This is a genomic window from Maribacter sp. 6B07 (assembly GCF_002700155.1).
Taxonomy (GTDB): domain Bacteria; phylum Bacteroidota; class Bacteroidia; order Flavobacteriales; family Flavobacteriaceae; genus Maribacter; species Maribacter dokdonensis.
The window spans coordinates 519045-634387 of the sequence record NZ_PDUT01000004.1 but is presented as its reverse complement, the minus strand read 5'-3'; the positions used below and the strand labels follow the sequence as shown (position 1 = coordinate 634387).

At 36.6% G+C, this 115343-nt stretch carries 102 protein-coding genes (2 of these 102 cut by a window edge); 46 read left to right on the top strand and 56 right to left on the bottom strand.

What is annotated here, in order from left to right; translation table 11 throughout:
* The 4 genes from CSC80_RS19730 to CSC80_RS17025 all read right to left on the bottom strand — a co-directional run.
* A protein-coding gene (locus CSC80_RS19730) for an ATP-binding protein (protein ID WP_236973426.1) crosses the window boundary here: on the bottom strand, positions 1 to 1106 show its 5' portion. 1054 nt of this gene lie to the left of the window's left edge; only the first 1106 of its 2160 coding nucleotides appear in the window; its start codon is at positions 1104 to 1106; its stop codon lies beyond the left edge, outside the window.
* Positions 1107 to 1112: 6 nt separating this feature from the next.
* On the bottom strand, positions 1113 to 3260 hold the full coding sequence (locus CSC80_RS19725; RefSeq protein ID WP_236973425.1) for an ATP-binding protein: 2148 nt from the start codon (positions 3258 to 3260) through the stop codon (positions 1113 to 1115).
* Positions 3261 to 3754: 494 nt separating this feature from the next.
* Complete coding sequence (locus CSC80_RS17030) at positions 3755 to 4447, bottom strand: peptidase E (protein WP_099193172.1); 693 nt, start codon at positions 4445 to 4447, stop codon at positions 3755 to 3757.
* Between the two features lie 50 nt (positions 4448 to 4497).
* A complete protein-coding gene (locus CSC80_RS17025) occupies positions 4498 to 5805 on the bottom strand; it encodes a DEAD/DEAH box helicase (protein ID WP_099193171.1) in 1308 nt (435 codons plus the stop codon).
* Positions 5806 to 6315: 510 nt separating this feature from the next.
* Here CSC80_RS17025 and CSC80_RS17020 point away from each other — a divergent pair.
* Positions 6316 to 6552: a hypothetical protein gene (locus CSC80_RS17020; RefSeq protein ID WP_074674299.1), complete on the top strand. Its 237-nt coding sequence runs from the start codon at positions 6316 to 6318 to the stop codon at positions 6550 to 6552.
* A gap of 177 nt (positions 6553 to 6729) precedes the next feature.
* Here CSC80_RS17020 and CSC80_RS17015 read toward each other — a convergent pair whose 3' ends face one another.
* The 5 genes from CSC80_RS17015 to CSC80_RS16995 form a co-directional block, all read right to left on the bottom strand.
* Positions 6730 to 8280: an FAD-dependent oxidoreductase gene (locus CSC80_RS17015; RefSeq protein WP_099193170.1), complete on the bottom strand. Its 1551-nt coding sequence runs from the start codon at positions 8278 to 8280 to the stop codon at positions 6730 to 6732.
* A 74-nt stretch (positions 8281 to 8354) separates the two neighbouring features.
* Complete coding sequence (locus CSC80_RS17010) at positions 8355 to 8966, bottom strand: alpha-ketoglutarate-dependent dioxygenase AlkB (protein WP_099193169.1); 612 nt, start codon at positions 8964 to 8966, stop codon at positions 8355 to 8357.
* A 132-nt stretch (positions 8967 to 9098) separates the two neighbouring features.
* Positions 9099 to 9578: a hypothetical protein gene (locus CSC80_RS17005; protein ID WP_099193168.1), complete on the bottom strand. Its 480-nt coding sequence runs from the start codon at positions 9576 to 9578 to the stop codon at positions 9099 to 9101.
* Positions 9579 to 9682: 104 nt separating this feature from the next.
* The gene (locus CSC80_RS17000) at positions 9683 to 10057 is read right to left on the bottom strand and encodes a hypothetical protein (RefSeq protein WP_099193167.1); all 375 of its coding nucleotides are present in this window, start codon (positions 10055 to 10057) and stop codon (positions 9683 to 9685) included.
* A 1-nt stretch (position 10058) separates the two neighbouring features.
* Positions 10059 to 11531 carry a potassium/proton antiporter gene (locus CSC80_RS16995; RefSeq protein WP_099193166.1) on the bottom strand — a complete coding sequence of 491 codons (1473 nt, stop codon included), beginning with the start codon at positions 11529 to 11531 and terminating at the stop codon, positions 10059 to 10061.
* 655 nt (positions 11532 to 12186) lie between these two features.
* Between CSC80_RS16995 and CSC80_RS16990 the strand changes: the two genes are divergently transcribed.
* Together CSC80_RS16990 and CSC80_RS16985 are read left to right on the top strand one after the other, a co-directional pair.
* On the top strand, positions 12187 to 12456 hold the full coding sequence (locus tag CSC80_RS16990; protein WP_058105637.1) for a metalloregulator ArsR/SmtB family transcription factor: 270 nt from the start codon (positions 12187 to 12189) through the stop codon (positions 12454 to 12456).
* A gap of 53 nt (positions 12457 to 12509) precedes the next feature.
* Positions 12510 to 13520 carry an LLM class flavin-dependent oxidoreductase gene (locus CSC80_RS16985; RefSeq protein WP_099193165.1) on the top strand — a complete coding sequence of 337 codons (1011 nt, stop codon included), beginning with the start codon at positions 12510 to 12512 and terminating at the stop codon, positions 13518 to 13520.
* A 12-nt stretch (positions 13521 to 13532) separates the two neighbouring features.
* Here CSC80_RS16985 and CSC80_RS16980 read toward each other — a convergent pair whose 3' ends face one another.
* The 3 genes from CSC80_RS16980 to CSC80_RS16970 all read right to left on the bottom strand — a co-directional run bounded on the left by CSC80_RS16980 (position 13533) and on the right by CSC80_RS16970 (position 16326).
* A complete protein-coding gene (locus tag CSC80_RS16980; protein ID WP_099193395.1) occupies positions 13533 to 14459 on the bottom strand; it encodes a carbon-nitrogen hydrolase family protein in 927 nt (308 codons plus the stop codon).
* 69 nt (positions 14460 to 14528) lie between these two features.
* Positions 14529 to 15179: a peroxiredoxin-like family protein gene (locus tag CSC80_RS16975; protein WP_099193164.1), complete on the bottom strand. Its 651-nt coding sequence runs from the start codon at positions 15177 to 15179 to the stop codon at positions 14529 to 14531.
* A gap of 277 nt (positions 15180 to 15456) precedes the next feature.
* Positions 15457 to 16326 carry an AraC family transcriptional regulator gene (locus tag CSC80_RS16970; RefSeq protein WP_099193163.1) on the bottom strand — a complete coding sequence of 290 codons (870 nt, stop codon included), beginning with the start codon at positions 16324 to 16326 and terminating at the stop codon, positions 15457 to 15459.
* Positions 16327 to 16496: 170 nt separating this feature from the next.
* On the opposite strand from CSC80_RS16970, the gene CSC80_RS16965 reads away from it, so the two are divergent.
* From CSC80_RS16965 to CSC80_RS16955, 3 genes are read left to right on the top strand one after another with little or no spacing between them, the layout of a single operon-like run.
* Complete coding sequence (locus tag CSC80_RS16965) at positions 16497 to 19988, top strand: PVC-type heme-binding CxxCH protein (protein WP_099193162.1); 3492 nt, start codon at positions 16497 to 16499, stop codon at positions 19986 to 19988.
* Positions 19989 to 20861 (top strand): sugar phosphate isomerase/epimerase, encoded by an 873-nt coding sequence (locus CSC80_RS16960; RefSeq protein WP_099193161.1) that lies wholly within the window; start codon positions 19989 to 19991, stop codon positions 20859 to 20861.
* A 3-nt stretch (positions 20862 to 20864) separates the two neighbouring features.
* Positions 20865 to 22001, top strand: a complete 1137-nt coding sequence (locus tag CSC80_RS16955; protein WP_099193160.1) for a Gfo/Idh/MocA family oxidoreductase — start codon at positions 20865 to 20867, stop codon at positions 21999 to 22001.
* 128 nt (positions 22002 to 22129) lie between these two features.
* On the opposite strand, the gene CSC80_RS16950 is transcribed toward CSC80_RS16955, so the two are convergent.
* The 6 genes from CSC80_RS16950 to CSC80_RS16925 form a co-directional block, all read right to left on the bottom strand.
* Positions 22130 to 23008 (bottom strand): PhzF family phenazine biosynthesis protein, encoded by an 879-nt coding sequence (locus CSC80_RS16950; RefSeq protein WP_099193159.1) that lies wholly within the window; start codon positions 23006 to 23008, stop codon positions 22130 to 22132.
* 62 nt (positions 23009 to 23070) lie between these two features.
* Positions 23071 to 23601, bottom strand: coding sequence for a sigma-70 family RNA polymerase sigma factor (locus CSC80_RS16945; RefSeq protein ID WP_099193158.1), 531 nt, complete (start codon positions 23599 to 23601; stop codon positions 23071 to 23073).
* A gap of 47 nt (positions 23602 to 23648) precedes the next feature.
* Positions 23649 to 24137 (bottom strand): GNAT family N-acetyltransferase, encoded by a 489-nt coding sequence (locus CSC80_RS16940; protein ID WP_099193157.1) that lies wholly within the window; start codon positions 24135 to 24137, stop codon positions 23649 to 23651.
* Between the two features lie 156 nt (positions 24138 to 24293).
* A complete protein-coding gene (locus CSC80_RS16935; protein ID WP_074674284.1) occupies positions 24294 to 24761 on the bottom strand; it encodes a type II secretion system protein GspG in 468 nt (155 codons plus the stop codon).
* A 227-nt stretch (positions 24762 to 24988) separates the two neighbouring features.
* Positions 24989 to 25789, bottom strand: coding sequence for a DUF1444 family protein (locus CSC80_RS16930; protein WP_074674283.1), 801 nt, complete (start codon positions 25787 to 25789; stop codon positions 24989 to 24991).
* Between the two features lie 251 nt (positions 25790 to 26040).
* On the bottom strand, positions 26041 to 27234 hold the full coding sequence (locus tag CSC80_RS16925) for a hypothetical protein (protein ID WP_074674281.1): 1194 nt from the start codon (positions 27232 to 27234) through the stop codon (positions 26041 to 26043).
* A gap of 336 nt (positions 27235 to 27570) precedes the next feature.
* On the opposite strand from CSC80_RS16925, the gene CSC80_RS16920 reads away from it, so the two are divergent.
* The 7 genes from CSC80_RS16920 to CSC80_RS16890 all read left to right on the top strand — a co-directional run bounded on the left by CSC80_RS16920 (position 27571) and on the right by CSC80_RS16890 (position 31622).
* Positions 27571 to 28893, top strand: a complete 1323-nt coding sequence (locus CSC80_RS16920) for a 2TM domain-containing protein (RefSeq protein ID WP_099193156.1) — start codon at positions 27571 to 27573, stop codon at positions 28891 to 28893.
* A 21-nt stretch (positions 28894 to 28914) separates the two neighbouring features.
* The gene (locus CSC80_RS16915) at positions 28915 to 29367 is read left to right on the top strand and encodes a pyridoxamine 5'-phosphate oxidase family protein (protein ID WP_099193155.1); all 453 of its coding nucleotides are present in this window, start codon (positions 28915 to 28917) and stop codon (positions 29365 to 29367) included.
* A gap of 143 nt (positions 29368 to 29510) precedes the next feature.
* Positions 29511 to 29795, top strand: coding sequence for a 2TM domain-containing protein (locus tag CSC80_RS16910; protein WP_058103126.1), 285 nt, complete (start codon positions 29511 to 29513; stop codon positions 29793 to 29795).
* Positions 29796 to 29813: 18 nt separating this feature from the next.
* Positions 29814 to 30104, top strand: a complete 291-nt coding sequence (locus tag CSC80_RS16905) for a 2TM domain-containing protein (protein ID WP_099193154.1) — start codon at positions 29814 to 29816, stop codon at positions 30102 to 30104.
* Complete coding sequence (locus tag CSC80_RS16900) at positions 30104 to 30442, top strand: 2TM domain-containing protein (RefSeq protein WP_071342444.1); 339 nt, start codon at positions 30104 to 30106, stop codon at positions 30440 to 30442. Before CSC80_RS16905 ends, CSC80_RS16900 begins: the two co-directional genes overlap by 1 nt.
* Before the next feature lies 1 nt (position 30443).
* Positions 30444 to 30803: a 2TM domain-containing protein gene (locus CSC80_RS16895; RefSeq protein ID WP_099193153.1), complete on the top strand. Its 360-nt coding sequence runs from the start codon at positions 30444 to 30446 to the stop codon at positions 30801 to 30803.
* A gap of 54 nt (positions 30804 to 30857) precedes the next feature.
* The gene (locus CSC80_RS16890; protein ID WP_058103123.1) at positions 30858 to 31622 is read left to right on the top strand and encodes a LytTR family DNA-binding domain-containing protein; all 765 of its coding nucleotides are present in this window, start codon (positions 30858 to 30860) and stop codon (positions 31620 to 31622) included.
* Positions 31623 to 31646: 24 nt separating this feature from the next.
* On the opposite strand, the gene CSC80_RS16885 is transcribed toward CSC80_RS16890, so the two are convergent.
* Positions 31647 to 32852 (bottom strand): LETM1-related biofilm-associated protein, encoded by a 1206-nt coding sequence (locus tag CSC80_RS16885; protein ID WP_058103122.1) that lies wholly within the window; start codon positions 32850 to 32852, stop codon positions 31647 to 31649.
* A gap of 203 nt (positions 32853 to 33055) precedes the next feature.
* Here CSC80_RS16885 and CSC80_RS16880 point away from each other — a divergent pair, with 203 nt between their 5' ends.
* The 3 genes from CSC80_RS16880 to CSC80_RS16870 all read left to right on the top strand — a co-directional run bounded on the left by CSC80_RS16880 (position 33056) and on the right by CSC80_RS16870 (position 35969).
* Positions 33056 to 33766: a DUF4331 family protein gene (locus CSC80_RS16880; RefSeq protein WP_099193152.1), complete on the top strand. Its 711-nt coding sequence runs from the start codon at positions 33056 to 33058 to the stop codon at positions 33764 to 33766.
* Positions 33767 to 33788: 22 nt separating this feature from the next.
* Positions 33789 to 34559 (top strand): DUF4331 family protein, encoded by a 771-nt coding sequence (locus tag CSC80_RS16875; RefSeq protein ID WP_091603346.1) that lies wholly within the window; start codon positions 33789 to 33791, stop codon positions 34557 to 34559.
* 132 nt (positions 34560 to 34691) lie between these two features.
* Positions 34692 to 35969, top strand: a complete 1278-nt coding sequence (locus tag CSC80_RS16870; RefSeq protein WP_071339669.1) for a CDC27 family protein — start codon at positions 34692 to 34694, stop codon at positions 35967 to 35969.
* A 345-nt stretch (positions 35970 to 36314) separates the two neighbouring features.
* On the opposite strand, the gene CSC80_RS16865 is transcribed toward CSC80_RS16870, so the two are convergent.
* Both CSC80_RS16865 and CSC80_RS16860 read right to left on the bottom strand, forming a co-directional pair.
* Complete coding sequence (locus CSC80_RS16865; RefSeq protein ID WP_099193151.1) at positions 36315 to 38558, bottom strand: MMPL family transporter; 2244 nt, start codon at positions 38556 to 38558, stop codon at positions 36315 to 36317.
* 130 nt (positions 38559 to 38688) lie between these two features.
* Entirely contained in the window at positions 38689 to 39480 is a 792-nt protein-coding gene (locus CSC80_RS16860; RefSeq protein WP_099193150.1) for a DUF547 domain-containing protein, read from the bottom strand.
* 209 nt (positions 39481 to 39689) lie between these two features.
* On the opposite strand from CSC80_RS16860, the gene CSC80_RS16855 reads away from it, so the two are divergent.
* Together CSC80_RS16855 and CSC80_RS16850 are read left to right on the top strand one after the other, a co-directional pair.
* Positions 39690 to 40394 (top strand): glycosyltransferase, encoded by a 705-nt coding sequence (locus CSC80_RS16855; RefSeq protein WP_099193149.1) that lies wholly within the window; start codon positions 39690 to 39692, stop codon positions 40392 to 40394.
* A complete protein-coding gene (locus tag CSC80_RS16850) occupies positions 40387 to 41430 on the top strand; it encodes a VOC family protein (RefSeq protein ID WP_099193148.1) in 1044 nt (347 codons plus the stop codon). The genes CSC80_RS16855 and CSC80_RS16850 overlap by 8 nt, the downstream gene beginning before the upstream one ends.
* A gap of 9 nt (positions 41431 to 41439) precedes the next feature.
* Here the strand turns inward: CSC80_RS16850 and CSC80_RS16845 are convergent, their stop codons facing one another.
* The 9 genes from CSC80_RS16845 to CSC80_RS16805 form a co-directional block, all read right to left on the bottom strand.
* A complete protein-coding gene (locus CSC80_RS16845; protein WP_058103114.1) occupies positions 41440 to 41622 on the bottom strand; it encodes a hypothetical protein in 183 nt (60 codons plus the stop codon).
* Between the two features lie 164 nt (positions 41623 to 41786).
* The gene (locus tag CSC80_RS16840) at positions 41787 to 42581 is read right to left on the bottom strand and encodes an anti-sigma factor (RefSeq protein WP_099193147.1); all 795 of its coding nucleotides are present in this window, start codon (positions 42579 to 42581) and stop codon (positions 41787 to 41789) included.
* 1 nt (position 42582) lies between these two features.
* Positions 42583 to 43119, bottom strand: a complete 537-nt coding sequence (locus tag CSC80_RS16835) for a sigma-70 family RNA polymerase sigma factor (protein WP_099193146.1) — start codon at positions 43117 to 43119, stop codon at positions 42583 to 42585.
* Positions 43120 to 43193: 74 nt separating this feature from the next.
* Positions 43194 to 43787, bottom strand: a complete 594-nt coding sequence (locus CSC80_RS16830; protein ID WP_074674267.1) for a superoxide dismutase family protein — start codon at positions 43785 to 43787, stop codon at positions 43194 to 43196.
* Positions 43788 to 43935: 148 nt separating this feature from the next.
* Positions 43936 to 44574 (bottom strand): YceI family protein, encoded by a 639-nt coding sequence (locus CSC80_RS16825; RefSeq protein ID WP_099193145.1) that lies wholly within the window; start codon positions 44572 to 44574, stop codon positions 43936 to 43938.
* A gap of 28 nt (positions 44575 to 44602) precedes the next feature.
* The gene (locus CSC80_RS16820) at positions 44603 to 45328 is read right to left on the bottom strand and encodes a DUF2490 domain-containing protein (RefSeq protein WP_099193144.1); all 726 of its coding nucleotides are present in this window, start codon (positions 45326 to 45328) and stop codon (positions 44603 to 44605) included.
* Positions 45329 to 45362: 34 nt separating this feature from the next.
* Positions 45363 to 47282 (bottom strand): S9 family peptidase, encoded by a 1920-nt coding sequence (locus tag CSC80_RS16815; RefSeq protein WP_099193143.1) that lies wholly within the window; start codon positions 47280 to 47282, stop codon positions 45363 to 45365.
* Between the two features lie 34 nt (positions 47283 to 47316).
* Positions 47317 to 50553 carry a hypothetical protein gene (locus CSC80_RS16810; RefSeq protein WP_236973424.1) on the bottom strand — a complete coding sequence of 1079 codons (3237 nt, stop codon included), beginning with the start codon at positions 50551 to 50553 and terminating at the stop codon, positions 47317 to 47319.
* Positions 50554 to 50933: 380 nt separating this feature from the next.
* Positions 50934 to 51527 (bottom strand): methyltransferase domain-containing protein, encoded by a 594-nt coding sequence (locus tag CSC80_RS16805; RefSeq protein WP_343224357.1) that lies wholly within the window; start codon positions 51525 to 51527, stop codon positions 50934 to 50936.
* Positions 51528 to 51681: 154 nt separating this feature from the next.
* Here CSC80_RS16805 and CSC80_RS16800 point away from each other — a divergent pair, with 154 nt between their 5' ends.
* The 19 genes from CSC80_RS16800 to CSC80_RS16715 all read left to right on the top strand — a co-directional run bounded on the left by CSC80_RS16800 (position 51682) and on the right by CSC80_RS16715 (position 66104).
* Positions 51682 to 54909, top strand: coding sequence for a S41 family peptidase (locus tag CSC80_RS16800; RefSeq protein ID WP_099193141.1), 3228 nt, complete (start codon positions 51682 to 51684; stop codon positions 54907 to 54909).
* A 105-nt stretch (positions 54910 to 55014) separates the two neighbouring features.
* Positions 55015 to 55305, top strand: a complete 291-nt coding sequence (locus tag CSC80_RS16795) for a hypothetical protein (protein WP_099193140.1) — start codon at positions 55015 to 55017, stop codon at positions 55303 to 55305.
* A 10-nt stretch (positions 55306 to 55315) separates the two neighbouring features.
* Entirely contained in the window at positions 55316 to 55624 is a 309-nt protein-coding gene (locus CSC80_RS16790; protein ID WP_099193139.1) for a hypothetical protein, read from the top strand.
* A gap of 137 nt (positions 55625 to 55761) precedes the next feature.
* Complete coding sequence (locus tag CSC80_RS16785; RefSeq protein WP_099193138.1) at positions 55762 to 56316, top strand: hypothetical protein; 555 nt, start codon at positions 55762 to 55764, stop codon at positions 56314 to 56316.
* Between the two features lie 249 nt (positions 56317 to 56565).
* On the top strand, positions 56566 to 57120 hold the full coding sequence (locus CSC80_RS16780) for a GNAT family N-acetyltransferase (RefSeq protein WP_091603397.1): 555 nt from the start codon (positions 56566 to 56568) through the stop codon (positions 57118 to 57120).
* Between the two features lie 290 nt (positions 57121 to 57410).
* On the top strand, positions 57411 to 57605 hold the full coding sequence (locus tag CSC80_RS16775) for a hypothetical protein (protein ID WP_099193137.1): 195 nt from the start codon (positions 57411 to 57413) through the stop codon (positions 57603 to 57605).
* Between the two features lie 369 nt (positions 57606 to 57974).
* The gene (locus CSC80_RS16770) at positions 57975 to 58493 is read left to right on the top strand and encodes a RidA family protein (protein ID WP_236973423.1); all 519 of its coding nucleotides are present in this window, start codon (positions 57975 to 57977) and stop codon (positions 58491 to 58493) included.
* 198 nt (positions 58494 to 58691) lie between these two features.
* On the top strand, positions 58692 to 59174 hold the full coding sequence (locus CSC80_RS16765; RefSeq protein WP_099193135.1) for an alpha/beta hydrolase: 483 nt from the start codon (positions 58692 to 58694) through the stop codon (positions 59172 to 59174).
* A 21-nt stretch (positions 59175 to 59195) separates the two neighbouring features.
* Positions 59196 to 59801: an alpha/beta hydrolase gene (locus CSC80_RS16760; RefSeq protein ID WP_099193134.1), complete on the top strand. Its 606-nt coding sequence runs from the start codon at positions 59196 to 59198 to the stop codon at positions 59799 to 59801.
* 84 nt (positions 59802 to 59885) lie between these two features.
* Positions 59886 to 60407, top strand: coding sequence for a hypothetical protein (locus CSC80_RS16755; protein ID WP_099193133.1), 522 nt, complete (start codon positions 59886 to 59888; stop codon positions 60405 to 60407).
* Positions 60408 to 60498: 91 nt separating this feature from the next.
* Positions 60499 to 60930, top strand: a complete 432-nt coding sequence (locus CSC80_RS16750) for a hypothetical protein (RefSeq protein WP_099193132.1) — start codon at positions 60499 to 60501, stop codon at positions 60928 to 60930.
* Positions 60931 to 61013: 83 nt separating this feature from the next.
* Entirely contained in the window at positions 61014 to 61502 is a 489-nt protein-coding gene (locus tag CSC80_RS16745; RefSeq protein ID WP_071339652.1) for a GNAT family N-acetyltransferase, read from the top strand.
* A gap of 102 nt (positions 61503 to 61604) precedes the next feature.
* A complete protein-coding gene (locus CSC80_RS19530; RefSeq protein ID WP_157490837.1) occupies positions 61605 to 61772 on the top strand; it encodes a hypothetical protein in 168 nt (55 codons plus the stop codon).
* 113 nt (positions 61773 to 61885) lie between these two features.
* Entirely contained in the window at positions 61886 to 63298 is a 1413-nt protein-coding gene (locus CSC80_RS16740; protein WP_099193131.1) for a carbon starvation CstA family protein, read from the top strand.
* Between the two features lie 73 nt (positions 63299 to 63371).
* Complete coding sequence (locus tag CSC80_RS16735; RefSeq protein WP_099193130.1) at positions 63372 to 63860, top strand: phosphoribosylaminoimidazolesuccinocarboxamide synthase; 489 nt, start codon at positions 63372 to 63374, stop codon at positions 63858 to 63860.
* Between the two features lie 184 nt (positions 63861 to 64044).
* Positions 64045 to 64356, top strand: coding sequence for a hypothetical protein (locus tag CSC80_RS16730; protein ID WP_180268633.1), 312 nt, complete (start codon positions 64045 to 64047; stop codon positions 64354 to 64356).
* A gap of 126 nt (positions 64357 to 64482) precedes the next feature.
* Positions 64483 to 65028 (top strand): pyridoxamine 5'-phosphate oxidase family protein, encoded by a 546-nt coding sequence (locus tag CSC80_RS16725; protein ID WP_099193128.1) that lies wholly within the window; start codon positions 64483 to 64485, stop codon positions 65026 to 65028.
* A 20-nt stretch (positions 65029 to 65048) separates the two neighbouring features.
* Positions 65049 to 65441, top strand: a complete 393-nt coding sequence (locus CSC80_RS16720; RefSeq protein WP_099193127.1) for a VOC family protein — start codon at positions 65049 to 65051, stop codon at positions 65439 to 65441.
* 51 nt (positions 65442 to 65492) lie between these two features.
* Complete coding sequence (locus CSC80_RS16715; protein ID WP_099193126.1) at positions 65493 to 66104, top strand: hypothetical protein; 612 nt, start codon at positions 65493 to 65495, stop codon at positions 66102 to 66104.
* A gap of 89 nt (positions 66105 to 66193) precedes the next feature.
* Here CSC80_RS16715 and CSC80_RS16710 read toward each other — a convergent pair whose 3' ends face one another.
* Positions 66194 to 66670, bottom strand: coding sequence for a DNA starvation/stationary phase protection protein (locus CSC80_RS16710; RefSeq protein ID WP_071339646.1), 477 nt, complete (start codon positions 66668 to 66670; stop codon positions 66194 to 66196).
* Positions 66671 to 66866: 196 nt separating this feature from the next.
* Between CSC80_RS16710 and CSC80_RS16705 the strand changes: the two genes are divergently transcribed.
* Together CSC80_RS16705 and CSC80_RS16700 are read left to right on the top strand one after the other, a co-directional pair.
* Entirely contained in the window at positions 66867 to 67766 is a 900-nt protein-coding gene (locus CSC80_RS16705) for a sterol desaturase family protein (protein WP_099193125.1), read from the top strand.
* 61 nt (positions 67767 to 67827) lie between these two features.
* On the top strand, positions 67828 to 68454 hold the full coding sequence (locus CSC80_RS16700) for a DUF998 domain-containing protein (RefSeq protein WP_099193124.1): 627 nt from the start codon (positions 67828 to 67830) through the stop codon (positions 68452 to 68454).
* A 155-nt stretch (positions 68455 to 68609) separates the two neighbouring features.
* On the opposite strand, the gene CSC80_RS16695 is transcribed toward CSC80_RS16700, so the two are convergent.
* The 3 genes from CSC80_RS16695 to CSC80_RS16685 form a co-directional block, all read right to left on the bottom strand.
* On the bottom strand, positions 68610 to 69854 hold the full coding sequence (locus CSC80_RS16695; RefSeq protein ID WP_099193123.1) for an amidohydrolase family protein: 1245 nt from the start codon (positions 69852 to 69854) through the stop codon (positions 68610 to 68612).
* 13 nt (positions 69855 to 69867) lie between these two features.
* Positions 69868 to 71295, bottom strand: coding sequence for an amidohydrolase family protein (locus CSC80_RS16690; protein WP_236973422.1), 1428 nt, complete (start codon positions 71293 to 71295; stop codon positions 69868 to 69870).
* Between the two features lie 138 nt (positions 71296 to 71433).
* Positions 71434 to 72030 carry a YdeI/OmpD-associated family protein gene (locus CSC80_RS16685; RefSeq protein WP_099193122.1) on the bottom strand — a complete coding sequence of 199 codons (597 nt, stop codon included), beginning with the start codon at positions 72028 to 72030 and terminating at the stop codon, positions 71434 to 71436.
* A gap of 126 nt (positions 72031 to 72156) precedes the next feature.
* On the opposite strand from CSC80_RS16685, the gene CSC80_RS16680 reads away from it, so the two are divergent.
* Positions 72157 to 75552, top strand: a complete 3396-nt coding sequence (locus CSC80_RS16680; protein ID WP_099193121.1) for a ThuA domain-containing protein — start codon at positions 72157 to 72159, stop codon at positions 75550 to 75552.
* A 73-nt stretch (positions 75553 to 75625) separates the two neighbouring features.
* Here CSC80_RS16680 and CSC80_RS16675 read toward each other — a convergent pair whose 3' ends face one another.
* From CSC80_RS16675 to CSC80_RS16640, 8 genes are all read right to left on the bottom strand, one after another.
* Entirely contained in the window at positions 75626 to 76093 is a 468-nt protein-coding gene (locus tag CSC80_RS16675) for a GAF domain-containing protein (protein WP_099193120.1), read from the bottom strand.
* A 94-nt stretch (positions 76094 to 76187) separates the two neighbouring features.
* On the bottom strand, positions 76188 to 76793 hold the full coding sequence (locus CSC80_RS16670) for a YkgJ family cysteine cluster protein (RefSeq protein WP_071339639.1): 606 nt from the start codon (positions 76791 to 76793) through the stop codon (positions 76188 to 76190).
* 112 nt (positions 76794 to 76905) lie between these two features.
* Positions 76906 to 78021, bottom strand: coding sequence for a DUF2914 domain-containing protein (locus tag CSC80_RS16665; RefSeq protein WP_099193119.1), 1116 nt, complete (start codon positions 78019 to 78021; stop codon positions 76906 to 76908).
* 103 nt (positions 78022 to 78124) lie between these two features.
* Entirely contained in the window at positions 78125 to 79732 is a 1608-nt protein-coding gene (locus CSC80_RS16660; protein ID WP_099193118.1) for a M1 family metallopeptidase, read from the bottom strand.
* Between the two features lie 18 nt (positions 79733 to 79750).
* Positions 79751 to 81082, bottom strand: coding sequence for a M28 family metallopeptidase (locus tag CSC80_RS16655; RefSeq protein WP_099193117.1), 1332 nt, complete (start codon positions 81080 to 81082; stop codon positions 79751 to 79753).
* 144 nt (positions 81083 to 81226) lie between these two features.
* On the bottom strand, positions 81227 to 82393 hold the full coding sequence (locus CSC80_RS16650) for an MFS transporter (protein ID WP_099193116.1): 1167 nt from the start codon (positions 82391 to 82393) through the stop codon (positions 81227 to 81229).
* A gap of 4 nt (positions 82394 to 82397) precedes the next feature.
* Positions 82398 to 83927, bottom strand: coding sequence for a nuclear transport factor 2 family protein (locus tag CSC80_RS16645; protein ID WP_099193115.1), 1530 nt, complete (start codon positions 83925 to 83927; stop codon positions 82398 to 82400).
* Between the two features lie 15 nt (positions 83928 to 83942).
* Complete coding sequence (locus CSC80_RS16640) at positions 83943 to 86156, bottom strand: bifunctional alpha,alpha-trehalose-phosphate synthase (UDP-forming)/trehalose-phosphatase (protein WP_099193114.1); 2214 nt, start codon at positions 86154 to 86156, stop codon at positions 83943 to 83945.
* 103 nt (positions 86157 to 86259) lie between these two features.
* Here CSC80_RS16640 and CSC80_RS16635 point away from each other — a divergent pair, with 103 nt between their 5' ends.
* Positions 86260 to 88062 (top strand): glycoside hydrolase family 15 protein, encoded by a 1803-nt coding sequence (locus CSC80_RS16635; RefSeq protein WP_099193113.1) that lies wholly within the window; start codon positions 86260 to 86262, stop codon positions 88060 to 88062.
* Here the strand turns inward: CSC80_RS16635 and CSC80_RS16630 are convergent, their stop codons facing one another.
* From CSC80_RS16630 to CSC80_RS16600, 7 genes are all read right to left on the bottom strand, one after another.
* The gene (locus CSC80_RS16630; RefSeq protein WP_099193112.1) at positions 88063 to 89487 is read right to left on the bottom strand and encodes an aminotransferase class I/II-fold pyridoxal phosphate-dependent enzyme; all 1425 of its coding nucleotides are present in this window, start codon (positions 89485 to 89487) and stop codon (positions 88063 to 88065) included.
* 101 nt (positions 89488 to 89588) lie between these two features.
* Entirely contained in the window at positions 89589 to 91400 is a 1812-nt protein-coding gene (locus CSC80_RS16625; protein WP_071339632.1) for an acyl-CoA dehydrogenase family protein, read from the bottom strand.
* Positions 91401 to 91448: 48 nt separating this feature from the next.
* Positions 91449 to 91805: a four helix bundle protein gene (locus CSC80_RS16620; protein ID WP_091603488.1), complete on the bottom strand. Its 357-nt coding sequence runs from the start codon at positions 91803 to 91805 to the stop codon at positions 91449 to 91451.
* 46 nt (positions 91806 to 91851) lie between these two features.
* Positions 91852 to 93042, bottom strand: a complete 1191-nt coding sequence (locus CSC80_RS16615) for an acetyl-CoA C-acyltransferase (RefSeq protein WP_058103074.1) — start codon at positions 93040 to 93042, stop codon at positions 91852 to 91854.
* Positions 93043 to 93144: 102 nt separating this feature from the next.
* The gene (locus CSC80_RS16610) at positions 93145 to 95550 is read right to left on the bottom strand and encodes a 3-hydroxyacyl-CoA dehydrogenase/enoyl-CoA hydratase family protein (protein WP_099193111.1); all 2406 of its coding nucleotides are present in this window, start codon (positions 95548 to 95550) and stop codon (positions 93145 to 93147) included.
* Between the two features lie 32 nt (positions 95551 to 95582).
* The gene (locus CSC80_RS16605; protein ID WP_058103072.1) at positions 95583 to 96014 is read right to left on the bottom strand and encodes a MarR family transcriptional regulator; all 432 of its coding nucleotides are present in this window, start codon (positions 96012 to 96014) and stop codon (positions 95583 to 95585) included.
* Between the two features lie 255 nt (positions 96015 to 96269).
* Positions 96270 to 98042: an AMP-dependent synthetase/ligase gene (locus CSC80_RS16600; RefSeq protein WP_099193110.1), complete on the bottom strand. Its 1773-nt coding sequence runs from the start codon at positions 98040 to 98042 to the stop codon at positions 96270 to 96272.
* A gap of 254 nt (positions 98043 to 98296) precedes the next feature.
* On the opposite strand from CSC80_RS16600, the gene CSC80_RS16595 reads away from it, so the two are divergent.
* Positions 98297 to 100891 (top strand): T9SS type A sorting domain-containing protein, encoded by a 2595-nt coding sequence (locus CSC80_RS16595; RefSeq protein ID WP_099193109.1) that lies wholly within the window; start codon positions 98297 to 98299, stop codon positions 100889 to 100891.
* Between the two features lie 78 nt (positions 100892 to 100969).
* Here CSC80_RS16595 and purL read toward each other — a convergent pair whose 3' ends face one another.
* Positions 100970 to 104692: a phosphoribosylformylglycinamidine synthase gene (purL, locus tag CSC80_RS16590; protein ID WP_099193108.1), complete on the bottom strand. Its 3723-nt coding sequence runs from the start codon at positions 104690 to 104692 to the stop codon at positions 100970 to 100972.
* Between the two features lie 273 nt (positions 104693 to 104965).
* On the opposite strand from purL, the gene CSC80_RS16585 reads away from it, so the two are divergent.
* Positions 104966 to 105331, top strand: coding sequence for a helix-turn-helix domain-containing protein (locus tag CSC80_RS16585; RefSeq protein WP_074674233.1), 366 nt, complete (start codon positions 104966 to 104968; stop codon positions 105329 to 105331).
* 158 nt (positions 105332 to 105489) lie between these two features.
* A complete protein-coding gene (locus CSC80_RS16580; RefSeq protein WP_099193107.1) occupies positions 105490 to 107082 on the top strand; it encodes an amidohydrolase in 1593 nt (530 codons plus the stop codon).
* Between the two features lie 67 nt (positions 107083 to 107149).
* Here the strand turns inward: CSC80_RS16580 and CSC80_RS16575 are convergent, their stop codons facing one another.
* On the bottom strand, positions 107150 to 108364 hold the full coding sequence (locus CSC80_RS16575) for a methyltransferase domain-containing protein (protein ID WP_099193106.1): 1215 nt from the start codon (positions 108362 to 108364) through the stop codon (positions 107150 to 107152).
* Between the two features lie 154 nt (positions 108365 to 108518).
* Between CSC80_RS16575 and CSC80_RS16570 the strand changes: the two genes are divergently transcribed.
* Positions 108519 to 109541: an oxidoreductase gene (locus CSC80_RS16570; protein ID WP_099193105.1), complete on the top strand. Its 1023-nt coding sequence runs from the start codon at positions 108519 to 108521 to the stop codon at positions 109539 to 109541.
* Here CSC80_RS16570 and CSC80_RS16565 read toward each other — a convergent pair whose 3' ends face one another.
* The 3 genes from CSC80_RS16565 to CSC80_RS16555 are packed head-to-tail and all read right to left on the bottom strand — an operon-like array spanning position 109542 to position 111054.
* On the bottom strand, positions 109542 to 109979 hold the full coding sequence (locus CSC80_RS16565; RefSeq protein WP_099193104.1) for a hypothetical protein: 438 nt from the start codon (positions 109977 to 109979) through the stop codon (positions 109542 to 109544).
* Positions 109972 to 110478, bottom strand: a complete 507-nt coding sequence (locus tag CSC80_RS16560) for a hypothetical protein (RefSeq protein WP_099193103.1) — start codon at positions 110476 to 110478, stop codon at positions 109972 to 109974. The genes CSC80_RS16565 and CSC80_RS16560 overlap by 8 nt, the downstream gene beginning before the upstream one ends.
* 33 nt (positions 110479 to 110511) lie before the next feature.
* On the bottom strand, positions 110512 to 111054 hold the full coding sequence (locus tag CSC80_RS16555) for an RNA polymerase sigma factor (protein WP_074674228.1): 543 nt from the start codon (positions 111052 to 111054) through the stop codon (positions 110512 to 110514).
* Positions 111055 to 111193: 139 nt separating this feature from the next.
* On the opposite strand from CSC80_RS16555, the gene CSC80_RS16550 reads away from it, so the two are divergent.
* The gene (locus CSC80_RS16550) at positions 111194 to 111892 is read left to right on the top strand and encodes a hypothetical protein (protein WP_099193102.1); all 699 of its coding nucleotides are present in this window, start codon (positions 111194 to 111196) and stop codon (positions 111890 to 111892) included.
* Positions 111893 to 111964: 72 nt separating this feature from the next.
* Here the strand turns inward: CSC80_RS16550 and CSC80_RS16545 are convergent, their stop codons facing one another.
* Both CSC80_RS16545 and CSC80_RS16540 read right to left on the bottom strand, forming a co-directional pair.
* Positions 111965 to 113791, bottom strand: a complete 1827-nt coding sequence (locus CSC80_RS16545; protein ID WP_099193101.1) for an ABC transporter ATP-binding protein — start codon at positions 113789 to 113791, stop codon at positions 111965 to 111967.
* Positions 113791 to 115343, bottom strand: partial view of a phospho-sugar mutase gene (locus CSC80_RS16540; protein ID WP_099193100.1) — the 3' portion only. The gene runs 157 nt beyond the window's last position; 1553 of the gene's 1710 nt are visible here — the last part of the coding sequence; its start codon lies off the right edge, out of view; its stop codon occupies positions 113791 to 113793. Before CSC80_RS16540 ends, CSC80_RS16545 begins: the two co-directional genes overlap by 1 nt.

Here is a 115343-nt window from a genome sequence, read left to right as displayed (position 1 = left end):
ATATAGCCTAGGATATTTAATGTATATATAACCCAAAATATTAAATTAAGGACACCCGTTAAAAGAAAAATTAGAGCTCCGATTTTATCAGATTTAAATGAAAGACTACTAACTCGTAGAAATTCAAAAAGTATGATAACTCCAAAAATAGATCCGGTATATACTGAAGAGACAAGAAACCCTGAAAGGATGGATAGGATACCTATTACTGCAATACCCCAATAAAAATACCCAATACGTTTATTGAAAATTTTGTAAATGCAATAGAGAACAGCTAAGGGGTAGAGGACATTAAGAATACTAATAATAAAATCATATTTAAACTCATAAACGTTAGTTTTATATTCCAACAAAACGGTACCCAGAAAACAGGAGTATAATAGACTTGTTAATGCAAAATAGCCATTGATTTTTTCGCGTTTAAAAAATATATACAAACAAAGAAAAAGTACAAACATAAATAATACGATACCCAAGACTATATATAAATTGTTGTAATAATTTCTTACCTCTTTACGTGGAGTAACAAGTCTAGGATCGGTGGTTAATATATTATGTAATGAGGTAGCTTGTATGTTAATAAGACCCTCGTTCATATAATATTTAGGATATTCATGCTGAGAATTTACAAACCTAATAGCCAATAGATGTTCTTTATTTTTTTCTAAAGGCAAGTGAAATACAATTTTCCAGGAAATGATCGTTTCAATTTCTTCAGGATTGGAACTCACTTTACCAAGGGTACGTACAAGTTTACCATCAAGATAAATTTCAGAAGCACCAACTTGAGAAACATTTAACACAATAGGATTATTGAACGTGCTGTCTGTTTTAATAAGCTTGCGAAACCATACAATTTCATTGTCGCCACCAATAATTTTATTATTTGGTTTGTTTAAATTTTTACTTGAGATTGTTGTCCAAGATGAATCATCAAATTTAGGGTCAGACCAATTAATATCATCACCCTTTTTATAACTCCAATTAGATTCAAGATATGCCCATCTATTTACTAAGGTGGTATCTGAAATTGTTAACACTTTGTTTTCTTGACTAAAAACTGTCAACGGTAGTAGAAAACCAATAATGTATAATATATGTTTCATTATCATTTAAATTAAAGGAAAAATGATTTTAAATGTAGTTCCTTCACCTTGTTGTGTTGTTACCAGCAATTCACCACTATGCCCCTTAGTAATAATATCGTAACTCATACTTAAACCCAAGCCGGTACCCTGCCCGGTAGGTTTGGTGGTGAAAAAGGGTTGGAATATTTTCTCTTTTACTTTATCAGGAATACCATTACCGTTGTCAGAAACACTAATGGTGATATGTTCATCAGACTTTTTGCTACTGACAGTAACTATCGGCTTAAAACTAACATCCCTTTGTTTTTTCTCGTTTACCGCATAAAAAGCATTGGTGATCAAATTAAGAATTACCCGCCCCATGTCTTGTGGTACAATATTTACTTTTCCAATGCTCTCGTCAAAATTTGTAATGAGTTCTGCATTAAATGATTTATCCTTTGCCCGTAGACCATGATAGGCCAAGCGCAAATACTCATCTGCAAGGGCATTAATATCAGTTGGTTCTTTTGTGCCGCTATTGCTTCTAGAATGTTGTAACATACCTTTTACAATATTGTCCGCACGTTTGCCGTGATGGTTTATTTTTTCAAGGTTTTGTTTGATATCCAACGAAATAGCTTTCACCTCTTCAAGATCTCCTTTATCCAATTCCTCGTTCATTTCATCAATAAGTTCATTGCTTACTTCAGAGAAATTATTGACGAAGTTTAAGGGGTTTTGAATTTCATGGGCAATGCCGGCTGTGAGTTCTCCGAGACTCGCCATTTTTTCGGATTGGATGAGTTGGGATTGGGTGGTTTTTAATTCATCTAAAGATTGATTTAATTCTGATGTTCTTTCTTTTACTTTTAATTCTAACTTTTCATTTTGAGAAGCAATAAGCGTACTCTTTTCAGCTTCGACCTTTACAAGTTCCATTGCATTTTTACGCATATCCTCATTTTTCTCTCTCATGCGATAAGCGACAAATGCCAACATTCCAAAATAAAAAATTCCCTTACCGATTAAGTCACTATTTACAGAAACTAATCTTAAACTAAGATGATCACCAGAAGCGAGCCATCTATATATAAGTCCTAGATAGGAAGTAGTAAATGATAAAAATAAACTAAACATGACTACCCTGACAGATATTACTTTTTTTCTGGATTTTAATGCGAAAATGAGTAAAAATATGGCAATACCTATTACCGTAATTAGGTAGGAATAAGAACTGAAATACATTGCTAAAGATGCTATTATACAGAATAGAATCAACCATTTTTTAAGGTTTCCATATAACATCCTATAGCCCAATAAAAGACATAATATAGGGAAGAAGAAAAATAAAATATTACTTACATAATCTAATGTAATCATGATGTTAGAAGGTAGGGTGAAAAATAAACTATCTCCACCAAAGAATGCCGATGCAATGGTTTCTAGTAACATTACAGTGCAAAAAAGAGCTATAATTAATAACTCCTTTTCATCTCTAATTAGAATATAGAGAAGCCAGAAAAGAATTGAGAATATAAAAGAGCTGATCAAGTCAAATAAAGCTTTAAAACTCAATAAACTCATATAGTCAAAATACGCGTTGGATACAATTCTGGTTGAACCCACTAGAGCTTTGGTTATGTTTCCATAAGTGCTATAGTCAACATAATGTATCGTTAATGTATGTACTGTATCAGGTTCTAAAAATATTGGGGTTCTTATTTCAAAATCTTGAATGTGTTCTTTAAATGAGGCTCTATCGTTCCCTTTTTCGCCAAATTGGCGGAACAACTTTCCATTTAAATAAATATCCTCTGCAGCATGATCTTCTTTATCTAAGTAGAGAGGAAGCTTTGCTATAGCACTGTCAATAGTAAACTGCAATCTGAACCATCCTTCAAATTTTCCAGAACTATCTACCATATCATTAGTTATCTCAGAAGGACTTAATCGTTCCCAGCCAGCTAAATCAATCTCTACAGGAGATAAATCTTTTTCATTGCCCGATTTAAAAATCCAACCTTCTCTATTTTTAAACGTTAAACCAAATAGTGGATCTACATCTGCTTTCGTAAAATGTATAATGGTATCTAGTGCCAATCCATTTTTATCTACCGGGTTTTCTTGCCCACTTGCCGTAATTAGCATAGAGAAAAATAGCGTGATGAATAGGAGGGATTGTTTAATCATTAATTTTTAAGTTATTAGTTGAACCTAGTTCAAAAATGGTTCTAAAGAAATTGGAGGTTGAAGAGATAATTAAAGATAACTTATTGACGGAAGTACCATTAAAACAAGTGTCATCATTGAAAATGTAAGTATGGGTTGTTAGGTAGACATTTATGTAACCAAGTAGCCATTTGGTATAGATTTCAAGGACTTGATTTTCCCTTTTTACAGCTAATTTCATGCACAAATTGGTGGTTGGTTTAAAAAAAATAGCACTGATTACAACTTCATCCTCGTATTTAATTTTTTGAATTAAACACAAGACAAATAAGGCTACACATCAGGGGGGTGATGAGCAACATATTATGAATCAGAAAAATAAAGGGGAATTTTACACCCTTAAAGTACGTAATAACTTTTACTTTAAGAGTGTTTTATTAAGAATTTAGATGCAAGAGATGAACTAGAATCCTTAATAAGGATATTAGTACGTAAAATATAGTTATAGATTGAAGTTATGAAATAACAGTACTCGGTATCAGTTCTTCCACAATTTCACCATCATTTAAATAGACGTAGTACGAATGGTTTTCATTGTTCAATGAGACTGAAGTATGAACTTCACCATCAATAAAATGTATAGCGGAACGGTCGTCACAGGCATAACCATCGGATAGTTTTCCGGTCTTTATGTTTTCAAAGTATAAAGGTCTTCGTGAAGTTTCAGAATTGTAATGCGGGCAGTGGCTCTTGTCTATAAATGACATGCCGCCAACAATACTTAATTCTTTTGGTCTAGAATCTGTAGTACCGCCATTAAACCAGCATAAAGAACCAGCGCTGCCACCACCCATAACTACGCCGTTGTCATAAGCTTTTTTAAGGGCAACATCAATGCCTTGCGCTTTCCAAATGGCGAGCATGTTCAACGTATTTCCACCACCAACGATTATGGCATCCATCCGAGAGATAATCTCTTCGAACGATTCTTTTTGGTCGTAAGAATTAATCCAAACCGAAAGTACATGTGGGGTAACATCTATCTGTGAGCACACCTCATAGAAAGAAGCAATATACTGAGCGTCTTCACCACTAGCTGTAGGAATAAAACACATATTCGGTTTTTCCTTGCCGGTAGCTTTGGCAATGTAGTTTAAGAAAGGTACGGTATGGCGTCCACTGCCGTAAATTACCATTTGCTTTTTCATAAAGACGATAAAATGTTTATGCTAAAGATAAAATGAATTTCTAACAGAAGCTATTCGCTTCTGCTAGAATCTGTTCGTTTTTTAGGTCTGCTCGAATTCCTATTGTTCTTACCTCTAAAGTTGTTACCACCAGGCCTGTTTCTGTTTTTGTTTTTATTACGGGAGTTGCCTTGTTTTCTTTGTTGTTGTGCCGGTTGACTGCCCGTATCTTGCGGAGTATCTTCATCTACAAATTGATGCTCTGGCATGCGAGGTACAGATTGTTTAATCAATTTCTCGATATCACGTAAGTAGGGTCTTTCTTCTTTGTCACAAAAAGAAAGTGCCGTACCACTTGCATTTGCCCTACCTGTTCTGCCTATACGGTGAACATACGTTTCGGATACGTTTGGTAAATCATAATTAACGACCAATGAAAGGTCTTCTACATCAATACCCCTTGCGGCAATATCAGTTGCAACCAAAACCTTAAGATCTCCTTCTTTAAAAGCACTTAGTGCCTTTTGTCTTGCAGTTTGCGATTTATTACCGTGTATGGCTGCAGAACGTATACCTGCTTGGTCTAATTTCTTGACAATTTTATTGGCACCATGCTTAGTTCTGGAGAAAACAATAAGCGTACTCTCAGGGTTCTCTTTAATAATATGGATAAGCAGTTTTGGTTTGTTAGGCTTGCTAATAAAATATACCCCTTGTTCAACTTTCTCTGCTGTAGCTTGTTCTGGTTTAATGGTAACGCGTTCAAAATCGCCCAACATTTTTCTAGAAAGCTCAACAATGTCTTTTGGCATAGTTGCCGAAAAGAATAATGACTGTCGTTTAGGAGGCAATTTTGCGATGATTTTCTTGATATCATGAATAAAGCCCATGTCCAGCATTTGGTCAGCTTCATCAAGTACTACGTGCTCTAAATCTCTGAAAGAAATAAAACCTTGGTTCATTAGGTCTAATAAGCGACCGGGAGTAGCAATTAATATATCAACGCCTCCTCTAAGGGCGTTTACTTGCTTACCCTGTTTTACTCCGCCAAAAATAACGGTATTACGTAGGCCTGTGTATTTTCCGTACGCCGTAAAACTTTCGGCTATTTGAATGGCAAGTTCCCGGGTAGGTGTTACTATCAGCGCCTTAATTTTTCTTTTATTCTGGCTAAGACTTATACCTTCATATAATTGATGTAGGATAGGAATACCAAATGCGGCCGTTTTACCGGTTCCCGTTTGTGCAACGCCCAATAAATCTTTGCCTTTCAGTAATATGGGTATGGATTGTTCTTGAATTGGAGTAGGGTGAGTATATCCTTCAGCCTCTAATGCCTTAAGGATAGGTTCGGCTAAGCCGAGTTCTTTAAATGTCATAAAATTTTAATAAGCTGCAAAGGTACGCTTTAATGTGGAAGGAATTGTAATGTGGGGTTAAAGTGCAAAGTGTTGAGTACAAAGTAAGAAGTATTAAGTATTAAGTAAGAAGTATAAAATATAATGTATAAAGTAGTTGGAAGTACGAAAATAGAATAAAGAGAATAGACTTTTTTTTGATTAGTTTCTAATCAATTGTATTTAACAAAGCTAAATTTTATAGTTTCTAACAACTAACAACTAACAACTAACAACTAACAACCAACAACCAACAACCAACAACTAATCCTGAACTTGATTTTTGAGATTGCGCTTGTATTTAAAACATCGATTGTCGATTAAAGACACTAAAAATCGGTAAGGTGAAAATAGGGGCAATGTCGTTAATCGACGAGATTTTACACTTAATCCGAATCTTTGTCAAGTAACGAGAATACGGTGTTTTTCAGCGATTCATCACCTAGTAAAACAAGGTCTACAGCGTTTTATAATTGTAACAAAACGCAAGTCATGAAAACATTAGCAACTATCATCTTCATCATCTTTTTAAGCTTTACTGCTCAAGCTCAAAACACAACTTCAGAGGTTAAAGTTGAAACTATTGAAATGAGCATTGTTACGGAAACTACAAATGAAGTTAAAGCGGAATCTACTACTGAGGTTGCTCGTTTATACAAATTCAAAAATTCAAGAATTAAAAGAGATTTGAATTTTATTACTAAGGCTAACAAGCCTAAAATGGCGTAATTACAGTAGTTGGTATTAAGTATTAAGTACAAAGTATTAAGAAGTTAGAAAATAGAATATAGAGAATAGACTTTTTTTGATTAGTTCCTGACCAATCGTATTTAGTAAAGCTAAATTTTATAGTTTTTAACAACTAACAACTAACAACTAACAACTAACAACCAAGTTGCACTTAAATTACAACCCTGCCATAGCAGCTTCCGCACATCTTTCGCCATCCATTGCTGCAGAAACAATTCCACCGGCATAGCCACCACCTTCACCACATGGGAAAAGTCCTTTAATCACTGGGTGTTCCAGTTTTTCGTTTCTAGGGATGCTCACAGGTGATGAGGTTCTGGATTCCACGCCCACAATATTTGCTTCGGCTGTGTAATAACCATGCATTTTATCACCAAAAGCTTTAAAGCCTTGTCGCAATCTACTACCAATAAGTTTAGGTAACAGGGAGTGTAGGGGAGCGGAGTTTAATCCGGGTTGGTACGAGGTAGGATTAAGGTCTACGGATAAGTTTCCTTCTACAAAATCGGTTAATCGCTGAGCTGGGGCAGTTTGCGTTCTTCCGCCAGAAGTGAATGCCAGTCGCTCTAAATTCTTTTGATATTCCAATCCTTTCAAAGCCCCGAATTTCTCATATTTAGGGATATCCTTATCCACATTAATTTCCACCACGATACCCGAGTTTGCATACAGGTTATTTCGTTTTGATGGAGACATCCCGTTTACAACCACCTCGCCAGGGGAAGTGGCAGCAGGCACTATGAATCCGCCAGGGCACATACAGAACGAATATACGCCACGTTCCTTCACTTGTTCCACTAAACTATAAGAAGCTGCAGGTAACAATTCGCTTCGGTCACCAGAGCAGTGGTATTGAATACTGTCTATGATATGTTGCGGATGCTCTACACGCACGCCCATGGCAAATGATTTTGCTTGTAGCGCAATATCTTTTTTATGTAATAAGTCAAAAATGTCACGAGCGGAATGTCCCGTAGCCAAAATTACGCGATCCACGGCCATTTCATTATTGTCGTTTAAAACAATGGCTTTTAACGTATTGTCCTTGATAACAAAATCGGTCACCTTGGTATTAAAATGAACTTCACCACCGTGCTGCTGTATAACTTCACGAATATTCTGTACAATTTTAGGGAGCTTATTGGTCCCTATATGTGGATGTGCATCTACTAATATTTGGTCTGTTGCACCATGAAATACCAAACTTTCGAATATGCGACGTACATCTCCACGTTTAAGACTACGGGTGTATAGTTTTCCATCAGAATACGTACCTGCGCCACCTTCACCAAAACAGTAATTACTCTCAGGGTTTACCTGATGGTCTTGGTTAATGGCCTTCAAATCTCGCCTGCGTTCTTTTACATTGTTACCACGTTCCAAAACAATAGGTTTGTAACCCATTTCTAAACAACGTAGCGCAGCCCACATACCTGCAGGTCCAAATCCTACAATATGTATGGGTTTGGCTTTTGATACATCTTTATATTCAAAATGAAGGGCGTCGTTAGGTGCGGGCTCGTTAATATATACCGCCAATTTGTAATTGAAAACAATTTTAGGTTTACGTGCATCAATAGATTTACGTAAGACTTTAAGGGTAAAAGACCCTTCTTCGAGTCCAAGATATTGCGCTGTACGAATTTGTAATCCGTGTGGGGTTGCTTCTTCCTTTAAAGTTAACCTTAGCTGTACATTTCTAACCATGGGGCAAAATTAAAGTAAAAAGATGATGTAAAGCTGTAGCGGCTTAAAAATGCATAAGGTCTGTTACTGTAAAATTATTTTTCAACGATGGTTCTAAATGTCAGGTTTACTCTTGGTGTTTTACTTTTTGTAGTGGGTGGCAATCTATGTAACCAGTGGGTCTGTGTTGCATCTTTCATAATTAAAAGGCTACCGTGCTCTAAAACGAGTTCAACCTTTTCTTTCGTTTCTTTGTGTTTAAATGCAAATTTTCGCTCCGATCCAAAACTGACTGAAGCTATTGCGCCATTTTTTTTCAGGTCTTTTTCTCCATCACTATGCCACGCCATGCCCTCGCTGCCATCATGATATAGGTTTAATAGACAAGAGTTAAAGGTTTCTCCGCTTTCTTGCTCTACTTTAGATTTTAATTGAAGCAACTCTGCAGTCCACGGTAGGGCTAGTTTAGTAGTTTTAGAGTAGGTATATTGAAAAGGTTTTTTGCCATACCACGCTACTTTTCGTTTGGTTATGATCTTTTTGCCAAAGATGATGGCTTCATCATTCTTCCATTTTATTTTGTTCAATAAGACATTTAGGTAGTGTATAGCGTCTTCCTCATTTAATATTTTACCAAAATAATGTACCGTTCCGTCACGTGGAAGTAGGTTTTTCTTATGGTCAACCTCAATATCAAATAATTTCATAATGCTTGCTTTCTAACAATTCAGAGCACTAAAGTACTTGGTAATCATCTTAAAAGCAAAAGCGAATAGTTAACCTTTTTTATAAGATTTTCTATTCGCTTTTATAATTAAAAAGAACTTTGATGATATATACTAATTGCTTTTGAGCAAGTTTTTAATCGCCTTGTTCCATTTTTCTATGGACTGAAATTCTCCACTTAGTTGATAGTTGACTTCAACATCATAAAATTCAAAAACTACATCTGGTACATTGGTGTTTTTTGGGAAAAGTTGCAGCAGCAATCGCTCTGTAATTTTCTCTTTTCTTGCAAAGGATTTACCTATGTTCGCAATTTCAGTAGTTTTAATGGTGGCTAAATCGGCATACTGTTGATGTAGTTCTTCGCCATTTTTTGAGATAAAGAATACAAATTTCTTTTCAGTGTCCATACCTATGGCATAGTGACCAAAAATCTCATATTCCGTTAGTTTACAATGATGTGTAGTTGCGATGTCGTTTAAAGATGACATCATTTTTTTTTCTTTTATTTTTCTGTTTCTGTTCGTTAAAACAAAAGGCATTGCACATAGTGCAACAGATGCTAAACCAATAGCAGTTACTCCAAATTCCATGTTGTAAATTTTAATTTTTTAATACTGATTATTGTATGATGTAAAGTGATACATCATAAGACCTAGTTATTTAGCTATCAAAGTGATAGCCTGTTTAAAAGGGTCTACCAGAAATTATGGAAAGGAAAAATAAGATCAGTTTTTCTAAACTTGATCAATAACGTTTTGGCATAAAGAATATATTGCCTGTATCTAGAAATAGAGGCAAAATCAATACTGCTAAGGCTAGCGGTAAAGCCAGTAAACGGAAGCTTGTAATTAGGCGAAACAACTTCGGCAACATCTGAAACCGAAACTTCAGTTTGCTGGGCATGTGGAGATAAAAGTTTGGTGGACGCTGAAAAATAGCTTTTTTGCTCGCTATTTTCGATTAATGGTGTTTGGTTAAAGTTGGTTAAGGCATCTGCAGAATTAACTAGCCCGAAACAATAAATTGTAACGAGGAGTAGAACTTTTACTATGTTGTTAAAACTTTGCATTTTACGCTATAACTACTTGGTCCAGTATTTCATTAACTTCTTTTAAGCTTTCTTCATTATCTAGAAGTAAAACCAAAATATCATTTGCTTCAATCACCGTAGCACCGCCCGGACGTACAAATTTACCATTTCTCTTTATCATGACAATAAAAGCCGACCTGGGAAAATGTAAATCTATAATTCGTTTTTCTACAGCAAAACTGTTGGGAGCAACCGTAACTTCTTCCATAGCAGATTTGGGTAGATTAAGTATATACCTATCGTTTTCGGCAATTGGTTTTACCTCTTCCGGTAAAGCAACATTAAGCCATTTGGCAAAAATAGATAGGGTAGTACCTTGGATTAAAACCGATGAAACCGATATAAAGAATACGATACTAAATATAATATTGGCCTTATCAATGCCTGCCAATAGGGGATAAGTTGCAAATACGATAGGCACTGCACCACGTAAGCCCACCCATGAGATATAGAAACGTCTCCCTAGTTTCATTTTAAAGAACATAAGGCTTAATAAAACACTTACAGGTCTTGCCACAAGAATTAAGAATACCGATATAAGCAGACCAATACCTAAATAAGGTAAAATCTGAGAAGGGAAAACGAGTAGACCTAAGGTCAAGAACAATACGATCTGCATTAGCCAAGCCATACCATCGAACATTTTTAAAATGGTAGACTTATGTATTAAATCTTGATTGCCTAAATACACGGCACAAATGTAAATAGCCAAGAAGCCATTACCGCCAACAGCGTCTGTAGCGGAAAAGGTTATGAACATTAAGGCAATGACCAGCACAGGGTACAAACCTTCAAAGCCTAATTTAATTTTGTTTATGATAATTTCACTGAGCTTTCCAAATACAAAACCACCAATGCCGCCCAATATCATTTGTTGTAAAAACAAGGGAATGATAGAGAGAACGCTCAGGTCTTGGTTAATGACCAAGGTCAAAAAAGCAAGAGTAAGCACATAAGCCATGGGGTCGTTACTACCACTTTCAAGCTCTAACGTGGGTCTTAGATTACTTTTTAAAGCTAAATTTTTAGAACGTAAAATGGAGAAAACCGCTGCGGCATCTGTAGAAGATACAATAGAGCCCAACAACATGCTTTCGTATATGGTAAAATCGGTAATATAATAGACGAAAGTTCCAAGGGTGATCGCTGTGAGCAAAACCCCTAGGGTAGATAGCACAAGTCCCTCTTTTAAAATAGGTTTTACAGCGTTCCAATTGGTATCTAAACCACCAGAAAACAATATAAAGTTAAGAGAGACAATACCAATGAATTGGGCAAGCTTAGGATCATCAAACTGAATACCGCCAATACCATCAGATCCGGCAAGCATACCTATGGCTAAGAAAAGAATCAATGTAGGTACCCCGAATTTGTAAGAGGTCTTACCGACTATAATACTGATAAACAGTAATATAGAGCCTACAAGAAGTATGTTTTCTATGGTAAGGTTCATTGGTGGTCAGTTGCCTTAATTTTAAGGCAACAAAGTTAGATCATTTATCAAAAAACCAATACAAATGTTAAGGTTTGGCACAATGTTAACATGTTGTATTATAACCCTGATTTATTAAAAAACTAATTAATTTTTCTAATGAAGGCAGTTATAATATTTATGAGGTATAGTAATTGTACACAGACTGCCGCAAGTGTAGATAAAGTCACAGTTAAATTAGAACCAAAATCTTTATTTGAATCTGATAAGAAAAATGGGATGAATAAAATTAAGCAGAAACCAATAACGGTAATGATTAAATGAATCACGGTCAGCCAATTTACTAACCTTCTGTTCAGTTTAATTACGACCCAGTATCCAAAACCTATAATTGCAAATATAATAGAGATTAGTACCGCTAAATTGATTAACCCCAGTACATAATAGGTGTCATGAATATTAAAGTAGAATGTTTTATCAGGTTTTAGAAATCCTGTGAGTAGTATTATGGGAATCAGAATCCAGAAAACAATATGGGGTGTTTTGGTAATTTTAGTCATCTGTTGGTTGTAGTATTATTCCTAAAGTCAAGTTAATCATTATTAAGAGAATCACAATAAAAGTTTAGTGTCAATATTTATCTATATATTTACATGTATCTATATAATATATCATCATGGAGCTAAAACAAGTGGAGAAAATATCTAAAGCATTAAGTGATGTAAATCGTTTAAAAATACTGCAGTATATGCAGAAAAATCAAGGCAAGGTTGAATGCACCAAAGCGTGTAACCTGCTGGATTTAAGTCAACCTTCCATCAGTCATCATATAAAAAGGTTGGTTGAGGCAGAACTCATCAATCAGCATAAAATAGGACGTAATTATCACTATTCCTTAAATCATGAAGTTTGGGATAATTACATGTTACGACTGAAGCAACTGTAGTTTTTTTGATAAAACATATAGATACTTTTAAATGTATTAATGAAATTATTTGAATGAAAAATATTAAATATTCTATATTGGATTTGGCCATTGTATCAGGGGGTACAACGTTAAAAGATACTTTTGACCACTCTTTGGCATTGGCACAAGCTGCGGAAGAAGTGGGGTACAACCGATTTTGGTTGGCAGAGCATCATAATTCTATAGCTATTGGTAGTAGCGCCACGTCTGTATTAATGGGCTACATTGCCGAAGGAACAAAAACTATAAGAGTGGGGTCAGGTGGTATTATGCTACCAAATCATTCCCCATTGATAATTGCAGAGCAGTTTGGAACTTTAGGAATACTGTACCCAAATAGAATAGACCTAGGTTTGGGGCGTGCACCGGGAACCGATCAATTAACCGCCCAAGCCATACGGTCAGATTTTTACCAGGCGGCACAGTCTTTTCCGTTAGAAGTGGAAAAAATTCAGCGCTATTTCTCTACGGAAAATGCAGACGCAAAAGTGCGTGTTACACTGGCGGAAGGGGTAGAGGTACCTTTATATATTTTAGGTTCAAGCACGGATAGTGCACACTTAGCCGCCAAAAAAGGATTGCCCTATGCATTTGCGAGTCACTTCGCTACGAACCATTTAATGAACGCCTTGCAAATTTACCATCAGGAGTTTCAGCCTTCTAAGGTTTTGGAGAAACCGTATACTATGGCAGGCGTAAATATTATCATTGCGGATACAGATGAAGAAGCGGAACGCATTTCAACATCTCTTTATAAAATGATTATTGGTTTGTTGACAGGAAAAAGGGGCTATATGCAACCACCGGTACCCATGACTCCTGATTTACGTGAATTGAGTAAAAATCCGTCTGTACAGCAAATGTTGAAGTATTCCTTTATTGGTAGCAAAGAAACCGTTAAAAAACAAGTGCAACAGTTTATAAACGATACCCAAGTAGACGAACTTATTGCGGTTACCAATATTTATGATGGTAAAGACCGTATAAAATCATACCGCATGTTTGCCGAGATTATGAAAGAATTGAATGGGGAGAAGGGATAATTCTCCCCCTTATTAATCCTTGATTTCTATGGTAGACTGTCTTTCTCTGTTAACGGAAAGTTTAGTGACATCTGGTCTAGAATAATGCCCTACGGGATCAAAATTCTGACGTTCTTCTAAAACCCTGTTGAAATCTATAGTTGTTGTGATCAATCCCTTTTTATCAATGACCGGAGGTAAAATCCATTCCCCATCAGGTCCGGCAATACAAGAACCACCGTTAGCCAATGTTTCTGGGCAATTTTCAAGAATGGCGTTTAAATGTGGAGTATCATCTGGAAAATCGGTTTTGCTCATTAAGCTAGATACGGAAACTACAAAAGACCTGGATTCTCGTGCAATGAACCTTGTGATATCGGCGGTATTGTAATCCGATCCGGGCCAAACGGCAATATGTAAATTTTCTCCCAGCCCGTACAGGGTAGCTCTAGGCAAGGGCATCCAGTTCTCCCAACAGTTTAATCCGCCAACACTAAAGTTCTTAAGATCATGAACTTGTAATCCGTTACCATCACCCGGTGCCCATGTTAACCGCTCTTCGTAGGTAGGCTGTAATTTTCTGTGTACCGATTTTATTTCGCCCTGGTTGTCAATATATGCAAGGGAGCAGTAAATACTATGACCGCCCCTGTTTTTTGCTCGTTCCATAAGGCCTAAGTAGATGGCAATCTTATGTTGTTTTGCAAGCGCACAGATATCATCTAATTCTCTAGCCTCAATTTGAACCGAATTTTTAATGTAATGCGCATGAATCTCTTTCTGAACTTTAGAATCAAATTTTGCACCATCGGTCATGGAAACCCAAAAAGGATAACCCGGTAATAAAGCCTCACCAAAGACAATAAGCTCACAATTGTCTTTGGCCGCCTTTATAATATATTCCTTAATTCTATCAACAGTAGCAGATTTGTTGAGCCAAACCGGTGCTATTTGCGCCATGGCAATTTTAAGGTGGTTTTGCTCTGGTGTGTCTATAATTTTCACTGATAAAAGGTTTGGTAGTTTTATTTAAGAGATACTTTTTAAAGCTTCTACAATTTCGTCTGGCTCTGAACGTGTACGGTAATCAACGTTAACGTAGCTCCATTGAATTGCACCGTCTGTACCAACAATAAAGGTAGCAGGTATTGGCAATACCGTTCCATTTCCGTTGTTTATTTGTTTTAGATCAAGATTTCGGTCAACGCGCATATGGTCCAAAAGAAATTCTGGTACTTCCCAAGCTACGCCGTACTTAGACGCTACTTTTGCATCTTGGTCAGACAAAACTGTAAAATCCATCTCGCTAATTTCATTCTTGGTCATTGATGCATCTGGAACTTCTGGACTAATGGCGACCAGCGTAGCACCAAAAGATTGAATTTCCGGTAGCTTAGCTTGTAATGCACGTAATTGTAAGTTGCAGTATGGGCACCAGCTACCACGATAAAAAGTGACTACTACCGCACCGTTATCCAATAAACCGGATAATTTTATTTGATTGCCTAAAGCATCCGGTAACTCAAAATTTGGAGCTTGTTCTCCTACCTTTAGCGCATTCTTACCTTTTTCAAAAGCCTTTGCTTCTTCGATGATCTCATCGACGACTTTCATGAATTCAGGATTTTTTTGTCTGCCAAAAGCTATTTTAGCATCGGTCTGTTCTCTTAGTTTTTGCATTATGTAAGTCTAAATTTTCTATGTATATAGCTACTAGGTAGTCTAGCGTATTTTTTCGAAATATAGTGAAAACCCTTTGTGCTATTGGTCTGCATTAGGAATAATATAACATTGTTCTTTTGGGTAAGATGAGCATATATACCTTTATTTTGTCAAAACTGAAACGTTGTGGTAATTACTTTTAGCTTTGCCTTATAATTGTGCGGATGGTACAAGAAATCTATTGTTGAAAATTTAAAAATTCCGCAATTGATTCCATTAAACTATGCATTGACGTTTAGTGTATCTCGTATTTCTTTTTGTATGCCAAAGGGGTTAATTTAGTGATATGCTTAAATTGTTTGTTGAAATTTGAAAGCGTTTGATATCCGCTTTGATAACAAGCTTGTGAAACATTCATTTTCTTCTCGATCAAAAGTTTACAAGCATGACCAATTCTAATTTCACTTACAAAATCTGAAAAAGGTTTATTAGCGTGTTGCTTAAAATATCTACTGAATGATGTAGGGGTCATATTCGTTAGTTTGGCTAAATCTGTCAAGAATATTTTTTGCTTAAAGTTTTTCATGACAAAAGCATACACTTTGAACATACGTTCCGTATCTGCTTCCCTTAGGGTGTTGGTATAACCAGCGCTGGCCAAAAGATTAAATTCGTTGGTTGTACTTATAAAATTTAAAATTTTTAGTAATTGTAGCACACCATCAAACCCGGTCATGGCTACAAGGTCAATCATCATTGTTTTTAAGGTTGCAGCGGTCTTATGGGTAAACTCAATTCCCCGTAGACTTTTATGGAAAACATTTCGTAAACGTATGGCTTCATTGCTCTGCAAAAGATTTTTTCCTAAAAAATCTTTATGAAAATAAATGACGATCCCTTCAGACCAAGCAATGTTCATTTCTTGCTCTTCCTCATTTTCACTACGCCAAAGATGTGGAAGGTCAGGACCTATAAAAGTGATATCACCAGCAATATATGATTTAACGCTATCGCCAATAAATCTTGTGCCACTACCTTTTAGAACTAGAAAAAGCTGATGTTCTGAATGAAAATGCCAATGAGGATCAAAAACAGGCTCTTTAAGCATTCTAGCTAAATAGGCATGATGCCTGGGAATTGGTGATTTTTGTAGCGCAGATTTCATGACATAATGTTGGCTTAATATATTCCATTTTTAAATGGAATTTATACTAATGTATCAAAAAAATATAGTTATTATGTTTTGAATGATAATATATAGTCGGTTTGTGGTAAATGAGAGTAATTTTTCAGCTTGTTTTTTGGGTAATATTGACCTAAGAAAATAGACTACCTATGAAAACCTATTCTTACCCATTTTTATTTTTATCACTGATAATCTTTCTATCGGCTTGTTCGCCAATGGGTAAAGAACAGTTAGATGATAAGCCGAGAAGAATAGAATTACTTTTTTTAGGTCATGAATTGGAGCATCATAATTCAAGAACCTATTTTCCCATTTTGGCATCTGCATTAACTAAGGATGGTATAAATATTACATATACCGAAAAACAATCTGACCTTAATGAAGAAAATTTAAGATTGTATGACGGACTTATTATGTATGGAAATCAAGAAGAGATATCTCATAATGAGGAAAAAGCATTATTAAGCTTTGTAGAAAATGGTAATGCATTCATTCCTATACATTCGGCTAGTTTTTGTTTTAAGAACTCCAATGAATACATAAAACTAGTCGGTGCGCAATTTAAAAGTCACCAAACAGGAACATTTATGGCAGATATTGTTAATAAAGATCATCCTGTGACTAAAAATTTGGCTCCATTTAAAACTTGGGACGAAACTTATGTTCATGATAAAATAGCTGATGATATTACCGTTTTAATGGAGCGTGTAGAAGGTGATCACCGTGAACCTTACACATGGGTAAAAGAAGTAGGAGAAGGCAAAGTATTTTATACAGCTTTTGGTCATGACGATCGTACATGGAACAATAAAGGATTTCAAAGCTTAATTAAATCTGGAATTCTTTGGGCTGTAAATAAAAAGGTTAAAAAGAATTGGACAGCATTTATGGTCAATATGCCAACATTATCCTATGAAGAACGCGCAAACATACCAAACTATGAAAAAAGAGATCCTGCGCCAAAATATCAACTACCGTTATCTGCAGAAGCATCAAAAAAATTAATTCAGGTACCTGCGGGTTTTGAAGTACAACTGTTTGCATCTGAACCAGATATTATAAACCCAATTGCTATGGATTGGGATGAACAGGGTAGGTTATGGGTTATTGAAACGGTAGATTATCCAAATACGGTTCGTAATGATAATAGTAAAGGTGATGATAAGGTGAAAATTTTGGAAGATACCGATGGTGACGGAAAAGCAGATAAGGTAACCATCTTCGCAGAAGAATTGAATATACCTACAAGTTTTACTTTTTATGATGGCGGTATTATAGTTTCACAGGCACCTCATTTTATTTTCTTAAAAGATACTGACGGTGATGATAAAGCAGATGTAAAAAAAATACTAATAGATGGATGGGGAACTTTTGATACACATGCAGGACCATCAAATCTACAGTATGGTATTGACAATAATCTGTACGGTGTAGTAGGGTATTCAGGGTTTGATGGAAATGCTTTTGGACAAGATTTAAAATTCAATCAGAATGTCTATCGTTTTAACCCCAAGAAGAAAACTTTTGAAGTTATTACTAATACCAGTAATAACACTTGGGGGTTGGGCATAACGGAAGATAACGAGATATTCGCATCTACAGCGAACAACACGCATAGTGCATTTGTAGCTATTCCGAATAAAAACCTAAAAGATGTAAAAGGAATTGGGGCTGACGGAAGTGCTAAAATAGACGGTCATTATTATATGCAGCCAATTACTTCAAATGTAAGACAAGTAGATGTTTTTGGAGGGTTTACTGCAGCGGCGGGTCACTATTTCTATACTGCACGTGCATATCCGGAGCCGTATTGGAACAAAATAGCCTTTGTATGTGAGCCAACGGGTGGGCTAGTGCACCAAGCTAAAATAGTCAATAATGGTTCTGGTTACGCTGAAGAAGATTATGGTAATTTATTTGCATCTGCGGATGAATGGAGTTCACCGGTAGATGCCAAGGTTGGACCGGACGGAGCTGTTTGGATTGCAGATTGGTATAATTTTATAGTGCAGCACAACCCTACACCTAATGAAGATCGTGGCGGATATAACGCAGAAAATGGAGACGGTAATGCCTATGTAAATCCTTTAAGGGATAAAGGTCATGGTAGAATTTGGCGTGTGGTACCAAAAGATGATGATACCTATGAGCCAAAACAATTGTCAAAAAAACATCCAGGTGCTTTATTGAAAGCATTAAGTGATGACAATAAATTTTGGAGGTTAACCGGCCAACGCCTTATAGTTGAAAATGAGTATGTTGACTTGTTAAGTGGTCTTTATGAATTAGTGAATGACCAACATGTTGATCAAATCGGATTAAACAATGCTGCATTACATGCCCTTTGGACTATTAATGGATTAAATGCCATTGAAAATAATAATGAAGCACTTAAAGTAGTACGTAGTGCATTATATCATAAGGCATGGGCAGTTAGAAAAGCGGCATTGCAAATGTTACCTAGAAATACACAGACCGATGCAGCTATATTAAAAGCCAATACACTTTATGATAAAGACCCTCGTGTTCAATTGGCAACATTACTTTATTTTACAGAAAGACCCTCATCCACGAAAATGGGGCAACTAATGTATAACCTTTCACAAGACCAAAAGGTGATGAGTGATCCTTGGTTATATAAGGCACTTTATGCCAATGCGGCCATTCATTTAAGCGGGTTTTTAAATGCGTTTCATAAAGCCAATCCTACACATGAAATTTCTTTTGAAAAAAGAGTTGATATGAGTTTGGTCAATTACGATGACAGCGATTGGGAAACTATGGAGTTGCCCCAGTATATTGAAAATGCCGGACTGGATATTGATGGTGTTATTTGGTTTAGAAGAGAAGTAAATATACCGGCCAACATGGTTAAGGGTGCTGCAATATCGTTAGGTCCCATTGATGATTCAGATATTACCTATATCAACGGAATTGAAGTAGGTAGTATGGCATCAAGTTATAGTTCCAATAGACATTATAAAATTCCAGATGGGGTATTAAAACCAGGTAAAAATACGATTGCCATTAAAGTTGAAGATACTGGAGGCGAAGGTGGTATTTATGGTAATTTTTGGCAGATGTATATAGAAGCAGGTGAATCCTTGGTTAGGATCAATGGAGCCTATAAATATAAAGTCGAAAAAAGCTTTTTGGATCAAGAGGAAAAAGTAACTAACGTTTTTGATATGGTCAACCTCTTATATAAGTACTACGATAATCAATCTAACAAAATTGAAGCTCAAGAAAACATTGATCAAAATGACGCTAAGGTGATTGAAATCAAGGTTTTAAAAAATGAAATGAAGTTCAATGTTACCAGGTTTGAGGTAAATGCTAGTGAACAAGTAGAATTGGTATTGCAAAATCCTGATTATATGCAGCATAATTTGGTCATAACTAAACCCGGTAAAAAAGATATTGTAGGAAAAGCGGCAGATAAAATGGCTGCGGATCCTAATGCTGCGACACTTAATTATGTACCGCAAATGGGCGATGTGCTATTTGCAACACCAATATTGAATCCAGATGAAACGTATTCCCTAAAGTTTACGGCCCCAAGTAAACCAGGTGAATACCCATATATCTGCACCTTTCCTGGACATTGGAGAATTATGCAAGGGATAATGATCGTTAAATAGATGAGAGATTTGAATAAGAATAAGTTGGTTTTCGGAGTCAGTACTTGGCTGTGGCAATCACCATTTTCCACTGAAAGTATTGGGCTGTTTGCAAAAATTAAAAAAATGGGTTTTGATGTTGTTGAAATCCCCATAGAGGATCCGTTATTGATCAATGCGGCTGAAGTAAAAAAAGCGCTAGATGATCATGGTTTAAAAGCTTCTATTTGCGGGGCATTTGGACCAACTAAAGACCTGACCAGTAAGGATGAGAAAGTGCATTTGCATTGCTTTGAATATTTAGAGCAATGTTTTGAAATCTGCAGTGTACTTGGCGCAACATCTTTTGTTGGCCCTTTATATTCGGCTGTAGGAAAGGCGCGTATGTTATCTGCAGATCAAAGAAAGGCAGAATGGGATTTAGCGGTAGCCAATGTAAAACATGCTTGTCGTTTAGCTTATGCATATGATCTAAAAATAGGAATAGAGCCATTGAACAGGTTTGAGTCAGATATGGTCAATACGGCAGAAGATGTAATGCAGTTAATTGCAGATGTGGATCATGAAGCCGCTATGGTATCTTTAGATAGTTTTCATATGACGATAGAAGAAAACAATCTACGTAAAGCTATAAATGTAGTAGGTGATAAACTTATACATATTCAAGTCTCTGAAAATCATAGAGGTACTCCTGGTACTGGGCTCACCCCTTGGAACGATATTTACCTAGGTCTAAAGGACATTAATTATAACGGAACTATGGTTATTGAAAGTTTTACTCCGGAGATAAAGGAATTGGCTGGTGCCGTTTGTATATGGAAGACCAAGGCAAAGAGTCAAGATGAATTTGCACAAAATGGACTAGAATTTTTAAGAAGAACATTTAAGGATTAACATATGAATTTAAGTGATAAAAAAATTAAGATCGCTATAATAGGACTTGGCTTTGGAGCAGAATTTATTCCAATTTATAAAAAGCATCCTAATGCGGAATTGGTAGCATTATGTCAACGAAACGATAAAAAACTTCAACAAATAGCGGATGTATTTAATATAGAAAAAAGATATACTTCTTACGAGGAGCTTTTGAAGGATCCAGATATAGACGCAGTGCATATAAATACACCAATACCTCTTCATGGTCAGCAATCTATACAAGCATTAAGGGCAGGTAAACATGTAGCCTGTACGGTACCTATGGCAACAACTGTTGATGAATGTAGGCAAATTGTGGCCTTGACCCAGGAAACCGGATTAACTTATATGATGATGGAAACCGTGGTATATGCTAGGGAGTTTTTATTCATGAAAGAGTTATATGAAAATGGTAATCTGGGGAAAATTCAATTTTTAAAAGCAAGTCATCAACAAGATATGGATGGTTGGCCCAATTACTGGCCGGGCTTACCGCCAATGCACTATGCTACACATTGTGTAGGACCGGTTTTAGGATTAACTCAGAATGAGGCAGAATATGTCTCTTGCTTTGGGTCTGGTACAATTCGCGATGAACTAATTAAAGAATACAATTCACCATTCGCTGTAGAAACTACCCATATTAAATTTAGAAATTCCGATTTAAGTGCTCAGGTATATCGCTCTTTGTTTGATGTTGCACGGCAGTATAGGGAAAGTTTTGAAGTATACGGTTCCAAGAAATCTGTAGAATGGCCGTTAATCGAGGGTAAACCCCTTGTAATGCATACGGCCAAGAAACCAGAACAGGAAATACCTGAAGAGGTTGTCTGTCCGGATTTTGCAAAGTTTTTGCCCAAAGAAATTCAGTCATTTACCACACACGGCGTATATGATGAGGATGATAATCAACATTTATCCTTTACCCAAGGCGCTGGTCATGGTGGTTCTCACCCTCATTTAGTACATGCTTTTGTAAACGGTTTGCTCAATGACACTACTCCTTATCCGAATGCAAAACAGTCTGCTAACATTACATGTGTGGGTATTTTATCACACGAATCCGCTTTAAAAGGAGGAGAAATCATAAAACTGCCAGATTTTACTTTTACAGATTAAAATACAGTAGGGTTTTAAATTATAAATACAGTCTTAATGACCATTTTAGGGCATTAAGACTGTGTAATATTATATTAATGGTTCCAGATTATTTTTATTAAATAATTAAATGAATGGTAAGCTCATTTTCAACAATCGGTCTCAACAACTAATTGTTTGTTCAAAATGCCTATGCCGCCAGCCATTAAACCGCTTATTTCTTCCTTTTCAATTTGTAGTTTAACGGTAATTAAACTGGGCGAAGACGGTACCATATATTTGCCTTGTTGAATATGAAAAGTACTTTTCTGTTGCTTTAGAATATCAAATAAATAGCTCCCCAGCGGACCGGCGGCCATACCTGTACCGGCTTCTTCCAAAATACCATAACGCGGACCGAACATTCTTGCGGTAGCATCATATGAAGTATCTGTGGTAAACGCATAGTAACCAATGAGATTCAACTCGTCGCTGATTTTATTGATCATGTCAAAATCGGGTACTATATTCTTTAATGTTTCGCTGTTTTTAACGGGAATAAGCAAAAATGAATTACCCGTATGTACGGATAGCATAGGGACATTTGGTAAAACGTCCGCTGTACGTAATCCTAGCGACTGTAAAACGGCTTGTTTGTCGCTTATTTCAGTATACTTTGGGGGCAATTGCTCCATAAACGCTAAATCCCCTATGATTTCTATTTTTCGACTGCCATCGATCGTTTCTTTTGAAGAGCTATTTTTGGTTAATATGCCCATTTGCTTTAAATAAGAGAATGTGGCAACAGTGGCATGACCACAATGCGCAATTTGCTTGTTGGGCGTAAAAAAATCTAATTTAAAATCGTCGGTTGTAGACTTTGATACGAATGCTGTTTCAGATAAACCAACCTTTTTGGCAATTTCAAGTTTGTTTTTGTCAGTAAGGGCATCTGCGTTTAGCACAACTCCTGCGGGGTTGCCACCTTTACCATGTTCGGCAAAAGCATTTAAAATTTGTACGGTTATCTTTTGTTTTGACTTTTCCATTTGTTATAATTTATGTGTTATACAAGATGGACGCCGTGCACTGGAAAAAGACGTAGTAATTATTACTTTTTTTTAAAATCTATTAATTTGCCCGTATTATCAGATGCTACATTTGGGCAATCTAGGATATTCTCCTTTAAAATTTCCTTGGCTTTTTGCACCCTGGATTTTGTACCGGAATAGGAGATGTTCAAATGCTGGGCAAGTTCTTTTTGTGAATAATTTTTAAAAGAAGTTAATATAATGGCTTCTTTATGGTGAGAGGATAGGTCTTCAATTTTCTGATTGATACAATTTGTTAGGTTGGCGTATTCAAAATTGTCACTATCCACTTCGGGGAAATCCATATCGTTTATTGAAATAGTTTTATTGGGAGATTTTCTATAGTGGTCAATAATACTGTTCCGTGTAATTTGATACACCCACGAGGTAAGCTTAGAGGAATGTTTAAGCTGATGTATTTTAGTTTGAACCTTTAAAAATACATCTTGATGAATATCTTTAGCAATGTGTTCATCCTTAATTCTCCCTAAAATAAAGGCATACAGTTCTTCATTTAAATCTATCCAAATGGTGTTAAGTTCGGTTTTCACAATGGTAAGTTTTAAAGGGTTTAGGTCATATATTAGAATTGATGCGTTTAGGAATATGAATTTTCGGCATTGTTAGCTTTGGTTTGATCCATGCCCATATACACATTGGGGTTATGTTTTTCCATATATAATTGAGGATTAGGCAATGCAGTAAAACTATTTTTTTTATAAAGCCATTCAGCGGTGTCGGTTAATAAAATCCAGCGTCTTAAACCTTGGAGGTTAGGGTGTTCCGTTATTTCGTCCATGAGCCATTTACTCAATCCTTTTCCTCTATATTCCTTTAAGATATAAACATCTCCTAAATAGGCAATGGTAGAGAAGTCACTAATTATTCTGGCAAAGCCAATTTGCTTGTTTTTATAATACACCCCAAAATTTAGAGAATTTTCAATGGATGTTTTTAAAGTTTGGATAGGAATTACGTTTGCCCAATCGGTTTCGTTGGCAAGAAATTTATGAATGCTTTCCACATCTAACTTGTTCTTGTCCGTTGAAATGGTATATTCATTTTTATGTACTTCCCTAATTTTCATTTTACTGTATTCATTTTATTTTGATTGATGCAAAGCTAAATTTGAACATATCCTTTACACGCAATTTTCAATTTAACTACCTTATAAATATACATAGTTATTGGTGTTAAAACCCTAATTCCGTATTGTTTATAGGTTTTGTTGTCGCAGGTTTTATTATTGCGATTCAATGTCATCTTCTGTATTAAATTCTCCATCAGAACCAGCAGAGGTGATTAAAAACGTTTTTCCGTTTTCCGAAATCGTAAATTCATATTCTCGGTTCCAAGCGTCTTTTTTCCAACTTTGTCGTACAGGACTATTTCCAATTAACTCATTAAGGTTTGATGGGTATCGTCCGAACTTTTGGTTCCAATTTTCCATTCTGTCACTCATTTCAGAGATTTCTTTCACAGTTCTTTCAGGAAAAACAGATGTTCTTTGATAAGTAAAAAACAGAATAAAGATTAAACTCCCAATGACTAAAATAGAAATGAAAATTAATGCACTTGGTTGCAAAAAATATTTTTGAATAGGTCTTTTAGTACCATCTTCTTTTTCTTTTTTACTTATTCGCTTCCGATGTTTATAATCCTCTCGGATTAGTCCAAATTCTGCTAAAGTCGAAAGTATTAATTCAAGCATTTAGTTGGTTTTGGTAAATGAGCTACAACAGACTTATTTATAAAGCAAAGCGTACAAAAAGACACTAATATTTCAGATTAAAACAGAGCTGAATTTTTATATTTTGTTTTTAATTTTAACTTTTTAAAAGCCAAATTAAAAATTTGGCGGACTTACTAAATATACCAAACCTTTTCAATTAAGCACTTACTAGCTATGTTTTATACACGTTGTTGCCAACAGTATTTTTATTCCCATAACTCAAATTGTCCGTTTTTAAATTCAAATATTTTATCGGAAACTATATGGTCTCCGGTTTCATTTATTTCTCTAATAGATTTCTTAAGTCTATCAATATTTTCTTTATCATTTGTTCCCGTTACTAGAATAACGTCTCTAGCTGGAATTCCGATTATTAAATTTCCATTCACGGGAAAATTTTCTTTGTCCCAAATGTCAAATAGGATTAAACTTGATTCATAATCTCCGCCTGCCGTTAGCATAAAGTATCCATTTTCTCCATGTCTTTCCATTTTTGAAATGACAGAATTGAGATTTTCGATTGCTATTTCTCTTATCGATTCAATGTCAGAATTCAACTTTGAATATTCTTCTTTTGCGAAATATCCAATCGTATTTTCTTTATCCTCTGCATAAAAAATGTATAGTTCCGAATTGTATTTTTCATAAACGTGAGTGTTTTCAAAGTCTTCAATTATTTTGGAACTCTCAATTAAGTATCTTTTGTCTTTGATTACTGGTACTATTCTTTCCTTTTGTAAAGGTTCTTGAGGAAGAAAAAGGTCTTTTGCAGAAAACGTGTATTTTTCAAGTACGTTTTTCAAATCTTTTGGGTCATTTTTATATTCAGCGTATGAGTTGTCCAGAAAATGATGGTAATTGTCAGAGTCTTTTAATTTCGTAGTGACTTCGAGTCCATTGATAGAAACTAATTCCAAACCGCTCACTTTCCTTTTTAATTCAGTGAAAAATTTTTCTGCAAATTCCGATTCTGTTAGGTTAGATTTTGATTTAAAAAATGAAAACATAATTGTTTACGATTCGATTTTATATTGTTGGCAACGGTTGAGCTATGAACAGTACGGGAGCAAACTAGTGTTTGCTTTCCGCCACGCACATAGCAAAATCTTTTGTTTTGTTTTTTCTTGTTTAAATCAAAATCCCAAAGATTTCGCGACTTTATAAAAATATGCTAACCTTTGCGTTTAAAACACTAAGCCCGTCTTGTTTATAGGTTTTGTTACCAACTGTTTTTAACTCTGGACGCCGTTATATTAACTTATTTGCAAATGATTTTATTATTTATTTCACTTAATTTTTCACATTTTGAACGGAGTTCAATAGTGATTTTTTCTTTTATCAACTTTAAATTTTCCTCTTTTGGTGTTTTAAAATGTCCATCATAATATAAATAATCAAGCCTTTTGTTTAGCCAGAATGGATATATATATTTAAAATAGTCTCCTAAATATAATTTTTTTAACCTTGGTAGAGATGAGATAATTAAATAAGTATGTTGTGTATCTATCTTATATTTATATCCTACGGAGCCTAACCCAAAATCAATTTCTAAATGTTTTAATTTTTTTAATTCGGATAATTCTTCAGGGAGATTTTGGATATAAAAGCTTCCTAAAATGGATATTTTATTTAGTTTCTTTAAATTCTGGATTGAAGAGTCAAATGATTTAAAGGTAGATAAAGTTAAATCTAATTCTTTTAAATTGTGATATTCATAGATAGTTGAAAAGTCAAAATCACTACCAACCAATCTTAATTTTTTGAGTTTCTTTAATTTAAGAAAAGATTTCGGTAATTTAGTTTCAAAACTAACTGACCAGAGTTCTAAGTTTTTAAGCTTAGGAAGATTACTTAAAGTTTTAAACAATAAATCTTTGTTTTCAATAGTCTTATAATTAATTGATAATGTTTCTAAATTATTTAGTTCACTAAAATCATGTGGCAATTTCTTTATAGGAGTATGCCCTAATCTTAGAGTTTTTAGCTTTTTTAAATTATTAAACCCCTCAGGTAAAATTTTAAAATTGTGGTTTGTCATTTCTAGGGATTTTATTTTTTTGAAATTGAAAATACTTTTGGGAAATTCAATTAACCTAATAGATGTTAAATTGAGGTAAGAAATTCTTGAAGATTCAAAATTCACGAATTTGATTTTATTAGCCTTCGGGTAATTATAATTAAGCTCTATAGAATCACTATTGTAATTAGGGTGATTTAAATTATATCTTTCTCTAAAGTGGCTTATGTCTTTTTCTTTTTCTCTAATTTCAATATATCCATTAGATTTTGATATGGTTTTAACTTCATCTTTATATTTTTGAATAACTTCAAGTATGTTATTATTCTTACATTCTATATATTCAATTTGAAGATTGCTGTTTTCTTGACATATTAAGCTGTTAATATTTAGACAGATGATGAATATTATAAATTGAATTTTTGTGCTATTCATTATTTGATTTAATAGTTGGTAACAATTGTTTATGTGCACAATTGCACATATATCATATATATCATTGCCTAAATCTAGGAGATTTTAACAATTAAGGAAAGAAAAATCTATCAAAAAATATCAATTTATAAAACTGTACTATAGTTTAAAACAAAATGTATAACTGGTTTTCATGACAGTTCAGTATCAAAAATCTACAATTGGATCCTTATTTCTTTTAATTGGGTAGAAAAGGCTTCATGTTTGCTTTTGACAGGGGTATTATTAGAAAGAGGTATACTTCTAAAATGAAATCCCTAATTTTAAAAATTAGAAAGCAATAAAACAAAAAGGTGCATGGGTAGTTTTTTAAAGGTGGTAAGAACGGCAATTATCATAGCGCTGGTTATGGAACTAGTTCGGTTGCTTTTAACTGATTGGGAAAGCATAACCTTATATCGTGAATTGGAATTTACGGGAATAGCCTTTCTCTACTCTTTTGCACTTTCTATGGTTAATATGTATTTCAGCGACTATATTTCAAAAAAATATAGTTGGGAGAATGATACCAAAAAACGCTTATGGTACGGTGCCTCGGGCTCTATCATACTAACGGTCTTGGCATTTGGTCTGGTACGTGCATTTACCGAAGTATATATTTTTGGGCACAGCTTTAAGGAGTATATAGCAGGAGAAAGAGTAGAATATTATTTCTATGCATTAGTGGTAACATTAGTAGTTTCCTTATTTCTACATGCTTTTTACTTCTACAAAGCGCTACAGGATACCAAGGTAAAAGAGCAGAAAATTATTGCAGGCTCGGCATCGGCAAAGTTCGATGCTTTAAAGAATCAACTAGACCCACATTTTCTTTTTAATAGTCTTAACGTACTTACCAGTCTCATAGAGGAAGACCCTATGCAGGCACAAAAGTTTACTACTTCGTTATCAAAAGTGTACCGTTATGTACTTGAGCAAAAGAGCAAAAACTTAATTTCTGTAGATGAAGAGCTTAAGTTCGCAAGAACCTATGTACGTCTATTGAAAATGCGTTTTGAAGATAGTATCGTTTTTGAAATTCCAGATGAGGCAACAAACCCAGAGGCCAAGATTGTACCGCTGTCACTTCAGCTGTTGTTAGAGAATGCGGTAAAGCATAATGTGGTTACTTCGGCCAAACCATTGCATATTAAGATTTATGAGGAAGATGGTTACTTATACGTTACCAATAACCTGCAAGAAAAGCAAGTGGTTAAAAAGAGTAGTGGTGTGGGCTTGCAGAACATTCGTCAACGGTATGCTATTCTTACCAAAAAAGAAATGCAGATCTTTAAGTCGGGCACCGAGTTTAAGGTACGTTTACCTATGTTGACCAATACCATATCTTTTAAAGAGACGCAAGATGAGCATATAAGCGCAAAACGATATGAGAAGGCTAAACGTCAGGTAGAAGAGATTAAAGGCTTCTATGGTAATCTTACATCATATTGTATTGTAATTCCGATTTTGGCCTTTATAAATTATAGGACCACCAGTTTTACCTGGTTTATTTTTCCTGCTATTGGTTGGGGTATTGGTCTACTGGTACATGGGCTTAAAGCTTATGGCATTAACCCCATACTGGGTAAAGATTGGGAAGAAAGGAAAATTAAACAGTATATGGAAGATGATAGGTTCTAATACGGCCAAAAGTAACATATCATGAAGATTACAGATCACATAAAAGATTCTATGAATGAAAGTGTATTATGTTGGTTGGCAACAGCATCTATGGATCTGGTACCCAATGTATCCCCAAAAGAGATTTTTAGTTTTTTTAAAGATGATGTTATCATCGTTGCCAATATAGCATCTCCACAAACGGTAAAGAATATTAGGCAGAACAAGAATGTTTGTATCAGTTTTATAGATATTTTAAAGCAGAAAGGTTTTCAGCTTAAAGGAACTGCTGAAATTATTCAGAGAGACCACCCAGTTTTTGCTAAAATGGAAGAAGTGCTTTTAGAACTTACCAAAGGAAACTTTCCGTTTGCAACCATTACCAAAATTAATGTTCATAGTGCCAAGCCTATTATAGCCCCAAAATATGTGCTATATCCTGAAACTACGGAGCAAGAGCAAGTAGAAAGTGCCAAGAAAACGTACGGTTTATAGTCCCTGTCCAATCTTAAATCTTCTTAAACTACAGTTCAGTCATCAAAAATTACAACTGGGTATTTCCTTTTTTAAAAACCTGGGTTATCTGCCGAAATTTGAAGTATAGAAATTAAAACAGAATTAACCTAAAACCTATAAAGATGGAATCAAATATAACAAACGACCAAAATTACAAATACCAAAAGGCTAAAGAGAAAGTACAAGCGATCAAAGGCTTTTACGGAAATTTAATGGCATACTGCATTGTCATTCCAATTTTGGTCTATATCAATTATTCAACCACCAGTTTCCCTTGGGCAATTTTTCCGGCATTGGGTTGGGGTTTCGGGTTGGTTATGAACGGACTTTATGCCTATGGCTACAACCCACTTTTCAGCAAAGATTGGGAAGAGAGAAAGATCAAAGAGTTTATGCAAAAATCGTAACCTAACAAATTGAAGATCATGGAAAACGCAAAATATAATAGAGCAAAAAATAGGGTAGAGGAAATCAAGGAATTTTACAACAAAGTACTCTCTGCCATAGGAACAATTATCATAGTAGCAAGCATTAATTATTATTTGAACGAATGGGAGTATGCCTGGTTTCTTTGGGTGGTATTAGGTTTAAGCATAAGCTTGTTTTTTAAAGCAAATAAAATCTTTAACTTGAATCCGTTTATGGATCGCGATTGGGAAGAGAGAAAGATGGAAGAATTTCTACAGGAAGAAGAGAACGCAAAAAGATGGAAGTAATGGAACTCAACGAATTTGAATACGCGGACAAATTGGCAAGGGCCCGTAAAAAGGTCAATGATATAAAGGCATTTTATAGACATGCTACGGTGTACGTATTGGTCAACATATTTATTATAATAATTACGGTTTCGGCAAGAATGTCCGGTGGAGAGTCTTTTTCAGAAGCGTTCTTTCATTTTGCCACGTTTTCCACGCCATTCTTCTGGGGAATAGGTTTGGCATTCCATGCCGCCAAAGTTTACAACAAAAATATGTTGTTCAGTAGGGATTGGGAAGAAAGACAGATCAAGAAATTGATGGAAAAAGATAAAAAAGAAGCAGATAAATACAGGTGATATGGAAACTACAGGAATTGAAAACAACCATAAACTGGCTTATGCCAAGCAAAGAGTTCTTGAAATCAAGAATTTTTATAAGCACCTAGGTACATTTTTAAAGTTGAATTTTCTAGTGCTATTATTTAAAATTCAAGTGTTCGATAGATTTATAGGTGATATGGATCTAGACGCCAAGTTTGTGTATTGGTTAGAGTGGAACATTTACAGTATACCTATTATTTGGGGTGTTGTTGTAGCCTTTCATGCACTTTATGTTTATGTATTAAAGTATAAGGATTGGTCTGTGTTCAAACCCAAGTTTTTAAAAAATTGGGAGCAAGAAAGAATCAATGAAATTTTAAGGCGCAATGACCATTAACCAAGAATTATAATTTTCAATTACCTTACATATACCCACCAAACCAAATTACCTATGAGAACCATTATAATAGAAGATGAAAAGCCTGCAGCGCGTAGATTGGGCAGAATGTTAGAAAGTTTAGATCTTGAGGTTTCTACAATGTTACATTCTGTTGATGAGGCTATACAATGGTTTCAAGAAAATGAACATCCAGATTTGATATTCTTGGACATTCAACTATCTGACGGACTCTCATTTGAGATTTTTGATGTTATTGAAGTACACAGTGCTATTATATTTACTACTGCGTTTGATGAGTATGCGCTTAAGGCCTTTAAATTGAATAGTATTGACTACTTGCTAAAACCAATAGATGATGAAGATTTAGAGCAGGCGGTCAAGAAATATAGAAAACGCTTTAAGGTAGAAAGTGAGCCTAATAAAATTGCCTTAGATTTTGAGGATATTAAAAAGTTATTGGTAAATCCGCTAGAGCGGGAGTATAAAAAACGTTTTACGGCTAAAGTAGGACAGCATTTAAAAATTATAAATTCAGAAGATGTAGAGTGTTTTTATAGTGAGAACAAAGGCACTTATGCGGCAACAAAAGATGGTCGTAATTATTTATTGGATACCACTTTAGAGCAGTTAGAAGATGAACTTAAACCGCAGGTATTCTTTAGGGTAAGTAGAAAGTTCTTTGTGAATATTGACCATATAAAGGATATAGTATCCTATACGAACTCTAGGTTACAGATCAAGCTAAAGAACAATAACGATCATGAGATTATTGTGAGCAGGGAAAAAGTAAAGGACTTTAAGCTTTGGTTAGAATAGTAATTTCAATTATTTGAAAGTGAGCTATTTGCGATAAAGGTCTTCTTCTTCGTCAATTCTGTTTTCATCAAAGGCCGATGGTAACAGCTTTGGAATTAACTTAATAAATATAGGAAGCAGAATTGCCCCGCCCGGTAATATAAAAATCGCTAAAGAAGGTATGCTCTTAAAAATATCCAACAGTTGATTTTGAACCTTCCTCTTTTCCTCATCACTTAGATCTCTTACGGTAGATTTAGATAAAAGGGCTACCAATTCTGCACTTTGAGAAAGCTCTTTATGTAATCTTTTGCTGTTACGTAAAATAAGTTTCTTGACAATTTTACCCATGCTGTCGTAAAATTGCTTGGCTAAATTCTTTTCCTTTAAATAAGGAATGGTATCAAAATTAAGTTTGAAAAATTCGGTAACGTCGGTAATGGAGGTTGAGATAATAGTATTGTCAAAACCAAGGTCTTTACCAATGCCAAAAATAAAGTCGGACTCCGTATAATCTAAAGAATGGTCTTCCCAAACGGTTAAACAGGCCATATCAAGTAAATACCTGTTTTCCCAATTATCCTTATTGTTCAATAGCCTTTCCCTGTAAGAACCATCAAAATTATTTTCGGCACAGTTAATATAGGTTAATGATGATGCCAATAATTGCGAAAGCTTATTGTCTTTTCTGTCCAGTTCCTTAGAACTTAAAGCGTGGTAGCTAATATTTATGGCCAAATATTCAATTTCTTCCGCCTTTTCCTTTAAAGCGGGGTAGTCGTTTAAAAAATGTTTAAAAAGTAGTACATCTATAAACAGTAGTGAATTTGTAATAAGACTATTAAAAGTTTTACTGATAATATTATCCTCAATATATATTCTAGAGGTCATCAACTTTTCTAGTTTGGCAGAAGTTTTATTACCGGTAAACCACTTATCAAAAAAACTCTCGTTGTTGATTTTTAAAATTTCATAAAATTTGAATACCTGTTCTATAAATATGGAATAGTCTTCGCCACCTTCAATTCGATAGGTAAAATACAAGGCATGTAGTAGGTTGATCTTAGCCTTCTCATCTTCAGAAAGGGTATGCTCCAATACAATAAAATCTGGTATGCTGGCATTTAGCCCGTATACAAAACCGCTTTTCTTTAGGGTAGTGTATAGCGCTTCAAAAGTGGGGAATGCATCTTGGTGTTTTTGCACCAACGAACCATATTTCTCGATCCAACCAGAGGAAGACGGGTTCATAATCTTAATAATTTAACACTGCAAAGTTAGCTAATTATTAATTCAAACCTTTTTATAAATAAGTACTTCTACACTATAAATGGTTTTTTTGATGATATGAATTTTAAGGATTTGGAATAAAATTAAATTTTTTTTTAAGAAAAAATGAACCTTCTCTTTTTTACTGCGTAAGTAAGGGTGATTCTAATCTAAAAAAAGAGATAATGAAAAAATCAAAATTATTTATGGGACTTGGGGCTTTGGCCCTAGTAGGAGGTCTTTTAGTGGCGGCAGATCATATTGATGCGCCTAGCGCTATGGGAACCACGGCAGATATTGCCGATTTTTATGCTTTTGAACCAACAGAAGGTTCAGACAATACCGTTTTTGCGGTAGATCTTCAATCTAATGTACTGCCAGATTTGGCTTATGGTACGTTCGATGAAAATGTATTACTGGAAATAAATATTGATACCGATAATGATTTGGTAGAAGATTTGGTAATACAAGCTATACCAAGAGATGGTAAAATGTACTTTTTTGGTCCGGTTGCACCAAGCGAAACAGGTTTGAACGGTTCAGTAATGGTAGATGCACCATTAGGTTCAGTTGACATTTCTGCTGAAACTGCTATTGTAGAAACTACGGATAGTGGAGTTTCTTTATTTGCAGGTCCTAGACAAGATGCTTTTTTCTTTGACTTCTTTCAGTTCAATGAAGTAATTGGTGGTACGGCCCCATTAGGTTTTAAACCAGCTGGTGATCCAGATTCTACAGATGATGACGATGAAACTGCAGTCGATACTTTTGATGGCGCCAATACAATGGCCATAGTTGTTGAAATTCCTAATAGTCTTTTAGGAACTACAACGGGACAAAATGCTTTGGGTCTAGAAGTATATAAGACTTGGGTAACTACAAATGTTAAGCAATAATAACTTTTTAAAAAATAGTAAGATGAAATTTAAAAATATAAAATATACGTTTTTGTCTCTTTTGGCAGTAGCCGCATTAGCTTCTTGTAGCGATGATGATGACAATACACCAGTAGTGGTTACACCAACATGTGATGATGGTATTATGAACGGTGATGAAACCGGAGTAGATTGTGGTGGTACATGTACCCCATGTGAAGAAGCTATGGAGCCAATGGAGCCAGACTTTACAGGTACTTATGCCCAAGTAGATTTTATGGGTAGACCAGGTATCAATACGGTATTAAGTGCAGATGGTGATATTAAAGATGCTCATAACATGTCTATTCCTTCAGAAATGGCTGCAACTTTTCAAGCAGATTTTGAAGCAAGGTTAGAGGCATATCATGATGTGTATGCTAACATTTTAGGAGCTGATCCTGCAGATGTAAACTATGAAAACAACATATTAGGTTTAGATGCGCCTACATTAACAGGTTACTTGGCTGCCGATGTTTTAGAGGTTGCTCCTAACTTACCTACCACATACTTTAATCCGGGTACCGATTTTGATAATGATGGAAGAATTTTGGTTCCAGATGGTGATGAGGTTGCTTTGACAGGTAGAACTCCACAAGATGATGTTATTGATGTGTCATTGATTTTATTGTTCGGTGGTATGGAAGGAGACCGTTTTAGTGGTCAAGATACCGATGATGATGGTATGGCAGATTTACCAAGATTAACCTCAGATGGCGTTGGGCTAACGGCCACTGTAGGTACTACGTTCCCATATTTGGGAGCACCAGAATAAGAAGTTGCCTTCACCTTACTTATTGTTAACGGTAGGTAAGATTGGCACATCCCTAAATTGTTTATGAAAGAGAAGGGAAGGGAGGGTTGAAAGGCCCTCCCTATTTTAAACAATCCACAAAAAAACAACCTTATGAAATTAATAAAGCTTTTAATAGTAGTGTTACTGGTATCATCTTGTAATACTAAGAATCATGATGCAATTGCAAACAAAAAAGATTACGATAAATATTTAGTAGCTAACGAGGTCAAGACCACATCAAAATATTTTGATCTTTGGAATTCTAAAATTAGATCAGACAGTATGCAGCTAACCAGTTTTGGTGTAGTAGGCGGGGAGTACAGCAGGTATTTTCAACAAACTGGTGATATAGCGTTTTTAAAGAAGGCTGAAAAAAGTTTAAAAAGAGCCGTTGATATTGCCAATATAGGTAAACCCGGTTTTTACAGGTCGCTGGCCAGAAATTATATTTCCCAGCATCGTTTTAAAGAAGCCCTTCAGTTAGCAGATTCTGCAGCGGCAATAGGTGGTGATAAAACAGAAACCCAAAGTTTGTACTTTGATGTCCATATGGAACTAGGAAACTATGATGTAGCAGAAAGCTATTTAGATAGTTTAAAGAACATGTCAGATTTTGGATACATGATCCGTGTGGCTAAATGGAACGATTACAAAGGAGATTTAGATACTACCATAAATTTCATGGAAAAGGCTAGAACGAAGGCCGAATTGTCTAAAAATAATGATCTAATGTTATGGAGCTACACCAATTTGGGCGATTACTACGGGCATGCCGGTAGAATTGAGGATTCATACAATCATTATTTAAAAGCGCTGGAAATTGATAACAACAATGCATACGCTAAAAAAGGTATTGCATGGATCGTATTTTCCAATGATAAGAACTCTAAAGAGGCCATTCGCATTTTGGACTCCGTTACCAAAACCTATGATGCACCGGATTATTTTCTGTTAAAAGCTGAAATTGCCGACTATTCCGGTGATGACTTAATTCGTACAAAGAATTTGGACGAGTACTTTACCCGCGTAAAAGATAAAGCATATGGTGATATGTATAATGCCTATAACCTGGGCTTGTACATTGGTGAAACCAAACAATATGACAGTGCCTTGATTTTGGCACAAAGGGAGGTAGATAATAGGCCTACACCAGAATCTTATAGTTGGCTGGGCTATAGTCACCTTAAAAATGGGGACAAAGAACAGGCTATGAAGATTATGGATACCTACGTTTACGGAAAAACATTTGAACCTGCACTGCTTTACCAAGCTGCCGAGGTATACAAGGCAAACGGGAAAGAAGACAGAGTTAAGGAAATTAAAGGAGAATTAATAGGAGCCATTTATGAACTGGGTCCTGGTATGGAAAAGCAAGTCCATGATCTGTAATTGATAGCCCAATTATTTTCATTTCATGTTTGTTTTAGGTTGGATTGTTTTTTTTTCAACGCCACGATGTAAAGTCGTGGCGTTGTTATTATTATGCATTTCGTCGAATTTTTGGTTTTTTTTAACAGGCGCATAGATGAAATACATATATTTATCGACCAAATACATTTTAATGTGCGCCCCACGACTTTAAAATGTGAACTAAAAGTAACCAAGTAAACCAATTAGTGTTATGGAATACCTACTCTTTACATTATGGATCAGCTTAATGATTTTATTGGTCGGCAAAACTATAGTTGCCTACAGGTCTTTGCAAAAGACATTAAATCGTACCAATAGCTCTATCTAAATCAATTTTCTTAGCAGCACCGGTAATAATAGTAAATCCAATATCAACGCTGTTACCAAGGTTACACTAATGATCAACCCAATGGTAACACTGGGCTGATGAATAGAAAACAGCATTACCATAAATCCGAAGAACAATATAATGGTTGTAATGACCAGGGCTCTACCTGTTTGTGCAAAGGTTTTTTCAATGGCCGCCTCTTTTTCCAGCCCTTGGGTAATACCTAACTTGTATTTTCCTAAAAAGTGAATGGTGTCGTCTACCGCAATACCAAATACTATGGCGAATACCACAGATAACGATGCTTCTAACGGAATACCCAGAAAACCCAACATGCCACCTGCAAATAAAATAGGTAGGATATTGGGTACCAATGAAATCAAGAATATTTTAATATCCTTGAAAACAAAAGCCATAATGACCCCGATCAATAATAAACCATAGAGTAATCCTTCAAGAAGACTACTTCTTATGTATTCGGAATTTTTATCCAACAAAATACTCTTACCCGTTACTTTTATTTTAACCAGAGAGGTGTCTAATTGGGTTTTGGCAAAAGCATCAATGTTTTCATAAACCACTTTTAGGTTGTCTGTTCCAATATCTTGTAATCGCCCATTGATGCGTGCAATAGATTCATCTGCATTTACAAATTTTGCAAGCTGTTTACGTGCAAGTTTACGCGTATCTTTTTGATATTTTAAAAATGTTTTTTTGTCTTGTGGAAGCTTAAAGAAAGCCGAGTTGTTTAGGTTATTGGCCTTGTTCAATATTTTATAGGCAAGGTTAGAAGATTGTAAGCTCCCTATACTTTCAATTGTTTTAAGATACGTAAGCAATTTTTCAATTTCCAAAGCCACTTCATATTCGGTTACCTTATGGTCATCAACACCCATTACAGCAATTTCCAAGGGTCTAAATCCTGCATAATTGTCCTGAAAATATTCAAAATCTAAGGCAATTTTACTTTCAGAAGGTAAAGTCTGTTTAAGTTCTTGGTTGGTCTGCACCATATATATACCTAAAATACAGAGTGCGGTAAAAAGTACAGTACCGGCTATAATGGTTTTAGGAAAATTTTTGGTGAACGTATTGATTTTTAATAAGTAATTGACCCAATTTTCTGATATGCTTTTACGCCCCACCAACGATTTTTCCGGTAAACTTATTAGCAATGATCCTGTTAGGAATATTACCGTAATATAAGCTACCAAAACACCAATGGCCGCATTGATTCCAAATTCTTGAATGCTCACTAATCTAGATGATAAAAGCGTCACAAAACCAACGGCAGTAGTTACAGAGGTAAGTAAGGTAGTCATACCCACTTCTTTTAAAGATGAGGTTATGGCCGCATATCGTGGAATACTACTTTGTAGTTTTCGTATATAACTATCGGTTAGGTGTATAACATCAGAAGTACCTACAATGAGCATTAATACTGGGTAAAATGCTGCCATGGCGTTCAGTTCTTTGCCTAGCCAGCCCAAAAGCCCCATAAACAATAAGAGTGACATGGCTATCGAGAAAACCGAAATTAAAACTACGGGCATACTTCTGTACACCAATAGAAGAATAATGAACACCAAAATAGAAGCTACTATAGTGGTTGTCAATACTTCGCTCTTTTGCATTTCTACAATAGCTTCATAAAAAAAGGCTCTACCAAGAATATGGTAATCCGGCAGATTATTCGCCTTTAAAGATGCCCTAATTTGATTTAAAAGTTGTTTAGACTGCTGGTAATTAAGATTGTCTACGGTTTGTAAGGCCAGTACCATTGATTTTCTGTCCTTTGCAATAAGCGTATTAATGAATAGGGAATCAGATTTTATTTTGTCCCAGTCTTGTTCATATAAACTGGGGTCGTTGATATGGACAATGGGCAACGTGGTATAACCAAAAGATGTCTTTAGAGGGTAGGATAACGAGGTGATAGAGCTGCTTTCCAATACAAATTCAAAATCCTTGCTTTCTTTGGAAATTGCCTGGAACTTTTTTAGAAAGTCTTCTTGAAATACATCTGTAGAGTTCTTTACGGCAATAAGTAAAAAATTGTCATCAGTACCAAATTCTTCAACATACTTATCATAAAAAGCCAAATCAGGATCTTCTTCAGGAAAAAACTGACTAAAATCGAATGAAAATTGGAGCTCATCCAATTTAGAGACCGCCAATACGCCTAGTAGTATGAACAGTACAACAAAAAACTTTTTAAGGAAACCAAAGTCAACCTTCATAGAAAAGTATAAATCTATTTCGGGTGCAATTTAACACTCTATAAGCTAATCAACGTACTAAGAACCAAATAAGAATATTTCTTATGTTGGGGTAACTAATAACTAAAGAACCCAAAACACCATACTATGGCTACAATTCTATAAAATTGTCCAAATAAAGGGTCCAGTCATAGTTGGTGTATTCAATATCTACATCTTTTGTAGAAGGTATGATATCGTTTTCTTTCAAGATTTTTTTAACACCGTTTTTTCCGCCAAAATCTCCCCTAAACCAATTGAATAATGATGTTACCTTAACTACATTGGTTTCTGTATTGAACTCACTTGTTTTTTCTAGATGTTTTTTTGTGCCTATTTCTAACTGTTCTGGTAGGCGTTCCCATTCATATATGGCTACTGGCGGACAATCTTTGGCGCCACAGTTCAACGCAAAATGTATATTGTACACAGGTTTGTCAACTCTTAGTTTTCGTTCAAATTTGTTAGGGAACCATTTGCGTATATAGCCTAAACCATATTCCCATTGAGATTTTCTAATAAGACCATGTTCAATTTTTGCAAACGAAACCATTTCACCGGCAATCTTAATTTGCTCCAATTTAAAGAAACTGCCACGGTCATCATACAGTTTAGGATTATTCTGTAAAATAACCTGTATATAAGCATTGTAAATATTCAACCAAAACGCCAAACGTTTATCATTGGTGTCAAGAGCGGCATCCAATTCCTTAATGGTGGTATTTGCTAAAATATTTTGTATTTCCTGAGTATCTTCTTCAGCCTTTATTTTATGTAAGAAAGATTCTGATAGCTCATTGAAGTCAACGCTATTGTCACCAGCTTCCGTTTGTGCCTGTAAATTGGTTTTAGCCGTACATGATAATGCAAATAGAGCAGCTAAAAAATATAGTCTTAATTTCATAATGTAGTTTTAGGTCACCTTACTTACGTGAATGTATTTGAAAGGTTTGTTTCACCTTGGTCGAGTATATGTTTAATTGATTACGTTAACTTTTTTAAAATTATAAAGCCGGTATTAAAACTATTTTGACCAACTTACGTAAATAAACAAAAGTTGGTGTCAATCAGAACAATAGTAATTAACCAAATTTCTAGGAATCAACCAGTTATATGATCAGTTTAATTATACCTGCCCATAATGAATATGATAATCTACAGCGACTTTTTAGTATTGCATGTTTTTTAGAGCATAATAAATTAGTAGAAGTAATTGTAGCCTTGTCACCCGGTAATTCTGACGATATTGAATTGCTGGAATGTAGTAGCAAGGTAGAAATACTGCGTTGCAAGAATAAGGGTAGGGCTTCTCAAATGAATGAGGCTGCTAGTATGGCATTGGGCAATACACTGGTTTTTTTACATGCAGATGTAGTACCGCCTGCTGAATTTATAGAAAACATATTGCAAAGTTTAGAAGACGGCTATGATGCAGGATTTTTCTCTTACCGATTTGATAAGGATAAATGGTATCTACGAATAAATGCAGCCTTTACGGCTAAAGACGGCTTGTTTACGGGTGGCGGTGATCAATGCCTATTCATTAGGAAAGAAGCATTTGAACAGCTAGGCCGTTTTAATGAGCAACAGGTGCTTATGGAAGATTTTGAATTTTTTGCAAGGATGAAGAAAGAGCGGATATCTTACACCATAATAAAGAACGATTTGGTAGTTTCGGCACGTAAGTATGAATCTAATTCGTATTTACGGGTCAATTTGTCCAATTTCATCTTAGTGGTACTTTTTAAGTTGGGATATCCAGGAAATAAATTAAAATCGCTTCATAATAAATTGATACGCACCCCATATAATGGTTGAAATAATTAACGGTATTCAACAAATAGGCATTGGAGTATCAGATGTCAAAAAAGTATTTAATTGGTATAGAAACCATTTAGGTTTTGATATTTTATTATTTGAAGATGAGGCATTTGCGTCATTGATGTCTCAATATACCAATAATAGGGTTGAAAAAAGGGAAGCATACCTATCGCTCAACATGACCGGTGGTGGTGGTTTGGAAATTTGGCAATTTAAAGACCGAATTCCCGTAGCATCTGAAAATCCTATAAAATTCGGCGATTTAGGTATATACGCTATGAAGATAAGATGTGGTAATCTTATGAAAATGCACACGTACTTAAAAGAATTAGGGGTACTTAATTTATCGCAGATAAGCCATACCCATAAACCAAATTTCTATTTTAACGACCCCTTTGGAAACCGTGTTCAGCTGGTAGAGGATATGTATTCCTTCTCTAAGCAGTCTTCATTAAATGGGGGAGTACTAGGTGCTGTTATAGGGGTAAGTGATATTACGAAATCTATGGGGTTTTACTCCACTATGCTGGGGTATACTAAAGTGGTGTACGATGCAATAGATACAGTTTTATCCACCGATAAGAAAAAGTGCAGAAGAGTAATATTACAGCAAGAACGTACGTCTGTTGGTGGTTTTGGAGACCTTTTGGGACCTACGCAACTAGAACTTGTTCAGCTACTAGATGAAAGGCCAAACAAGATTTTTAAAAATAGGCTATGGGGCGATTTGGGTTACATTCACCTATGTTTTGATGTATCTGGTATGGCTGTGATAAGGGAAAAGGCGATCAAGAACAACTCTCCTTTTACGGTAGACAGTGCCAACAGTTTTGATATGGGCGACGCCGCCGGTCATTTTAGTTATATGGAAGACCCAGATGGCACGTTGATAGAATTGGTAGAGACCCATAAGGTACCTATCTTAAAAGCGCTAGGTTTGTATCTAAACCTAAAGAAAAGAAATCCAAATAAGACCTTACCTAAATGGCTGGTAAAGAGTCTTGCCCTACACAGGGTTAATACAGACCGTTGATTCTATGGGCTAATTTTGGCTGGTATTTCTTATGAGTCCTATACCCGAAAAGAAGAAAATGGCACCTAAAACACCATAGACAATAAGTTGTTTTGTTGTTCCGCTGCTATTAGCGAATAATATTGCAGTATAAACCAGCCCACCGATTCCTAATAAGGTTAGCACCGTTCCAAAAATTTTCTTTAAATCCATGGTGGAAAAATAATAAAAAAAATGGGCAGTTTATAAAAACTGCCCATTAATACATAATTTTTTATTGCTACCGCCAAAGGATATAATACCCTTGGGCTTGCCTCTAATTTAAAAGTATGTTTCCTTTATATGCCTCATAGGCTTTCCCTTAGGTGTTTTATATCTTATGAAGCATTGACGACCCCAAGGGTATACAATTGTTCAAGGGTTGGCGATTCGCTACCGCCAGCAGGTTCTAAGGTAATACCAAATGCTTCAGATTCGTTCGGGTTGTTCAAAGCAAAGACTTTGTTTTCATCTGTTGCAAAATCTTCAAGAAGTCCCATGCTAGTTGGTGTAAGCGGTGAAAGTTTAAGAGACCAAACTTGGTAAACAAAACCATCTGGCGGTTCTGGCAGCCCTTTGGCATCTATAAATACTTTTTCTTCTTGTTTGTTCCAATACGCCTTGGCGTATGAAGTAGGTGAAACGTCTTGCCCTCCTAATGGGATAACACTAATATTCTTATCTCTAAGTGTATTCAATAATTCTTGGGTCTGTTCTAAAGAAGAATCGGTATCGGCAATTTGCTGCTCCAAATCTACATTCTGCTTTTCTACGACTTCAATATTAGACTTTAAATCTTGATTTTGCTGATACATCCAGAAGAGTCCTACAGCCAATAGAATAGATGCAGCCCAACCCATATAAGATAAGAATGGAGTACTACGTTTTTCATTAATATCAACTACCTTGACCTCACCATTAATTTTATTCATCAATGCTTTAAATGAATAATGATATCCTGGTGAAGCTTTTCTGGACAATTCTAATATTGAAGCCTCAATTTCCTCGATCTCCTTTTTTATTTCTGGATACTCCTTGGCATAGTTGGCAATCTCAAGATTTTCCTTCTCTGAGAGTATACCGGCCACGTAAAGCTCCAAAATTCCCGATGCTATGTATTTTTCTACATCCATACTATCTTACCTCCATATTCTCCCGTAATTGGGAAATGCAACTTCTATTTCTTGTTTTTACAGTGCCTAAGGGAATTTCCAATTCTTCTGCAGCATCTTTTTGTGTATATCCCCTAAAGTATAACAGTTCAATGATCTGAACACATTTTTCCTTTAAATTCTGTACTAGGTTTCTCAAACCCTTGGTGTCTACTGATGAATTTTCTTCTTCTTCCTTGAGCTGTAAAATACCTACGAAGTAATCTGCGGAAAGATTCTTTTTGTCATTTTTATACGACCTACTGCGTATTTCATCGATAGCTGCATTTCGGGCTATGTTAAGGATCCATGTGAAAAATCTACCTTTAGAAGAATTATAACTTTCACAGTTATTCCAAATCTTTATAAATACGTCTTGACAGATTTCTTGGGCCAAGGCATCGTTTTTTACTATGGTATTGATAACACCACAGATATTTTCACTATACATGCCATATAGCTTTTCGAAAGCCAAAGGGTCTTTCTTTTTAAATTGATCAACCAATAGGTCTAATTGCATATTAAATATTTTGTAACGGTTAAAAATAGAAAAAGCTGTTCTAAGAACAGCTTTTATCCTAAATATTATTAACCCTATTCAATAATACCGGCACAGCTAACACGTGCACCTGCATCACCACTAGGTTGAGAAGTGTAATCATCAACACCTTGGTGTACAATAACCCCTTTTCCTAAAATGTTCTTATTTTCATCATCACAGCCAATACACCATTCGTCTGTTGAAAACTCAACTTTGGCGTTACCATCGGCATCTGCGGTAAAGTTACCTATATCACCTTTATGATATCCTTCGCTTGCTCCCCATTTACCATGTGGCTCATTAGTTGGGTTCCAGTGTCCTCCAGCAGAAGAACCATCGGCTGCAGTACAGTCTGCCGTTTGGTGAATGTGAATGGCATGTTCTCCTTCACTTAAACCAGAAAGTACGGCTACCATATCTACTTCGCCATCATCTTCGGTAAAAATGACTTCACCTTTAACATTGCTATCACTTTTTGGTTCAAGCATAAACTTTACAACAGTATCTTGTTCTGTCATTTCATTTTCTGCCTCATCCATTAATTCTTCCATTTCCTCTTTAGCCTCTGATGCTTCTTTTTTTACTTCTTTGCAACTGAAGACAGCCAATAGTGCCAACAGTGCTAATTCAACTTTTAATATTTTCATGTTAATCTATTTTAGTGTGAAGCAACAAATTAGCCAATAAATAATGTAATATCAAGTAGTTAAGTGCATAGAGCAATACTTTTAATCTTTAGTGATAAAAAAAGAGGAGCGTTAACGCTCCTCCTTATCTATACATATATAATAGGTATTATTTTTTATCCAAAAGCACTTCGGCTTTAACGGCAACTTCGCTCCAAGTTTTGCTCACACCATCTTTACCGGTATGTAAAATTTCACAAGCTTTGTTTATAGAGGCAACGGCATCTAAAGCGTTCCAGTTTTCCAAATCCATTACACCACTAAAAGTAATTTTGTTGTCGCCATCCATTTCGTAGGTAAGGGGTATATTTTGGGTTTCACCATTTAAGGTAACGTCTATAGAGCTATTTTCGCCTTCTACCTTAACCACACCAGAAATAAGCTCGGTATCTTTTAATACCCCAAAAAAGAATTCTAAAAGCTTTGGGTCTCTAGTACCGGTAGGGTCATTGGTAAACAAACTGCTTACGGGAATGCTAAATTCAGTTCCGTTTAAAGCTTCCATAGCAGTTGCTCCACTTGTTGTATTAGTAAAGTTTATCTTTTTGAACATACCGCCAACTGGCACTTTATCAGTTGTTTTGTATGCGGTAAAACTTACCTTGGTAGAGTCTTGAACCAAGCTGTACATGTCAGCAGTTTCTGCTGTGGCTTCAACATTTTTAGAATCTTCACTTTTTTTAGCGTCCTTGCAACTTGCGAAAATGATCAATAATGCACTCGCGAAAGTCAATGCTATTTTTTTCATAATAATGTAGTTTGTTTATGGTATAAATTTACTTCTTCTTTTTAAAAATGCCACGCAGATCGGTGTTATAAAAAACACCAATTTGTAGACGATCGTAATTAGCCCCTGTAAAGTGATTTTTTAAGTAGCCAAATTGCATGCTTAAATCTTCGGTAACATTAACCCCAAGTGCAGCATAGGCACGGTTTTGACCAAATGCACTGTCTTGTAGATTTATGAAAATCTCATCATAGAAATTCAAGAAAAAGATATCGGTTAGGGGCAAGGTCATTTGAATTCTATAACGGGCTCTGTGCAATGTGTTGCTTTCACCGGTAAAATTGTTTTGTACAAAACGCTGCTCTAGGCGGTAACGATGTTCAAAATTAAATTCCCACACTTTATTTTTAAGAATGAACTGCTCAAATATTCGATGTTCAGAAATTGAATTGTTTTCGACTAAAGTATTTACACCAAGTTCATCAAACTCCGTAAAAGTAGGGTCGGTTTCAATAAAGCCGTAGCCTAAAGTAGCGATAGCATCAGGGTTAATGTGATAGTTGATACCCGTACGCAGCAACAACTGGTTAAAGTTCGAAGCCATTTCATAATATCTAAATTGAGCTTCGGTATGTATACTCCATTTATCGGCAATTTTATTGGTTCCAAAATACATGAACCAACTACCAAAATCGTCTTCTCCTGTACCACCACTTTGCGCATTTATTTGATTAATAGTTGCTAATAATACTAGTAACGTAAAAACTTTCTTCATTCTTTAATTTAATATGAAACTTAAAATTTTGGCTTTACTTATCGCCTTCTTCAATGGGTGTTGCTTTATCCTTCTTCAAATACAAATCTAAAAAATCTAAAACCCTACTGTAAGCTTCGATCTGATTTTCTTTTTTTACAAAACCATGACCTTCATCTTCAAAGAGCACGTATTCTACGGGAACACCGTTCTTTTTTACACCTGCAACAATTTCGTCAGATTCTACTTGTAATACTCTAGGGTCTTGCGAACCTTGTAAAACAATTAGAGGTTTGGTCACCTTATCGGTATGAAACAAAGGGGAAATCTCTTTTAACCTTACGGAATCTGCACTGTATGGGTCTCCTAATTCTTTATATAAGGCATCTTTAAAAGACTCCCACCATGGCGGTATACTTTTTAATGTTCGTACCCAATTGGTTACGCCAAACAAATTTACCCCAACGGCAAACTCTTCTGGGGTATAGGTCAATGCCGCCATAGTCATGTAACCACCGTAAGAGCCGCCAATGATTCCAATTTTATTAGCATCTATTCCTGGCTGTTGGGCAAGCCAATTTTTACCTTCTACACAATCTTTTAAATCCTTATCGCCATGGTTTAAATCATCCATTTGATAAAAAGTTTTGCCATAACCGCTACTACCTCTGTTGTTAACGGCTAGTACGGCATAGCCATGATTGGTCAAATATTGAATAAATGAGCTAAAGTTCTGTCTACTTTGTCCGCCCGGTCCGCCATGAACCCAAACCAATGCAGGTACTTTGGTGTCCGCACTTGCCTGGTGGGGCTTGTAATAAATGGCAGGAATTTCAACCCCATCAAAAGACTTGTAACGTATTACTTCTGCGTTCACCAAGTCTTCACCATTTATTTCGCTATTTAGAACATTGGTCAACTGGGTCTGTTCTTTGGTTTCTAAATTATAAACGAACAAATTAGAAGGGGTGTGTGACCCACCCGCATAAAAACGCATTAGTTTTTCATCATCTGAGAAATCTACACTGGTTACGTCCAAACCATCCAAAGAAGGAAGAGCAACATTTTCACCGGTGCTAACATTCTTTATTTCAATGACATTCTTGGCGTCTTCGTTAATATAGGTTACTTGATAGGTTCCGTTTTCCGTAAAATAGGTACCCCATATATCCCAATTTTTCTGCATCACCTTTTCTCTGTTGCCCGTGGCAATATCGTACTTCATTAAATAAGAGAATTCCTCTCCATCATCTGTGGTATAATACAAAGAAGAACCATCATTGGAAAATCCAGAGCTACTATTGGCGCTTTGATTTTCATTGATTTTGGTCAGCTTTTTATCCGATAAAGTGTAAATAAACAAATCGGAATCATTGGTATTGATGGGCTTGCCCAAGGTTATATATTTCTTGTCCTCGGAAATTCCGTCAATGCTATAACCTTCCGTATTTTCATAGATCAGGGTAGGCTCAAGAGTTTCTAAGTCCATTTCATAGATATCATCATTTCTAGGGTTTCTCTCGTTAGAAGTATAGTAAAAACTCATATCATCTTCTGCCCACCCGTAGAACGATGCACGGGCACCTTCTGCCGGTGTAAGGTCGGTCTGCGTACCGTCTAGATCTCTGACGTAAATATGAAATATCTCATCACCATTTCCATCCATTCTAAACAACATGCGTTCATCTTTTGGAAAATAGGATATGGCGAATACAGATGCACTGTCAGACATAGTAACGGGAGTCAATTCACCGCCGCTTGTAGGCACTGTGTACATGTTGTAAATACCAGATCTATTACTTGAGATAAGTAATTTAGAATTATCAGGGGAAAAACTACCGCCACCAATGGCTTCGTTATCCATCATTTGTTTGATGGTATAGGTCTTCATCGTTTCTGCAATAGAAGGTTTTTTAGGTTCTTCTTTACAGCTTAACATAAGCGTAAACACAAAGCAAGCCATTAGGTACTTCATAGTAGTGGTTTTTAGATTGTTAGACTTTTACATATTAATTCAAATTAAAAACTTCTGTTTCTTTAAAAGGTGATATATCTAAGCTTTTCATATTAGTTTGGTATTCTACCCATTCTTTGGCGAAGAAAGCATTTGTTTTTTGTAGCGCGCTCTGCAGATCATCTTTGGCAAATTGCATTAATTGTTTTTCCGTTGCCGTCATACCGGTTTTTCTAGATCCTACGTAGCGCCTTGCAATTTGAATACGTTGCATTACCGTCATTTCTTTACTACGGGTTATTCCTTGTCTTTTATCGACCTTACCTAAATATATAGCGGTGATAGAATCTATTTGTTTAATGATGTCTTTAGAGGCGTCTATTTGTTCTTTGTACTTTTTATCGTCCTCTTTTTTCAGATCTTTTTGAAACTTCTCTGCAACCTCTTTACTTTTTGCCAATTGCTGTACCGCATCTGCTGCTGTCTGCATGTATGATTCCAATTCTTTTCCGTTTGCATAGGCTTCATTGATTCCTGTTTGAGATACTTCTAAACGTGGGTCTGATTTTACCGTAATCGTAGTTTCTTCTTCCAGATCACCGTATAACATTTTTATGGTATAGGTGCCTGGTTTTACGTCTAAACCGCCAGATTCTTTCTTTTTGGTCTGTACTTTTCTAGAAGGTCTATCCGCGCCTTTTTCATCCATTCCCCAGTAGATTCTGTGAAATCCTGCTTTTTCTGGAGTCTTGTATTTTAAAGTTCGAATCAGTCTGTCGCCATCGTAAAAATCGAACTGAACGGAATCTTTCTTTTGAACTCCGGTCAACGCAACGCTATCTGTTTTTTCTTCTGTTTTTTCTTCGGATGAATCCTCTTTTTTACCCTTCATGCCCTTGCCCTTTTTGGCAGCTTTTTTACCTTCCTTTAAATAATAGGTAATCATAGCACCGGACTTTCTGTTTTCACCTTGGTAAAGACCATCGGCACCAAAACGACTGCCTGTAGGTTGCTGATAAGATGCCTGATATGCCGTTGGCGGAGTAAATAATTCTATTTCCTTGTTTAAAATGGTAGCATCTGCGGCTAAAGCTCGTAACGGACGAATATCATCTAATACCCATGCAGCACGACCAAATGTACCGATAACCAAATCTTGCTCTCTTGGGTGAATGGCTAAATCTTTGGTAGAAACCGTTGGGAAACCTTCGGTCCATTTCTGCCATTTGTCCCCTGCATTGAAAGAAACATACAATCCGTCATCGGTACCTAGGAACAATAAATTAGGATTTTCAGGGTCTTCAATAATGGATAGAGTATAGCTTTCTACATCTGTGGCATCAACAATTCTTGTCCAAGTTTTACCGTAATCTTTAGTTCTATATGCGTATGGCGTATAATTGAATCTTCTGTAATCGTTGGCGATCAACAATGCTTCACCCTTATTACGGGTAGATGCTTTTATTTGCGGAATCCAACTTCCTTTAGGTAAGCCTTTGATGTTTGCGGTTACTTCTGTCCAGGTTCCTCCACCGTTTTGGGTATAGTGCACACGACCGTCATCAGAGCCTACCCAAAGCATATCCCTTTCAACTGCAGAGGGTTCAATAACCAAAATTGTGGTATGGTTTTCGGCACCCGTAGCATCCATGGATAAACCGCCGCTTTCACTTTGCTTTTGTTTTTCTGGATTGTTCGTTGTCAAATCAGGTGAAATCACTTTCCAAGTCAATGCCTTATCCGTACTCTTATGTACAAACTGACTACCAAAATAAACGGTACTGGTATCAAAAGGATCTTGACTAATGGCCGAGTTCCAATTGAAACGTAGTTCGGTTTCCGCATCTGGTGGAGTAGGGCGTACAATGTAGTTATCACCGGTTACATGATCAAAACGTTGCACGTTACCTTGTTGGCTCATGGTATACCCATATCTAGAATCTACAGGATCGGGAACAACATCAAAACCGTCACCAAAACTAATTTCTTGCCAGTAGCTATTACGAATTCCCTGTGCTTTCCAAACATAGGCAGGTCCTCTCCAAGAACCGTTATCTTGCATGCCACCATAGACGTTATACGGATATTCATTATCTACCGCAATGTGGTAGAATTGCGCCACGGGAAGGTTGCCCACAAATCGCCATGTTTTTCCGCCATCTTTAGAGATATTGAGTCCGCCATCATTACCGTCCATCATAAACTGTCCGTTTTCTGGGTGGATCCAAAAGGCGTGGTGATCGGGGTGTACCCCGTTATCCGCACGGTATGCAGGCATCAATTGCGTAAAGTTTTTGCCGCCATCTTGCGAAACGTTCACATAGGTGAATACGGAGAATACCCTGTTCTCATTTTCTGGGTCTACGTAAATTTCAGAGTAATAGAAAGGTCTGTTACCTATATCGCTCTTATCGTTTACTTTTTTCCATTTAAAGCCGCCATCTTCAGATTTGTACAACGCATTCTTTTTAGCTTCAACCAAGGCATAGATAACCTCAGGTTTTCCCGGAGCAATGGCAACACCAATTCTACCCAGGTCACCAGCTGGTAAGCCATCTTCCTCACTTAATTTTTTCCAGTTTTTACCACCATCGTGGGTCATGTAAAGTCCGCTACCGGAACCACCGGAGTTAAAAAACCAAGGTTCGCGCTTGTGTTCCCACATGGCAGCGATCAGTTTATTAGGGTTGGTAGGATCCATAATAAGATCTGCAACCCCTGTTTTGTTATTTACGAACAACACCTTTTCCCAAGTCTCGCCACCATCGGTAGTCTTAAAAACGCCGCGTTCTGGGTGTTCTCCCCAAGGAGATCCAATAGCACCTACATAAACGGTGTTAGGGTTCATGGGGTCTATTTTGATTCTATGAATATGTCTAGTTTTTTCAAGACCCATAGATTTCCAGGTCTTTCCACCATCAAGGGATTTGTATACTCCGTAACCACCGTTTAAGCTATTTCTTGGGTTACCTTCACCAGTACCAGCCCAAATTACGGACGGATTACTTTGTTGAATCGCAACAGCTCCAATAGATGCGGTCACTTCTTTATCAAAAATAGGTTCCCATTTTACGCCACCGGAAGTAGATTTCCATAATCCGCCAGAAGCGGTACCTACATACATAATATCCGGATTGTCATTGACAACATCAATGGCGGTTACACGACCGCTCATACCACCGGGACCAATGTTACGGGGCTTTAGGTCTTGAACCAGGTCCATTTTAAAATCTTGTGCAGAAACGAAAATAGATGCGAAAAGCATCAACAGGGAGAGTAATCTTCTTGTCATTTGAGTGGTTTGTTAGTTATGTTTCTAAAAATAGCGGAAAAGAAAAGGAAGTATTCTTAAAAGGATGTTAACAGTATGTAGTTTTGAAGAATCCGTAATCCTTTAACAGTTTTGCAGTCCAGTGTACAGTGTTCATTGCTCAGTTGGCAGTAGCAGTTTGAGTTAACAGTAGCAGTTTTCAAAAACCAGTTTCGCTATGAGTTTTTCATTCTTGTTTTATCACATTGTAAATAAGGTCACTGAGCGTAGCCGAAGTGATAGTTTGTTCAGTAGGCAGTATCAGTTTTCAATTTCCACCAATTGTTAAGCCATGCGTTTCTCCTAAACCAAGGTCACTGAGCGTAGCCGAAGTGACCGAGCAACGAACAACGAGCAACCAATCAAAGAACTTGAAAAATCCCGAACAATTCGTTCCCTTGTCTTGGTTTAATGGAGTTATAGCAAGGATCGAAAGTGATCGTTTTAAAATAGGGGAATAAATAATTGGTATACAGGTCTTTGTTTCCGCCAAAAGGTCGTTTTTCCATATCACCGGTTAGGGGAAAAGTGAACCAGAGTCCCACTAATTTCCCATTAGATTTTAATAGGCTTGCCATTTGTTTGGCATAGGCATTTCTATTAGCATGGGTAGGTACAAAAGAGCAGAAAAAGGTTTGCTCTAAAATTAGATCGTATTGGCCTTTGAACTCAAAAAAATCAGATTGGTGCATGTTTTTATCGGGGAAATCGGGGTTTCTTTTTTTGAATTCTTTTAACGGAATTTCAGAGATATCTAGAATATGGACGTGGGTAAATCCTTGCTTCCAAAGGTATTCGGCTTCGTAAGCATTTCCGGCACCAGGAATTAAAATCTGAATCGATTTATCGGTTAATTGATCGGCATATTCTTTAATAGGCGTAGAAGGGTAGCCAATGTCCCAACCCATATCTTTATTCATATACCTTTCTGTCCAATAATGCTCTTCTTCTTTCAAGATAATATAGTATTTGTCGGTACAGTAAATTTAATCAGAATTAGCCAATTTCTACCATCTATGTAGAATTGAATACCATTGATCATAGTTTCATTGCCGTAGATAAATCAAATACCTATCTTTCGTATCTACTAAATACCAACTACTTAAATACATGAAATACTCTTTTTTATCGGTAATGGCAATTTGCCTAACGTACGTATGCTCAGCGCAGACAAATCCACAATGGGCACGTTACCCGGCCATTTCTCCCAACGGTGAAACTATTGCGTTTACGTACAAAGGAAACATCTTTACAGTGCCTTTGGATGGTGGCGTGGCAAAACAGCTAACGTACCACGTTGCTAATGATTATGCGCCGGTTTGGAGCAAGAACGGAGAAAAAATTGCTTTCTCCTCGGACAGATACGGCAATTTTGATGTGTATATCATGGATGCCAAAGGAGGACCGTCAACCAGATTGACCTATCATAGTAACGATGAAAAGGCGTTCAGTTTTTCTGCTGACGATACCGCAGTTTTATTTGGTGCCATGCGATTGGATGATGCTGAGCATCGTCAATACCCAACAGCATCACAACCAGAACTGTACAGTGTTCCCGCAAATGGGGGTAGGGTAGATCAGGTGTTGACCGTTCCAGCAGAAGATGTACAAGTAAATGCCGATGGTTCTAAAATGGTATATCATGATAAAAAAGGCTATGAAGATGCCTTTAGAAAACATCACACATCTGCCATTACCAGAGATATTTGGTCGTATGAACCAGCAACGGGAAAACATACCAAATTAACCAATTTTAAGGGGGAAGACCGTAATCCGGTATTTTCAAAAGACGGTAGTGCCATTTACTATTTAAGCGAGCAAGAAGGCTCTTTTAATGTCTATTCCATGTCGTTGACGGGAGCATCTGAAATTACTGCACATACCAGTTTTAAGACTCACCCGGTACGCTCATTAAGTATTGGGGACGATACCTTGGCATTTGGTTATGATGGAGAAATTTATACGCTAAAAGCCGGTGAAGGTGCTAAGAAGGTAGAAATAATAGTAAGAACGCAAGAGGATAGTAATGCTATCACCTATAAATCGGTCAACGGTGGTGTTCAAGAAATGGATGTAGCCCCTAACGGCAAAGAAATTGCATTTATAAGCAGGGGAGAAGTATTTGTGACCTCGGTAGATGGTTCTTTGACCAAGCGTATCACTAACACCCCGGAACAGGAACGCTTTGTAAAATTTATGCCAGATGGCACATCTGTAGCGTACAGCAGTGAACGCAATGGCAAGTGGAGCATTTTTAAATCTTCAAAGGTGCGATCGGAAGAGCCTTATTTCTTTGCGGCTACCCTGATCAAAGAAGATACTTTGGTAACGTCTAAAAATGATATTTACTTGCCTGAGTTTTCTCCGGATAGTACCTATGTGGCATATATAGAAGATAGAAAGACCTTAAAGGTCAAGAATCTAAAAACAAAAGAGGTAAGCACATTATTGACTCCAGATGAAATCATACATATGAGGGACGGAGACCAGTATTACCAGTGGAGTCCGGATAGCAAATGGTTATTGGTAGACTGGAGTGTTTCACTGAACAACACGGAGGTGCTTTTGATATCCAAGGATGGGAAAAAGCGTAAAAACCTGACCCAAAGTGGCTACTATGAGTACTACCCAAAATGGGTGGGCGATGGTAGTCAGATCATGTATTTCACTAACCGTAACGGTCTAAAAAGTTATGCCACCAGTGGTTCTTTTGAGACCGATGTATATACCATGTTCTTGACCCAAGAGTCTTGGGACAAATTCAACAATACCAAAGAAGAGTATGATCTGTTGAAAATGATAGAAGAGACTAAAAAAGAAAAAGAAGGCGAGGATAAAGACGATAAAAAGAAGAAGGGTAAGAAGGAAGAGAAACCTAAAATAAATACCTTAAAATTCGATTTGGAGGATGTAGACCGAAGAAAAGCGCGATTAACCATACACTCCTCTAAATTGTCTGATGCCGTACTCTCAAAAGATGGCGAAAAACTGTACTACCTGACCAAATTTGAAAAGGACTATAATCTTTGGGAAACAGAAATACGTACCAAAAGCACCAAAATGTTGGTGGCACTAGGTGCAAAATCGGCAAGTTTACAGTGGGATGCCAAAAAGGAAAACTTATTTCTATTATCCGATGGTAGCATTTCTAAAGTAGATGTTGCGGGCGGTAAAAAAGAATCGGTGAAACTGAATGCCGAAATGGTATTGGATGCCGATGCCGAACGTAAATTTATGTTCGATCACATTTGGCTAAAGACCAATGGCATATTTTATACATCTACCTTTCATGGAATTGATTGGCATGCTATGCGTACCGAATATGAAAAGTACCTGCCGCATATTGGCAATGACTTTGAGTTTATGGAAATGGTATCGGAAATGTTGGGAGAGCTGAACGTGAGTCACGCCGGCGGGCGCTTCTACGGTGCCATTGAAAATGGTGATGAAACCGCATCGTTGGGTATTTTTATGGATTATGATTATAAAGGCGACGGAATAAAAATTACCGAAGTCATAAAAGGCGGTCCGTTGGATAAGGCTGGTTTTGACATTTCACCCGGCATGGTCATACAGAAAATAAACGGTGAGACCATTGGTGCGGACACAGATGTGGCGCGCTATTTAAACCGCGTTGCTGGAGATTTTACCCTGCTTGATATTGTGGATGAAAAAGGCAAAAAGAAACAGCTGACCGTAAAGCCTATTTCGCTAAGGGAAGAAGGAGGTCTGTTGTATGACCGTTGGGTGAAAACCAATGAAAAGGAAGTGCTTAAAAAGAGCAACGGAACCTTGGGCTATGTGCATATACCCGGTATGGCAGACGGACCCTACCGTACCATTTATGAAGAAATGTTGGGCAAGTTCAATGATAAAAAAGCGGTCATTATAGATACCCGTTTTAATGGTGGTGGCGATTTAGTAGCAGACCTGGCCATGTTCTTTACCGGTATACCATTTTTATCTTACGAAACGGAAGATAGGGTAGTAGGTGGCGAGCCAACCTCTAGGTGGACAAAACCAACCTTGGCCATGTTCAATGAATCTATGTATAGCGACGGTTCTTGCTTTGCGAGCGGTTATGTGGATTTAAAGATCGGTAAGACCGTGGGAATGCCCGTACCGGGTACCTGTAGTTTTGCGGGTTGGGAACGTTTACCCAATGGAGGTGTTTGGGGCGTAGTACCCGTAAGTGCCAAAAACAAAGCAGGCGAATGGATGGAAAACAACGAGACCGATCCAGAATTCATTGTTAAAAACCAACCCGGTGTTATTGCAAATGGCATTGATCAGCAACTAGAGAAGTCAATAGAGGTGTTATTGAAAGAGGTGGAGTAACGCCGAATTTAGTACATAAGAGTAAATTACAATTGTACATATATTTTTATATTTAGGGATATGTACAATTGTGTTCATATATAATAGTTAGGTGCAATTTATAAAATGAAAATACCTGAAATAAAACTTACGCCAACTCCCGAGACTGAAGAAGCAAAATCGGCACTCGGATACAAATGGAATGAAGAAGCTGGATATCGCCATAAACTTGGAGGAGAAGCGGACGGAATCTCTGAAGCGGATTATCCAAAATGTAAGGATTGTGGTGAGAAAATGACTTTTTACGCTAAAATTGACTCAATTGGAGATGATTTTGACTTAGCTGATTGCATGGTTATCCACCAATTCGTTTGCTTCGATTGCTTTACCGTGGACTCACAATTAAATCAAATTTAAAAGTTGTTAAATGGACTTATTCGACCGACAGGTAGAGCGAAATTTAAAAGGGATTGAGCTTGAAAAATCGGGAGAAGTTGATAAGGCAATCAAATTATACGAGTTAAATATTGCAGAAGACTTTATAGGTCCACACCCATACAATAGGCTTGCAATTATATATTCAAAGAGAAAACAAGTTAACGACGAAATTAGAGTTTTGGACAAAGCTATAAAGGTTTTCAGTGCGCTGAACTCCAATTCTCAAGAGGAAGTAAACCCTAAATTGCAGAAGTTTAAAAAAAGGTGGGAAAAAGCCAATAATAAAAACAGCACCTAACATTGGCTATAATTCATTGCTACTTTTCGTTAACTTGAAACCTTTAAACAAAGTAACCGGCTGAATTCCGCACGGACATTTCCCGTTGGGAAAGTCTGCAACGAAATCATAGCCGAGACCGTTACCAAATATTTAAAATGAACCTTAGAAATTTATTGTTCTTACTTGCTTTAACAATGTTATCCGGATGTGGATGTACGGACGATGTAACCCTAGATTATCAACTGACAGATTTTGAAAAATCACTTATTCCCTTTGATTCTGATACAGAAGTTGAATTCATTACTGATGATCAGGTAATCATTAAGGCATTAAATACGGAAAAGACAATCGAAATAATGGATTTGAATTTTTCTGATGACGAAAGCTGTATGTCCACACTAATCGAAATACATGAGAACGAATTAATTTTTGAAAGCGAGGGAAAGCAATTTGGTTATAGAGTTGCGAAAAACCACGGGAATAGTTCTAATATTGGGGCGACCGATGGAATTATATCATACGGTGCCGGGGAAACGAATACGGAAAACCTAGAAGAGAGATTGACTAATATTTCAACCGACGGATTTGAATTTAATAACGTAATTGTTCTGAACTCAATCGATAATTCTACATTCATAGTTTGTAAAGCTAATAGAGGAATTGAATTTATAAAAAACAGTGACGGTAGTTATTTAAAGCGTGTGGAATAAAACATTTGGAAACAAAACTTAAACCTAATGCGGGCTAATAGGTAAAACCAAAAAGTCTGCGTATATTTATAAAGTCGCTATCCCGATAGCTATTGGGAATAGATTTAGCTTTAGATAAGAAAAAATAAAGCAAAACAATAAGATTTAGCGTCCATGCATAGACCTGCCTGCCGGCAGGCGGAAACAAAAAGTTTCCTTACTTCCCCACTACGCTTAGCACAGACCGTTGAAGCCAATAATACTAACTATATGAAAAAATCAATACTTATTCTGACAACAATTATTTTATTTGTGCTTCCACAAATAGTAACCTCTCAAAGCAAGTCATTTGTACCTGCGGATTTTAAAGTCCCAGATACACTTGAGAATCAACAATTCAGAATTAGAATGCTGACCGTTAATGACGTTGTAAAAGACTATGACGCGGTAATGACAAGTATTAGCCATTTACAAAAAATGTTCTATCCAGTATGGAACTGGCCAACAGAGAATTTATCATTTGAACAGGATTTAATTGATTTGGGATGGCATCAAAAAGAGTTCCAAATGCGAAGTTCGTTTGCGTATACTGTTGTAAGTCTTGATGAAAGTCAAGTGCTTGGCTGCTTATATATTGAACCTACTAAAAAGGCTGATTTTGATGCTGAAATTTATATGTGGGTACGACAAAGTGAGGTTGCAAACGGACTTGACTCAATTCTGTTTAGCACCGTAAAGAAATGGATTGACAACGAATGGACTTTTAAGAACCCTGCTTATCCCATTAGGGAAATAAGTTTGGAGAAATGGATGTCAATGAAATAAATAATTACTGGCTACAATAATGGGTATAACCCTGCGGATAATTCCACATCGTAATTATAACCGAGACCGTTACCAAACATATGAAAATTGCCAATAAAGAAATACATCCATCTTTTATAATTTATCTAGTTTCAATGGTATTACCAATTTTTTTAATTCAGGTTTATTATTAGGTATCATGGGATTATTTTTAGGCTGGGCAGGCATATTAGTGGGTAGCCTATTTATAAGTCTATCTTGGATATCGAATTTTTTGTACTTAAGTAGCCTACTTAGCTACGAAACTGAATTTGAAAACTCAAATTAAATTGTCTGGTGCGGCAATAGTTTTAGGATTGTTTGCGATTGGAATTAGAGAACTCCCTGAAAATGCTGGAGGTAAAAATATGGAGGTTTATGTTGGATTTGGTTATATAACTTGGATGATTAGTTTTATATACTTGTTTTTAGACCAAGTAAAGGAATTAAAAGTATTAAGTAAATAACGTTCTAATATAGTACGGATATATTCCTGTCTTTAATGAATGCCAACTACAACATAAAATACATTAAATAACCAAGCCTAAACCTAATGCAGACTAACAGGTAAAGTCCAAAAGTCTGCGTATATTTATAAAGTCGCTATCCCGATAGCTATTGGGAATAGATTTAGCTTTAGATAAGAAAAAAAATAAAGCAAAACAATAAGATTTAGCGTCATGCGTAGACCTGCCTGCCGGCAGGCGGAAACGAAAAGTTTCCTTACTTCCCCACTACGTTTAGCACAAGCCACGTGCTTCATACTGAAAAGCGAAAAGGATAATAAAACGGGAAAGCCGAAAACCGACCAATGTAGGCACTAAACAATCAGAATTATGAAAATACCAACTAACCGATTAGCATTAATGGCAACACTTTTTGCAATGGCTTTTGTATTCCAAAGTTGTGAACAAAAACAAAAGGAGGAAACTAGAGAAGTGGAAGAAGAGGTAATTGTTGAACCAGAGAAACCTGAATATTTTCTATTGCGCCCAGAAGTAGAAAAAGCTTACGGATATTCTCACGCTGTGAAAATTGGGAATAGCATTAAAATTTCTGGTGCTGTAAGTATGGATGATGAGGGAAATCCAACTGCTATTGGCGATATGGAACAGCAGATGAAGAATTGTTATGCTGATTTGGAAAAAATATTGAAACACTTTGGTTGCACATTTGACGATGTTGTAAAAGAAGATGTTTTTACCACTGATATGGCACAAATGTTGGAAAAATCAGCATATCGTGCTGAAATATATAAAAATGGATTTCCAACTGGCTCTTGGCTAGAAGTAAAAGGATTGGCACTTCCTGAATTTATGGTTGAAATAGAACTCGAAGTGCATAAATCGGAATAAAAAGTACGACAGTAGAACAAGGTAATTGAAATTTAGACAGATTCAACTATCTCGAAACAAGTTCGGGACGGGCTGTGCTAATCCACTCGGAATTGCTTATGCCCGTAGTAAACCGAAAATAATCGCTAATTTAATCCGTAATTATCTGATATATAATGCTAAAATAGCAAGAACAACCATAAAAAGAATTAGGGTCATATGAAAATAATAAAGAAAATAGGAAAGTGGTTTTTGGTTTTACTGGGAGCGCTAGTTGCATTTATTTTAGTTGTTTTATTAGTTATCCGAATCAATAGTTCCGGAGAAGAAGAACCTTTTTTAGATGAACAAAGTAATGTGCTTCCAAATAGTATTGCCATGCACGAGGACATGACCATAAACGGAGTGCCACAACGAATTACGATTAGGGGGAAAGACAAAAATAATCCCGTGCTACTAATAGTTCACGGCGGACCGGGTGCACCAATTTTACCGGTTATTTATAAACTCACTGGGATTGATTTAGAAGATATATTCACGGTTTGTTATTGGGATCAAAGAGGGTCTGGACTAGCTTATAATGATAGCGTACCTGATTCAGCAATTACCTTAAACCAAATAGTAGATGATGGTTTGCAACTATCAGAACATTTAAAAGAGACTTTTAAAAAGGATAAGATTTACATTGAAGGTTTATCATAGGGAACTGCTGTAGCTGCTTATATGGTACAAAAACAGCCTGAATTATATCACGCCTATATTGGTAGTGGTCTAATGGCGAATCTATCACTCTCGGAAGAATTGTCCTATGAATTTGCACTATCGGAATCACAAAAGCACAATGATACTATTTCAGTCAATCTATTAAAACAAATTGGAAGGCCACCTTATATTGAAAACTCAAAAAATTCAGTAACTGAAGCCTTTGAAATAGAAAGACAAATTGTTATGAAGTATGCACCGATAAAATTAGAAACCGACTTCAATTTTATTAAAAGGATGTTTTTGGATAATGGATTAACGTTTAGTGAAAAATTTACGGATATGATCAATAGTCCAGAAACTTACTATCCTGCAGCTAAGATTTTACAACCCACTGCAATAGATATGAATTTAATGTGTGATATCCCAGAACTTAAAGTACCTGTCTATATTTTGCAAGGAGATAATGACCATTTTACCGAAACCTCTGTTGCAAAGATGTATTTTGATTCCATTAGGGCACCTTCAAAAAAATGGTTTTTATTTGAGAATGGCACACACGGAGTACAGGTAGAATATCCAGAAAAATATCGATCCATATACATCAACGAAATATTGAAAAAATAATTTGTATGAAGATTGAAACAATAGGTTTGTTTACCTTCATATGATGTTTAGCCAAGCTATTATAAGTATTTTAAAAATGAAATTATGGACGTATTAAAACTAGCAATAGAATGGGCAAAAGCCGAAGTATTTTCAACACGTTTCTTTATTTTCTTTGCAATTGGTTTTTTAATCGCAAGTGTAGGATTTTGGCAATTGGGAAAAACAGATTTAGCAAAGGCATATATCATTCCAACGCTAGTAGTAGGTATCTTACTCTTAATAATTGGTAGCGGCACTAACTACGCCAATAATAAAAGAATTAAACAATTTGAAAAGGATTTTTATACCGACGAAACTGCCTTTTATCAGTCTGAAATTCAACGATCTGAATCCACTATTAAGCAATTTGAGGCGGTATTTAAAATTGTTCCAATAGTAATCATCATTGCGGCATTAATAATACTATATGTGAAAACTCCAACTTGGAGAGCAATCTGTATTACAACTCTTTCCATGTTAATGGTCATTTTATTCATTGACGGAAATGCACTGTCAAGAATAGAAAACTACCACAAAGCATTAAAATTGTTGGACTTGAAAAACAAAACAACTAATAAAATGTAGTAATTTGTCTTGTGTTTCATTTGAAAAGTAACACTCACAATTGCCTTACTTTTCTCACGAAGCCGTTAGTAATAATAGCATTTGAACGCAAATGGAAAAGAGAAAGATACATTTTGACAATATGAAAAGTTGGATTTGGATATTCGTTCTATTCCTTTCTCTGATTTTTATTTTGGTGGGTTTTTTTGAATTATTTGAATTTGAAAATCCAAAACTGAACAAAAGAATAAGTGCTATTGGATTTTTTCTACAACTGGTTTATTTCAGTAAAATGTTTTGGTATAAGAATTATGTTCAATGGAACAAAAAAGGAGTTGTTGTTCGGGTAAACTCTTGGATTTCAAAATCATTGAATTTTGACCAAATCAAAAAGACCGAATTAATTCAGAATACATTAATAATTACAAAGAACAATGGAGATACAGTTAAGTTTGACCTGAATGAAATTAAGGAAACTGATACTCAAAAACTGAATGAGATAATAGTAAAAAATACTATTGCCAATAACGTTTTACGCAGCTAGAGCAAATTGGTCTACGATGGTATCCGCTCGGATTTGCAAACGTTAGTTCTTAACCGTTTTGAATAATTTAACGACCACTTGAATTGAAAATTAGAAAAGCAACAGAAACTGATATTGACCAAGTATGGGAAATATTCTCAAAAGTGATTGAAACTGGAGATACCTATGTTTTCAATCCAAATACACCAAAAAAGGATTTGAAAAAGCATTGGTTTGCTGATTATATGGAAACATATGTTATTGAAGAGAACGGACAAATACTTGGTACATATATTATTAAACCCAATCAAATTGATTTAGGAAACCATATTGCAAATTGCAGTTATATGGTAAATCCTAATTCTCACGGAAAGGGCATTGGAAAAAAACTTTGTGAACATTCTCTCGAAATAGCAAAGGAAAATCAATTTATAGGAATTCAATTCAATATCGTAGTAAGTACGAATAAAGGAGCAGTTGAATTATGGAAAAAATATGGATTTGAAATCATTGGAACTACGCCTAAGGGATTTAGACACCCTAAATTAGGATTGGTAGATACCTATATTATGTATAAGCATTTAAAGAAATAAAAAACTACCTATAACAGTGTAATTACGCAACTATTGCGGATTCGATTTTATATCAATCCACTTGTAATTGTTGACATCATTGTTTTAACTATTCCACACAAAATGAAAAAACTATTCACCCTTCATAATTTAAAATTCGTATTAGGTTTCGCAACCGGATTTATTATTTATGATGCCTTTGCAAAAGATGAAATTGACTGGGTAAAAGCAATTGTTGTGGCCATTTTGTCTGTGGTTATAATGTTTGGGATTGATAGGGTAAAAAAATAGGATTAAATTTGCTTCGACTTAAGGCTAGAAAATTCTTCTTACGCCTATACCGGTCACTAGTTAAAGCAAACTTTCAATTCAATTCATTTTTATACCAAGTCTAAAACAATCTCATGATTACATTTATTACGGCACTGGTTTTATTGGTATTGGGGTATATGTTCTACGGTAAGTTCGTGGATAAAACCTTTCAGCCCAATGAAACCAAAGATACTCCCGCACACACTATGGAAGACGGGGTAGACTTTGTGCCCATGAACAGTAATAGAAATGCATTTATTCAAATTTTGAATATTGCAGGGGTAGGTCCCATTTTTGGTCCCATATTGGGTGCTTTGTACGGTCCCATAGCCTTTATTTGGATCGTGCTTGGATCCATCTTTGCAGGTGCCGTTCATGATTACCTTACCGGTATGATCTCTTTACGTTTTGGCGGAGCACACTTGCCGGCATTGGCATCGCGGTTTTTGGGGAAATCATTTAGTCACGTGGTTAATTTCTTTGCCCTATTACTTTTAATATTGGTGGGCACCGTTTTTGTAACTGCACCCGCAAATATGATCAATGATGTTATTGGTTCGGAAACCAGTTATTTGACCATAGTTCTTTTTGCCATATTCTTTTATTACATAGTCGCAACCTTATTGCCTATAGATAAGATCATAGGTAAAATTTATCCTGTACTTGGTTTGTTACTTATATTAAGTGCCATAGGTATTTGCATAGGTATGTTCGTCATTGGAAATCCTATTCCGGAGCTTACGTTTCAAAATATGCATCCGCAGAACATTCCTTACTTTCCAGTTATTTTCTTAACGATATCCTGTGGGGCTTTATCGGGTTTTCATGCCACGCAATCGCCCATTATTTCGCGTACCATCAATAATGAGAAAGACGGAAGAAAAGTGTTTTATGGCATGATGATTCTTGAGGCTGCCATTGCCATGGTATGGGCAGCGGCATCCATGAGTATTTTAGATGGAGATCAGTTAAATGTGCTGTTGCAAAACGGAGGGCCTACTGCCGTGGTAAACAAAATTGCCCTTATTTCATTAGGAAGCATTGGCGGTACCATAGCTGTATTGGGCGTTATTGTGTTACCCATAACATCGGGAGATACCTCGTTCAGGGCTGCACGTATGATTATTGCCGATTATTTAAAGATAGATCAAAAAGTATTGAAGAATCGGTTTATGGTGGCAATTCCGTTGTTTATCATCTCGTTCATTTTAACCAACATGGATTTTCAGTTATTGTGGAGGTATTTTTCATGGGCAAACCAAGTTACGGCTGCCATTGCCCTGTGGATCGGAGCGGTTTATTTATATCAAAAGAAAGCGTATTATTTAATAGCCTTAGTACCCGCATTTTTTATTACCAGTGTTGTGGGTTCTTACATATTTTATGACCCAAATGTTGGGTTGGGATTGGATATTCAAATATCCAATTGGATCGGTATAGGGATTTCAACCTTGATCACCATTCTGTTTTTTAAAAATAAGAGGGAACAGGGAGTACCGCATTAAATCATCAATAAACTTCATTGCAAAATAGTAGCAATGAAATGTATTTTGTCATCATAAGCGTTAATTAGAATTAATGAAAAACGAAAAAGTATTTAGAACCAAAACTGGATTTTGCCATATTTTACCGGACAGAATTTTGCTTACTAGGGATGGGGTTAAAGGTAATGTTGCAAATGCTACTATTGGTAAAAGTATCACGGGAGTTTTAATTATTTACGGTGGTATAGCTGCATTTTTATTGTTTTCGGCAATTCAAAGTTTTCAAAAAGGAGAGATACCTATTGCCGTGGTGTATAGCATAGTTGGTCTGTTTTTGGTATATGGTATTTTTAAAAGTCTAAATAATTCAGCCACACCAATTATCCAAAGAGATAAAATTAAAAGTGTAAAATTTAAGAAAGCGATTTTGGCAATTACCCGGTCTAGATTTGAAGTTGTTTTTGAAGAGGATGGGGCTATTAAAAAGCGTATAATTATGTTGCCAGGTATAATGGGTAATGGGCAGAATGAGACTGAAAAGGCTAGGAAAATGATGATTGAAGAGAACTTGTTAAAGGAATAACAGGTAGTTTTTGTGGAACTATTCTAGTTTCATAAAATGTTAAGGCGAAATCGTACTACAACCTCCTTTAAATATTAGTCGGTTTTAGATAAAATCAATGATAAGAAAAATACTAAAAAAGCTATCCTGGTTCATTCTTTATCTACTGTTTAATGCGTTTCTGTTTATAATTGAATTAAAAGTATTGTTCAAAAGAGATACTTCTTGCTACAGCGGCGGCAGTGGTGTTGAGACTGTAGACGATATTTTAGAAGCCATTAGTGCCATGTTCAATATCTTGGAAAGTATTGCAATGATCGGTTATTTTTATGTAACCGTAGCTTTGGCTATTTTAGCCTTAGTGCTATTTATACCGGTGCAGGTGTATTATATAAAACCGAAATTTACAAACCGCAGTAAGAGCTTTTGGTATGGTTTATTGGCTTCTTTTGCGGTAGTGCTAGTATTGAAATTACTGCTATATGCTTGGGTTTTTATAGATGAAAATTACCTGTAGAACCCATGTACGGATTCTATTTGTCCAATGTTGTAATGAGCACATGTAAAGACTACTGGTCCATTGGGAAGAAATAGAAACAAGAAGTAGTACCTAGAAAAATTACACATAACAAAAATTAAAGGCATGGGAAAGAAATTAGAATCCATTACACCTCAATTACAGGAATTTATAGAACAGCAGAACATATTTTTTGTGGGTACTGCGGCTGCAGAGGGCAATGTAAATGTATCGCCAAAGGGAACGGACTCCTTTCGGGTCATTAACAAGAATAAAATTGTTTGGTTGAACCTAACCGGTAGTGGTAATGAAACGGCTGCACACCTGATCAAAAATAATAGAATGACCATAATGTTCTGTGCCTTTGAGGGTAAACCAATAATTTTGAGATTGTACGGTGTAGCTAAAATATACCATAGAAGAGATCAAGAATTTTCAAAGTACATTAACCTTTTTCCTGAAAATACAGGGTCCCGGCAAATTATAGAAATGCAAGTGGACTTGGTTCAGACCTCGTGCGGATTCGCCGTTCCGTTCATGGATTTTAAAGAAGAACGAACTACCTTAAACGATTGGTCTAAAAAGCAAGGTGAGGAAAAGATCAAAGAATATTGGAAAAATAAGAATACCAAAAGTATAGATGGTTTTGAAACCCGTATTTTAGGAAGCTAACAGATAAAATAAACAATATATTGAAGCAATCCATAGCACGCATAGCATTGGTCGTTGATGATTACGATAAAGCCATTGAATTTTATACTAAAAAATTAGACTTCCTACTGGTGGAAGATACCCCGTTAGAAGGGGATAAATGTTGGGTCACAGTTACGCCACCAGGGGATGGACAATGCACTTTGGTTTTAGCAAAGGCGGACAATGAAGCGCAGGAGTCAAGGGTAGGAAACCAAACAGGCGGACGGGTATTTCTATTTTTATATACAGATGATTTTTGGCGAGATTACTATGCCATGGTAGAAAGAGGTGTAAAGTTTGTTAGAGAGCCAGAAAAGATGCCGTATGGTATGGTAGCCGTATTCAAAGACCTATATGGCAACCTATGGGATTTATTGGAACCTGCTTCTTAATTAAAGGTCCATTTTAAACCAAAGAAGATAGTGCTGAAGTTTTTAAAAAATATGTTCAAGTTAAACGGGCTCACCGGTTTTACCATTTCCAGAAATGCCATAACCGCTAAAAGGCTACTCTGTGGTATTGGAACATCTAGCATAGGAGAAAGCAGTATTGAAATTTCGGATTACCCTTTTGAACCCTCGGTCGTCTATCCTTCAGCAAGCATAGAAGCCCATGAAATTGAGGCTATTTCCTTAGAGTTTGGTGTGTGTAAAGTATATGTAAAAGATGATATTGTTTTTGTATCCGCTGAAAAGAAGAAGGAGCTAGCGCATTTCGCCAAAGTTCATAATTTAAAATTGATTCCCTATAGTTGGAATTGGGATTGGCTTCTAGAACCATACTTGGATACGGAATTTACCAAAGAGAACAAGCAACGGGTGTTGGAGAGACTTCTGGAAAACGGTTTCACCGCTAATGAAATCGATGCCATAAGAGCCGAAGTGGAAAAACAAATGTATGCCTATAATTTTGATACCATGCTTTGGGATTGGTGTAGTCTTAGCCTATCTGATGTTTTAAGCGCCATGCGTGCAAAATACAATAAAGTCCAATTTCGTGACTTTTATGGTCGCGCTTTGGAAATTGAAAAACGTTCCCCAACAAATACAAAGTAATCTTACTATCTTTTAAGTGGAAAAGTGATATAAAAAAATGGCAAAAATCTAAGTAGACTTTTGCCATTTTATTTAGGTAAAACTATGTGCTATTGTAAGGTAGACTTAAGCATCCAGATTAGTTTTTCCTGTCCGGATATTAAATCGCTAACCAACGTAGCGGTACCTTCATCATTGTTGTCAGATGAAAATTCCAAAATTTCTCGCTCTTGAATTAATAACTCGTTCAAGTTATCTATCAATAAAGATATACCTGTAGCACCGTCAGATACTTCTTTGATGATTCTAATAGTCTTGTTGTCCAAATAGTCTTCAAACGTATGTAAAGGTTGTTGATCTAGGGTCAAAATACGTTCAGCGATCTCATCAACGGTTTCAGTCGCTTCGGTGTATAACTCTTCAAATTTTTCATGTAGAAGAAAGAAATTGCTTCCTTTTACATTCCAATGCATCCCTCTCAAATTCATATAATGAACTTGATAATTAGCTAAAAGAAGATTTAATTTATCACTGATCTCTATTTTGTAATCTTGGTCTATTCCCACGTTTTTATGTAAAGTTTCCATAAGTATGTTGTTTTAATTTCTTGATGTAAAATTACGAATAAAGCCCCTGTTTATGGGTGACAAATGTTACATAACCCATATGATTTTCTTATACTGCTATCATTTTTTATGAGTGATAAAAGTTGTCTTTTTAAGCAATTGTAGTTGACCAAATAGATTCGTAAATTAGAAAGGTTAATATAGATAACGAACCGCCATGCAAATACCTGAAATACCTAATTTAATACACTATGCCATTCCGTTTTTTACGGTCACGGTAATTTTAGAAGTCATACTGTCGGTAAAGATCAAGCTCCATGATTATGAGTTTAAAGATGCGGGTACTTCAATTGTAATGGGGTTGGGCAATGTGGCCATTGGCTTGGTAACCAAGGGCATTGCATTAGGGTTCTTTTATTTGCTGTATAATTTCTATCATATTTTTGAAATTCCGTTTGCGTGGTGGTCTTGGTTAGTACTCCTATTTGCAGAAGATCTTTGCTATTATTGGTTTCATAGAACCAGTCATGTAAGTCGGTTTTTCTGGGCTAGCCATGTGGTGCATCATTCCTCTAAAAATTACAATCTAAGCACGGCTTTGAGACAATCTTGGTCTGGCGGATTTTACACCTTCATTTTTTGGACTCCGCTCATACTCATCGGTTTTCATCCGGTGATGGTTTTGGTACAGATGTCCGTTAGTCTTATCTATCAATATTGGATTCATACAGAGTATATTACCAAACTGCCCAAATGGTTTGAAGCTGTTTTTAATACGCCCAGTCACCACAGGGTACACCATGCCACCAATCCACAATATTTAGATAGAAACCATGCCGGTATTTTTATTATTTGGGATATATTGTTCGGCACCTTTGAACCCGAGGTAGAAAAACCTGTATACGGTTTGGTAACGAACATAAACACGTATAATCCCATAAAAATTGCTTTTGGAGAGTGGTACAAAATGTTGACCGATTTCTTTACTTCAAAAACCTCATTGGTAAATAGGTTCAAATACTTGACAAAACCACCCGGATGGAAACATGACGGCACCAGTATTCTTTCTACAGATTTACGGAAGGAATGGGAAGAAAGTAAGAATGCGGAATTGTAATTGCTGTAACAATACTTAATGATTATCGTCATATAAACAACCAACCAATTCAATTTTCAAAATGAGCAATAAGCTAGTAGCGTATATAGGTATTTTAGGAGTTAGTTTATTTGCGATTGCCGCTATTGTTGGTCCATTATTAATTGAAGATTACAGCTTAGTAAGTCAGTACATCAGTGAATCTTTTGCTGTGGATACTAGGTATGGCACCTATTTACAGTATTTGGGTTATGTACCTAGCGGAATTCTCCTTACTATATATTGTTTTAGTGCTCCCAAAAAATTTCCAAGCTCAAAGTTAGTGGTAGCGGGATTTTTTGGTTTGGCACTTTTCTACGGATTGGGAACTACTTTGGTAGGATTATTTCCATGTGACGCAGGCTGCCCAACAGATGTAATGGACTCCAGCCTAGCTCAACTCATACATAATGCAGTGGCTTCTTTAACGTATGTATTTTTTCCTATTTGTTTGATGGGAATCGGGTTGGGTTTAAAAAAGTCTGAGAACTATAATCGCTTATCCCAAATAGCGATTGTTACGGGAATCGTTAGCGGTATTTTCATATTCGCGCTATTCTCAAATCCAGAATCTGGCTATAGAGGTATTTTACAACGTATAATAGAAACCTGTTTCATTGTATTTATAGTTTCTAGTGCGTTGAGAATTACCAAGGATGCGGGAAAATAGTATTAAGTACTTAGTACAAAGTATCAAGTTCAAAGCAATTAGTATTAAGTACAACGATTAATAGTCTCGAAATAGCTGCGTTGCGCTCGTTATGACGAACAACCAACAACGATGCAGGTCACTGAGCGGAGCCGAAGTGAACGGACAACGAACAACTACTCCTTATAAACCACCCCATCTTTCATTACAAAAGATACATTTTTCATTACGGAAATATCCTTGGTAGGATTCCCTTCAACGGCAATGATATCGGCTAGAAAGCCTTTTTCTAAGTTTCCTAATTGGTTTAAGTGAAACATTTTGGCATTGTTAGAAGTGGCGGAAATTAAAACGTCTAAGGGTTTCATACCATAATCCACCATTAATTCCATCTCTCGATAATTTTCTCCATGAGGAAAAACACCTACATCGCCACCAAAAACAATTTGCACGCCAGAATCGAGCGCCATTTTAAACGATTTTCGTTTCTGTTGAATGCGTTCCGGCTCAGGATCGGTGCTTTTGTTCCAACCTCTATATTGCGTAATGGCATCACCTGCGGCAAGGGTAGGGCATAGGCCAACACCTTTTTCTTTCATCAATTCAAAAATTTCAGCTGTACCACCGTCGCCATGCTCAATGGTTTCCACTCCGCCAAGAATGGCTCTTTTCATGCCTTCTGGGGTACTGGCGTGGGCAACCACATATTTGCCCGCAATAGTAGCTGCAGCCACCATTGCATTGATTTCTTCCTGAAGAAATGTAGGTTTGGAATCGGCACCCGGTGTCCATCGGTAATCGGCATAAATTTTTATCAAATCTGCACCGTTACCCATTTGCCTACGAACGGTGGTAATACAATTGTCAACACCACTTGTAGCTTCTGCACCTAAGGGTACCGTTACGCCATCATGAAAACCTTTTGGACCGTATGCGCCCGTAGCTACAATAGCAGGTCCCGCAACCAATAATCGCGGTCCGTCAATAATACCGTTTTCAATGGTTTTCTTTACGTATACATCTGTATAACCTGCACCTTCGGCCCCAAGGTCTCTCATGGTGGTTACACCTGCCAATAAAGAATTTTTTACATGTACCGTAGCCCTAACGGCACGTTCAACCGGAGACTCTTTGAGAACTTGGTCGTTCCAATCGGTTTCATTGTATGGGTGTAGTAAAATATGGGAATGCCCTTCAATAATACCGGGCATTAAAGTAGTTCCCTCCAATTCAATTTCAGTGGTATGGTCAGGTAGATCCATGCCAGATAATTTACCGGCATATGTTATTAGATTTTCCTCTACTAAAACCACCCAATTTTCATGCATTTCCGTACCATCAAATACTCGGTCTGGTTTTAAGAGTGTTTGTGAAAAACCAAGATAACAAGAGAATAATAGTACGATAAAAAAGGATTTCATAACAATAGTGGGTTTAGTGAACAATAGCAGATGTTAAAAGGCTGTCCAGGTCTGATTTGGAATGGTGGTTTCCGTTGGATAGCACCATATAAATATCTTGTGTGTTTGTAATATTTTCTAACGGATTGCTGTTGAGTAAAACAATATCGGCAATTTTACCTTCGGTAATAGAACCATAGTCCGCATCTTGTTTTAAAAATAATGCTCCGTTATAGGCTGATGATTTCAGGGCATCTAGCGGAGAAATTCCTGTAGCAACCATAGCTTCCATTTCTTTATGTAATGATATGCCTGGGTAGGTAAAGCTATTGTAAGCCCCACTATCTGATCCCGCCAAAAGTGCTACTCCGTTTTTATTCAAATTAAAAGCCAGTTCGCCAAAGAATTGATCTAGTGCTTTTCTGTCGGCAACCTGTTTTGCAGAAGCATTTTTTACCCGGTCAATTCTGCCTTTATAAGTTTGTTGTATTCCAAGACCCATATATTTTAAGTAGTCATCATCAGCATGGTCAACTTCATCCAAATAACTAAGAACCCTACCAATGTGTAGTGTAGGAACAACAAATACATTGTTCCTTTTCAATTTGCCGAATGTTTTTAATGCGGTGGAGTCGGCATATGAAGACTGGAGTAGGGGCATAGCATCCCAAAATCCGATTTCTTTGTCTATCAGTTTTTGGGTAATTTCCTTTTCATTGCTTGAGCATCCTTTCATGATGTAATATAAATGCTCTACAGCATCTATACCTGCATCAATAGTAGCGTCTAGTTCAACGGTAAAGGGCATATGTCCAGAAGTGATCAAGCCACGTTTTTCGCTTTCCTGGATCACCTTCAAATAATTTTCACCTGAAATTCGGCTATCGTAGATTTTTATAAAGTCAGACGGTATAGCTTGCAAAGAATCTAAGGCAGTGATAATATCTTCATCGGTTTCAACCTCTAATGAACCTGCCCATGTACCTTTTGGTCCGTCTATTTTAGGTCCAGATGTAAAAATGCGTGGTCCAACAAGTTCTTTGTTTTCAATAGCCTTACGCCATTTCAAAACCGATGAGGTTAGGTCTCCGCCAGCATCACGCACCGTAGTAATTCCGTTGGCCATAAAGAGTTTAAGAAAATTCTTATTGGTATCAATTAAAGAATCTCCACCCCTAAAATGGGTGTGATTATCCCAAAAACCAGGTATTATAAATTTATTTGTGGCATCTATTACCGTATTGGCCTTTAGATGATTAGCATCAATGTCTTTAATAATTTTGGTAATCCTATTATTGGAAATTAAAATATGTGCCGTTGAGACCGATCCGTCTTCTAGATTGATGACAGCACCATTTTTGATTAAAGTGTCATAAGTAACCTCTTTCTCTTTATTACAGCTTACAATTGCCATAAGTAAACACAAGCCAATAGTTTTCATCATTTTCAATACGCTCATCATATATATGCGGTTTTGCAACGGTAAGGTAAAAAGAATATGTGGTAAATTTTAGTTTACGCCTTATATCCTAGGGCATTTTAGACATTGGTAATGAATGTATAATTGATTAACAAAATGATTAAAAAACTCGTGTTAATTTCATTTTTTAATAGCCTGCCAACCACCGCCATTTCTATATTTGATATTCTCATGGGCATGTTGTATAATTTCCTTTATACGTTTCGCCTTGGTTTCTTCTCGCTTAGCTTGGTTTAACCAATATAGGTAGCTTTTACGTTGGCTATGGGTAAAGTTCTTGAAGTTGGTATGTGCCTGGCTATTTTTTTCAAAAGCAATTTGTAATGCTTCGGGTATGACTCCGTTTTCAACATCATCTAATGAAGTCCATGATCCGTTTTCTTTTGCAATTTTAATCGAAGCTAATCCTGCTTCATGCATTAAGCCATTGGATTTTAAATCTTTAATATGATTTTTATTGACCTTGCTCCAAACGCTTTTGGGTTTTCTTGGGCAGAAGTATTGTTTTCGCTTACCGTCACCTAAACTTTTTACCGTACTGTCAATCCATCCATAGCAAAGTGCTACCCTAACAGCTTCCTCCCAGCGCATACTTTCGTTTTCGTGGGCAACGGAGTAGAAGATCAGGTGAATACCTTTATAGTCGGAATGATTATTATGTAACCAATTTTTGAATTCAGTGTCATTTTTAAAGTATAGTTCGGGTATTTCTAACATAATTCTATTAAAAGGGCATTAATTTATCATAAATGTACAATGTTTAATATAGAAAGTATTGGTTAATACAACTGCACGCCCTATTTTTATGCATTCTAAAATCAACTAAACAACAACGAATAACGTATGAAAAAAATCTTCAATGCGCTGCTTTTGGGCTTTGCGCTTATTATTGTCTCATGTGGTGGCAATAAACGAGAAGGAGAACCAAAGGTATTAGTGTTCTCCAAAACAATGGCTTTTAAGCATGCATCTATACCAGCGGGGGTTGCAGCAATTCAAAAGCTAGGATCAGAAAATGGATTTGCAGTAGATACTACCAAAAATGCAGAACTGTTTACTGATGAAAATTTAAAGCAATATTCAGCTGTTATCTTTTTAAGTACAACGGGTAATGTCTTGGACCAATACCAAGAAGCGGCTTTTGAGCGCTACATTCAAGCCGGCGGCGGTTATGTAGGTGTACATGCTGCGGCAGATACTGAATATGACTGGGGTTGGTACAATGACTTAGCAGGAGCTCAATTTTTGAGTCACCCAAGAGGAATGCCAAATGCGGATTTTATTATCAAGGACAAGAATTTTGTCGCTACACAGTTTTTTACCGACTCTGTGTGGAACAGAACGGATGAATTGTATAATTACAAGAACATCAATCCAGATGTAAACGTATTAATGACTTTGGACGAATCTTCTTATGAAGGTGGGCAAAACGGAGATTTTCACCCCATAGCCTGGTATCATGATTATGATGGTGGACGAGCATTTTACACGGGTGGCGGACATGCCGATGCCAGCTATTCAGAAGCCCTGTTCTTAAAACATTTATTAGGTGGTATTCAATATGCTATTGGTGAGAACTTAATATTGGATTATGGAAAAACTACTTCGCAAATACCACCAGATGCAGATCGTTTTACTAAGGTAACCTTAAGTGAAGGTATGTTTTTTGAACCTACCGAAATGGCGGTATTGCCCAACGGAGATGTCTTAGTGGCTCAACGTAGGGGAGAGGTAATGCTGTATAATGATCAAACGCAAGAGCTTACAGAGGTTCTAAAGTTAGATGTGTACAGTAAAACATTGAATACGCCCGGTGTAAATGCCGAAGAAGGCTTAATGGGCTTGCAGAAAGATCCGGATTATGCCAACAATCACTGGATCTATTTATACTATGCACCAACAGGTGATCAGTGGGTCAACCGTTTATCACGTTTTAAATTTATAGATGGTAAGTTTGATACGGACTCTGAGCAAGTTATTTTAGATGTAGATAGTCAAAGAGAAATTTGCTGCCATACAGGTGGTTCTATAGCGTTTGGACCAGATGGTTTACTTTATTTGTCTACAGGTGATAATACAACACCATTTAACGAAAAAGGGGCTAAATATGTTCATAGTGGTTTTGGACCAATGAATGATATACCAGGTCATGAACAGTATGATGCTCGCCGTTCATCAGGTAACACCAATGACCTACGTGGTAAGATTTTAAGAATTAAAGTAAAAGAAGATGGTTCTTATGATATTCCTGAAGGAAACTTGTTTCCTGTAGGTACGGAAAAGACCAGACCGGAAATCTATACTATGGGACATAGAAACCCGTACAGAATTTCGGTAGATATGAAAAGAGGTTATGTATACTGGGGAGATGTTGGTCCAGATGCAAGAGCGGATAGTTTAGGCACAAGAGGTCCTAGAGGATATGACGAAATGAACCAGGCCAAAAAGGCAGGGAATTTTGGTTGGCCCATGTTCATTGGCGATAACTATGCCTATAATGAATACAATTACGAAACAGGTGAGAGCGGACCGGAGTATGATCCAGCCAAACCAATGAATACCTCACGCAACAATACGGGATTAACGGAATTACCACCGGCAATGCCAGCCTATGTTTATTATCCTTATGATGATTCACAAGCTTTTCCACAAACGGCAACGGGAGGTAGAAATGCCATGGCCGGACCTACCTATTATTCAGATATGTTTCAAGGCGATGAAAAACTGCCAAGTTATTACGATGGAAAAGTTATTATTTACGATTGGATGCGTGGTTGGATGTTCGCTGTTCATTTAGATGAAAATGGGGATTTCAGTAAAATGGAACCGTTTGCTCCAAATATTAAGGTCAACAACTTAATTGATATGGAAGTAGGTCCAAATGGTAAAATTTACCTATTGGAATATGGTAGCGGTTGGTTTTCACAAAACGCTAACTCCGCTTTAGGCTATATTCAGTTTAATGGCGGAAATAGACCTCCGTTAATAAACAATATTACCGTAAGTGAGACGGCTGGTAAAACCCCGTTAACGGTAAACGCTACTGTTGAAGCAAGTGATCGTGAAAATGATGCCATAAAGTACATCTGGGATTTTGGAAACGGAGATACTAAAGAAACTACCGAGCCAAATGTAAGTTATAGTTATACGGATGCCGGAGCCTACAAGCTAAAGGTAACTGTTGCGGATGATAAAGGAGCCGAAGTTATAAGTGAAAGCACTGGTATTATTGCGGGTAATTCTAGACCGGAAGTTGCTATAGCTATAGACGGTGGCGCACCAGCTTTTTATCTACCGGGACAGAAAATTTCATACGACGTTTCAGTTACCGATCCAGATGGCACAGCTATAGATTCAAACAATATTTTTGTAAGTGTGGATTATTTGGAAGGTATGGATAAGGTTGCTATGAGTATGGGGCACCAACAAGTATCGGCAGCGGTAACTGGTAAAGCCTTAACCCAAGCGATGGATTGTAAAACTTGTCATAAGGAAGCAGAAGCATCCATTGGACCAAACTACAAAGATGTTGCCGCAAAATATAAAGAACGTAGAGATGCGTTAAAGTATATTCAAGGCAAAATCAAAACTGGTGGAAATGGTGTTTGGGGAGAAGTGACCATGCCGGCGCACCCAAATATTACAACCAATGAATCTAGACAGATTGCTCTTTATATACTTTCCTTGAACGGAGATGAAAAGAAAGAAAAGTCGTTACCGGCAAAAGGTACAATTACGGCAGAATCATCTGCACCAGGTAACATGTTAGTGATAACGGCTAGTTATACCGATGCTGGGGCAGAAGGTACTATTCCTTTGACCGGTTCTAAGACCATTGCAATACCTAGCAGCACGGTAAAGTTCAATGATCAAATGAAATTGGACGGTATGCAAGCAATGCAGTTTGGTGGAATGGACCTATTATTGATCAATAAGGCTGCCGGTTGGTTCATGTTGGAGAACATGTCATTAAAAGGAGTAAAGTCCGTTAGTTTAACTGCCGGATGGCAAGAAGCACCAAATATGTATTTTGATTTTGAAATACATGAAAATACTCCTGATGGTCCATTGTTGGGCAAAGGTCAAATGCCGGCACAACAACAGGGATCACAAGGTACTATGATTACAATACCAATAACAGGTAAAGTATCGGGTGATGGTCCATACTATATAACCTTTAAAGGCGAAGAAGGTAAAGAGTTGGCACAAGTAGCACTTACCGGAGCAGTATTTAAGTAGAAATGACTTAATTGAAATGAAAAGCCCGCTGTATAGCGGGCTTTTTTTAGTTATAATATTAGGAGAGCACAAGCTAAACCAATCTTTTGCCCAATAGTTCTCCTATCTCCATAATCAAATCTGATTCATCTTGTGTAAAATCATAGGGAATCGGCTTTGCGATACCTATAGTGCCATAAAGTGTTTCATTATAAATTAGTGGAGCGGCTAAGGAACCTTCAACTTTGGTGTCTTTTGCAGACGGTCTGGCAACACCGGAATCATCTGTTTGTAGGTTACACATTTCAACAGGTTTTCTTCTTTCAGCAGCAATACCGGCCATGCCTTTACCAATAGGAATGGTAGATAATTTAGGTATTAAGAATTCAGGAATACCAACTTGAGATTGAAGTTGTAATAGTTTGTTTTCATCCAAAAAATGCAAGGTACCCGTAGAACAATCAAAATGATTCAAGATTGCCTTAAGTAGAAGCTCCCAATTAGGAGCGTCTTTTTCGAGTTCTGATTGTATGGTTGATTTAATTTCTTTTACGCTGTTCATTAATCTGCTCTTTTCTAATATCGCCAAGTTATAGTTCGATATTAGGCTTGTTCATCGTAAAGATACATTTTATCTCCTTTTTTTAAAGAGACTATTACGCCACTTTTCTATATCTGGGTGGTCTGCGGTATGCGTAGTAACCTAAAACAACTTGCAATGCTTTTGCTATGGCAATTCGTATAGGAAACAATTCGGCGCCCAATGATTCGTCAATTGAACGTAACTGCATATAGTAATTGCTAATAAGCGGATAGTTCTTTTTGGACGAAATATGAATTTCTGCCATTGCAACGGCTTGCGGCTTTTGTTCCTTTATAGGTTTACAGGTTACTAAAGTAGGGGTATTGTTTTTATGCAACATGGCAGAAAAACCAAATAGTCTGCAAATAAGACCCCGATGGGCATATTCTGAACAAAATCCTTTTGCACCAGGGGCAATTAATTTGTTTAATACGGGACATAGTTTGGTTGAGGTATCTTGTTCAAGATCTTGCAACCAAGTTTCTGCTACACCTTGTTTAAAAAGATGATAGGCTAGGGGTAAAAATTCTAGCACTGTGGCATTAATATCCGGTTTTAAGCAGCAATTTCCGCAATTGGCTACGCAACCTAAACCTGTGGATTTTTGAAAGGAGCCCAACTCCTTTTCCAATTGGTAGAACATACGGTCTACCGCTCGAACTTTATGGTATATACTCACAAGTAGTTTAAAAAGTTGTGCGAAGGTAGTCTAAGTTTTCATACAAAAATCATAAAAATAAACTATTGTTAGATGGTAATTTTAAGAATGTAAATTGCTGATAAATAAATAATTAAAATTTTGAAGTCTTAAGTTTTAATGGTTTTGGATGGGTGTTCAAGACTATATTGAAACCAATAACGCCTAACACTTGTTCTTCTTCGGTCAGTACTTGTACTTCCCATTCACCGGGAGTAATATTTGATTTATACGTATAGCCTCTAAAACCACCATCCCTACCACCCGTAATGTCATAGCCAATATCTTCTACCGTTACCCATTCATTGGTAAGTTCATTGTATTTTCTCCATCGATGAAATATAGACTTCTTTAAATCTGTAGGAGCAAAAATGGAAGAAAATATATACACACGTTGGTCTGGAGAATAACTAAAATCTAGTTTGTGTTTGCGCCAAAATATGTGTGATTCTTCAGGCTCATAGGTTACTTCATAGTTGCCATTTTTTTGAACAACGTTGTGCGCTACTATTCCTTTATCCAACGCCAAGGGAACCGGTGGTATCAATCTTAAAAAATAGAAAAGATTGATCAAACCGTATATGGCAATGATAATGATGATCATTTTACCTAACTTTATTTCTTTACGCGTACTTGGGCTTTTGCCATAAATGAACGTAAGCAACACTAAAGTGCTTACTAAGCTAACTGCACCTGATATTAAAAAAATCGTAGAATTGAGCTCTTTTAGAAATACGGGAATCATGAACGTAAAAAAAGTGAAGCTAATAAAGTAATACACCCCAAATTGTAAATATTTGTTGGAGATTCGTTTTTTTAGAAACTCATTGGCAATTAGTAATAAAACAAGGATAATAAAGAATGATGCCGTTTTGGATAAAGACACACTTCTTGAAAAATAGATGACATAGGCACTTGATAATCCCCCAAAAAAGAACTGAATGGCCAGCGGTAGGTATTCTTCATATCGTTCTAGTAAGGTGCCCTGCCATTTGCCATCGTCTACCAAATTATATAAGTATAGTGTGATGGATAACGATGTCATATGCAAACATAAAACCGTTAAATCATAGGTACGGTCAATACGACCTAAGGTTAGGGTGTCAAAAATAAAACCACCAATAAAGAAAAGAATAGGGGCATACTTAGTGTGCTTTCTAATAAAGCTTCTAAAAGCGCTATTTCTATATCTGGCAAGGGTCTTTTTCATGTTGGTCTAGGTGCTGAGCAAAAATAGGTGTTTAAAAGCACTACAATTGACCGTAAATAATATTTGATGAACGTTAAAGGTTTACATAGACAAAGTGGTTATATCAACTCTTTGTTTCAACGTAAAAATTTGGATCTACGCGTAAGGATTCTAGGTTGCCTTTTATCTTTTTGCTTTGCCATGTTGTAGACGGGTTCAACCACACAGGTTGGTCATCAACAAAAACTTTTAATGGAATTGTAAAGTCTTTGACCGTATTAGTAAAACGATAAGTTATTTTTTTACCCTTGATCGTATATTCAAATACGGGTATTTTGACAGTTCGTAAGTACTGGTCAAAAAAAGGATCAAGATTACGTTTCATTTTAGTTGCGATATACCCTTCAATCTGTGCGGTAGTAACCGTTTTATGATAGAATTCAGAATTGAGTCCACGTAAAATTGTTCTCCATTCTTTATCATCATTTACTATTTGGCGTAGCGTATGTAGCATATTGGAACCTTTATAATACATATCTCCACTGCCTTCATAATTTACATTATAGATGCCTATAATGGGTCTATCGTTTCTAATATTGTTTCTAATACCTTGAACGTAGGCATTGGCAGCTTCTGTACCATAGTGGTAATCTAAAAACAAACTTTCAGAGTAGCACGTAAAACCTTCGTGCACCCACATATCTGCAGCGTCTTTATAGGTAATATTGTTTGCAAACCATTCATGGCCAGCTTCATGGATAATGATAAAATCGAACTTTAAGCCCCAGCCGGTTTGTGAAAGATCTCTACCCAAATAACCCTTTAAGTATTGATTACCATAAGTGACCGAACTTTGATGTTCCATACCCAGATAAGGGACTTCAACCAGTTTAAACGAATCTTCATAAAATGGATATGGACCAAACCAATGCTCAAACGCCTTCATCATTTTTGGGGCATCTTTAAAATGTTCCTTTGCGTTTTCTAGATTATCCTTTAAAACATAATAATCCATGTCCAAGGCACCCTTCTCTCCTTGGTATACTTCATCAAAATGAACGTAATCACCAATATTGACATTTACACCATAATTATTGATGGGGTTGGCCACGAACCAGTGGTACGTATTGGTTTCTTTATGTACACTTCGTAATCTACCATTAGAAATATTCATAAGTTCTTTTGGAGCCTTTACACTGATCAGCATACTATCTACCTCGTCATACATATGATCTTTGTTGGGCCACCAGACACTGGCCCCTAAGCCTTGGCAAGAGGTTGCCACAAAATCTTTACCATTATTATCTTTTTTCCAAGAAAATCCGCCATCCCATGGTGCATTGACTGCTTCTTTTGGCTGCCCTGAATAGGAAACAACAATTTCATTGAACTCTCCTTTTACTTGGGGTTTGGTCAACTGTACAAAATGTGCATTTACATTATGGGTTACGGTAAGTTCTTTTCCGTCTTGAGTAACCTTTTCAATGCTTAAAGGAGGTTGAAGGTCTACTTGTAGCACTTGATGGGATTTTAGCACCTTATAGCGAATTGTGTTGCTCCCACTTATGAATTTCTCATCTGGGTCAACGGCAATATCCAAATGATAGTAATTTAGATCCCACCATTCACGTTCTGGGGTAATGCTACCTCTTAACGTATCTTGTTTGGTAAATGTCTGTGCCTGTGAGAAACTCAAAGTTCCCAAAGCAAGAAAAAGTATGAATTTGTTCATGTATGGTTTGAATAGAATTTATCTGAATACTCCGTTTGGAAAAACGACCGGACTCTCAAATCCGTCTTCACTAACTGCTGAAACTCCGAAAAAATAGTTATCAATAACGATGCCGTCTAAAACAAATTCGGTAACATCGCCAACATACCTGCTATGATCCCAAGTAGGGGAGGTGGTGTCTCTCCAGTAAATTTTATAGCCTTTTGCACCAGCTACCTTACTCCATTGAAATTTAGCTGCAGGTTCAACAATACCACCAATTTTAACTGTTTTTGGTGCAGGTGGGGCCCATGCTATAGATGCCAGGTTAATTGCGTTTACCGCGGTCAATTTGGCGGCGTACTCAAAATTCACATGCTCTAACACATCACCATAGGCAATACCATCCTCTACACGAATATCTTGGTGTTGTTGCGTATAGTTTTCGTGAGCTTCCATAATACGTATGCCAGGAAAACCAGCATCATTAAAAGGTCTATGATGACCGCCACGACCAAAACGATCTAAGCGATAGATCATCATTGGGTTCATTTCTGGCATGTATTGCTTTACGTTTTTGTGTACGTATCGTGCCAGTTGTCTTGAAACACCATCCACCTCACCGCCGTAAAACCTTCTGGCCTTGCGTTGTTCCTCTGTTTCTGTAGGAGGTACGGGTTCAGAGAATATTCTAAAATCAACGTTACTGATAGTGCCGTCAACTCCCTTTATATTACCGATCATATCATTATTGAATATTCCAATAACCTCCCAGCCTTGGTCTTTGGCATATTGTGCTATACCGCCACCGCCAAAAAGACCTTGTTCTTCACCTGAAAGACCCATGTAGATAATACTATTTTCAAAAGTGTATTTAGAAAGTACACGAGCGGCTTCCAACGTACCTGCCATGCCACTTGCATTATCATTTGCACCAGGCGAATCATCAGTGTAGTTGGTTGGGTCGCTAACGCGAGAGTCAATATCACCGCTCATAATAATGTAACGATTAGGATATTTTGTTCCCTTTTGAATAGCAAGCACATTTACCACTTCAACATCTTTTACAATACGGTTGTTAGCACCTTTTTTGACTAAGTCTTTTTGAAAAAAAACAGTAAGACAACTGTTACAAGCTGCAGAGGTTTTTTCAAATTCACTTTTGATCCATCTTCTTGCTGCACCAATTCCCCTAGTATTGGAAACTGTATCGCTTAACGTATGTCTTGTTCCAAAATTTGCGAGTTTGGTAACGTCGTTTTCTATACGTTCGGCAGAAACCGCATCAATAATATCATAAATACGTTGGTCCGTTTGTGCTGAAAGGTGAATAGCCGAGATGAATAAAGCGAGAAGTAAAAAATTTTTCATTTCAATTTTTTTGAGTGAGTAAAGTTAGTTTGGGTAATCGGTTTCTAAAATTAAGTAAAATATAGGGGCGACCATAATTTGATGTGCAAATCTATAGCTGACCAGATTGTATTTAAAAAGTTTTGTAGCATTGTTTAATACAGGTTATTTCGTTTTCTTTTTTATGAGGTAATAAACGCCCAGCAATGGTCCTAGACCTAGTGGAATGTATAAAAAATTTATCGGGATACTATTTTGAAGTAATCCTAGAAGTTGAATGCTAATTATAGTAATGGCATAACCTAAACAATTTACAATGGTTAATGCCGTACCTTTTAATTGCGGAGCTACCGATGATGCCACCAAATTGGAAAATTGAGGAGAATCTGCAGTAACGGCTATTCCCCATAGGCACCAGCTTGCCAAAAAGAGATATTGGGGCAATAGGAACAAAACAGGAGAAATAAAACAGAACACACCGGAAATAATTAAGGCAGTTAATGCTACTTTTTTGCTTCCTAAGCTATGAGCAATAACACCGCCTAGCGCACAGGACAATCCGCCAAATGCGATTACAATCCCAGTCCATAAAAATACCGATATATCACTACCGGTTTCAATGGCAAACCATTGTATGGCAATAGGGGTAAATGCCCAAAAGGCATAAAGTTCCCACATGTGACCAAAATACCCAAAAGCTGCTTTCTTAAAATCATAGTTCTTAAAAAGTCGTGGTCCCGCGTTGATCTGTAATGACGTACTTGCTACCCGATAGGGACCGTTAGGCACAAGTCCTAGCAACAGCAAACCACCCATAACGGTAATGCCAGAGGTTAGTTTAATAACACTATCTGAATCATTTGCCCATGAGGTTCCTTTAATTAAAAACGGAAAAGCAGTGCCTAAAACCAATGCGCCAACCAAAAAGCCCAATGCTTTGCCTAACCCTTTTTCATAATAATCGGCTGCTATTTTCATACCTACAGGATAGATCCCTGCGAGGAAAAAGCCGGTACCGAATCTGGCTATTAACAAGCCGGTCACATTTAATTGTTGAACAATTAGGGTTAAATTGGATAAGGCCGCTAAACATGCACAGACCATAAAGACTTTAGAAGGTGAAAACCTATCGGCAATCATTAGAATTCCAAAAATCAATGTGCCTATGATGAACCCGAATTGTACCGAAGAGATGACGTAACTAACAATATCTGCACCAAAATCTAGCTTTTTGGTCAGGGATTCTATAATGGCATTACCGGCAAACCATGTAGAGGTACAGGCAAACTGAGAAATAATTATTATGGGGAGAATATGTAACTTTTGCTTCAATAGATCAATGTAAAAAAGTAACCTTGGCTATTTTATTATTTTTTATTTCATAAATACCTATTGCAGTATAAGAATCACCGTTGACGGTAATGAATTCTTCATCAATAACTATATTACCGATTACAATCCTATTCTTGATTTCACAATGAAGGTTTGGGGTAGTACTAAAAAAGCGATCATAGCCATTTCGCATATTTTCAATACCCTCGGTTCTTAGTTCGCCGTTAGCTCCATAAACTTTCACGTTTTTGGCATATGGACCTAAGAAGGCGTTGATGTCTTTAGTATTATAACCTTCAAGTTGTTGTTGTACAGGTATTTCTGGATCTTCATTGATGGACTTATCTTTTATGAAAGTCATGCTATTTATAAGTCCGTCAACCTCATAAATGGCAACTTGTTGAAATTGTTTATCGTCAATGGTTATCTGTTCTTGATCAATAACGGTCTTTCCCAAATGAATTCTAGAGGATACTTTTACATCAATATTTGGCGTACGGTCATAAAAGCTCTGATATTTTTCCTTTAAAATTTCCCGCCCAATGTACAGGGTGTCTTTTGGGTAGTTTTTTACCACAACATTTTTTGAAAAACAGTTAGCAAATGCTTGTAATTCTCGTGCGTTGAACGTTTCTACTTGTTTGTCTACAATATTTTTTTGCGAATCTTTAGATACGAAACTTAGATAATTTCCATCTGGACTAATTGCTAATCTAGAGATTCCATTGACATCCGGGTTATTAATTTCATGAGCTATTTTCCATTCGGTATCTACTTTGGGGTCAAAGGAAAGAATGGTTGATTCAATGGCAGTAATTAATTGATTACTGCTCATCCAGCAAATGTCATCGGTGATTTTAGGTAATGAAATAATATCCTCGGTTTTTAATGATATTGGATGCAGTGATTTTACCATATTCCCATTATCCGATTTGGAAATGTAGCTTACCAGGTCGCTATTTGGTATGTTATGTAGCGATCTGCCTACATTCTGTTGAACCGTTATATTGGTATGATCTTTTAAGTTAGCTATTACAAGGTCCATTTTATTTTCGCGAAGAACTGTACAGATTATAATATCTTCAGTATACCAAACATGATAACCAACTTTTAAATCTTCTAGAAGAAGTTTTTGTTCATTGGTATCTAAGTTATATTCATAAAGTCTTTGCAATCCATCCTCATCTAATCTAATTGCCGATACAGCATTTTTTCCGGGTATTTTTAATGGTGAATATTCGCTGCCATTTGGGGTATCTGTAATCCATGAAAGGGTTTTATCTTTTATATGAAACAGCACAATATCTGTTTGTCCATTTCTTGTTGCAGCATACAGGACCCTGTCATTATCCAAAAATGAAGGCTGATTGTCATAGCCTTCATTTTCAGATATATTTATTGCACCATTAATATTGACCGAATCTTTTTCCAACCCTAAATTGGTCAAATATACTTCTGTGCTCTGTTGTGCATGTAGCTGTATGCAAGATATTGCACTTAGCAAAAGGATAAAGCACTTAAATTTCAAGGACATAAAAAGAGATTTAGATTAATGCTTTTCTGCAAACCTCTTTAAGATGGCACGTACATTTTTAGTATTGTCAACAAAGTATCTTGCTTGGGTTTTTTGTCTGCCCACCTTTACGGTAACAGCATCTTCTGGCAGTTCCTGGAACATAAATTCATCTGTCCAGTCATCACCTATAGCAAAAACAAAATCGTAGTCATGCTCGGTATACACACGCATAGACGCTCTTCCTTTATTTACGTTGCTGCTCTTGATTTCCATAACCTTATTACCATTGAGTACGCTGAGGTCATCGTTAGCAATAAGACTAGTTAATACTGTATTCAATTCAACCGATCTCTTCTGACCAAAATCTGGATCTGTATTTCGATAATGCCAAGCCAATGAATAGTTTTTCTCTTCCACGAAACTACCTGGCGTACGATCTACAAAAGATTCAAGAACTGGTAATATTTTCTCCATCCAATCTTTTTTCACCGTTTCTAGCATTCTAAATTCCTCACCGCCTTGAGAGATCCAAACACCATGCTCAACGATCATATTGTATTTCTTAGGAAGAAACCATTTGGTAAAGGTTTCTTTATCCCTTCCGCTAATTAAATACATATCTGTATTAGGTTGAGACGAAATTTGATCCAATAATGCGTAAAGCTCTTCATCTGGTGACGCTTTTTGCGGGTCGTTGTGAAAACCGGCCAATGTACCATCATAATCTAAAAAGACCAATCTTCTTTTGGCGTTTTTATATTTGCTCATTACGGTATTCATAAGGTCAACCGATAATTTTTTAGATCGGTAAGTCTGGTCTTTTTCTTTCTGGCTCACCAGGGAGTTCATAAAATCGTTGGCCCATTTTTCTACATTATAGCGTTCCAGTCTTTTTTGTAGCAATGTATTTCTTGATACCTGCTCTTCTTCGGGCATATTGATAGCTTCATAAAGAGAGTCGGCAATTTGCTCAAAATTATTAGGGTTAATTAATAATGACTCGTTCATTTCATTTGCAGAACCTGCCATTTCACTTAGTATAAGCACCCCTGTCTTATCTGTTCTAGTGGCAATGTATTCTTTAGCTACCAAATTCATACCATCTCTTATTGGCGTTAGCCAGGCAATATCAGAAGAGGTGTAAAGGTCAATAAGGTTTTCAAATGGCATAGATCTATAGAAATACCATATTGGCGTCCAACTTACAGTGGACAACTCCCCGTTAATGCGTCCTACAAGTTCATCAACTTCCCGTTTTAATAATTGGTATTGCGGTACGTTAGATCTAGACGGAACCGCAAGAATAATAAGTCTTACTTTCTCTTTATACTGCGGATATTTCTTTAAAAAATACTCAAAGGCATTTAAGCGTTTTGCAATACCCTTGGTATAATCTAAACGATCTATAGAAAGGAAGAATTTGGCATCGGGAGCAGATTTTTTATGAGTATCCAGTCGTTTCTGCAATTCGGATTTTTGATCCTCGGTACGTTGAGAGTGTTCTTTTGCTGCATCGCTAAACTTCTTATAATCGATACCCATAGGGAAAGAGTCTACTTTTATAACCCTATCATCTAAATAGATATCGTTAAAGCTTACCTCTAAACCTAGTAGCCTTCTAACAGAGCTTAAAAAGTGGCGTTCGTAGTCATAGGTATGAAAACCGATCAGATCAGACCCCAGCAGCCCTTGTAATACTTCACGTCGCCAAGGTAGGGTTCTAAAAATCTCATACGATGGAAAGGGAATATGTAAAAAGAAGCCTATAGAAATATCCGGTCTTTCTGCTCTTACCATTTGGGGCACCAACATTAATTGATAGTCATGTATCCAAATAGTGTCTTCATTGTTTGCTTTTTCAAGGATGGCAACGGCAAATTTTTGGTTTACCGCTTTGTATGTTTCCCAGCTATCCAGCTCAAATTCAGAATATTCTAAGAAGTAATGAAATAAAGGCCATATGGTTCTATTACTAAATCCATAGTAAAAACCATCTACCTCTTTCTCCGTTAAATTAACTTTTGAAGATCCATGCTCCGCTAAGGCGCTATCAATTTTAGGAACCAATTCTTCGGGAATTTCTTCATCCGTTAATCCGCTCCAACCAATCCAAAGGCTATCACCGCCGGAGTGTACAGATTTCATTCCTGTGGCCAGTCCACCTACACTTGGTACCGCAGTAATGTCGCCATTGCTAATTTGTAATTGTACAGGTAGTCTATTTGAGATAATGATAGTTTTCGCCATAAAAGAGAATTTTTTGCTTCTTCTTGATAATTATTTCTCTAAATTTCGGGAAAAAGGAGGGCAATACCAATTGAAACCTCAAATGAATCAAGAATTTTATTGAATGGATAATTTAGACTACGGAATAATAGGGAATTGCAGAAGTGCAGCATTAATTTCAAAGACAGGAAGCATAGATTGGTGCTGTTTGCCAGAATTTGATAGTCCGTCTGTATTTGCCAAATTACTGGATGAAAATATAGGTGGAAGTTTTGAAATAAGGGTTGATGACAGCTATGAAATTACTCAGAAATATGAGAGGTACACCAATATATTGATTACCTCTTTTAAATCTGGCGAAGATCACTTTGAAATTCATGACTTCATGCCCAGGTATCGCAAGTTGGATGGTAGTCACCATGCGCCACCAGAGTTGATCAGGTATTTTAAACTAATTTCAGGTAAGCCAAGTTTTTCTGTTTTGTATGATCCTAGATTGGAATATGCCATGGGGAAAACCGAAACTTTTATTAAAAAGGATTTTATAGCCAGTCTCACTTACGATGTAAAGTTCGATACCGTATTTCTATACACTTCTTTTGATCAAGAATCTATAGTCAATAGTGTTGAAGTAGAACTTTTTCAAGATGAGTACATGCTAATGGGCTACAATGAAAAATTGTTGTTACCAACCACTGAAAGGGCTTATCTTGATTTGCAAAATACCAAGGTATATTGGTTAAACTGGACAGATTTAACCCCAACTTACAAGAAATTTAACGATGAAATTTCCAGAAGTGCCTTGACCTTAAAATTATTGAGCTATGATAAGACCGGAGCTGTTTTAGCTGCAGCTACCACCTCTTTACCAGAAACCATTGGTGAAGTACGTAATTGGGATTATCGTTTCTGTTGGATAAGGGATGCTTCAATGGTGATTAAAGTAGTATCTGAATTGGGACATAAGAACGTGGCAAGACGATATTTACAGTTCATTATAGATTTGATACCCGATAAGGCAGAGAAGTTACAGATCATGTACGGGATCAATAAAGAGAAAAAACTGACCGAAGAAACCTTGGAGCACTTGGCTGGGTACAAAGGTTCTAAACCGGTGCGTATAGGTAATGCGGCATATCACCAAAAGCAGAATGATATTTATGGTATTCTTATGGATGTGATTTATGAACAAATGGTGAAATTCAGCATAGACATAGAAAATGGTGAGGACTTATGGGCCATTACCAAAGGTATTGTTTGGATCGTAAGCAACAATTGGAAGGACGCCGATAAGGGAATTTGGGAGTTCCGTACAGAGGATAGACATTTTACATTTTCTAAAGTATTATGCTGGACAGCCTTGGATCGTGCAATAAAAGTTGCTGAAATGCTAGGTAAGCAGCATAAAATTGATAAATGGGAACCAATAAGAGCGGAAATTTGGCAAGATATCTATGATAATGCTTGGAACGATGAAGTAGGGGCTTATACCCAATCTTATGGTTCTAAGGATTTAGATGCATCTGTCTTATTAATGGAATCTTACGGATGTGTTGATGCAAAAGATGAAAGATATATTAAAACCGTTAATGCCATTGGAGACGAATTAAGTAATGATGGATTGTTGTATAGATATAAGAATGAAGATGATTTTGGTTTGCCATCCTCTTCATTTACGGTTTGTACATTCTGGTACATTAATAGTTTATTTAAAATAGGGGAAGAGAAGAAGGCGTTGGAGTATTTCGAGAGATTATTAGGTTATAGTAATCATTTAGGTCTATTTAGTGAAGATATTGACTTTAAGACTAAAAGGTTACTAGGAAACTTCCCTCAGGCATATTCACATTTAGCGTTGATAGAATGTGCTATCAACTTTTCTAAGAAAGAAAGTGAGGATCAAATGTTAGAAACTTTGAGAGAATAATTACTTCAAAACATAAGCCTTAATTTTATGGATTAGGGCTTTAAAATGTTCTTCCGTTGAAAACGGATTCATAACGGTTACTCTTAAGAAATGAACATTTTTTAATTTGGTCTGTACAATATAAAATTCGCCATCTTCTAAAAGATACTGGCGAATTTTTATGTTTAAATTGTTTTGCTCTTCAAAATTGAAGTTAGGGTTTACATATCTAAAACATACAATATTTGACATTGGGCGTAATGCCAGATCAAAATTAGGTTCAGCCTCTATAAGGTCGGCAAATAAGGAACCCAAATCATATAATAGGGTAACATTGGCATCAAAAACTTCTTCACCATAGAGATTTAGAAGTGTAAACCAATGTATGGCCATCATATTTTTGGTGCATTCAAAAGTACGCTTGCCGGAATTGTACCAATCTTCATGTTCTGAGTCGGTCAATAAGTAATCCGCTTTTTGACTAAATGTAGCCTTGGCATTTTTTTCATCCTTAAAGAGTAGGGCGGTGGTCAATGCTGGCATCATCATCATTTTGTGACCATCAATAACTACTGAATCTGCTTGGGCAATGCCTTTTAGCGTATGTTTGTATTTTTCAGAATAAATACCGGCACCTCCATGTGCACCATCAACATGAAACCATATATTATGTTCTTGGGCAAATTCAGAAATGCACTCAAGATTATCAAAAATACCTGTAGCAGTAGATGGAGCACTACCGATTATGGCAAAGACCTCAATTCCGCTTTCCTGCGCTTCCTTGAATTTAGCCTCTAAAACATGGGTATCCATTGCAAAATCTTTGGTAACGGGTACTTTAATTATGCCTTGATTCCCTAAACCCATAATTCTTGCCGCACGGTCTACACAATAATGCGCTTCTTCACTGACCATTATACCTAGCTGATTTTGATTGCCATCATTCCAAATATCCTTATTGGTAATCGCTTTTCTAGCACTTAATAATGCGGTAAGATTGGCAAGTGTACCACCAGATGTTAAAAAACCTCCAGCATTATTATTAAAGCCAATTTTATTACAAATCGCTTCAATGATAATGCGTTCAATAGCATTAGAAGACATGCCCATTTCATATACCGCAGTACCGTTATTTAATAGCGAACTCAATAATCCTGTGAGTGCGGTAATTGGGGCTGGAGGACTCACCTGATGACCAAGGTAATGTGGATGGTGAATGTGCGTGGTACGTTTGTTGATTTCCTGGAACAAATTCTTGCTATTTCCGTGATATAGAAAATCCTTCCAAAACTGGAGTTCATCTTCAGGGTCGTTCCAATGAATGGCATTTGGGGATTTTCCATTTAATTTATCCTCTAAATGAGCGGTCAACTGGTCTATAAGTGCGTGCCCGTTGGTGTTAAAATCAGAGGATGAATACACTTGTTGGAGTAATTTTTTATGCATGGCTCAAAAGTAGTCGCAATAACGATTTATACCAAACAAAAAAACCGCCCCAATTGGGACGGTTTAACATTCAAGTTACCAAACAACAAAAGTAATCTGAATTAGTCAAAGGTGTACCCGTTATCTGCAGCTACCTTATCGGCAATTTGTGTGCGTAAAGCTACTACATTAGGGTAATTTGTATATTTTGTAAAACGTTTAAGTCCCATTAACATCATTCTTTGTTCATCACCTTCAGCGAAAGATACAATGGCTTCCTTACCTTTTTTAATGATAGTTTCGGTTGCATTGTACAAATATAACTTAGACATAGCAATTTGGGTGGCCTGTGCCTCTTCTCCAAAACGTTTTGCGTTTTTCTCTGTACGTAATAATGCAGATTCTGCCATATAAACTTCAATAAGAATGTCAGAAGCAGCTAACATCAATTGTTGGTGCTTTTCCAATTCTGGACCAAATTTTTGAACTGCAGATCCAGCGACCATTAAGAACACTTTCTTTAGTCTTTTTAAAATATCCTTTTCTTCTGCAAACAGTTCAGAAAAATCAGGAGTATCAAAAGAAGGAATTCCCATGAGCTCTTCGCCAACTGCGGTTGCAGGTCCTAAAAGGTCTACATGACCTTTCATAGCCTTTTTAACAAGCATACCTACAGCTAACATTCTGTTGATTTCATTGGTTCCTTCGTATATACGTGCAATTCTTGCATCTCTCCAAGCAGATTCCATTGGTGTATCTGCGCTGAAGCCCATACCTCCAAAAATCTGCACACCTTCATCTGCTGTATGCTGTACATCTTCCGAAACCGCCACTTTTAAAATAGAACATTCTATAGCATACTCTTCAACACCTTTTAATTCAGCTTCTTGGTGAGTATTGCCTTCGCTTTCACGTATGGCAATTCTATCTTCAATGTTCTTTGCAGCACGATAACAAGCAGATTCACCAACATAAGCATTTGTGGTCATATCGGCTAATTTTGCTTTTATGGCTCCAAAGTTAACGATCGGAGTTTTGAACTGAATTCTTTCGTTCGCATAATTAACAGCCTCGTTGATCACCCTTCTTTGCGCCTCTAAACAAGCAGCGGCTAATTTAATACGACCAACGTTTAGGGCATTCATTGCAATTTTAAAACCGTTTCCTCTGGTGGAAAGCATATTTTCAACAGCAACCTTTGTTTCATTAAAGAATACTTGGCGGGTAGAAGAGGAGTGAATACCTAATTTCTTCTCTTCATCACCTAAGGTAATACCATTACTAGGGTCATTTTCTACGATAAACCCGGTAATATTTTTGTCATCTTCAATACGTGCGAATACGATAAACAAGTTACAGAAACCAGCATTTGAGATCCACATTTTTTGACCGGTAATACTATAAGTTTTACCATCTTCTGATAAAACGGCCTTTGTTTTACCCGAATTTGCATCTGATCCAGCACCTGGTTCGGTAAGACAATACGCTCCAAACCACTCGCCTGAGGCTAGTTTAGGTACATATTTTTGTTTTTGTTCCTCAGTACCGTATAAAGTTATTGGCATAGTACCAATACCAGTATGCGCCCCGAATGCAGTACTAAAGGATCCGGTTGCACCAGAAATATAATCACAGACTAGCATTGTAGAAACAAACCCCATACCCATACCACCGTATGATTCTGGTACTGCTACGCTCAGTAAACCTAGTTCACCGGCTTTACGCATGGTTTCTTCGGTATATGCGTAATCTTTTTTCTCAAAACGTTCCCAGTGTGCCCATAATTCTCTATCAACGAATTCTTTGGTGCTTTCACGCATCATTTTTTGTTCTTCGTTCAAATCCTCTAAAGTGAAAATATCATCACAGTTGGTTTCTTTAACAAGGAATTGTCCTCCTCTAAGAATGTCTTTATCCGATGTTTCTGTACTCATGTTGTTAATTGTATTTAGAAGTTAGAATTGAGAGAATAGAAAAGAGAACTATACGAGGTTATTTTGAAACCCCATGGTCATTTTCTGAAATTCTTCAATCTTATCTTCGAGTAATTTTAATTTAATATCTGTTATATAATTTCTATGATATGCTATTAATAATTGTGTTCCCAGTTCAAAAGAGGAACCTAAAGAAATACTTAAAAAATGACTAAACGACCTATCTGTTCTTGCAGAGCCTTCCGCAATATTGCTAGGAATAGAGATTGAACATCTGCTCATTTGTGAGCTCAAATCAAATCTCTCATGCTTAGGGAAACTTAAGAGAATATCAGATATATCATTAGCTATGCTTATACCTAATTTCCATATTTTCAAATTTCTATAGTTATGCCTTAAAGCCATATACCATTAATCTTATCTCTTTTTTCTAATATCTATATTCTATCGTTTATTTTAAAAATTCGAATATGCCTGCGGCACCTTGTCCAGTACCTACACACATAGTAACCATACCGTACTGTCCTTGCATGTTTCTTTTACGCATTTCATCAAAAAGCTGAACCGATAATTTAGCTCCTGTACAACCTAATGGATGGCCTAAAGCAATTGCGCCACCATTAACATTTACAATATCTTGATTTAAGCCTAGTTCTCTAATAACTGCAAGGGATTGAGATGCAAAAGCTTCATTCAATTCAATCAGTTTTATATCATCTTGTTTTAGACCGGCTTGTTTAAGTGCTTTTGGCACCGCGGCTACAGGACCAATACCCATAATTCTTGGTGGTACACCAGCAGCGGCATAATTAACAAGACGGGCAATAGGCTCAAGGTTTAATTCTTTTACCATTTCTTCGCTCATCACCATTACAAAAGCAGCACCATCACTCATTTGAGAAGAGTTACCAGCTGTAACACTACCACCGGCTGCAAATACTGGTCTAAGCTTATTCAATACGGCAGTTGATGTACCCGCTCTTGGTCCTTCATCTTTTGTTACGGTATATTTTTTGGTCGCTTTTTTACCATCGGCACCTACATAGGTTTCTTCTACCTCAATAGGCACTATTTGGTCTTGAAAGCGGTCTTCCGCTTGAGCACGAAGGGCTTTCATATGAGAATTATAGGCAAATTCATCTTGATCCTCACGAGATACTTTATACTCGTTGGCAACTGCCTCTGCGGTATTTCCCATTCCCCAGTAGTAATCTTCATGACCTGCTTTTACAACGTCATAATTTAATTCTGTTTTGTAACCGGTCATAGGTACTGAACTCATACTTTCAGCACCACCTGCAATAATGCAATCTGCCATTCCAGATTGAATTTTTGCAGTTGCTATACCAATAGTTTCAATACCAGATGAACAAAATCTGTTGACGGTAACTCCAGGAACATCAACAATGTCCAATCCCATAAGTGAGATTAAACGTGCCATGTTCAAACCTTGAGAACCTTCTGGCATAGCATTACCAACGATGACATCGTCAATTCGTTTTTTATCTAAATTTGGCAATTCTTTCATCATATACTCGATGGTTTCCGCTGCCAATTCATCGGTACGTTTAAAGCGAAAAACTCCCTTAGGTGCTTTACCTACCGCTGTTCTATAACCTTTAACTATATATGCTGTTTTCATTTTTTACTCTTGCTTTTAGCTATCAGCTTTACACTCATAGCATTATTTGTTGTTAAATAAGATTGCCAATAACCATAAGCTAATGGCATATAGCTGCGTAAATTAATTACGTAACGGTTTTCCGGTTTTCAACATGTGCTGAATTCTTTCTAACGTTTTTCTTTCGGTACACAGTGAAAGGAAAGCTTCTCTTTCTAAATCTAACAGGTACTGCTCGTTTACCAAAGTAGGTTCAGATAAATCGCCACCTGCCATTACATACGCAAGCTTATTCGCAATTTTCTTATCATGTTCACTGATATAATGGCTAGCCTCCATAGAATCTGTTCCAACTAAGAACATACCTAATGCTTGTTTTCCTAAGACTTTGATATCTGAACGTTTTACAGGTTGCGTATATCCTTGCTCCGCCATTAATTTTGCATATGCCTTAGCAGTTGCAATTTGCCTGTCCTTATTTACCACAACTATATCTTTGCCATGTTGTAGTATTCCTAGGTCGTATGCTTCATATGCAGAAGTGGAAACCTTTGCCATACCAATAGTTAAAAAGTATTCTTGAAGAACATTTAATTCTACATCGTTCTTTTTAAAAGTGTCTTGTGCTCTAACGGCAAATTCTTTAGAGCCACCACCGCCAGGAATAACCCCAACACCAAACTCAACAAGTCCTATATAGGTTTCAGCTGCTGCGACTACCATGTCTGCATGTAAAGAAAGTTCGCAGCCACCACCTAATGTCATACCATGAGGGGCGGATATTGTTGGAATAGCGGAATAGCGCATACGCATCATGGTGTCTTGGAACATTTTAATGGCCATATTCAGCTCATCATATTCCTGCTCTACCGCCATCATAAAAATCATACCAATATTGGCTCCAACAGAGAAGTTTGCAGCTTGGTTACCAACGACCAAACCTTGAAAATCTTTTTCTGCCATATCAATGGCTTTATTTAGTCCGGCTAAAACATCGCCACCTATGGTATTCATTTTAGATTGGAACTCCACATTTAGGATTCCGTCTCCTAAGTCTTCAACAACAACACCGCTGTTTTTGAATACTTCTTTGGATTTTCTAATATTATCAAGAATAATAAAGGAATCTTGTCCTGGTATTTTTTCTACGGATTTTTTAGGGATATCATAGTAATAGGTAGCCCCATCTTTAACTGCATAGAAAGAATTATTACCAGAAGCTTTCATTTCATGTACCCAAGCAGCAGCTTCTAGACCTTCTGCTTTGATGAACTCCAATCCTTTGTCAACGCCAACGGCATCCCAAATTTGGAAAGGACCATGTTCCCAACCAAAACCAGCTTTCATTGCATCGTCAATCTTATAAAGCTCATCGGTAATTTCAGGAATTCTGTGCGATACATAGGCAAATAATTGTCCAAAACTTTTTCTGTAAAATTCTCCTGCCTTGTCTTTTCCACCAACGAGTACAGCAAAACGATCAACAACTTTATCAATAGTTTTGGTCAACTCTAATGTGCCGAATTTAGCGCTCTTTTTAGAGCGATACTCCATCGAATCCAAATCAAGGGTCAAAATTTCGGTCTTGCCCTTATCATCTTTAGACTTTTTATAGAATCCTTGTCCGGTTTTACTGCCCAACCATTTATTTTCCATCATGGTGCTGATGAAATCAGGTAATTTAAACAGGTCGTGGCGCTCATCATCGGTACAGTTATCGTATATACCGTTAGCAACATGAACAAGGGTGTCTAAACCAACTACATCAACTGTTCTAAAGGTGGCCGATTTTGGTCTACCAATAACCGGACCCGTAAGTTTGTCAACTTCTTCAACGGTCATGTCCATTTCCTTAACCATATGGAAAAGGCTCTGGATGCTGAATATTCCTATTCTATTACCTATAAATGCAGGAGTATCTTTAGCAACAACTGAAGTTTTTCCTAAGAATTTTTCTCCGTAACCGTTTAAAAACTCTAATACCTCAGGCGAAGTTTTGGGACCTGGAATAATTTCAAAAAGCTTTAGGTAACGTGCAGGGTTAAAAAAGTGAGTGCCACAAAAGTGCTTTTGGAAATCTTCACTTCTACCTTCCGACATAAACTTGATCGGAATACCAGAAGTGTTGGAAGTAATTAGCGTACCAGGTGTACGATACTTTTCTAAATTTTCAAATACTTGTTTTTTAATATCTAAGCGTTCAACAACTACTTCAATGATCCAATCTACCTTAGATACTTTTGCGATGTCATCTTCTAAGTTTCCAGTTGTAATACGATTTGCGAATTTCTGATGATAAATAGGAGATGGTTTTGATTTCAACGCTGCCGTTAAAGAATCGTTCACCATTCTATTGCGTACTACTTTGTCTTCTAATGTTAAGCCTTTGGCTTTTTCTTTATCATTTAGTTCACGAGGAACAATATCTAGCAATAAAACCTCTACGCCAATATTTGCAAAATGGCAGGCAATACCACTACCCATTATCCCTGAGCCAATTACTGCTACTTTTTTAATGTGCTTGTTCATGTACTTTATGCTGTATTAATTGATAAGTTGAATTAAAATAATTTTTTGTCTGCGATAAGCTTGTTTATGGCTTCGGTAACTTCAAAAAAATGGGCAAGCTTTTCATCGGTAACTTCATCTTTAACTACTTCATTAAATCTAATGACCGTATTTTTTGAATCGTTTCTTTTTTCCAATCCAAATTCTGTCAAATAAATAAGAACACCCCTACCATCTTTAGGATTTGGTTTTCTTATAATTAGACCTTTTTGCTCCATACTTTTTAAAATTCTGGAGAGACTGGTAGCTTCCATTCCCATTTTTGGTCCTAGGGAAGTTGAAGGTGTACCTGCTTTTGGGTCAATGCTCAATAAAGTAAAGCCAACGGCCATAGTAGAATCAAATTTCTTTGCTTCCTCATTATACATTCTTGCTACAGCTTGCCATGTAGCTCTCAACGCATAATCTATCGTTGCTTCTTTCATACTCCTTTAGTTGGTTCCCAAATATAATAAAATTTATTATGCATGCATAATAAATTTTATTATATTTTATTTAATTGGGCGTTACCAAAGTTATTTAAGCGAGTATAATTTAACTGTTGCTATATAGTTAGTTATAGTTGTGCGTATTCTTATCAGGTATGCGGGCTAATAAATTAAAAGCAAGACACCCAACTAAAAAAATTATGTTGATTCAGTTGGGTGTCATTGTTATAATGTAAAATGGTTTCTTATCTGTTAATGCTCATAAATATCATTATACAGAGAAATGTATTTTTCCTTTATAACTTTTCTCTTCAACTTCATGGTGGGAGTTAAGTGTCCACCGTCAATGCTCCAAATATCCGGGGTAAGTCTAAACTGTTTTACCTTTTCCCATTTTGCGAACTTTTCGTTGGCCTCGTCAATTTCTTGCTGATACCTTGCTAATACTTGCTCGTTCTTAATAATATCTGAATTCGTGTTAATATCAATTTTGTGTATTGCCGCCCATTCTTTTAAAAATTCAAAATCTGGCTGAATAAGTGCAGCCGGCATTTTTTCGCCTTCGCCTACTACCATTATTTGCTCAATGAATCTAGACTGCTTAAAGCGGTTCTCCAATAATTGCGGTGCTACATATTTACCTCCAGAGGTTTTGAACATTTCCTTTTTACGATCGGTTATTTTTAGGAACCCCTCGCTATCAAGCTCACCTATATCACCGGTTAAGAAATAGCCATCAACAATAACCTCTTTGGTTTTTTCAGGGTCTTTGTAATACCCCATCATTACCTGAGGACCTTTTATGCAAATTTCACCGTCTGCTGCAATCTTTACTTCAGTACGGTCTATAGGTTTACCAACCGTTCCAATTTTAAAACCGCCAACACGCATATCGTTCACTGAAATCACCGGAGAAGTTTCGGATAAACCATAGCCCTCCATTAATCCAAATTCTGCAGCGTTAAAGATTCGTGATAATCTTGGTTGTAGGGCTGCGCTACCCGAGGCAATTAAACTAAGATTGCCTCCCAGTCCTTCTTTCCATTTACTAAAAATTAGTTTTCTAGCTATTGAAAGTTGTGTTTCATACCACCAACCATTTTTACCGTATGGTTCATATTTTAATCCGAGCTCCACGGCCCAGAAGAACAATTTCTTTTTTATGCCGCTAAGTTCTGTACCCTTGGCATAAATTTTATCATATACTTTTTCTAAAAGTCGTGGTACCGCTGTCATAACATGCGGACTGGTTTCTTTTAGATTGTCACTTATTTTATCCAATGATTCAGCATAATAAATGGTTACGCCTCTAAATTGGTATAGGTAAATTAACATGCGCTCGTAAACATGGCACAGAGGTAAAAAGCTTAACGCCTTGGTTTCACCATCAACAATGGGAAAACGTTTAGAGCTTTCAATGGCATTGCTTACCAAATTGTTGTGTGAAAGCATAACACCTTTAGGTCTTCCTGTAGTACCGGAAGTATAAATTAACGTTGCCAGATCATCTGGAGAAACCTCAACTTTTAGTCTATCGACTTCATTTTGGTTAGTGGTGTCTTCACCTAGTACCAATACTTTTTCCCAACTTTCACAATCCGATAGGTCATCAAATGAATAGATGTTTTTTAAACTAGGTACCTGATCTTTGATCGCTGCTACTTTTTCATGTACTTCACCACAGGAAACAAAACAATATTTTGCCTCAGAATGATTTAGCACATAGGCATAATCTTCTTCGGATATGGTGGGGTACACCGGTACGTTCTGTGCACCAAGTTGAAGAATGCCAATATCCATAATATTCCATTCGGTTCTATTGGTAAGTGAAATAACGGCGATTTTATCGTTGGGCTGCACGCCTAATCGTAACAACCCACGACTAATGGCATTTGCTTTGTTGATATACTCTTGCGTAGATGTACTAATCCACTTTCCATTTTTTTTTGACACCAAGGCCTTATCTAAGGCATGCTTTTCTAGCTGATAATATGGGAAGTCAAAAAGACGGGTAACTTTTTGCATACTTAATTTCTAATAAGAATTGCAAAATAGTGAAAGAACTCCATATTTTAAAATTGTATTATTAAATAAATCAGCTTCTCATTACAATATTCTTAATTCTAGCCTTTTATGTGGAAATATATCGATTTTAACCATTTGTCTACAATAAATTGTATTTGAGCGTGTTATGTAATCAACCTAACTTTTTGTAGGAATTTTCCTTATCATATATAGTTAAGTTTGTTTCAATAAATGTTACCCAAATCGTAGAAAACATGAAAAAAAACTACATAACAGCTTATTTTTTCAAATTAATAACCGTCTTTGCATTATTAATAGGAGCGAAGGCTATAGCGCAATCAGAACCTTTCAATTGTGATTACAATGCCTATTTATTTCAATATAATGATATTTATGCATTGGACCTAGCTTCTGGTAGTTCTTATTTAGTTGCTGAAAATATTACTCCCGGTAATGTAAATGGTGTAGGTTATAACCCTACGGATGGTTATTTATGGGGCTATTTAAAAACACCTTCAAGCACCATTATAAGAATAGGTAAAGATTATTCTGTTGATCAATATACCATTCCGGAATTACCTACCGGAAATAAATATGTAGGTGATATTTCGCCCGATGGTATTTACTATTTTAAGGCAGGCGGCTCTTCTTATTATAAAGTCGATATTAATCCAGATTCAGATACATATCTACAATATTTAGGTGCTTTTGAACTAAGTCAAAGTTTAAATATTGCAGACTGGGCTTTTAATGCTGCCGATGGTATGTTGTATACTGTAGAGGGAAGTACAAGATTGTTATATAAAATAGACCCTGCTACAGGTACGGTATATAACTTGGGAGCCGTTCCAATTCTTGATGGTTTAAAGTATACTTTTGGCGCTGTTTATTTTGATGTGGATGGTAATTTCTACATTTCTGCCAACCAAACCGGTTCTGTTTATAAAATTGATAATGTTCAAGATATTACCTTAGGTATAATACAGTCTAACATATTTGCATTTGGTCCTGCAGCTTCTAGTAATGACGGTGCACGTTGCCCTACGGCACCTGTGCCTCAAGAAGATTGTTTAAATGGTATTGATGACGATGGTGATGGTCTTGTGGATTGCGATGACCCATCTTGTTCAGGTGTTGCTTCCTGTCCTGTGATAGTTACTACCTCTAGTGCAAATAAGGGAGGGTTGGAAAGCAATGATAGATTGGCGAACTTAATCAGCAAAAGAAATTTTAACCGAGCTAAATCCAACTATATCTTTGATAAAACCAAAGCAAAAAAGTTGGTTAAAAGTGCGCTGTACGGATTAAGTTCTAAGAACGACGTAAATAACATTCCTTTAAATTCCCTTGTTCCTTTGGGTGTAGTAGGAGAAACCAGTACCATTGAATCTTCACCAAGTGATTTGTTGGATTTGACCAATGCATCGGATATTTATTCCGTAGATTATTTAAATGGTTCAACAAACTTAGGTTCTTTAATGGTGATCAAAACAGATAACACCGTTTATGAGCACAGTAAATTTATTTGTGACCGTTTTCTAGGAGCACAATTGCTATCGGTAAGTAATATTCAATTAAGGGAAAAAGATTTTATAAAGTCTATTATTAAGCAGCCAGATGGTAGTTTGGAATTCGCCTTGACATTTTCTGCCAGAGTAAACGCAGAAGGTAACTTTACAATAGAATCGCATTGGAATATTGATGCTTATACCAGTAATACCGCTTACTATAATTTTCAAATCTGGTCTAATTCAGTAGATGACCTATTGTTGTTGGCAGACGAGATTCTTGATTTGTTGGAAGCCAATTCAGAAATATCTGAATATACCGGGTCTACACCACCGCCTGTTTTTGTAAAATCGGCCAGTTATAAGAATGGTGAAGTATTGTTGAATATCGTAAACAATAATAATTCTGAAAGCATTGACCTTGAAGGCGGTTTAAAACTTACGGAAACCAGTGTTACTGAAGTTTTGGGCGTATCTGCGGAAATAGATGGGTATTTAGATTCTGTTGCCTTAAAAACAGGTACTTTATTTGATCTAGGTTTTAGAATTAGTTCCGGATCAGGTGCAACGCCAGATGATTTATTTGTGGCAGATGCTCCATGGGGCTTAGATGATTCTGCAGATGCAACTACGGTATCTACCTATGAGGTGTTGCCGGCAGAAGGGCCATATGTTGGTGATGGTTACCCTATAGAACGTAATATTAAATTATTAGGTACAACAAGTAATTACGTTGGTGTGTACAGGGCTCTGAATCCAAGGTTTACGGCGGTAGATTTAAGTGATTATTCTAAAATTAGTTTTGAAGCAAAGGGTACTGCCAATATGGATGTGCAATTGATAAAAGGTGACGGTACCATCTATAAGACCAACGTTGGTTTAGAGAATGAACTTAAAGTGTACACCTTGTCTGAAACTGATTTTAAGAATGATGCAGGTGAAGAAACTGATTTTTCCGATATAAAAGTGTTGTCCTTTAATTTGGTTGCAGAGAATGGTTATGCTGAAGAAAAATCTTTAGAGTTGCAAAATGTTGATTTCCACAATAGAGAGCCAGGTCAGGAATTTGTAGACACAGATTTAAATAAATCGGTAGTGTATCCTAATCCTATGATCGAAAGTGCCAGCCTTTATTTTTATGAGGAAAATGCAGATACTTATGAGTTGGATATATATTCTTTAAGTGGTAAGCTTATTGGCAGCCATCATATGGAAGGTGAAAGTATTGCCGGGCAAAATGAAATTATTGTAGAAAGAAAAGATTTGGCCCCAGGCCTGTACCTGTACAAACTTCAAAACTCCAAAGAAAAAACATGGAGCGGAAGGATGTTGGTGAGATAATATGTTTTGGTTGTAAAAAAAAAGCTGTGTACCCATCTATTGGTAGTACACAGCTTTTGTGGTTTTAAAAGGTTGTAATTATTTCTGATTTATGATCCATTCCTTGGCATTTATAAAAGCGGTGACCCAAGGTGAAACTTCATCATTTCTGTCTTCAGGGTAATGTGCCCAGTTCCAAGGGAAAATAGAACGTTCTATATGTGGCATGGTTACAAGGTGTCTACCGGTTTTATCACAAAGCATTGCTGTGTTAAAATCACTACCATTGGGGTTTGCCGGGTAACCTTCATAACCGTATTTAGCAACGATATCATAATTGTCCTCAGAGAGTGGTAAAGAGAATTTACCTTCGCCATGAGAAATCCATACCCCAAGTTTACTGCCTTCTAATGATGAAAGCATAACGGAGTTGTTCTTTTGTATTTCTACTGATGTAAAATTGCTCTCATGTTTGTGAGAATCATTGTACGTCATTTTGCCATGAGTTTCATGCTCCGGATTAATCAGATCCAATTCCATGAACAATTGACATCCATTACAAATTCCAACGGATAAGGTGTCTGGTCTAGCAAAGAAGTTCTTTATAACCGTATTTGCCTTTTCGTTGTATTTAATGGTGCCTGCCCATCCTTTTGCGCTACCTAAAACGTCTGAGTTGGAGAAACCGCCAACGGCTCCTAAGAACTGAATATCCTCTAGATTTTCACGACCAGAGATAAGGTCGGTCATGTGAACATCTTTAACTTCAAAACCGGCTAAATACATGGCGTTTGCCATTTCACGTTCAGAGTTACTTCCCTTTTCACGCAGAATAGCTGCTTTTGGTCTACTTTCGCCAGTGTTAAGCGCACGGCTAGGAAGGGTTAATGGAGTTGAAGAGGGAAAAGTATATTGTAACGGTTGTACTTTATAATTTTCAAATCTATCTTTTGCTAAACCATTTGCGGTTTGCTGATTGTCCAATAGATAAGATGTTTTAAACCATGTATCGCGTAGAGTCTCAACGTTAAGCCCCATTTCCATACCATTATTTTTAATGGTAAGAACAGCTTCATTAGAAACGGTTCCTAGTTTAACGGCATCTATCGCATTCGATTCAAAAACAGATTCGATGCTATCATCTTTTGCTTGTAGCACAATACCTGCATTTTCTGAGAACAATACTTTTATAGTATCGGTCTCACCTAAAGCAGTAAGGTCAAGGTTTGCTCCTAAATTGGTATTTGCAAAGCACAGTTCAAGTAAGGTGGTAATCAATCCGCCAGAAGCAACATCATGTCCTGCAACAATTTTATCATCTTTAATTAAAGATTGAACCGTGTTGAATACAGTTTTAAAGTAAGCGGAGTCTGTAATTGTAGGCGTTTCATTACCAATACTATTTCGGGTTTGTGAGAACGAAGATCCACCTAATTTAAAAGCATCTTTAGAAAGGTTGATGTAGTAGATAGCTCCAGCATCTTTTTGTAATACCGGTTCTATCACTTTGGTAATATCGTTACAATTTCCGGCAGCGGAAATGACAACGGTACCAGGGGAAATGACATCACCATCCTTATATTTTTGTTTCATGGACAGCGAATCTTTTCCAGTAGGTACATTAATACCTAGTTCAATAGCAAAATCAGATACCGCTTGTACCGCTTTATATAAACGGGCATCTTCCCCTTCATTTTTACATGGCCACATCCAATTGGCAGATAAAGAAACAGAAGCCAATCCGTCTTTTAAAGGAGCCCAAATTAGATTGGTCAAAGATTCCGCAATACTATTTTTACTACCCGCAGACGGGTCTATAAGTGCAGAAATGGGGGAGTGGCCAATACTAGTGGCTATCCCTTCTTTACCTTTAAAATCCAAAGCCATTACACCACAATTGTTCAAAGGTAATTGTAATGGACCTACACATTGCTGTTTTGCTACACGGCCACCTACACAACGGTCAACCTTGTTTATTAGCCAATCTTTGCTGGCAACGGCTTCTAGTTGGAGAACGGCATCAAGGTAATCATGAAAAAACTCTAATGAATAATTGGCATTGGCATAATTGCGTTCAACCGTATGATCTGTCATTACGGTTTTAGGGGAGCTGCCGAACATATCCGATAATTCCAAATCCATAGGTTTGGCACCATTGGTGTTCGATTCAAAAGTAAAACGGTCATCACCGGTTACATCACCTACTTCATACATTGGTGAGCGCTCGCGATCCGCAATACGTTTTAGTAGGTCGATATCTTTTTTACCGATGACAAGACCCATACGTTCTTGAGATTCGTTACCAATAATTTCTTTGGCAGATAGGGTAGGGTCGCCCACTGGTAATTTATCCAAATCTATTTTTCCACCTGTTTCCTCAACAAGTTCAGAAAGACAGTTAAGGTGGCCACCAGCTCCGTGATCATGAATGGAGACAATGGTATTTTCATCGCTTTCCACCATACCACGAATAGCGTTTGCAGCTCTTTTCTGCATTTCTGGGTTAGAACGTTGAACGGCGTTCAATTCTATGGCAGAACTAAATTCTCCCGTATCTGCACTAGATACTGCAGCACCGCCCATACCAATACGGTAGTTGTCACCACCTAGAATTACAATTTTATTACCAGTTTCAGGCTCAGCCTTAATAGCTTGTTCCACTTTGCCATAACCAATACCACCGGCTTGCATTATTACTTTATCAAAGCCTAATCTTCGTTTACTTGTTGAAGTGGATGTGTTATTTTCTTCGGATGAATCAAAAGGAGTGGAATTTTCATCATACTCAAAAGTGAGCACCGAACCGGAAATTAATGGCTGACCAAATTTATTTCCAAAATCGGATGCACCGTTAGAGGCTTTTATTAATATGTCCATTGGGGTTTGGTACAGCCAATCTCTTTCTGTCATGCCTTGCTCCCAAGTACGATTTTTTTCCAGTCGGCTATATGCGGTCATGTACACTGCAGTACCAGCTAATGGCAATGAACCTTTACCACCGGCCAATCTATCTCTAATTTCGCCACCGGCACCTGTAGCGGCACCATTAAATGGCTCTACCGTAGTAGGGAAGTTATGTGTTTCCGCTTTCAGGGAAATAACGGAGTCGAATTCTTTTTCTTGGTAAAAATCGGGTTTATCTGCACTTTTAGGGGCAAATTGTACCACTTTAGGTCCCTTAACGAATGCCACGTTGTCCTTGTATGCCGAAACGATATCGTTAGGAAATTCCTGTGATGTCTTCTTAATTAATTTGAATAAAGAAGTAGGCATCTCTTGACCATCAATAACGAAAGTACCGTTGAAAATTTTGTGTCTACAGTGTTCAGAGTTCACTTGGCTAAAACCGAATACTTCAGAATCGGTTAATTTTCTACCTAGTTTTTTACTAAGATTGTCTAAGTAAGCAACTTCTTCATCATTGAGAGCCAATCCTTCCTGTTGGTTAAAGGCGCTAATGTCCTCTATGTTCAATATAGGTTTTGGCTCAACATTTATAGTAAAGATTTCTTGGTCAAGTACCTTATATTTTTGAGAAATCATAGGGTCAAATCCTATAAAGTCTTCCTTTACACTATTGAATTCCTCAATGCGAATAATACCAGCAATACCCATATTTTGGGTAATTTCAGTGGCATTAGTACTCCAAGGAGTAATCATAGCGGCTCTAGGACCAACAAAAAAGGCGTCTAGAGACGCCGCATTTATTTTAGGTTGGTTGCCAAACAACCATATCAATTTATTTGTTTCTTCTGATGAAAGCTCCTTAGCGGTCTGTACCGCAAAAACCTTGTTCGTAGGTTCCCCAAAAAAGTGAATCATTTTCGTGTGTCTGGTATTGATTTTTAAAGTACAAAATTAAGGTTTTACCCGCTACTATTTACGGGAATTTAAAACACTTTTAAACACTGATTGTTAATGAAAATAATGAGATATTGTTTTATCTTTATCAATCAAAATAAAGCACCTATTCAAGTATTACTTTTAAGTCTAAAATTTAGATTAACGTTTTTAAATATATTTAAGTTTGATTTTTAGACTCATGTAGAATATTCTGATTTAGCGTTGTATTAAGTAGAAGTTATAGTAAAAAGCATGGCAAAAGAAAATATAGAAACGAAGGCTCTTGAATATTGTATGGATATGTTAGGTGGAAAGTGGAAGCCTATTATTCTCTATCATGTTTCTAAAGGAACCAATCGTTTTAATAAACTTTTTAATGAAATTGAGGGTATAAATAGACAAATGCTAAGTAAGCAATTAAAATCATTGGAAAGGTCTGGTATTCTTGATCGTACGCTATACGGAGAAATTCCTCCTCGTGTAGAGTATACATTAACGCCTTTGGGAAAATCACTTTTGCCTGTAGTTCAAGCAATGACCAAATGGGGGCAAAAACAAACAAAAGAGAAAGTTGAGGTGGTTGAAGTACCACAAAATCAACAACTACCCCTTTTTTAGCAAATTTTACACTACTTTCTGATAACATCATTTCAATTGGGGTAAAATTCCTATTTCTTCAAAATAAGGTAAATAAGTTTTCAATTAGATAAAAATAAAGGCTAGTGCATTTTGTGCCAATGAATTTGTGTACCTTTTAGTAACTAATTCAAACTAAAATGAAACAAAAAACTACCTTATGTACATTTATGTGCTGTTTGTTTACTTTAATGGGGACATATGCACAAAAGAAAAGATCTAATAAACAGATTGAAAAGTTAAAATCTGAAGCCGCGGTCTTAGTGGAGGAGAACAAAAAATTATCGCAAGTTATGGTCGATAAAATTTTTAGTTTTTCTGAGCTCGGGTTTCAAGAAGTTGAATCTTCTAAATATTTAACGGGAATACTCGCTGAGAACGGATTTGAAATTGAGCATTCCATTTCAGGTATACCTACGGCTTGGTTTGCAACGTGGAGCAATGGAGACGGACCGGTAATTGCTTTGGGCAGTGATGTAGATTGTATACCAAAAGCGTCTCAATATCCTGGTGTGGCATATCATAAACCTATAGTAGAAGGAGCTCCTGGGCATGGGGAAGGTCACAACTCTGGAATACCCATGAATATTTCATCTGCCTTGGCGGTCAAGAAAATTATGGAGCGTGAAAATATTGGCGGAACATTATTGGTATGGCCGGGAATTGCAGAGGAATTGGTCGCCGCTAAAGCATGGTACGTAAGAGACGGTCTTTTTGATGATATTGATATGTGTATTTTTACCCATGTGGGTAACAATCTAGGAGTTTCTTACGGTCCTACTAGAGGTACAGGTTTAATTTCTGTTGAATATAGTTTTGATGGGGAAGCAGCACATTCAGCCGGTTCACCATGGAGAGGGAAAAGTGCTTTAGATGCTGCGGAGCTTATGAACATTGCCTGGAATTATAAGAGAGAGCATTTACATCCGCTAAAACGTTCTCACTCTATATTTACGGATTCGGGAGATCAGCCAAACGTTGTACCATCAAAAGCTTCTATATGGTTTTATTTTAGGGATATTAAGTATGAAGGAATCATGGAAATGTATGCTATGGCGAATGATATGGCCAAGGGTGCGGCGTTGATGACAGGTACGACCATTACGTCTAAAGTGTTGGGTACGGCATGGCCAAGGCATTATAATAAAGTAATTGCCGAAACCATGTATGATAATATAAAAGAAGTTGGTCTGCCGCAATGGTCTGCAGCTGACCAAAAATTGGCTAAAGCGGTGCAGACAGAAGTGAACTCTGAAAAAATAGAGGGATTGCCCACTAAATTGGATGATTTAGGGTTGCCGGTAGTTGATCCAATAAGCGGAGGTTCTGATGATATTGGGGATATCTCATGGAAAGTACCAACGGTAACTTTAAGGTATCCTTCAAATATACCCGGATTGCAGGGGCATCATTGGAGTAATGCTATTGCCATGGCTACGCCAATTGCACATAAGGGAGTGGTTGCTGGAGCCAAGGTAGAGGCTATGACCATTATCGACTTTTTACTGAAGCCGGAACTTATGAAAGGCGCATGGGATTATTTTAATAATGAACAGCAAAAAGAAACCAAATATCAGCCGATGATATCAGAAAGTGATATGCCGCCTATTTACTTAAATAAAGACAAGCAAGATCAATTTAGACCGGCTTTGGAAAAATATTATTACGACGAAACCAAATACGATACATATTTGGAACAGCTAGGTGTTGAATACCCAACGTTAAAGGAATAGGTTATCAAATGTCTAATAAAAAAAAAGGCTTTCTGTTTTTAAATAGAAAGCCTTTTTAATAATTGATTTATATGCTTTTCTCCAATAAAGCCATGTAAAAACCATCATAGCCACTTTTAGAGGCATAGATTTTCTTGTCCTTTACCAAAGTAAAATCTTTCCCTTCTTCAGATTTTAAGAAAGACTGGACTTGGTGACTGTTTTCTTGCGGTAAAATAGAGCAAGTTGCATACACCATTTTACCACCAGGTTTTACAATTTTACTGTAGTTTCTAATAATTTCGTGTTGAGTTTTAACAATCTTGTCTAAAAACTCTGGTTGCATTTTCCATTTTGAATCCGGGTTTCTTCTAAGCACACCCAATCCTGTACAAGGTGCGTCGATCAGTACTCTATCTGCACTTCCGTAAAGTTTCTTGTAAACCTTTGTAGAATCTATTTCACGTACTTCAATATTGTGCGCGCCGTTTCTTCTTGCTCTTCTTTTAAGTTCTTTTAATTTACTTCCGTAAATATCCATAGATATTAACTGCCCTTTGTTTGCCATTAAAGCAGCTAAGTGTAAAGATTTTCCACCTGCACCCGCACAAGTATCTACCACGCGTTGTCCTGGTTCAATATCTAAAAAGTCAGATACCAGTTGAGAAGATGCGTCTTGTACTTCGAACATTCCGTTCTTAAAAGCTTGGGTCACAAAAACATTAGCTCTTTCTACTAATTTTAGGGCAGAAGGGTAGCCTCTTATTGGTTCTGCTACTATATTTTCATCTAATAACGCCTTTCGTAAAGTCTCTTTGTCAGTTTTCAGCGTATTGGTGCGTAAAATTACTTCTGCCGGCTCGTTTAGTTTAGCAAGTTCTTCTGTCCATAATTTATCACCAAGAGCTTTTTCTCCAAGTTCGTCGATCCAATCTGGAACTGCCTCTCTAAATTTTCTTATTTGAGAAAGTTCATCGAATTTTCCTTTGATCCTTCTTTCCGGTGTAGGTTCTATCTGTTTCCAATCTGGCAACTTTATACCTTTTAATACGGCCCAAACTGCCCACATGCGAAATAGGTCTGGTCTGCTGAAAGGCGCTTTAACTTCCGCTATTTCAGTATAAAGACGTTTGTAACGAACCATTTCATAAGTTGTTTCAGCAATAAAACCACGGTCACGAGAACCCCAGCGTTTATCAAACTTTAGTACTTTTTGAACAACCTTGTCGGCATATTCGTTTTCGTTAAATATTAGGTTTAAGGCGTCTATTACGGCAAACACCAAATTTCTGTGTAATTTCATTAGAAGTGTTATTGTTACAAGTCAGAAGATTTGAAGCCGTTAATGAATTCAATGTTATTGATATAGGCTTTTGTCCTCCAAAAAATTATGGCTGCAAAGGTATTGTTTTAGAAGCGATTCCATTTATTTTTGATAAACTTTATACCCTATTTACATGCGTTATGTCATTCTTCTGGTAATTTTAATGGTTTCATGTTCGGAAAGTGTGGAACATGAGCCTTTTAATTCAGTTAAAATTGAGACTATTTATTCAGATTCTATAAGTATCAGGGCAATTGAGCTTATGGGGGATAATGTGGCTTTTGCTGCTAATAAGGGCACCTTTGGTACAGTAGATTTAATCTCTGGTAAAATCAGGGCAAACGTTCAAAAATATCATACGGGAATACCTGCTTTTAGGTCTGTGGCCCATACGTCAACAGATTTTTTCATGTTGTCAGTTGAATCTCCTGCCTTACTTTATAAAACAGGTGATAGCGGACGAATGGAAATAGTTTATAAAGAGGAAGGTGAGGATGTTTTTTATGATGCAATGACTTTTTTAAATGATATGGACGGTATTGCAATAGGTGATACAGTTGGTGATTGCTTAAGTGTTATTGTAACTAAAGATGGTGGTAATACCTGGACTAAAGTTCCTTGCAGTCAATTGCCCGAAGGAATTATTGGTGAGGGTGCCTTTGCGGCAAGCAATACCAATATTAAGTCAGTTGGAGATAAGGTTTGGATGGCGACGACAACTGGTAGGGTTTTATTTTCTTCGGATAAAGCAAAATCTTGGGAAGTTTATCAGACCCCCATACAACATACAGAACCAACACACGGTATATATTCTATAGATTTTTATGATGAAAATTTAGGAATAGCCTTTGGGGGTGATTACACCAAGCCAGATAATTCAACTGCGAACAAAGCAATCACCAAAGATGGGGGCAAAACTTGGAAATTACTGGCAGATGGTAAACAGCCAGGATACAAAAGTTGTGTGCAGTTTGTGCCAGGTAGGGAAGGTAAAGAAATCGTTGCCGTAGGTTTTACGGGCATATCTTACTCTTCTGATATGGGTGAAAGTTGGAAAAAATTATCCAATGAATCTTTCTATACCGTGCGCTTTCAAAACGATTCGGTTGCTTATGCAGCAGGTAAAAATCGCATAGCAAAACTAGTATTCAAGTAGTTATCTACCACCTTTGTTTTGACGATACTGCTTCATTAATTGACGTTTGAATTCTTCTTCTGATCGTAGTAATAACAGTGTTTTTTTTGCCGTAATTACCTTACTGACATCTTTTAAGAATTTAGTGTCTAATGCTTCCTCTTCTTCTTCAATTTTAATGTGAAGTGCTAAAAGACTTTCCGCCTCTTTTTCGGTAAGCGCATCGGCATCCTTTATTTTACTTCTTATTTGGTCGTGATTCTTTTTCCTTAAGGCATTTCTTTTCTCTTGGTACTCGTTGTAAACGGGCCAGAAATCTTGTGCTTCATTACTGCTTAATGAGAGTTTTTCGGTAATAAAGGCAACTTTAAGCGTGTTTATTTTTTCCCAATTTTGGTTTCTTTGTCCAAAAGAAAGCGTGGTGATAAACAGAAATATAATAAGTACAAGTCTATTCATTTTCGTAAAAATTTAATTCGTCAAAATCACTTACATTTTCATTTAAGTAATCTAGAAGGTTATCGCTCTCAATAGGAGAGCTTAAAAAATCTGAAAACTCGGTATCGGTTACCGGTAGTACTTCAGCTATCTCATAAGGAGATAATTCAAAATCATTATTTTCAAAATAGGCTTCAATATCGGTATTTGCCAAATCATTGAAACTTAGTTCTTGGCTACCGTCCCAATTGTATCCTAAAGCTATAATGGCAATTGCGGCTATAGATGCTGCTATGGCAAAAATTTTCTTGTATGGGAAAAGAGGAATCACCTTCGTCTCTGTCTCAAGCTTGTTTTGTAGCCTGTCATTGAACGTTTCAAAATAATTATCGGGCACCTTGAATGCACTTTCTTCTGGAAAAGTACTTTCTGGTTGAGACAATTTATCCATCAATCTTTCTTCAAAGCTATCAAAGTAGCCTTTGGGAGTTTTAAACGGAATGTTATTTTTTTTGTTCATGATATACGTTTGACAATCAATTGTATAAAAGGTTTAATCTTCTTTTAAATACTGTTCTAATTTTTTTACTGCTAGGTGATACGATGCTTTTAATCCGCCAACGGAGGTGTCTAAAATTTCTGAAATTTCTTCATATTTCAATTCTTGAAAATATTTCATATTGAACACCAATTTTTGCTTTTCAGGGAGCGTGGCTATCGCTTTTTGTAGTTGAAGTTGTATTTCATCTCCTTCGAAATAAACGTCTGCTTCCAAATTTTCAACCAATCTATCTTGGTAGTCGGTGTCCGATACGCCCTGTAACTTTGCTTTTTGTTTTATAAAATTCAAAGCTTCATTGGTGGCAATACGGTACATCCAAGAAAATAGTTTGCTATCTCCTTTAAATCCGTCTATATTTTTATAGACTTTAATAAAGGTGTTTTGTAGCACATCATCAGCATCATCATGATTTAAAACAATACTACGTATTTGCCAGTACAAGCGTTCTTTATAGGTATTTACCAATACCTCAAAAGCCTGAGCTTGTCTGCTCTTTGTTTTTAAGTCGATAACTAATGTTTCCTCTTCGATCACCAAAAATTGAGGTTTGTTTAATCTTAGACAATGAATTTAGTCAAAGGTTTAATTGTTGAAAAGAGTTATTATCATTATAATGAAGATTTTCAATATAATAAGGTTCTATACGTTGTAAGATAAACCAAAATTAGATTTAATGATTTTACAGAAAAAATTTTACTATGTGCTTATCTTGTTCGTATCAATCTCTATTATCTCTTGTAGTGATGATGATGAAGATGTAATTATTACTGATGTAGTTGAAGAAACCGAAACCGAAACCGAAACCGAAACCGAATCTGAAACTGAAACAGAGACAGAAACCGAAACTGAAACAGAAACTGAAACAGAAACTGAGGAAGAAGTTGTTGAAGAGGAGGCCGAAGAACTTGATAGTTTTATGGTTTATGAGAACGTAGCATTTGATGTTGACACAAATGGTTTGGACACAAAGAGATTTTTCTCAACCATAACAGGTGAAATATATACGTATAACGAAATTGACGCTGAAAAAGGTGCTACTATAGATTTGGCATGGTATGATATGAGTCCGTCGAATCCGGGGTTTTTGTTTTGGATGAGTCCCGATGATTTATTTCAAGATGAGCAAATTGAAGGAGCAACAACTACAAAAATGGAAAATACGGCTGATCAAATGACGGTAGAAGAATTTGATGCCATTAATGAGGGTAGTCAATTAATAGATTTAGTTATTGAAAATGAGGATGAGGCAATGGGACCACAAGATTACCCGGTTGTAGTTTTATTTGAGAATGCAGCAGGTCATAAAGGCGCCATTAAGATGAAAAGTAACAATGGTGAAATAATGGTAGTAGATATTAAAGTTGCGAGGTAAAGATCATTCGGATAATATGAAAAAAGCCATCTTTTATAGATGGCTTTTTTATTTTTCAGCAATATTTATGTGTTAAGCCAACGATTGCATCTCAACCAGCTTTTTATAAGTGCCGTTTAATTCTAAAAGTTCAGCATGTGTACCTTGCTCAACTATTTCTCCTTTTTGCAGTACCACGATCGTATCAGCATTCTGAATGGTTGATAACCTATGTGCAATGACGATAGAAGTTCTGTTCTTCATCATTTTTTCAAGCGCATCTTGCACCAAACGTTCGCTTTCAGTATCTAGGGCAGAGGTGGCTTCATCCAATATCATAATTGGAGGATTCTTTAGAACCGCTCTAGAAATGGACAAACGTTGTTTTTGTCCGCCACTTAATTTATTGCCGCTGTCCCCAATATTAGTGTCGTAACCCTTTGGGAGATCCATTATAAAATCATGTGCATTGGCAATTTTGGCGGCAGCTATAATTTCTTCGTCAGTGGCATTTTCCTTACCTAGGCCAATATTGTTCTTAACCGTATCATTAAATAGGATAGAGTCTTGTGTAACCAGACCCAATAGACCTCGGAGCGATTTTTTACTTAGATTTTTTATGTTGTTTCCGTCAATGCTGATTTCACCTTCATTGACATCATAAAATCTAGTGACAAGATTTGCGATAGTACTTTTTCCACTACCGGATTGCCCCACAAGGGCTACTGTTTTTCCTTTTTCAACGGTTAGATTAAAGTTTTTTAGCACATATTCATCTTCATATTTAAAGGAAATATTATCAATCTTCACAGCCTTTGTGAAAGTGTCCTGTTGAATAGGGTTATCTATTTCGGAAATAGGGTTTTCCGTTTCTAATACTTCTAAAACACGTTCTGCAGCAGCATTTCCTTTTTTAACTCCGTAAGATGCTTTACTTATTGCTTTCGCTGGCGTTAAAATTTGGTAAGACAAAGCCATGTAGGTTATAAAAAGTTCAGCTTCAAGTGTTTTTTCAACAAGAACCATTTGTCCACCGTACCATAGAATGACACCAATGGCTGCAATTCCGAAAAATTCACTTGTTGGGGAAGCCAAGTTTTGTCTGTTTAGCAAACTGTTCGAAAAATTAAAAAATCTTTTCGTAGAAGATTGAAATTTTCTGGCGAATACAGATTCTGCATTAAACGCCTTTATAACTCTAAGTCCCCCCAAAGTTTCCTCTAAAATGGATAAGAAGTAACCTTGCTCTTGTTGAACTTTGTCCGATTTACGTTTTAACGATTTACCAATCAAAGAAATTAAGAATCCGGATAATGGAAGAAACAGAAAAACGAACAACGTCAGTTTCGGACTAATGGTGAGCATTGCTATTATCGTAAAAATTATAGTTAAGGGCTCTCTAACGATTAGCTCCAAAATAGATAGAAATGAATGTTGAATTTCTAGTACATCTGAAGTTATACGGGCAATAGTATCACCTTTTCGTTTTTCAGAATAATACGAAATAGGTAATTCTACAGTTTTATCATATAGTTCATTACGTAAATCTTTAAGGACACCGTTACGTAGAAACGTAATAAAATACATTGCTAAATAATTGAAAAGATTTTTTAATAGAAACATGGTAATAATCAGCCCAACCATGTACATAAGAACTTCGCCTGAATCTGTTTGCTGGCTTTGTTTTGTTATGTAAAAGTTTAGAGAATCTGTTGCGTAATCTTTTAGATCGGTTATACCGCTCCATTTTGGTTTGGTATGTATTTTTTCCGTTTGGTTAAAAAGCACGTTCAACATTGGAAATAATGATATCATTGCCAATGTTGAAAACAGTGCGTAAAAGATGTTAGATATAATGTTTAAAATTGCATATATCTTGTAAGGCTTCGCAAAGCGAAGAATCTTTTTGAAATAGTTCATTAAGCTAAATTAAGCTCAGCAAGAATGCTTTTGACTTTATTGTCAAGTTCTGCCGCCACTTTTTTATAATCTTCGGTTTTTTCCAATTTTGTATTGGTACTAATGTAGAATTTCACTTTTGGCTCCGTTCCACTTGGTCTAGCGGCAATTCTTGTGCCATCTTCGGTTTCGTAGATTAAAACGTTGGATTTCGGAATATCAATAGTTTTTTCCTCACCCGTCAGTACATTTTTGGCAGTAGAAGTATTGTAATCTTCAATCCACTTTACTTTAGATCCAGCAACTGATTCTACTGGGTTTTCTTTAAAATCTTTAAGCATTTGCTTAATTTCTTCTGCACCACTAATACCTTTTTTGGTAATAGAAACTAAGTGCTCCTTATAGAAACCATAATCAACATAACATTGAATTAGGTCTTTATAGAAAGAACTGCCATTAGCTTTTGCTTGACTGGCAATTTCGCAAGCCAATAGGGTAGAGGTAACCGCATCTTTATCGCGAACAAAATCACCTACCATGTAACCAAAGCTTTCTTCGCCACCACCAATAAAGTCAGATTCAGGGAAGTCCTTGATCATTTTACCGATCCATTTAAATCCGGTCAAAGAAGTTTTGAATTCTACACCGTACGCTTTTGCCATGGCTTCCATCATTGGTGTAGAAACTATAGTTGTGGCAATAAATTCATTGCCTTTGAATCCTTTTTCCTTTCTCTTCTCCAAAAGAAATTTTGTCATAAGTACCATTGCCTGGTTACCGTTGACAATTTCCATTTCTCCATCAAGATTGCGTACGGCAATACCTAAGCGATCACTATCTGGATCTGTACCTACAACCATATCTGCACCAATTTCCTCGGCTTTCTTAACAGCCATTGAAAGCGCTTCTGACTCTTCTGGGTTTGGAGATTTAACCGTAGGGAAGTTTCCGTCTGGTTTCGCTTGTTCATCAATGATGGTTACATTTTCATACCCACCTCTTTTCAGAACTTCTGGTATGGCAGTAATTGATGTACCGTGTAACGACGTGAATACAATTTTAAAATTTTCTTTCCCTGCAGCGTTAAAATTACCTGCAGCAACAGATTGAGAAATAAAAGCCTCATCAACTTCCTTATCAATTACCTCAATAAGGCTGTCATTAGGGGTGAATTTAATATCCTCAAAACCAAGCGAGTTTATTTCAGAAATAATTTCCCCATCTTGTGGTGGAACAATTTGTCCGCCATCGGTCCAATACACTTTATATCCGTTATATTCTGGTGGATTGTGAGATGCGGTCAAAACAATACCTGCATGACAATTTAGATGCCTAACGGCAAATGAAAGTTCTGGTGTGGTACGTAATTCTGAGAAAAGAAAAACTTTTATACCATTTGCAGAAAATACTTCAGCAACCGTTCTTGCCAGCGTATCGCTGTTATTACGGCAATCAAAAGCAATGACTACTTTGATTTCTTCGCCTTTGTATACTTTGTTTAAATAGTTGCTAAGGCCTTGCGTGCTCTTACCTAGAGTGTATTTGTTTATACGATTGGTGCCAACACCCATAA

Excerpts from the sequence above, each read along its gene's own strand:
- CSC80_RS16715 (WP_099193126.1), top strand. The coding sequence starts at position 65,493 with ATGTTCAAGTTAAACGGGCTCACCGGTTTTACCATTTCCAGAAATGCC.
- CSC80_RS16845 (WP_058103114.1), bottom strand. The coding sequence starts at position 41,622 with ATGGATTTAAAGAAAATTTTTGGAACGGTGCTAACCTTATTAGGAATC.
- purL (WP_099193108.1), bottom strand. The coding sequence starts at position 104,692 with ATGATTCACTTTTTTGGGGAACCTACGAACAAGGTTTTTGCGGTACAG.
- CSC80_RS16905 (WP_099193154.1), top strand. The coding sequence starts at position 29,814 with ATGGAAAACGCAAAATATAATAGAGCAAAAAATAGGGTAGAGGAAATC.
- CSC80_RS16695 (WP_099193123.1), bottom strand. The coding sequence starts at position 69,854 with ATGAAATCCTTTTTTATCGTACTATTATTCTCTTGTTATCTTGGTTTT.
- CSC80_RS16910 (WP_058103126.1), top strand. The coding sequence starts at position 29,511 with ATGGAATCAAATATAACAAACGACCAAAATTACAAATACCAAAAGGCT.
- CSC80_RS16615 (WP_058103074.1), bottom strand. The coding sequence starts at position 93,042 with ATGAAAACAGCATATATAGTTAAAGGTTATAGAACAGCGGTAGGTAAA.
- CSC80_RS16925 (WP_074674281.1), bottom strand. The coding sequence starts at position 27,234 with ATGAATAGCACAAAAATTCAATTTATAATATTCATCATCTGTCTAAAT.
- CSC80_RS16620 (WP_091603488.1), bottom strand. The coding sequence starts at position 91,805 with ATGGCTTTAAGGCATAACTATAGAAATTTGAAAATATGGAAATTAGGT.
- CSC80_RS16585 (WP_074674233.1), top strand. The coding sequence starts at position 104,966 with ATGGCAAAAGAAAATATAGAAACGAAGGCTCTTGAATATTGTATGGAT.
- CSC80_RS17025 (WP_099193171.1), bottom strand. The coding sequence starts at position 5,805 with ATGACATTTAAAGAACTCGGCTTAGCCGAACCTATCCTTAAGGCATTA.
- CSC80_RS16765 (WP_099193135.1), top strand. The coding sequence starts at position 58,692 with ATGAAAATAATAAAGAAAATAGGAAAGTGGTTTTTGGTTTTACTGGGA.
- CSC80_RS17010 (WP_099193169.1), bottom strand. The coding sequence starts at position 8,966 with ATGAAATTATTTGATATTGAGGTTGACCATAAGAAAAACCTACTTCCA.
- CSC80_RS16900 (WP_071342444.1), top strand. The coding sequence starts at position 30,104 with ATGGAACTCAACGAATTTGAATACGCGGACAAATTGGCAAGGGCCCGT.
- CSC80_RS16935 (WP_074674284.1), bottom strand. The coding sequence starts at position 24,761 with ATGCTTGAATTAATACTTTCGACTTTAGCAGAATTTGGACTAATCCGA.
- CSC80_RS16880 (WP_099193152.1), top strand. The coding sequence starts at position 33,056 with ATGAAAAAATCAAAATTATTTATGGGACTTGGGGCTTTGGCCCTAGTA.
- CSC80_RS16830 (WP_074674267.1), bottom strand. The coding sequence starts at position 43,787 with ATGAAAATATTAAAAGTTGAATTAGCACTGTTGGCACTATTGGCTGTC.
- CSC80_RS16990 (WP_058105637.1), top strand. The coding sequence starts at position 12,187 with ATGGAGCTAAAACAAGTGGAGAAAATATCTAAAGCATTAAGTGATGTA.
- CSC80_RS16710 (WP_071339646.1), bottom strand. The coding sequence starts at position 66,670 with ATGGAAACTTTACATAAAAACGTGGGAATAGACCAAGATTACAAAATA.
- CSC80_RS16760 (WP_099193134.1), top strand. The coding sequence starts at position 59,196 with ATGGTACAAAAACAGCCTGAATTATATCACGCCTATATTGGTAGTGGT.
- CSC80_RS16870 (WP_071339669.1), top strand. The coding sequence starts at position 34,692 with ATGAAATTAATAAAGCTTTTAATAGTAGTGTTACTGGTATCATCTTGT.
- CSC80_RS16920 (WP_099193156.1), top strand. The coding sequence starts at position 27,571 with ATGGGTAGTTTTTTAAAGGTGGTAAGAACGGCAATTATCATAGCGCTG.
- CSC80_RS16735 (WP_099193130.1), top strand. The coding sequence starts at position 63,372 with ATGAAAAACGAAAAAGTATTTAGAACCAAAACTGGATTTTGCCATATT.
- CSC80_RS16965 (WP_099193162.1), top strand. The coding sequence starts at position 16,497 with ATGAAAACCTATTCTTACCCATTTTTATTTTTATCACTGATAATCTTT.
- CSC80_RS16550 (WP_099193102.1), top strand. The coding sequence starts at position 111,194 with ATGATTTTACAGAAAAAATTTTACTATGTGCTTATCTTGTTCGTATCA.
- CSC80_RS16785 (WP_099193138.1), top strand. The coding sequence starts at position 55,762 with ATGAACCTTAGAAATTTATTGTTCTTACTTGCTTTAACAATGTTATCC.
- CSC80_RS16610 (WP_099193111.1), bottom strand. The coding sequence starts at position 95,550 with ATGAACAAGCACATTAAAAAAGTAGCAGTAATTGGCTCAGGGATAATG.
- CSC80_RS16955 (WP_099193160.1), top strand. The coding sequence starts at position 20,865 with ATGAATTTAAGTGATAAAAAAATTAAGATCGCTATAATAGGACTTGGC.
- CSC80_RS16545 (WP_099193101.1), bottom strand. The coding sequence starts at position 113,791 with ATGAACTATTTCAAAAAGATTCTTCGCTTTGCGAAGCCTTACAAGATA.
- CSC80_RS17015 (WP_099193170.1), bottom strand. The coding sequence starts at position 8,280 with ATGGTTAGAAATGTACAGCTAAGGTTAACTTTAAAGGAAGAAGCAACC.
- CSC80_RS16850 (WP_099193148.1), top strand. The coding sequence starts at position 40,387 with ATGGTTGAAATAATTAACGGTATTCAACAAATAGGCATTGGAGTATCA.
- CSC80_RS16665 (WP_099193119.1), bottom strand. The coding sequence starts at position 78,021 with ATGAAAAAGACCCTTGCCAGATATAGAAATAGCGCTTTTAGAAGCTTT.
- CSC80_RS16640 (WP_099193114.1), bottom strand. The coding sequence starts at position 86,156 with ATGGCGAAAACTATCATTATCTCAAATAGACTACCTGTACAATTACAA.
- CSC80_RS16685 (WP_099193122.1), bottom strand. The coding sequence starts at position 72,030 with ATGTTAGAAATACCCGAACTATACTTTAAAAATGACACTGAATTCAAA.
- CSC80_RS16705 (WP_099193125.1), top strand. The coding sequence starts at position 66,867 with ATGCAAATACCTGAAATACCTAATTTAATACACTATGCCATTCCGTTT.
- CSC80_RS17030 (WP_099193172.1), bottom strand. The coding sequence starts at position 4,447 with ATGAAAAAGCAAATGGTAATTTACGGCAGTGGACGCCATACCGTACCT.
- CSC80_RS16560 (WP_099193103.1), bottom strand. The coding sequence starts at position 110,478 with ATGAACAAAAAAAATAACATTCCGTTTAAAACTCCCAAAGGCTACTTT.
- CSC80_RS16750 (WP_099193132.1), top strand. The coding sequence starts at position 60,499 with ATGGAAAAGAGAAAGATACATTTTGACAATATGAAAAGTTGGATTTGG.
- CSC80_RS16660 (WP_099193118.1), bottom strand. The coding sequence starts at position 79,732 with ATGAACAAATTCATACTTTTTCTTGCTTTGGGAACTTTGAGTTTCTCA.
- CSC80_RS16605 (WP_058103072.1), bottom strand. The coding sequence starts at position 96,014 with ATGAAAGAAGCAACGATAGATTATGCGTTGAGAGCTACATGGCAAGCT.
- CSC80_RS16890 (WP_058103123.1), top strand. The coding sequence starts at position 30,858 with ATGAGAACCATTATAATAGAAGATGAAAAGCCTGCAGCGCGTAGATTG.
- CSC80_RS16570 (WP_099193105.1), top strand. The coding sequence starts at position 108,519 with ATGCGTTATGTCATTCTTCTGGTAATTTTAATGGTTTCATGTTCGGAA.
- CSC80_RS16680 (WP_099193121.1), top strand. The coding sequence starts at position 72,157 with ATGAAAAAAATCTTCAATGCGCTGCTTTTGGGCTTTGCGCTTATTATT.
- CSC80_RS16815 (WP_099193143.1), bottom strand. The coding sequence starts at position 47,282 with ATGAAGTACCTAATGGCTTGCTTTGTGTTTACGCTTATGTTAAGCTGT.
- CSC80_RS16985 (WP_099193165.1), top strand. The coding sequence starts at position 12,510 with ATGAAAAATATTAAATATTCTATATTGGATTTGGCCATTGTATCAGGG.
- CSC80_RS16820 (WP_099193144.1), bottom strand. The coding sequence starts at position 45,328 with ATGAAGAAAGTTTTTACGTTACTAGTATTATTAGCAACTATTAATCAA.
- CSC80_RS16915 (WP_099193155.1), top strand. The coding sequence starts at position 28,915 with ATGAAGATTACAGATCACATAAAAGATTCTATGAATGAAAGTGTATTA.
- CSC80_RS17020 (WP_074674299.1), top strand. The coding sequence starts at position 6,316 with ATGAAAACATTAGCAACTATCATCTTCATCATCTTTTTAAGCTTTACT.
- CSC80_RS16595 (WP_099193109.1), top strand. The coding sequence starts at position 98,297 with ATGAAAAAAAACTACATAACAGCTTATTTTTTCAAATTAATAACCGTC.
- CSC80_RS16875 (WP_091603346.1), top strand. The coding sequence starts at position 33,789 with ATGAAATTTAAAAATATAAAATATACGTTTTTGTCTCTTTTGGCAGTA.
- CSC80_RS16795 (WP_099193140.1), top strand. The coding sequence starts at position 55,015 with ATGAAAATACCTGAAATAAAACTTACGCCAACTCCCGAGACTGAAGAA.
- CSC80_RS16600 (WP_099193110.1), bottom strand. The coding sequence starts at position 98,042 with ATGCAAAAAGTTACCCGTCTTTTTGACTTCCCATATTATCAGCTAGAA.
- CSC80_RS19725 (WP_236973425.1), bottom strand. The coding sequence starts at position 3,260 with ATGATTAAACAATCCCTCCTATTCATCACGCTATTTTTCTCTATGCTA.
- CSC80_RS16690 (WP_236973422.1), bottom strand. The coding sequence starts at position 71,295 with ATGATGAGCGTATTGAAAATGATGAAAACTATTGGCTTGTGTTTACTT.
- CSC80_RS16865 (WP_099193151.1), bottom strand. The coding sequence starts at position 38,558 with ATGAAGGTTGACTTTGGTTTCCTTAAAAAGTTTTTTGTTGTACTGTTC.
- CSC80_RS16790 (WP_099193139.1), top strand. The coding sequence starts at position 55,316 with ATGGACTTATTCGACCGACAGGTAGAGCGAAATTTAAAAGGGATTGAG.
- CSC80_RS16800 (WP_099193141.1), top strand. The coding sequence starts at position 51,682 with ATGAAATACTCTTTTTTATCGGTAATGGCAATTTGCCTAACGTACGTA.
- CSC80_RS16970 (WP_099193163.1), bottom strand. The coding sequence starts at position 16,326 with ATGAAATCTGCGCTACAAAAATCACCAATTCCCAGGCATCATGCCTAT.
- CSC80_RS16565 (WP_099193104.1), bottom strand. The coding sequence starts at position 109,979 with ATGAATAGACTTGTACTTATTATATTTCTGTTTATCACCACGCTTTCT.
- CSC80_RS16980 (WP_099193395.1), bottom strand. The coding sequence starts at position 14,459 with ATGGCGCAAATAGCACCGGTTTGGCTCAACAAATCTGCTACTGTTGAT.
- CSC80_RS16580 (WP_099193107.1), top strand. The coding sequence starts at position 105,490 with ATGAAACAAAAAACTACCTTATGTACATTTATGTGCTGTTTGTTTACT.
- CSC80_RS19530 (WP_157490837.1), top strand. The coding sequence starts at position 61,605 with ATGAAAAAACTATTCACCCTTCATAATTTAAAATTCGTATTAGGTTTC.
- CSC80_RS16855 (WP_099193149.1), top strand. The coding sequence starts at position 39,690 with ATGATCAGTTTAATTATACCTGCCCATAATGAATATGATAATCTACAG.
- CSC80_RS16940 (WP_099193157.1), bottom strand. The coding sequence starts at position 24,137 with ATGAAAATTAGGGAAGTACATAAAAATGAATATACCATTTCAACGGAC.
- CSC80_RS16995 (WP_099193166.1), bottom strand. The coding sequence starts at position 11,531 with ATGAACCTTACCATAGAAAACATACTTCTTGTAGGCTCTATATTACTG.
- CSC80_RS16700 (WP_099193124.1), top strand. The coding sequence starts at position 67,828 with ATGAGCAATAAGCTAGTAGCGTATATAGGTATTTTAGGAGTTAGTTTA.
- CSC80_RS16770 (WP_236973423.1), top strand. The coding sequence starts at position 57,975 with ATGAAAATACCAACTAACCGATTAGCATTAATGGCAACACTTTTTGCA.
- CSC80_RS17005 (WP_099193168.1), bottom strand. The coding sequence starts at position 9,578 with ATGGAATTTGGAGTAACTGCTATTGGTTTAGCATCTGTTGCACTATGT.
- CSC80_RS16625 (WP_071339632.1), bottom strand. The coding sequence starts at position 91,400 with ATGAGTACAGAAACATCGGATAAAGACATTCTTAGAGGAGGACAATTC.
- CSC80_RS16860 (WP_099193150.1), bottom strand. The coding sequence starts at position 39,480 with ATGAAATTAAGACTATATTTTTTAGCTGCTCTATTTGCATTATCATGT.
- CSC80_RS16810 (WP_236973424.1), bottom strand. The coding sequence starts at position 50,553 with ATGACAAGAAGATTACTCTCCCTGTTGATGCTTTTCGCATCTATTTTC.
- CSC80_RS16960 (WP_099193161.1), top strand. The coding sequence starts at position 19,989 with ATGAGAGATTTGAATAAGAATAAGTTGGTTTTCGGAGTCAGTACTTGG.
- CSC80_RS16975 (WP_099193164.1), bottom strand. The coding sequence starts at position 15,179 with ATGCAAAAACTAAGAGAACAGACCGATGCTAAAATAGCTTTTGGCAGA.
- CSC80_RS16645 (WP_099193115.1), bottom strand. The coding sequence starts at position 83,927 with ATGTCCTTGAAATTTAAGTGCTTTATCCTTTTGCTAAGTGCAATATCT.
- CSC80_RS16950 (WP_099193159.1), bottom strand. The coding sequence starts at position 23,008 with ATGGAAAAGTCAAAACAAAAGATAACCGTACAAATTTTAAATGCTTTT.
- CSC80_RS16840 (WP_099193147.1), bottom strand. The coding sequence starts at position 42,581 with ATGGATGTAGAAAAATACATAGCATCGGGAATTTTGGAGCTTTACGTG.
- CSC80_RS16725 (WP_099193128.1), top strand. The coding sequence starts at position 64,483 with ATGGGAAAGAAATTAGAATCCATTACACCTCAATTACAGGAATTTATA.
- CSC80_RS16740 (WP_099193131.1), top strand. The coding sequence starts at position 61,886 with ATGATTACATTTATTACGGCACTGGTTTTATTGGTATTGGGGTATATG.
- CSC80_RS16835 (WP_099193146.1), bottom strand. The coding sequence starts at position 43,119 with ATGCAATTAGACCTATTGGTTGATCAATTTAAAAAGAAAGACCCTTTG.
- CSC80_RS16895 (WP_099193153.1), top strand. The coding sequence starts at position 30,444 with ATGGAAACTACAGGAATTGAAAACAACCATAAACTGGCTTATGCCAAG.
- CSC80_RS16885 (WP_058103122.1), bottom strand. The coding sequence starts at position 32,852 with ATGAACCCGTCTTCCTCTGGTTGGATCGAGAAATATGGTTCGTTGGTG.
- CSC80_RS16635 (WP_099193113.1), top strand. The coding sequence starts at position 86,260 with ATGGATAATTTAGACTACGGAATAATAGGGAATTGCAGAAGTGCAGCA.
- CSC80_RS16575 (WP_099193106.1), bottom strand. The coding sequence starts at position 108,364 with ATGAAATTACACAGAAATTTGGTGTTTGCCGTAATAGACGCCTTAAAC.
- CSC80_RS16675 (WP_099193120.1), bottom strand. The coding sequence starts at position 76,093 with ATGAACAGCGTAAAAGAAATTAAATCAACCATACAATCAGAACTCGAA.
- CSC80_RS16825 (WP_099193145.1), bottom strand. The coding sequence starts at position 44,574 with ATGAAAAAAATAGCATTGACTTTCGCGAGTGCATTATTGATCATTTTC.
- CSC80_RS17000 (WP_099193167.1), bottom strand. The coding sequence starts at position 10,057 with ATGCAAAGTTTTAACAACATAGTAAAAGTTCTACTCCTCGTTACAATT.
- CSC80_RS16780 (WP_091603397.1), top strand. The coding sequence starts at position 56,566 with ATGAAAAAATCAATACTTATTCTGACAACAATTATTTTATTTGTGCTT.
- CSC80_RS16630 (WP_099193112.1), bottom strand. The coding sequence starts at position 89,487 with ATGCATAAAAAATTACTCCAACAAGTGTATTCATCCTCTGATTTTAAC.
- CSC80_RS16755 (WP_099193133.1), top strand. The coding sequence starts at position 59,886 with ATGGACGTATTAAAACTAGCAATAGAATGGGCAAAAGCCGAAGTATTT.
- CSC80_RS16655 (WP_099193117.1), bottom strand. The coding sequence starts at position 81,082 with ATGAAAAATTTTTTACTTCTCGCTTTATTCATCTCGGCTATTCACCTT.
- CSC80_RS16930 (WP_074674283.1), bottom strand. The coding sequence starts at position 25,789 with ATGTTTTCATTTTTTAAATCAAAATCTAACCTAACAGAATCGGAATTT.